This window comes from Micrococcoides hystricis, from assembly GCF_042434215.1.
In the GTDB taxonomy this organism is placed as follows: Bacteria; Actinomycetota; Actinomycetes; order Actinomycetales; family Micrococcaceae; genus Micrococcoides; species Micrococcoides hystricis.
Window position 1 is genome coordinate 1 of sequence record NZ_JBHLUB010000032.1, and the last position, 113,310, is coordinate 113,310.

Below are 113,310 nucleotides of genomic sequence, written 5' to 3' on the forward strand. Positions count from 1 at the left end.
ATGTGTTGTTTCAGCACTTCCATCTTCGAAAGACCTCGACACTTTTTATGCCTTCAACACACCCCGATCACAAAACCGATCTACACCCAAAATTCCGAAGAGCCGATTAATTCTGCCGAAGCTTTCGTTCCAGGTTGAACGCTGGAACCAACGATCTTCACGCTAGCCCCGGCCTCAAGGACGCCGGGTGGATGCGTGGTTTCTCGTTCCGCCGGTGGGGTTTGATAGAAAACTCTGTTGCGTTCGGCTTGCGCCCAGAGATCCGGGTAGTGCTGTCTGAGAAAGCCCATCCGGTCTGGATCTACGGTGCCACCAAGGTTCACGAGCTCAGAAAGTGTTGCCAGCACCATCACGGTGACCCCGGAAGTGGAGTTGCCCGGTGATACCCCGTTTGCCGGAGTGGCGGATAGCTCCAAGCCCGGCAGAGACGCTTGTGAATGAGGTTTCGGCTCCCGGGAGCCCGAGGACGCTGGCGCAGCACCGGAACCGTTGGCGGGGCTGCGGGTTTGGGCAAGGGCGTCCACGAGGAGGTCAGCTTCCAATTGAGTCCGAGTGCGGCCAGCTGCGGATCCGTCGGCTGCGGATCCGTCGGCTGCGAGCTGCTGTGCTGCGGCAGCGAGAGCCTGCTGGATCTTAGTGCCATCATCGGCGCTGATGCGAGCGAAAAGATGGGCCATACCGTCCGGGGCTGGTGTGATCCGGACATGCCGGGTCTGGTTGGCTGCCCGATGACGTTGCTGCGCCGACTCAGGGTGGTGCCGGTGCCGTAGCTGCTCGGCCTCGTGCTGAATATCAGGCAGATCTTTCTTACTGCCGGCAAGCTTGGTCAGGCCTTCGCCGAGGGCGTTCTTGGCCTCTTCCGTTGCCCGCGTGGCAGCTTCGAACTCGCCAGGCTGCCATTGGTCGCCGTCAGGTTTTTGGGTTTTCTTTGGCGGCCGAATGGTCCGGAGCTTTTGCGCCATGAGCGTTGCCTCGGCGACGGTGGTCTTGCCCTGCTCGAGTAAATCCAGGAGTTCGGGTGCGTGCTGATGCAGGTTTGCGCTGTGCAAGAGGAGTTCGCTGGCCTGCGATTTAGTCAGTGTGGAGCCCTGCAACAGGGATGTTTCAACTTTTCGACGGAAGACCGCGTTGTTCGCCTCCAAGTAGGCCACGGTCAACTGGTCGGACGTGAAATTCTCGGAATCTTCCTGTGCAATGGCCACCATTTTGCGGTGCACGCGACGGATCCGCTGGGCATACAGGAATCCCGCTAAGTGGTCCTCTGCTTCCAGCACCCAAGGAGAGTCGGCAGCGGAAATCTCGGCGGCATCGTTGATAGCTGCGAGCCATGTTTGCGGATCCATGCTGACCTCCTCCTCGCCTTGGTGAACCGTTATCAGGGGTGACGGTGTCCGGTTCTAGGCAGCAGCGTAGGCTGAACAGTTGCTCTGCCGCTGTGCTTGCCTCTATTGCTGATCAGCTGTTTTGCTCCAGTGGGAGCCTGTGGAGGGACGACCGGCCGAAGTGTCCCCGAGCCCGTTTTCCTTGTCCCTGACGGCGAACTGCGACAGCATAGAAGCAAGAGTTCTAGCGGTGCGAGCGCACGGTGCTGTGCGTTGGCGATGAAACGAGGTACCTCATGTCCAAAGCAGCCGAAGCCGTCGTGGTGCTAGGGGGAACGGGCGCCCTCGGCGGTGTGGTCGTTCCCGCGCTCGCAGAGGCCGGTTATCACGTGTTGGTGCACACTCGTCGCCCGGTGGCAGGAGAGCGCTACGAGTTCCCGAACATTTCCATTCATGAGGGAGATCTTGACGATGCCGCCTTCGTTCAGGGACTTGTAGATTCTGCCGAAGAACACGCCCAGCGACTTTCCGGTGCGGTTTTCATCAACGGTGCCTACAGCAAGGACGAGGGCATCGGCGAGGCGGGCTTCACCGACAAGTTTCAGTCCCTGTTTGAGGCCAACGTCTATCCGGTGACCCGCATGCTGGAAGTGTTGGGCCCGTACTGGCGGAAGAACCCGGGCGGACGAGTGGTGTTGACCAGTGCGGCAGCCGCAGACAAACCGTTCCGGAAAGGTGGTGCCTACTCCATGGCGAAACATGTGGTGGCCGATCTTGGCCGCCAGCTGGATCTGGAGTTTGAGCCCCAGGAGCTCCAAACGCTGGTGTTGGCGCCGCGCAGCATCGGTGAGCGGATTGGTGAGAATACGCCGGCGGAGCTGACCGAAGAGATTCTTGGCTTTTTAAAGTCCTAGTGTGACGCAGAGACTTCTTGCAAGATACACGCTGTTTACAGTTAGGAAGAGGGCTACTTCCGCCAGTGGTGCAGCAGGTAGCCGTAGCTGAGATGGGTTCGGTCCGGGTGGGCGGTGAGCCACTCATCGGCAACGTCGGCCGGGAACTCTAAGCGGAGCACGGCTTCCAAGTCGGCCCGGGAGTCGAATTGCCAGGAGCTCATGACCGGGTGGGTAGTTGCGCCTTGGCGTTGCCACCAGTCGATGGCGTAGGTGTCTTGCCCCTGCTGTTCGGCCCACGGGCTGTTGCGCAGCAGCTCCGCGAACTCGCCGTTTTGGGTGTCATTGTCGATGACGATGAGAGAGCCGCCGGTGCGCAACACCCGACGAACTTCGGCTAACCCCGCGGAGGGATCGAAGCCCGGGTGCGGGAAGAAGTAGGCGAAACGGGCATGGACGACGTCCACCGAGGCGTCCTTTAGCGGCAACTGTTCGGCAGAACCGGACAGCACGGTTGCCCCGCCCGGGCGGGAGCGGGCCAATCCGATGAGGCTGGCGTCCGGTTCCACGCCAATCACCTCGGCGGCGTCATGGTACTTGGGCAACCAGTAACCGGATCCGCACCCCAGGTCCAGCAGTGTTTTGCCCCGCCATCGGGCGAGACGTTGCAAGCGATTCCACATGATGCCATCCCGGTCGATGGCCTGGTTCTCGATCTCGTAGAGTTGCGGGTCCACGGCTTGGTTGCCGGAGGGGACGAAGTCTGCGAACTCCACGAATGCTCCTGCTCTCTTGGGTGGGATGACGTTAGCTGACTCTACGCCATCGGCGGGCTTAAAAGGTATAACCCCGGCGCGGCCAACCCGTCCAAGGGGATTGGACAGAGAAACATGGGTTGGGTGGCGCCGGGGCTATGAGGTGGTATTCAGTTATACATCAGTGGCAGCTCGAAGTAGGTGGCTTAGAGCTTGGCCCACTTTCGGTTCCACGAACCGGTCTCTGCGTACCAGTCGTAGAGGTTGTTGTGGTTGTCGGTGAACCGGTTCGGGTTCAGGTGATCGATGTTGTAGCTGGTGGATTCCTTCTCCACCAGGTCGGCCACGATCTCACCCATGACCGGGGAGACCATGAAGCCGTAGCCGGAGAACCCGGTGGCCAGAATGACGCGACCGGACGGGCCGTAATTACCGACGAGGGCCTCGTAGTCAACGGTCCAACCATCGACGAGTTTCACCGAGCGGATCGGGGCGTTCTGCAGGCCGACGAAGCGTTCGGAGGCCATCATGCGGATGCCGTCTAGGTCCTCGGGGAGAACTTTGAAATCGGTTTGGTCGATCTCGTCCACCAGACCCCAGTTGAAGTCGCCACCGATCTTGACGTACGGGCGGTCCAGCGATGGGGCCCCGTAGATCATCTCGCCGCGACGGTGCGGGATGGAGCCGTGGAAGGCCGGGAAGTCAGGGGAGGAGTAGGCTTCCATGTACTCCGGCTCTGGAGCGAACCAGCCCATCACGAGGCGACGGACGCGGATTGGCAGGTGCGGCAGCAGTTCGGCGATGTAGGCACCGGGAGTGACGACCAGTTTTTCGACGACGTATTCCTTGTCCCGGGTAAAGACACGGACCTTGTCCGGGTCAATGGCCCAGCCGTGAACCTTGGTGCCGGTGACGATTTGGGCGCCGTTCTTGATGGCCCCGTTGACCGCGGTGGTCACGGCCATCTCCGAGCGGACGGCACCGCCCTGTTCATCGAAGACACCTAGGCCGTCATCCTTGGTGTTGAACAGCGGGTACTTCTTGCGCATGGCCTCGGCGTCGAGGACGTTGCGGTCGTGACCGTCCCGAATGCGGGCGTTCTCGGCGACGACTTGGAACTCGTCATCGGTGGCGGAGCCAAAGCAGAGCACGCCGGACTCAATCAGGCAGTTGGATTTGGTTTCCTTCTGAAACTTCTTCCATGCAGGCATGATGTTTTCGAGGATTTCGTGATCGGCCGAGCCCTGCGGGGTGAACGGCAGCGGGTGCAGCAGACGGTGTTCGCCGGCGTGCCCGGAGCGCTCATTGGGGGTCCAGTGCTGTTCAAAGCCGATGACCTTGATGCCGCGCTTGGCCATTTGATACATGGCTTGGGCGCCGTTAGCGCCGAGGCCGATGACAGCTACCTGTGCGTCAAACATGAGTGTTGCCTTTCAGTAAAACGTGCCGGATGCTTAGTCAGCCAAGACGGAGAGCTTGGTGAACGGGAAGGTGAAGGTCCAGGTGGAGTTCAGCCCCTTGTCGAAGGACGCGACGTCGCCTTCCTTCAGGGAGATGGTTTCGCCACCTTCGATCTCGATCTGCACGGCCCCTTCAAGGACGTGGATGATTTCTTCACGCAGGAATGGGTAGGGGGCCACCTGTGGCATGTTGGATTCGTTGGCGCGCCAGAAGGAGACACGGTCTTCCTTGATCCACGCGAACTCACCGGCGGACAGGGACGGGTCGGCCGGGTGCGGGAAAGGCTGGAACTGGGCGGAATCGAGGTTACCGACGTAGTGCTTCATGGTGTTTCTCCTAAAACATGGGCTGTAGTGGTGTTCGGTGTCTTGATGTCTTCAAGTGTGGCTTAGCGCACAGCGCAGAAGCTTTAACGTGCGTGCATGAGGTTTGTCTACAAGTGGCGAAAATAAGGTGCCTGGTGTGACGAGGCGGGCATGACGAAGACCGCCGCCGCACCCCGGATACCGAGCGACCGGGATGCTGCGACGGTCAACGATGCTGCCCAGCACTGCAGGTGAGGGCAGGCTGAACTATTTATTTGGTGACGGTGAACTCGATGGTTTCCGTGAAGGTGCGGCCGTGGACGTCTGTTGCCGTGACCGTGGCCGTGTGCTGGCCAGCCTTCAGCTTGTGCGGCAGCGGAGAACGCCACAGGTGCATGGAGCGATCGGCGAGGGAACCACCGTGTTCGATTTGCTGGATGGCTGCCGCCGGATCGGAGTATTCGGCACCCACCTTGACGGTTTCACCCCGCATCGGCTGGGTGCGTTCGGCCTCAACAGCAGGTGCGCCGTCAATGGACACGCGCACGGAAGCGCCGCTGGAGCCCATCCAGAAGTTCGTGGTCAACCACGAGTCTTTGAGTTCGCTGCGGGTCACCGACATGGGTTCGCTATAGCTGTGCCCCTTGCCGCGAGCGTTCTTGAATTCCTCGAAGAAGTTCCGGTAGCGCGGAGTGTTCAGTCCGAGGGACATCTGTTGATCGGCGGATTCACCGCGTACCGTGAAGCGTTCGGTGAGGGAGTTCTTGTTGAATTCCAGTGTCAGGATGCCCGGGTATGCGCCGTCGCGTTGAACAGCAGAGGGCACCCCATTCGCGTTGAGCTTGCCCTTGTACCAGTCACCCGAGATGGCTCCTACCGTCAGGTGGGTGAACGGGAGCTTGTCCACGCCCATGACCGATGACCACTCGGTGAGGGAATCCCCAGCGCGCAAGTTCTCCAAGGAGTGCGTGTGCCCGCCAAGGCTGACGACTTTGCGTCCTAGTAGCAAGGAGTAGATCTTCTTGACTTGGTCGATCTGGTGCTTGGTAGAACCGGCGTCGGCGAAATCAAGTAGTGGGACGTGCCCGGCGAGGACGATGGTCTTTGATTTAGGTACGCGGGCTAGGTCTCGTGCCAGCCAGCGTAGCTGGTCTTCGTCGATGGAGGCGTTGTAACCGGAAGCGCCGGCCAGCGGATAGTCCACGGTCTCCAGCGCGATCACGTGGGCTTTGCCGGAATCGTAGGAGTAGTAGGTGGGGCCAAACTGATTCCGGTAGGTGTCGTAGGCGTGGTCCCGGCTCGGGGCATCAAAGTCCATGTCATGGTTGCCCGGCATCAGCCATGCGGGACCATTCAGGCGGGCGGTCATCGTGCGGATGTCCGGGTACAGGGAAAGGTCATCGCCGACGATGTCGCCCACGAAGATGACGCCGCAGCCGGCGTAGTCGTCACGGTTGGCCAGATCCTTGATGCCGCCGGCGTGTGCGTACTCAACTTCTTTCTTGTTGTAGGTCTGCACATCTCCGGCCACCACGCAGTTCTGCCGGTCCTGATTGGTGAGTCGGTCTTTGGCCAGTGGGAAGTTTACCTGTTTCGGGATTCCACCGGTCGGCTCGATTCCGCCGTATTTCAGCGTCGGGGAGCCCTCGGGTAGGTGGGTGTAGGAGAACTGGGGGATGTTATCCTCGTCGACCGGCACGCGGTAACCGGCTGGCTGAGTGACGAAGACGTTCATGTTGTCCCGGACGGGCAGCTTGTAGTTGCCTTTCTTGTCCGTGGTGGTGACGTCGAGTCCGTTAGAGACGGTGACGCCGGCTAGTCCCCGTTCCTTCTTGTCCTGGCGGGAGTTTTGGTTACGGTCCACGAAAACCGTGCCGCGGACAAACTTCCGGTTGTTCTTTTCCGGGCCCGGCACTACGTGGACGGAGCCACGATAGGCGTTCTCTTGCCAGTCTGCTCCGGTCCCGGGTGCGAACGGGGTGAGGGCAGTGGTGCTGCCAGTGACGGACGCGGAGCTCAGGGCTGAGGGTGTGGCGGGTGCGCTGGCCGTGCTGGCGGTTGGTGCAGCTGGTGCGGCCGTTGCAGCTAGGCCAAGTAATACTGCGGTTGCGAACGCAGACTTCAGGCTTTTCTGGGGGATCATGGTGTCTCTTTCTTAAAGGAGGGGGTGAAAGGGTGACCCTTCATACTTTCGGCGCTGAGTTTTAACGTGGTGGCGCACGGAGGAAAAACTTTGGCGGCGGGTATTTGAACGGCTCAGCCACTTGTTGTCCGACGTGCTCTAGTGGTGTGGCCGCGCGGCGAGAGCACTTCGGATTGAAGTCTTTGTAAGCATCAGAGCCCCGGAATGACGCGGAATATGGCTTCCGGCGAGGTGACGAAAACGACGGTTGCGTGAACCTGAGGTGACCGGGGACACTACCTTTCATTCAGCTTGAGAGGTATCATCGCTAGTGAGAGATGTATTGCTGGTGAAAAGAATTTATTCGTGAGGAGACCGAGGCGATGACAGTCAAAGCTGCGGTGGCGGTGGGCGAGCTCGACGAGGCCGCGACTGCCGTGTATGCCCACCTGTTTCAGGCGATGGCGGATCCATCGCGGCTGGCCGTGCTGCAGCATCTGGCCTATGGTCCGCATCGGGTGTGTGATTTGGTGGAGCATCTGGACATCAGCCAGTCGACGGTGAGCAAGCATCTGAAGTTTTTGCTCGAGTGTGAGCTGGTTCGGCTGCGTCCGCAGGGGCGGTCTTCCTGGTATTCGTTGGCACACCCGGTGTTGCTGGCGGATGTGATCAATGCCGCCGGAGCCTTGCTTCAGGCGACCGGCAAGGACGAGCAGCTGTGCGAGCACTTGCGTGCCCCGAACGCAGTGCAGAAGGAGTAGTTGTGGGCGCGCATCATCACCATCACGGTCCGTCCGTGGAAGAACTCAGTGGCCCGGGAGATCACCGACGCACGTTGTGGATCGTGTTCGGTTTGACCGTGGTCATCGTCCTCGCGCAAGCCATTGGTGCGGTGGTCACCGGTTCATTGGCGCTGTTGACGGATACGGCGCATGCGATCACGGATGCGACGGGGCTGTTGGTGGCGTTGATTGCCGCGACGTTGATGTTGCGGCCGGCGGATTCGAAGCGGACGTGGGGGTTCCGCCGCATCGAGGTGTTGGCGGCCTTGGGCCAGTCGGTCCTGCTGCTGGCGGTGGGTTTGTATGCCGCGTTCGAGGGCGTCCGCCGACTGTTTTCCCCACCGGAGGTGCCGGCCACAGAACTGCTGATCTTCGGTGTGGTTGGTCTGGCGGCGAACCTGATTGCGTTGGCGATTCTGGCGCGTAAGCGCAGCGTGAACTTCAATATGCGCGCAGCGTTTTTGGAGGTCTTGAATGATGCGTTGGGTTCGGTTGGGGTGATCGCGGCGGCCGTCGTCATCGGGACCACCGGTTTCCAGCGGGCGGACGCGATTGCCGGTCTGCTGATCGCCGGGTTGATGGTACCGCGTGCTTTCCGGCTGATGGTGGCCACGGGCAGGGTGCTCATGGAGTTCGTGCCGGAGGGCCTGGACTTGGATGAGGTGCGGGAGCACATCCTCTCGGTCGAGCATGTGCGTGAGGTGCACGATTTGCATGCCAGCACGGTGGCCACCGGGTTGCCGACGTTGACGGCGCACGTGGTGTTGGACGAGGAGTGCTTTACCGACGGGCACGCCCTCGAGGTCCTAGAAAAGGTGCGCGAGTGCGTGGCCGAGCACTTTGAGGTGTCCATCCAGCATTCCACCATTCAGGTGGAGCCGGCGTATCTGTGCGCGAACGAGCCGGATTCGATTCGGCATGCCTAGGGTCAGACGTTACTCGAAGTCGTTGACGCGTTCGGGTGCGTTGGCGATTTGTTCCTTGGCGGCGGGCTCAAAGAATTTGTAGGCCAGACCCGCGAGGGCGGCCCCGAGCAGGGGTGCGACGAAGAACATCCACACCTGTCCGATGGCCTCCGGTCCGGCGAACAACGCGGTGCCGAGGGAGCGGGCCGGGTTGACCGAGGTGTTGGAGATCGGGATCGAGATCAGGTGGATCAGGGTCAGGGAGAGGCCGATGGCTAGCGGCGCGAAGCCGATCGGTGCGCGGCGGTCCGTGGAACCGAGGATGACGATTAGGAAGATGAAGGTTAGCAGGGCCTCGGCGACGAACACCGAAAGCATGGAGTAGCCGGCGGGGGAACGGTCGCCGTAACCGTTGGAAGCGAAGCCGGACTCGACCGGGTCAAAACCGTCCTTGCCGGAGGCGACCAGCAGCAAGACGGCACCGGCGACGATACCGGCGATCAGCTGGGTGACCCAGTAGGCTGCGGCCTCTTTCCAGCTGATGCGTTTGGCGACGGCGACTCCGAGGGTGACCGCCGGATTGAAGTGTCCACCGGAAATGTGGCCGACGGCGTACGCCATCGTCACCACGGTCAGGCCGAACGCTAGCGCGACGCCCAGAAAACCGATGCCGAGTTGGGTGCCGTCGTCGTTCAACACGAGCGCGGCGTAGAGGGCGGAGCCAGCGCCACCGAAGACCAAGAAGAAGGTGCCGATGAACTCGGCGCCGAGGGCTTGGGTGAGGCGGGGTTTGAGGTCTGCGGTCTCAGCCATGACAAGTTCCTAGGGGTGCGTGCGAATAGGGAACGTGCCTTTAGTCTACGCCGCAAACTTTGGGAACATTCGATGGGTTTGCTCACACTGCCTGCTGGCCGGGGCAGGGACGCCGATGGCGGCCAGCCACGTGGTGTGGTCGGCCGCCATCGGGCGTTTGTTGAGTTCCGTGCGGGGCGGGTTAGTTGTTGTCCGCCTTGATCATCTCCGCGCACTTCTCACCCATCATCATCACGGTGATGTTGGGGTTGACGGTCACGATCTCCGGCATGGCTGAGGCGTCCGCGACGCGCAGCCGGTTCACGCCTTTGACGCGCAGCTGTGGATCCAGTGGGGTCAGCGGGTCCGAGGCCGGGCCCATCGCGACGGTGCCGACCGGGTGGTAGACCGTGTTGTGGGTCTTGGTGATGTAGGCCTCTAGCTGCTCATCGGTCTGGGCCTCGATGCCGGGGGCCAGTTCTTCCCCGGCCCATTCGGCCATGGCGGGTTGGGCCATGATGTCCCGGGCCTTGCGGATGCCGGCGATCATCACGCGCATGTCATGGCCCTCTGGGTCCGTGAAGTAGCGTGGATCAACCGCTGGTTTGTCCCGGTAGTCGCGGGAGCGCAGCCGGACGGTGCCCTTGGACTTGGCGTGCGTGACGTTCGGGGTCAGGCAGATCATGTCATCGGAGGTTGGGTAGCCGGCCCGGTAGGTGTGCATGTCGAAGGGTACCGAACCGTAGTGCATCATCAGGTCCGGCCGGTCCAGCCCCTCTTGGGTGGGGGTGAAGATACCGATCTCCCACCACTGGGTGGAGGTGCGCACCATAGGTTTCTTGGCCTGCCATTGGATGACGCCCTCGGGGTGGTCCTGCAGGTTTTCGCCCACGCCCGGGGAGTCAACCAGGACGTCCACGCCGTGTTCTTGCAGGTGTTCGGCCGGGCCGATGCCGGAGAGCATCAGCAGTTGCGGGGAGTTGATGGCCCCGGCGGAGACGATGACTTCCTTGGCGGCGGCGATGCGGTGCTGGCGGCCGAAGGCGTTGTTGACCACGTGTACGCCGGTGCAGTTGTTCTGCTCGTCAAATTCCAGCTTGGTGACCCAGGTGTCCGTGAGGATGGTCAGGTTTTCCCGGTCCATGATGGGGTGCAGGTAGGACACCGAGGAGGAGGACCGGGCGCCATCTTCCTTGCGGTTGATTTGGAAGAAGTTGGCGCCGTTGATGACGGTTTTGCCGCTGTTGAACTTCACCTTTGGGATGCCGGCCTGTTCACAGGCTTGGAGCAGGGCTACACCGGCAGGGTCGTCGGCGGGTACGTTCTGCAGGCGGACCGGCCCGTCGGTTCCGTGGTGTTCGCCGCCCTCGGCGTGGGCGTCCTCGTTGTTTTCCAGCTTCTTGAACAGCGGGAAGGTGTTCTCGGACTCCCAGCCCTCGGCACCGTATTTGCCGGCCCACTCGTCGAGGTCTTCCGCTGGGGCCCAGAAGGCGATGCAGGAGTTGTGGGAGGAGCAGCCGCCCAGGACCTTGGCCCGGGAGTGGCGCATGAACGAGTTGCTGTTTTCTTGCGGTTCGATGGGGTAGTCCCAGTCGTAACCGGATTCCAGTAGCTCCATCCAGCGGTCCAGCTGGAGCACGACGTCGGCGTCAACATCGGAGGCGCCGGCCTCCAGCAGCCCCACGGTGACGGAGGGGTCCTCGCTGAGCCGGGCGGCGACGACCGCGCCGGCAGAACCGCCACCGACGACGACGTAGTCAAAGGTATGAGTGGTTTCCATGCAGTTCTCCTTGTAAGTCGGGTGTTGGTCGGTGGTTTAGGCGTCTGTATTGGCGTGCTCGGCGTTGGAGTTCTCTGGACCGAACCAGCCGGTGACGGCCGGTGCGAGGTTCTGGTAGATGTGTTTGGCTTCCTGATATTCGGCCAGCCCGGTGGGGCCGAGTTCCCGGCCGATGCCGGATTGGCTGAAGCCGCCCCACTCGGCTTGCGGCAGGTAGGGGTGGAAGTCGTTGATCCAGATGGTGCCGTGGCGCAGTTTGCGCGCGATGCGCTGGGCTTTGCCGGTGTCCTTGCTCCAGACGGCGCCGGCCAGCCCGTAGATGGTGTCATTGGCGGTGGCGATCGCCTCTTCTTCGGTGCGGAAGGTCTCCACGGTGACGACCGGGCCGAAGGCTTCTTCGGTCACCACGGACATGCCGCGGGAAACCTGATCCAGAACAGTCGGCAGGTAGTAGTAGCCGGCCGAAAGCCCGGCGGCGACATCGTGGTCCGCGTCGGCGTCTTCGGCGAAGCGTCCACCGCAACGCACCCGGACGCCCTCGGCGATGCCGTCTTGGACGTACTGGTGGACTTTGTCCCGGTGCTCGGCGGAGATGAGCGGGCTGGATTCGGCGGCCGCGTCGTAGGGTCCGCCCAGCCGGATGGCTTCGGCTTTTTCAAGCAGCGCGGCGGTGAACTTCTCCGCGATGGACTCTTCCACGATGATCCGGGCACCGGCGGAGCAGACTTGGCCGGAGTGGACGAAGCCGCCGTTGACGGCATTATCTACGGCGGCGTCGAAGTCGGCGTCGGCGAAGATGATGTTCGGGTTCTTCCCGCCCAACTCTAGGGCGATCTTCTTGACGGTGTCCGCGGCGTTGGCGGCGATGATCCGCCCGGTGGTCAAACCGCCGGTGAAGGAGACCAAGTCAACGTCCGGGTGCTGGGAGAGCGGGTTACCGCAATTGGCTCCGGCGCCGGTGATCAGGTTGGCGACCCCGGCGGGCAGCCCAAGATCCTCCAGGAGCTGGATCAGCAGGATGGCGGTGTGCGGGGTCAGCTCAGCGGGCTTGAGGACGAAGGTGTTGCCGGCGGCTAGGGCCGGGGCGACTTTCCAGGCGGCCTGTAGCAGCGGGTAGTTCCACGGGGTGATGAGCCCGCAAACGCCAATGGGTTCGTGCACGATGACGGAAGCGACGTTCGGGTCCCCGGCGTCAACGACGCGGCCGGCGTCGGCATCGGCGAGCTTCCCGAAGTAGCGGAAGCAGGCGATGATGTCATCCATGTCCATGCGGGCTTCGACAATGCGCTTGCCGGTGTCCAACGCCTCGGCGCGGGCGAAGTCTTCCTTGCGCTCGGCGAGGGTGTCGGCGATCTTCAGGACAAAGTCGCCGCGTTCGGCGGCCGGGACCTCGGACCAGACACCGGAGTCGAAGGCGGCGCGGGCGGCCTGAATCGCCTCGATGGTGTCCGCCTCGGTGGCCTCCGAGACGATGCCGACCTCGGACTGGTCGGCCGGGCAGGTGATGGTGCGGGTGCCGCCGGCGGTAGCCGGGCGCCAAGCGCCGTTGATGTACAGCGTTGCTGACATGCTTAGGATGCTCCTTCAACGGGTGTTGTGGTGTGGTCGAATTGTGGTGGATTATGGCTGCTGCTGCGGGGTCGGATCATGGAAATCGTCCTTCCAATCGGTGACCCGGGTGGCCTCCTCCGCCACGGCGGCGTCGGTGCGGCCATCGGAGATGCGCAGGTATTCCAAGAGTGACTCAAAGTGGCCCAGCACATCGGCGATCAGCCGGTCAAAGCTGTAACCGTAGACGTTGTAGCCGTGCGAACCGGAGACGGTGAACACTTCCAGCCGGTAGTAGGTGCTCATGTCCATGTTCTTGCCAGTGGCAAACGTCGGGATCTCTTGGGCCACCGGGTACACCTGATAGACGAAGTCCTGCTGGTTGGCAAAGCGCACCCGCAGCAGCCAGGAGGCGATGCCGTCGATGGCGGTGTCCGTGCGCTCCACGGCGCAGTCCACCCCGGTGCCGGCCAGCTCCTTGCAGACGTCCTCCAGCGCGGGCTCGACGACGCCGTCCACGTACTTGGCGGTGTCCGCCTCATCCGGGAAGGTGGTGGCCTGTTGCAGGCGTTTGCGCCAGCTGATCTCCGTGTGGCCGAAGCGCAGCGGCATCGTCGCGGTGTAGCCCTCCTGGTGGACGGACTCGTCCTTCAGCGCGCGGAACAGCGAGACCATGACCAGATAGAGCAGGATGGACACCGGCAGGCCGATGATGACGGTGGCCTGTTGCAGCGTGGTGACCCCGCCGACCAGCAGCATGCCCAGGGTGAGCAGGCCGGTGGCCACGGCCCAGAAGACGCGCAGCCGCTTATCCGCGTCCTGCTTGGGGTCCTCAATCTTGGAGGACAGGTTGGCCAACACCAGCGCCCCGGAGTCCGCGCTGGTCACGTAGAACAGCAGGCCGGTCAGCAGGGCCAAGCCAACGACGAGCGGTGCGGCCGGGTACTGCTGCATCAGGGTGAAGAAGCCCTGCTCCGGCACGGTGATGACGGTCTGGCCGAATTCGGTGTCCCCGCCCAGCACCACGGCCAGCGCCGAGTTGCCCAGGATGGAGATGAAGATGGCGATGAACGCGAAGGGGATGACCATGACGCCGAAGATGAACTGGCGCAGGCTGCGGCCGCGGGAGATGCGGGCCAGGAACAGGCCGACGAACGGCGCCCACGCCACCCACCAGGCCCAGAAGAAGATGGTCCAGCCCTGCATCCACTCATCCGGGCGGTCCCAGGCGAAGGTCTCCATGATCATGTGCGGGAAGCGGGCGACGAAGTCACCGACGTTCATGACTAGGCCCTCGAACAGGGTGCGGGTCTCCCCGGTGATCAGGATCCACAGCAGCAGCGCGATGGCCAGCAGCACGTTCAGCTCCGAGAGCCGGCGGATGCCCTTCTCCACGCCGGTGACGGTGGAGATGGTGGCCATCAGCACCGAGAGCACGATGAGGGCGATCTGCATGGCCAGATTGTCCGGGGTGCCGAAGAGCACGTGCATGCCGTAGCTGAGCTGGACGACGCCGATGCCGAGGGTGACGGAGATGCCGAAGATGGTGCCCAGCACCGCCATGATGTCCACACCATGGCCGAGCGGGCCGTTGACCTTGTTGCCGAAAATGGGCACCAGCAGCGAGCGGATGTTCAGCGGCAGGTTGCGGCGGTAAGCGAAGTAGGCGAACGCGCCACCCATCAGGGCATACATGGCCCAGCCGACCGGGCCGTAGTGGAAGAAGGTCCACACGATGGCCTGCCGGGCGGCCTCCACCGTCGCGCCGTCGCCGGTGGGCGGGTTCATGTACTGGGAGACCGGCTCTGCGACCGCGAAGAACAGCAGATCAATGCCGATGCCGGCGGCGAACAGCATGGACGCCCAAGTGAAGAGGTTGAACTGGGGTTTGGCGTGGTCCGGGCCGAGTTTGCGTTCGCCCATCTTGGAGAAGGCGAGGTAGAGCACGAAGGTGATGACCACGGCCGCGGTGAGCACGAAGTACCAGCCGAAGGTTTCCGAGATCCAGACCAGCAGGGCCCCGATGATCTCGCCGGCGCGGTCGGGGGCCAAGATGGCCCACAGGGCGATGGCGATGATGATGGCCCCGGAGCCGATCAGCACTGGCCGGCGAATGACCGCCTTGGCCGGGATGGGCGAGGCGGGGTTGGTGGACGTTGGGTTGGGTCTGGATTGGGGTGATGAGCTGGTGTCAGGCTGTAACTTTGGTGGCCTTCCCGCGGTGGCGGCGCGCGCGAAACATCAGGGTTGGGCGCTGCGCAGTGGGCGCAAGTGTTAGGTGATCGATCGTCTCAAGGTCGGTAAAATGTCATCGGTTGAGCGGCGGTACAAAACATGCTGAGTTGATAATAGTGCAACTGAATTCGCCATTCAATACTAACGAGTAACTCCTGATTCGGCTACAGTGAAGAAAAACCACCGCTCACACCCGCGAAAAGAGGCACAGGCGCATGACCGAAGACGCTAGGAGTTCTGGCGGCGTCCAATCCGTGGATCGGGCCGCCGTCGTGCTGCAAATTCTGGCCCGTGACGGACAGGCCGGGGTCGGCGAAATCGCCGATGAGATTGGCATCCACAAATCTTCAGCCTCCCGGTTGCTGGCCGCGCTGCAGGCGCACGAGCTGGTGCAACAGGACTACGACCGCGGCAAGTACCGGCTGGGCTTTGGCATCCTGCGATTGGCCGCGTCGATTCCCGGTCAGCTGAACCTGGTGCAGGAGGGCGGTTCGGTGCTGCGGGCGCTGGCCGAGCAGGCCGGGGAGACCGTGAACTTGGCGGTGCAGCGTTCCGGCTACGCGGTGAACGTGGACCAGGCGATGGGCCCGTCGACGCTGGCCTCGCAGGATTGGGTGGGTTCCCTGACGCCGCTGCACGCCACCGCCAGCGGCAAGGTGTTGCTAGCCGGGCTGGGCTCCGATGAGCGGGGTAAGTTGCTGAAATCGACGAAGTTGGCACAGTTCACCTCCCATACGGTGACCAAGCGCTCCGAGCTGGAGCGGGAGCTGGCCGAGGTGGCCAGCAGCGGGTTTGCGTTTACGGACGAGGAATATGAGTACGGGCTGGTTGCGGTGGCGGTGCCGGTGCGCGATCACGCGGGCAAGGTCTTTGCCAGCGTGAGCATCTCCGGCCCGAAGTTCCGCTTTGCGCCCCGGGACCAGCCGCAGCTGTTGGAGCAGCTGCGTCAGGCCGGGGACGCGTTGAGCCGTCGGATGGGTTACTCCGGCGGCCCGGAGTCAGCCGTGACGGCGGACTGATCGGCGAGGTCCTGCGGGACGGCGCGCTCTGCCAACGGCGGGGTGTCCGCGGTGACGCCGAGTAATTGCACCCCGCTGGGTTGGGCGCCGCGGATGCGTTCTTCCGCCCAATCCTGGAAGGGCCGGATGTGGTGTTCGCTGGGCACCAGCACCCCGCCGCGGGTGTAGGTGCGGGAAGCCATGCCGGGCTGGCAGCGCTCGCAGGCGTCGAAGTCCTGCATGTTGACCCGGTGAAACAGTTCCACCGAGGCGGAGACGTCCTTGCCCGAGTCCACCACCGAGGGCAGGAAGAGCCAATCGCATTCGACGATGGTGTGATCGGCCGCCAGCGGGAACATCCGGTGAATGATCACGTGGTCCGGCACCAAGTTGATGAATACGTTGGGTTTGACCGTGATGGCGTAGTAGCGCCGGTCCTGTTCCTGACTGACATGGGGGATGACCTCGTGGCCGGCGGAGCCGTCGACGGTGAAGCCCTGGATGTCCTCGCCGAATTCGGCGCCGTGGCCGACGAAGTACTGGGCGGCCAGCCCGTCCGCGAACTCCTGCAGCACCTCGGTCAGCTCCGGGTGGATGGTGGCGCAGTGGTAGCACTCCATGAAGTTCTCAATGATGAGCTTCCAATTGGCCTTGACGTCGTAGCGGATGCGCTTGCCGACGGAGAGGTTGGCGATATCGTAACCATCGATCGCGGTCAGCTCGCCCAGACGCTCGCCGATGGCCCCGAGCACATCCTCCTCGAAGGAGGGCGGGTTTTCCGCCAGGCACACCCACACGTTGCCGAGGTATTCGCGGATGTGCACCGGCAACAGCCCGAACTCGGAGCGGTCGATGTCCGGCATCTTGGTCAGGTGCGGGGCGGCCACCAGCTTGCCCGTGAAGTCGTAGGTCCAGGCGTGGTAGGGGCACTGGAAGGCGCGCTTGGCCTGCCCGGATTCTTCCATGCACAGCTGCACGCCGCGGTGCCGGCAGACGTTGAAGAAGCCTTTGATCTCCCCGGTGCGGGTGCGGGTCAGCAGGATGGATTCCCGCCCGATCTGCACGGTCTTGAAGGAACCGGGTTTGGGGATGTCCGTGCCCCGGATGGCGCAGAACCACATGGTCTCCAGGATGTTCTGCTGTTCGGCGGTGAACAGGCCGGTGTCCGTGTACGCGGTGCCCGGCAGGGTGGGCAGCAGGGACGGGGTGGCCGGCATGGTCTGAGCCGGTGCGTGAGCCTGCGGTTGGGTTTGAGTCATGAGCGGACTCCTTCCGGGTGCGGAGCGGGGAAGCTGGTGGAGGATGATGTGGCGGTGGCGCTGGCGGTGGGGCGGGCGTCGTCGTCGGCGCGGATGGTGAGCATGTCCGGATCGATCAGCGGCTCGGCGACGATGCGGGCGGGCACGAGGGTGTCAAAGTAGCGGATCTGCACGGCGTCGCCGATGCCGAGTTCCGGTTCGAGCCAGGCGTAGGCCAGCGGCGCGTGCACGGTGTAGCCGTAGTCCGCGCTGGTGGTGTAGCCGACGCAGCGCCCGCCGACGAAGACGGGTTCGTGGCCCATCACCAGCTGGGCCGGGTCATCGATGAGCAGGCAGCGCAGCACCGGTTGGGCGGTAGCGGAGTCCTGCCGGCGGTGTTGCAGGGCGGTTTTGCCGATGAAGTCGGCCTTCTTGGCGGAGACGGCGAAGGCGAGCCCGGCTTGATCCGGGTCATGTTCGGTGTTCATGTCCGCGCCCCAGGAGCGGTAGCCCTTCTCCAAGCGCAACCCGTTGAAGGCGCCGCGGCCGGCGGCGATCAACCCCAGCGGTTGGCCGGCGTCCCAGAGCGTGTCCCATAGAGCTAGGCCGTGTTCGGCGTCGGCGTAGATCTCCCAGCCGAGTTCCCCCACGTAGGAGAGCCGCAGCAGCTTGACCGGGATGCCGGCGATGGTGGTGCTGGCCGCCCGGAAGTAGCCCAGGGCCGCGTTGGAGAGGTCCTGATCGGTGAGTGGGCGCAGCATTTCTCGGGCGTTGGGCCCCCACAGTCCGATGCAGCAGCGCTGGTCCGTGACATCGGTGACGGTGATCTCGGCGTCGGGGTTGGCAGCGTTGAAGGCCAATGCGCGCTCGGTCAGGTAGGCGGTGTCGATCCCGGTGTTGGCGCCGATCTGGAAGTGCTCTTCACCCCAGCGGGTGACGGTGATGTCCGAGCGGATGCGGCCGGCGTCGTTCAGCAGCAGGGTGTAGGTGACGGAGCTGAACTTGCGTTCGCCGGGTTTGTCGATGATCGAGGTGGTCAGCGACTCCAGCAGCGCCAGGCTGCCCGGTCCGGTGACTTCCAGGTGCTTCAGCGGGGTCATGTCATACATGGCCACGTTGGTGCGGGTAGCGTAGGCCTCCGCGGCGCTGATGGGGCTGGAATGCTGGGCCGCCCAGCTGTCCCGGGCCGGCGGCAGCCAGTCGGCGGGCAGCTGCTGCAGCAGGTGCTCGTTGGCCTGATACCAGTGCGGCCGCTCCCAGCCGTGGGCCTCCAAGAAGTAGGCTCCGAGCTGCTGCTGGCGGTCGAAGAAGGGTGAGGTGCGCAGGTTCCGCGGGGAGGTGCGCGGCTCCAAGGGGTGCTTGATGTCGTAGACCTCGATGAAGGATTGCGCGGCGGTTTCCGCCACGTAGTCCTCGGTGAGTTGGACCTGTTCGAAGCGGTTGATGTCCAGCTCCCGCAGATCCACGTGGCTGTACCCGTCGACGAGGAGTTCGGCCAGCGATTTGGCCACGCCGGCGGAGTGGGTGACCCAGACGGCCTCGGCGAGGTAGCAGCCCTTTAGCTGCGGGGCTTCACCGACCAGTGAGCCGCCGTCGGGGGTGAAGGAGAAGATACCGTTGAACCCGGTGGCTAGCTCCGCGGTACGCAGGGCGGGCAGCAGTTTTTGGCTCTGGGCCCATTGTGGGGCGAAGTCCGCCGGGGTGAAGGCGAGCATGGAGGGCATGTTCTCTGCGGTGACCTCGCCGTCGGGCAGTTCCGTCAGGGCGGTCGGCATGGGCCGGTGGGCGTAGGAGCCGATCCCGATGGCGTCCCCGTGCTGGCGGTAGTACAGATCCGCGTCTTGGTGGCGAATCAGCGGCAGGGTGGCGTTATTGCCGCTGCCGATGAGGTTGGCCGGCAGGGCGCTGGCGAGCTCGGTCAGCTGGGGGACAGCGGTGGTGGTGGCGTATTGGTGGGCCATCGGCACCAGCGGGATGGGCATGCCGATCATTTCTCCGAGTTCCGGGCCCCAGAAGCCGCCGCAGCAGACCACGATGTCCGCCGGGATGCGGTGCTCGCCGGCGCGGACCGCGCTGACCCGGCCGCCGCGCTCCTCGATGGCGGTGACGCGAGTGTGGGGTAGGAAGGTGGCGCCGGCATCGGTGGCGCGTTCGATGAGCAGCTCCACCGCGAGCAGGGCGGAGGCCAGGCCGTCGGAGGGCACGTGTAGGGCGCCGAGCAGCTCCGGGCCGTCCCCGTCGCCGGCCAGCAACGGGTTGAGGGTGCGGGCTTGGTCCGCGTCGATGACCTGGGCGTCGACCCCGGCCAGTGCGGCGAAGTTGGCCCGGCGGTGCAGCTCCGCCAGGCGTTCGGGTGTGGTGGCGATTTCCAGGCCGCCGACCGGGTTGAAGGCGCTGACGCCGTTGCGCGTCAGCGAGGCGAGCTTTTCTGCGGTGTAGCTGGCCAGCCGCGTCATGGTGCGGGACGGGTTGGCTTGGAAGACCAGCCCGGGTGCGTGCGAGGTGGAGCCGCCGGTCAGTGGGATGGGGCCTTGGTCGAGAACGGTGATGTTGGTCCAGCCGCGGGCGCAGAGCTCTTCGGCTAGGTTGGCGCCGACGATTCCGGCGCCAATGATGACCACGCGTGGTGTATGCATGGGGTTCCTTAGGCTTGGCCGGCGAGCGTGACGCCCGGTGGCAGGTTGGGTTCTTGGGCTGATTCGTGGACGTAGATGTCCCCGTCGATCACTTCCACGTGGTGGGTGCGCACCGGAAGTTTGGCCGGTGGGGAGTGGACGTCCCCGGTGCGCAGGTCGAAGACGGTGGCGTGCAGCGGACATTCGACGGTGCAGTCCTCCAGCCAGCCCTCGGACAGCGAGGCGTCCTGGTGGGTGCAGGTGTCATCGATGGAGTAGAGCTCGCCGTCGTCGGTGTGAAAGACGGCGATCGGTGGGCTGGTCGGGATTCGGACGGCCTCGCCGCGGGCGAGATCCTTCAGCGGGCAAACCTTGTGCATGGCACGCTCCTAACAGAATGAGGAGGAGATAAGAAGTTGTGATTAGTGCAACTCATTGCGCTATACCCAATTGTGTTCTGTGTCACAGTTTGCTGTCAATGATTTTCTTGGCGCGAGTTTTGCGGCTTGATTCTGCGGCTCTGGATGGGGCGAGCAGCGCCCAGATGAACGTTTGTGACGGGGCCGGTTCTCGGTGCGACGGTCCGAGGTCTTAGGGTGGGGGCAGAATCATGAGTTCCAACGCGAAGCTCTGGCTGGTTGGACGGCAACCCTCTGCACGTAGTGGGGTGCCCCAGATGAGGATTCGGTCTGCGGTTTGTTCGCCGTGGACAAGTACTGCCCCGTGGAAAGGGTGACACTTCCCCAACCCCTCATTTTTCAGCTCCTGTGAGCTTGCCATCCCTCATCGCCCTGCCCGAGTGCGCCTGCGCGCCGCCGGCCGGCAACACTAGAACACTTTTTGACGACTCCTCGAAGGACTTTTCCATGACCGCAACCTTGGACACTGCCACGTCGGCGACATCTGCGCAGCAATCCCAACGACCATCACTGAACGAGCTGCGTGAACGCTTCCGCCCGGTCTTTGACGCCATCGCCCACGGCGCATTGGAGCGCGAGCTGAACCGCGAACTGCCCTACGAACAGGTGCAACTGCTGGTGGACTCCGGCTTCACGGCCCTACAGGCCCCGGTGGCCTACGGCGGAGCGGACATCGCGGTGGCGGATCTGTACGAGTTGCTGATCGAGCTGGCGGTGGCCGATTCCAACCTGCCGCAGATCCTGCACGCGCACTTCGCGTTCACCGAGATCCACCGCTTCAGCCCGCAGCCCATCAGCGACTGGTGGCTGCGTCAGGTGGGTGCCGGGAAGGTGATCTCCAACGGCATGGTGGCCCTCGGCGGGCCCGGTGAAGTGGAGCAGACCGAGGACGGCGAGGTGTATTCGGGCACCAAGACCTACTCCACAGGGGCGCTGTTCGCGGACGAGATCTTCATCGTCGTCGGCACCAAGGAATCCGGCATGCCACTGATGTATGTGGTCCCCGCCGAGGGCGCCGGGGTGAACCGGGTGGATGACTGGGATGGGATTGGCCAACGACTGACCGCCAGCGGGACCACGGTGTACGAACGGGTGGCGCTGGATCCGGAGAAGGTGCTGGACATCGAGTCCCCTGCGGGCCTGCTGGTGGCACCGGCGGTGCTGTTCATTCACGCGGCCGCCCAGGCTGGGATTGCCGAGGCCGCGGTGCGGGATGCGGCGTGGTTCGTCCGGCAACGCAAGCGCACCTACGGGCACGCGGCGGCGGAGTATCCGAAGGACGATCCGCAGGTGCAGGAGGTGGTGGGGCGGGCTGCCTCCCACGCCTATGCGGCGAAGCAGTTGGTCCGGCAGGGCGCTGCCGATCTGCAAGGTTACCTGGCCCGGGCCGGCCGGCTCAGCGACACCACGAGCCCGGAGTATCAGCAGCTGTTCACCGAGGCGGTCACGGATGTGAACAGTGCCGCGGCGGCCGTGTCCGAGCACGCGCTGGCGGCCACCAACCTGCTGTTCGAGGTGGGTGGGGCCTCCGTGCTGCAGCGGGAACGGGGCTTTGACCGGCATTGGCGCAACGCCCGGGTGCTGGCCTCGCACAATCCGGCGCACTACAAGCTGCGGGTGGTGGGCGAGTACCTGATCAACGGGACGACGCCGTCGCCAGATTCCTTCGTCCGCCCGGTGAAGCCGGAGGAGACCAAGTGAGCCAGCTTGCCGAACACCTTGCGGAACAAAGAGTGGATGAACCGGTTTCCGCCGCGTGGGAGCGGCTGCAACCGGTGTTCGACGGGATTGCCGAGAAGGCGGCTCAGCGCGAGCGGGCGCGGGCGTTGGATCACGACGCGGTTGAGACGTTGGTGGCGGCCGGCTACACGAGCCTGCGGGTACCCACCGAGTACGGCGGCGCCGGGCTGAGCCTGAGTGAGTTCTATCCGTTCGTGGTGGAGCTGGGTGCCGCCGATTCCAATCTGGTGCAGGCGCTGCGGGCCCATCAGTTGCACGTGGAGATGGTGCTCGCCAACCCGGATCAGGAGTACCGAGACAGGTGGTTCCGCCGGATTGCGGCCGGGGAGGTGGTCGGGAACGCGGTGACCGAGGTCAACGGGGTGCTGGGCGAGCACACCACGACGGTGACGGTGCAGCCCGATGGCAGCTGGCTGCTCAATGGCCGGAAATACTACTCGACGGGCAGCCTGTACGCAGACTGGATTCTGGTGACCGCCGAGGTCGACGGCTCGGTACGCGGTCTGGCCGTACGGGCGGATGCGCCGGGTGTGCGGCAGGTGGATGACTGGGACGGTTTCGGCCAGCGGCTCTCCGCATCCGGCACCACGGTGTTCGAGAATGTTGTGGTGGACCCGGCGGAAGTCTCCCGGCCGGGCGAGGGCCTGAGCGATCATGATGCGCCGAATAGCTTGCAGGCGCTGGCGCAGACCGTGCACCTGGCGGCGTTGGCCGGGCTGGTCACCGGCGCCGAGCGGGAATTCGTGCGGTATGTGCGGCAGCGCCGTCGGACGTTCTCCCACGCAGCCGCGCAGGTACCGTCCCGGGATCCGCAGGTGCTGCAGGTGTTGGGTGAGGTCTCTGCGGCCGCCTACGGGGCCCGCGCCGTGTTCGAGTCGCTGATCCGGCAATTCGAACGGGTGCAGGCCCGCGAAATTACCGGGGAGGTTACGGCCGCGGAGTTGGCGGCGCTGGATGTGGCGACATATCAGGCGCAGCAGGTGATCTCTCAGCAGAGCCTGTGGGCGATCAACCACGCGTTCAGCGTTGGTGGGGCCACAGCTGTCACTGAGCCGCTGGGGCTGGACCGGTACTGGCGCAACGCCCGCGTGCTGGCTCAGCACAACCCGGTGATTTACCGGAACCGGATCATCGGGGACTTCTTGGTCAATGGGACCGCGCCCGGCCCGCAGTACGGGGTGGGCAACATTAGCTGATTCCGACGGCAGAAGTCAGGGCCGTAGAGATTCGGGGAAGCCAGTCCATTGCAGGTCGCGGCATAGATGGCTCATGTCGTTGAAGAGGGTGATTGTTGGAGGCAGCGCTGGTCGATTCTCGATCACGGTTAGAGCAGCGTTGGCGCTGTTGAGTCCGAGCCATCGTACTGCCGGGGCATCCAAGGCGTGTCGGACAAGCCAGGCGATGGGGTATGAGTGGGTAATCAGTACCTCGTGAACATCGTCAACCCCGTCAACGGGAATGGCGAATCTTGCAGTCAGGTTTTGAGCGATTTCATGCCCGACCTCAGCCTCTTGGGCATCGAAGCCATCAAAGAATGGTGCCCAAGACGGTGGTGTCTCTTCCGGCGTGGGTACGTAAGGGATGTGGTCGATCAACTCCGGTGCTTCCTTGACGGAGGTTGTGCCTGTGAGAAAAATGCTGAGCTGTCGGGCAGTGTCAGCAGCTCTGGGCAAAGGGGAGTGCCAGACGGTGTCGATCGGGAGATGGGCTAAACGCTGACCCAGTAGATGGGCCTGTTGTCGTCCAGTCGCGGTGAGGTTGCCGAATACGTCGGCATCGCCGTGGCGTGCGATGTAGAGATATCTGATTGCCATAAGTGAGCTCAGGAACATCGCCAAGCGGTTCCCGCTCTCCTTTCTGGTGGGTGAGGTTAGCGCTACAGGATGGTGACAGTTCCGGTTGTGCCGTTGAGGGCAACGAGTGCGCCATTTTCGATACAGGTGGTTGCTGCGGTGATGCCAAGCACGGCCGGAATGCCATACTCGCGGGCGACGATTGCGGCGTGGGACAGTGCGCCACCTGTCTCGGTAATGATTCCGGCCGCGATGCTAAACAGAGGCGTCCACGCCGGGTCTGTGTAGGGGCATACCATGATGTCGCCGGCCTGCACGTTCGAAAAGTCAGAGGGACCATGCACCACCCGGGCCGGTGCGGTGATAGTTCCGTGAGAACCAGGAACCCCGTTAAGCGTTCCGGTTGGCTGGGATGGATGAGGAGCTTTAGGTGGCGGTAGTGAAGCAGTGATTGGGCGGGATTGAAGGATCTGGACGGAGTTGTTTGTGAGGGCCCATTCGATATCTTGCGGACCGCCGAGTAGATCTGCGATTCTGCTTCCAAGCTGCGCTAGGGCTATGACCGTGGCGTCATTGAGTGAACGTATGCGGCGCAGGTCAGGGGTAACGTTAGTGGTCACTACTTTGCCATGCTCCTGGCTAAAGTCGACACGAGTTTGCTTGTTTCCGATCGAGGAGTTGACGCGTCTGTCCGGGGCAAGTTCATAGGTGTCGGGTGCGACTACTCCACCTACAACTGTCAGCCCCAGTCCCCAAGAAGCTTCGATCCTCGTCGATTGCCCCTCGTGTTGGGGAGTAAACATGACACCAGAGACATCCGCTTCAACGATCGGTTGCACGAGAACTGATGGGTTCTGCGATAGGGGGTGCGCGCGGCCGAGGTGAGACCAGTAATGGTGTACACGTGAGGTGCGAGCCGAAGCGCGGACCTCGGTGATCGCCTGCCAAACCTGCGCTGTACCGTGAACACCGATAACGCTGTGGTACTGTCCTGCAGCAGAAGCCTCCGTGCTGTCTTCGTCCATTGCCGACGAGCGCACGGCGACGACAGGGTTGCCCAGCTCCTCCAATGCTCGTGCAACGGCTTGCTGCAAGGAGCGCCCGGCAGTGGTGTCTGGTGAGAGCGTTCCGCCGGGGACCACAAACCCATCAGGTACTGGTAGACCTGCGCGGAGCAGGAGGCCAAGCGAGGCAGCCTTACCACCCGAATCGGTCCTCGTTGTTTCCGAAAGTTTCTTAAGCATGACACCACCACAGAAGATATCAACAAAATATTGACAACATAATGTTGATGGTAGCAGGATGGGTGCCATGGTACGCAAACATAATCTCGAATCCCTTGGCAGCGTCAGCAATGCTCAGGCCGAGCGCCTGAGTAACGTACAAGGCATACTTCTGGACATGGGCGCAGATCAGCTAGAGCCGCGGCCGTGGCAGCTCGAGGCGTCGGAGCCTTCCGCTGTTGAACTAACGCAGTACGCGCTGTGGCGATCAACCGAACTGACAGCTGAGGAGCTACTGGGAGCGCTCTCGTTATTGCCTGCAGCTCGCGCGGAGGTTGACAGTGTTGAAGTCGGCCTCATCTTCGTAGCCCGCAACGAGGGGTTGACTTGGGCTCAAATCGCTGAGGCCATGGGGTTCCGCTCCCCTCAAGCATGCCAACAGTACGTCAATCGCCTCAGTGCCCGGCAAGACAAACGAGCATGACTCGTCAATCTGCGACGGAATTAGTTGTATTGCATGCCGTACGCCTCCTCGGTTTCGCGGATATTGACTCAATCGCCGAGCGTGCGGGAGCGAGTTACGCAAAAACTCTAGGGATCCTAAGCAAAGCGGCAGAGGCAGGATGGGTGCAGTCAATTGCGTTCGCTGATCGCAAAGGGTGGTCACTCACCGACTCAGGAAAAGCAGAGAACGAGCGCGAGCTCAGAGAAGAACGCGAGACTGCGGATCCTGAAGACGTAGTTGCAAATGCCTACAGTCTTTTCCTTCCGCTTAACGCACGTTTTTTACGGGCTATTACTGACTGGCAAATCAAGCCGACTGTGTTGGACCGCTTTGCTCCCAATGATCACAGCGACCAAGTATGGGATGGACAGGTTCTCCAAGAGCTCTCAACGCTTGGCCGTGAAGTTGCTCCCTTGCTCGCGCGGGTTGTTTCTGTGCTTGCGAGATTCGAAGGTTACGTGGAGCGATACGAATCGGCGTTAAACCGGGGTAAAAACGGGGGCCATGATTGGATTGATAAAACACATATCGACTCTTGCCACCGTGTGTGGTTCCAACTCCATGAAGACTTGATTGCAACCTTGGGGATCGACCGAGGGCAAGAAGCATAGGAGTAGCTGGAGCAAAGGAACAACGGCACGGCCCCAGGGCCGCAGTACGGGGTGGGCAACATTTCTTGATCCGTACCCATTGAATGAGATGTCCCTTGACCCGCCCGGGGTGCTGGCGCATGGTCGAAGCAGGAGCGTGTGCTGAGGAGGGCGCGGTGGGCAGGGTGACATCGATGCTGTTGGCGCTGGCTGGCGGCGTGGCGATCTCCGTGCAGGCCCGGATTACCGGCTCGCTCAAAGTTCAGCTGCAGGACTCGGTCTTGGCCGCCGCCATCGTGTTCTGCTCCGGTCTGGTGCTGATGATTCTGGTGAATCTGACGAGCCGGCGCGGGCGAAGCACGGTGGCACGGATGTTCCGCGGGGCGACGACCAAGCAGTTTCCGTTCGTCTTCCTCTTCACGGGGTTGCTGGGCGCGTACGCCGTGTTTGGGCAGAGCGTGACGGTGGATCTGCTGGGGGTGGCGGTGTTCTCGGTGACGTTCGTGGCCGGGCAGATGGTGGCCTCCGTCGTGCTGGACACGGTGGGCTGGTCGCCGGCAGGTAAGAAACAACTGGCCCCGCTGCGCCTTGTGGGCGCCGTGTTGGCCTTGGCCGGGGTGGTGCTGGCGCTGGCGCCGCGGTTGGGCGCGGATTCTTCTGTCACGGCCATGAGCCTGCAGACCCTTGCGGTGCCGCTGCTGGTGGTGTTCTCTGGCGGGCTGTTGCAGCCGGCGCAGATGGTGATGAACGGAGTGGTGCAGAACCACGTCGGTCGCCCGGAGCCACTGGTGCTGACGAACTATCTCACGGGCACGATCGCGCTGACGCTGTTTTCGATTCCGGCGATCGCCGATGGCGCCTTGGGCAGACTCCCGACGGCCCCGGCAGACTGGTGGTTTTACACCGGTGGGCTGCTGGGCTCGATTGTGGTGATGGGCGGGGCCATCCTGACCCGCACGATCGGGGCGCTGCTGTTCACGCTGGGGATTGTCGCCGGACAGCTGGTCGGCGCGCTCTTCCTCGACCTCTTCTGGCCGGCACCGGGCTCGGTGGTAGTGTGGCAAACCGTCTTCGGCGTTGCGGTGACGATGCTGGCGCTGCTGCTGGCCTCGGCCTCGGGGCTGCGCGCAGCGGTCGACCGGGCTTCAGCAGACAGCGGAGCCGCAGCGGCTGGGCCAAAACGGGATGAAACGAACCAGAGTTAGAACCCACAACAGAGTTAAAACGAACCGGCAGGTGCTCCGCGTACTGCGGAACCCTGCCGGTTCTTATTAAGTTTCTCAGCCGTGGTGGCGTGAGTGTGGCTTAGCCGTCGACGACTTCACCGGAGTTAGCGGTGGCGTACTCTTCAGCGGAGAGCAGCGGGCCTTCGGATTCGACCTCAACGGTGAACAGCCAGGCAGCACCGTAGGGGTCGGAGTTCAGATCGGCAGGCTCGTCGATGACGCCCTGGTTGACCTCGACGATGGTGCCGGAGACCGGGGAAATGATGTCCGAAACCGACTTGGTGGATTCGACTTCACCGCAGGCCTCACCGGCGGTGACGGTGTCACCTTCAGCCGGCAGATCAATGTAAACGATGTCACCGAGGGCGTCCACGGCCACCTGGGTCAATCCGACCTTGGCCGGTGAATCATCGGTGATCCACTCGTGATCGGCGGAGTAACGGAGGTTCTTGAGGACCTTGCTCATCTAGTTTCCTTCTTTCTTGGTCCGCCGATAGAACGGCAGCTCGACCACACGGTATGGTTGCAATTTACCACGGATATCTACGTCCAAACAGGTGTCCGGCGCGGCGAATTCACGGTCCACATAGGCCATCGCAACCGGGTGCTTCAGCGTTGGTGACAGCGCCCCGGAGGTCACCTCACCGACGACCTTGCCTTCGTGCTGGATGGGGTAGCCGGCACGGGCGGCGCGTCGGCCCTCCGCTACCAGGCCCACCAGCGTGCGGGCCGGCGTGCCGGCAGCCTTTTCCTCGAAGACGTCCCGGCCGACGAAGTCGTCGTCCTTCTTCAGCGAGACCGCCGAGCCCAAGCCCGCGGTGTACGGATCCACGTCCAAGTTCAGCTCGTGGCCGTACAGGTGTAGCCCAGCCTCCAGCCGCAGCGAGTCACGCGCGGCCAGCCCGGCTGGCAGCAGCCCGTGCTTTTCGCCGGCGGTGACGATCATGTCCCAGACAGCCTCGGCGTTCTCGGCCGGGCAGTACAGTTCGAAGCCGTCCTCGCCGGTGTAGCCGGTGCGAGCCAGCAAGATGTCCTGGCTGGCGCCGTCGGCGCTGAGCGTGGCTGGGGCGCAGGTGTAGAACTTCAGTTCAGCTACCGCCACCCCGAGGTCGCTGAGCAGCTCTGCGGCCTTGGGGCCCTGGACGGCCATGATGGCGCGTTCTGGGCCGATGTTGGCGATGGTGAAGGTGCCGGCCTCGGTGTTCTTACTCCGGTAGGTCTCGGCGCGCTCGGACAGAGCCTGAAGCACGGCAGGGGTGTTCCCAGCATTCGGGATGACCAGCCAGTCGGTCTCGGCGAGCCGGTAGATGATCAGATCATCCAGGACGCCGCCGTCGGCGGTGGGCATCAGGGTGTATTTGGCCCGGCCGACGGACATGGGGGAGAAGTTGCCGGTGAACGCGTAGTTCAGGAACTTCTCCGCGCCCTCGCCGGAGACGGAGACCTGCCCCATGTGGGAGAGGTCGAACAACCCGACGGCCTCGCGGACCGCCTGGTGTTCGGCGAGCTCGGAACCGTATTTCAGCGGCATCTGCCAGCCACCGAAGTCGGTCATGGTGGCGCCGAGACGCTCGTGGACGGCGGCCAGGGGAGTGGTGTTGGCCATGAGTTAGTTCTCCTCGATATCGAAAGCGTCAAGTGGCGGGCAGGAGCAGACCAAGTTGCGGTCGCCACCGGCCTGGTCGATGCGGGTGACTGGCGGGAAGTACTTATCCACCAGGGTGCCGTTGGACATACCCGGCAGCGGGTAGGCGGCTTGACGGCGCGGGTACTTGCGGTCCCACTCGTCGTCCAGCAGCACGGAGGCGGTGTGTGGTGCGTTGCGCAGCACGGACTCTTCCACCGTGAGCTTGCCGTCGGCGATCTCATCGATCTCGGCGCGGATCTGGCGCATGGCGTCGATGAAGCGGTCCACCTCGTGTAGGTCTTCGGACTCGGTTGGCTCGACCATCAGGGTGCCGGCCACCGGGAAGGCCAGGGTTGGGGCGTGGAAACCGTAGTCGATCAGCCGCTTAGCCACATCCTCCGCGGTGACGCCGGTCTTCTGGGTGAGCTCGCGCAGATCCAGAATGCATTCGTGGGCCACCAACCCGTTCTCGCCGGAGTAGAGCGTCGGGAACGCATCTTCCAGCTTGTCAGAGATGTAGTTGGCCGACAGGATCGCCACCTCGGTGGCGTCCTGCAGCGCCTGGCCGCCCATCATGTAGATGTAGGCGTACGGGATCGGCAGCACGCCGGCCGAGCCAAAGCCACCGGAGGTCACCGGCCAGCCGGAGCGGCCGTTGTCCTGACCGGCTGGGGCTCCCGGCAGGTACTTCACCAGGTGCTCGCCGACGCAGACCGGGCCAACGCCCGGGCCGCCACCGCCGTGCGGGATGGTGAAGGTCTTGTGCAAGTTCAGGTGGGAGACGTCGCCGCCGAACTTGCCCATGCGGGCCAGCCCGACCAGCGCGTTCATGTTGGCGCCGTCGATGTAGACCTGGCCACCGGCGTCGTGGACGCGGTCGCAGACCGTCTTGACGGTTTCTTCGAACACACCGTGGGTGGACGGGTAGGTGATCATCGCGGCCGCGATGCGGTCCTTGTACTTCTCCAGCTTCTCATCCAGATCAGTGATGTCGATGGTGCCGTCCTTGGCGGTCTTGATCACTACCACGTCCAGGCCGGCCAGCACCGCGGAGGCGGCGTTGGTGCCGTGCGCGGAGGCCGGGATGAAGCACAGCGTGCGCTCGTGGTCGCCGCGGTCACGGTGGTAGTCGCGGATGGCCAGCAGGCCGGCGTACTCGCCTTGCGCACCGGAGTTCGGAGCGATCGAGGTGCCGGCGTAGCCGGTGATGTCCGTCAGCCAGTCTTCCAACTCCGCGATGAGCTCCCGCCAGCCTTCAGTCTGATCGGCCGGGGCGTACGGGTGGATGGAGGCGAAGCCCGGGTAACCGATCGCTTCCATGCCGGCGGTCGGGTTCAGCTTCATGGTGCACGAGCCCAGTGGGATCATGGTGCGGTCCAGCGCCAAATCGCGGTCGGCCAGCTTGCGCATGTAGCGCAGCATCTGGGTTTCGGACTTCACCGAGGTGAAGTTCGGGTGGGTGAGGAATTCCGAGGTGCGGTTCAGCTTCTGATCCCAACCGAAACCGGAAGCATCGGCATCGGTGGAGCCATCCGCCCCGAAGGCCTTCAGCACGGTGGCGATGTGCTCGTCCGTGGTGACCTCGTCGGTGGAGATCTGCACGGTGGAATCATCCACCTTGTGCAGGTTGATGCCGGCCTCGGCCGCGTCGGCGACCACCTTGGCGGCGTCCACACCGGTGGCCGCGACGGTGTCAAAGAAGCTGGTGTGCTTGACGTCAACCCCGGCGGCCTTCAGCCCAGCGGCGAGGTTCACGGCGTGTTGGTGCACCTGCTCGGCGATGCGGGTCAGGCCCTCGGCGCCGTGGTAGACGGCGTACATGGCGGCGGTGTTGGCCAGCAGTGCCTGCGCGGTACAGATATTACTGGTGGCCTTCTCGCGGCGGATGTGCTGTTCGCGGGTCTGCAGGGACAGCCGGTAGGCAGGCTGGCCGGTGGTGTCGGTGGAGACGCCGACCAAGCGGCCCGGCAGGTTGCGTTCCAGACCGTTCTTAATGGCCATGTAGGCGGCGTGTGGGCCACCGAAGAACAACGGAACGCCCAGCCGTTGGGTGTTACCCACGCAGATATCGGCGCCCTGGGCACCCGGTTCGACAATCTTGGTCAGCGCCAATAGGTCCGCAATGACGGTGACCATGGCACCGGCGTCCTTGGCGGCCTTGATGATGTCTGACTGGTCGGTGACAGCGCCATCGGCACCCGGCTGTTGCAGCACGATGCCGAAGAGTTCCTGATCCGGTAGGCCCTGGGAAAGATCGGTCACGATCATCTCGATACCCAGCGGCAGCACGCGGCCCTCGAGCACCTTCAGGGTCTGCGGGAAAATGTTGCTGTCCACGGCGACCGCGCCCTTGGCGTTCTTCTTGTTCGCGCGGCGCATCAGCAGCACGGCCTCGGCGGCAGCGGAGGATTCATCCAGCATGGAAGCGTTGGCAATCGGCAGGCCGGTCAGATCCGAGACCATGGTCTGGAAGTTCAGCAGGGATTCTAGACGGCCCTGAGAAATTTCTGGCTGGTACGGGGTGTAAGCGGTGTACCAAGCCGGGTTTTCCAACACGTTGCGGCGGATGACCGGTGGGGTGATCGTGTCGTAGAAGCCTTGACCGATCATCTGAACTTTCTGCACATTACGCTCAGAGAGTTCTTTAAGCCGAGCAAGGGCTTCAGTCTCGGTATGTGGCTCAAGGCCCCATGACTTGCCGAGGTCTCGTTCGCGGATTTGTTCAGGAACAGCAGCGTCGATCAGTTCTGCGAGGGAGGCGTAGCCAACAGTCTTGAGCATGTGCTCAATGTCAGACTGTGCTGGGCCGATGTGACGGTGCTGGAAGGAATCGGTGTCAGGTGTAATAGTCAACGAGGATCTCCAAAGTTGGGCACACGACTATCTAAGGAACGTGTGCGTATTGGTGGTCCTCCCCGGCTCTGTTATCTGTACCTGAGAGTTTCGCAGCGGATGCTGTTTGCACCTTCGGTAGGGGTGGACCCGTTTTCCAGAGTTGCTCGACGTGGGCGGTGCGGGGCCTGAGAGTTTCCTCGGGGAGAAGTTGCTCCTACGGCGCCCAATCAAGGGCTCTCCCGCCAACGTCATCATGCAATGTTTAGTTATTCGGCTGTTCCACGAATATAGCACTTTGTGATGTGACGTACAGCCCTTATTTAAGATTCATTTAAGAGAATTTTTAGCACCTGAAACTAGCCATCATTGACGGAGGAAACCATTGAGATAATCAACTACTGGTGGTACTGTCGAGTCATGCTTGATGTGACGAGAGCCACAGGGGCGCGTCACTGACGGATTCTTCCGCGGAAGAATCAAAGAGAAGGGGCACCATCATGAAGCACATTACTCGCAAACGGGCATTGGCCATCCCGGCGCTGGCAGCCTCCCTTGCACTCACTCTGAGTGCCTGCGGGGGTGGCGATGCGGACAATAAGGACAACAACGCCGGCGGCGACGGGCAGCTGCAGAAGATCACCGTCGGCGTTATGCCGATCGTGGACACCGCGCCAATCTACTTGGGTCAGCAGGAAGGGTTCTTCGAGGAAGAAGGCCTTGAACTGGATCTGCAATCCGGTCAGGGTGGTGCGGCCATCGTGCCGGGTGTTGTCTCCGGCAACTTCCAAATCGGTTTCTCCAACCTTGTCTCCATCATGGTGGCCAACGATAAGGGCATGAACCTGAAGTTCGTGGCCAACGGTGCCTCCACCACGGGCAACAAGGACGAGGATTTCTCTGCCGTTGTGGTGAAGGAAGACTCGGACATTCAGTCCGCCAAGGACCTGGAAGGCAAGCGTGTCTCCGTGAACACGCTGGCGAACATCGGTGACACCACCGTTTCCCAGCTGGTGGAGGAGGCCGGGGGCGACCCGAAGAAGGTCAACTTCACCGAGGTTGGTTTCCCTGACGCCCCAGCTGCGCTGGACAGCGGTCAAGTGGATGCCATCTGGGTGCTGGAGCCATTCCTAACCGCCGCAAAGAAAGACGGCGGCCGGATTCTTTCCTACAACTACGCAGACTTTGATGAGGGTCTGGATATCGCCGGCTACTTCACTTCTGCAGACATGATGGAGAAGGATCCGGAGATGGTGGAAAAGTTCACGCGCGCGATGAACAAGTCGCTGGACTTTGCTGAGGAAAACCCGGACAAGGTTCGCGAGATCGTCGGCACCTACACCAAGATCGACGAGGAGACTCGTGCCGAGATGGTGCTGCCGAAGTTCACCTCCGAGTTCAACAAGGAAGCCGATCAGAAGCTCGCCGATGCCGCGAAGAAGTACGGCACGCTGAACAAAGATCTTGACATCTCGACGGTGTTGCCATGAATTTTCGCCAAGTTGGTCTTGGTGTTTTAGGTGTTCTGGGGTTCTTGCTGACGTGGCAGTTGTTGCCTTTGGTCGGGGTTGTGCGTGAGCAGTATCTGCCGCCGGCGACGGCCGCGTTAGGTGCGTTGGGCACCGAGTTGGGCACCTCGTCGTTTTGGGCTGCGGTGGGCCACACGTTGCAGGCCTGGGCGATCGGTTTGTTGATCGCTACGGTGGCGGCGATTGTGTTGGGTTTTGTGATCGGTTCTTCCCAGGTGTTGCGCCGGTTGACGAACTCCACGATTGAGTTTTTGCGTCCGATCCCGTCGGTGGCGTTGATTCCGTTGGCCGTGTTGCTCTTTGGTAACCGGTTGGAGTCCTCGCTGATGCTGATCATTTATGCCTCGTTCTGGCAGGTGCTGATTCAGGTCCTGTACGGGGTTGCTGATGTGGATAACGTGGCGATGAATACCGCAAAGTCCTACGGGCTGAACTGGTGGCAACGGATCCGTCATGTGGTCTGGCCGACCACGCTGCCGTATCTGATGACCGGGTTGCGTCTTGGCGCGGCGGTGGCGCTGATTCTAGCGATCACGGCCGAGTTGGTGATCGGTACCCCTGGTTTGGGTAAGGAGATCGCGTTGGCACAGTCTGGTTCGGCGATCCCGTCGATGTACGGGTTGATCCTAGCGACCGGTATTTTGGGTGTGCTGATCAACTTGGTGATGCGTTTTGTTGAGAAGCGCGTATTGTCCTGGCACTCCTCGGTACGGACGGAGAAAGCGGCATGAAGTTTCTAAAGACTCTGTTGTATCTGGTAGCCCTGCCGGTCTTGTTGATCGTGATCTGGGCTGTTGTGGCCGGAGGCGGTCAGAACTTCTTCATCCCGACCCCGGGACAGCTGGTGAGCACGTTCGTGGAGACCTGGTTGGGAGAGCGGTTACTGACTGATGTGTTGCCATCCGTTGGCAGGTTCTTCCTTGGCGTGGCCTTGGCGATCATCATCGGTATTGGTGCCGGCTTGCTGATCGGCACGCACCGCTGGCTACGGGACTTGTTGGAACCCACGCTGGAGTTCTTCCGGGCGATCCCGCCACCGGTGTTGGTGCCTGTGTTGATGCTGCTGGTCGGTGTGGATAACGCCATGAAGGTCACGGTGATTATCTTTGGTGCGATCTGGCCGGTGCTGCTGAACACCATTGAGGGTGTGCGCGCGATCGACCCTGTCGCCGCCGAGACCGCCCGCTCGTACGGGATCTCCGGGTTGAACCGGGTCCGTTATCTGGTGTTGCCATCGGCAGGTCCGCAGATGATGGCCGGTATCCGTCAGTGTCTGTCCATTGGACTGATCCTGATGGTGATTTCCGAGATGTTCGCATCCTCTTCCGGGCTTGGCTTCACAATTGTGCAGTTCCAGCGTTCCTTCGCGGTTCCGGAAATGTGGTCCGGCATCGTGGTGTTGGGGCTGATTGGTGTTGCCGTGTCCTTTATCTTCCAAGCGATCGAAAAGGTTGTGCTGCGCTGGTACAACGGGCTGCGAGAGGTTGAAAATGCTGCCTAATAATCAAGACAAGTCCCCGGTATTCGTGCCGGCGGAGCACCCTCCGATGAGTGGTGAGCCGATGCTCTCTGTGAAGGGACTGCAGAAAATTTACCAGGCGGACTCCGGGCCGCTGGAAGCGATCCGGAACCTGACCTTTGATCTGCCGGCGGGGCAATTGACCTGTCTGGTGGGGCCATCCGGTTGCGGTAAGACCACTTTGCTGAAGATGATCTCCGGTCTGCTGAACCCGACTCAGGGAGAGGTGCTCTTGGCCGGGGAAAAGGTCACCGGGCCGCCGAAGAACATGGCCGTGGTGTTTCAGGAGTATGGCCGCTCCCTGTTCCCGTGGATGCGGGTGGCCGACAACGTCGAGCTGCCGCTGAAGGCAGCCGGGGTGGCCAAGGCCGAGCGTGACCGGTTGGTCTCCGAGGCGCTGGAAGCGGTCGGCCTCGGGCACACCGGCAAACAGTACCCGTGGCAGCTCTCCGGTGGTATGCAGCAGCGCGTGGCGATCGCCCGCGCGGTGGCCTACCAGCCCAAGGTGCTGCTGATGGATGAGCCGTTCGCTGCGGTGGACGCTCAGACCCGCGCTGACCTTGAAGACTTGGTCCGCCGCGTCTGGAAACAACTAGGTGTGACGATCCTGTTCGTCACCCACGACATCGACGAGTCCGTGTACTTGGGCGAACGAGTGCTGATCATGTCTTCCTCACCAACGATCATCCAGGAAGACTTGTACATCGACCTACCGGCCGAACGGAACCAACTCGAGACCCGTGCCCTGCCAAGGTTTACTGAACTGCGGCACCACGTCTACGAACAAATCCAAAAGGCCAAAACCCACACCGCGGACGTCGCCGACGCAGAAGCGAAAGCCGCCGCAAACTAAACACACAACCACAGAGGGGATGGCGCCCGGGACGATCACCGAGCGCCATCCCCTTTGTCGTTCAATATCCCTTTTCGCTCTCCGGGCAGCTACCCGACCCCAACGCGTTGAACCAATGTTGCTGAACTATGCTGGAGACAGATCTGTCTTGTCGACCTTTCGGTCCAGACCCAAGGAGTAAACCGTGGCTATTTTTGCCGTGCAATATACCTACCTCGATGACGCCGAGTTGGTGCAGAAGCACCGTCCGGAACACCGCGCGTTTCTGACGAAGAAGCACGAGGAGGGTCGGGTGCTCCTTTCCGGTCCGAAGGTGGCCGAGCCAGCTGGCGCGCTGATCATCGTGCGTGGCGACTCCGTCGAGGAGGTTGGAAAGCTCATGGACGCGGATCCCTTCAACGATTACGGGATCATCACGGAGCGCTCCATCACAGAGTGGAACGTCGTCATCGGCGAACTCTAAGTATCGCTATGACCACACCACAGCTCGTCCCTATCCAGCTTAACGCCGCCAATCCGGACAAACCCTTGCTCGTTGTCGGACCGGGTATTGGTACCGGTGTCCAAGAACTCTGGGATCCGACCGTGGCGCACTTGGATGCAGATTTTGAGGTCATCGGCTACGATTTACCGGGCCATGTGATCGCACCCACCAGTACCGCACCGTACTCGGTGAAAGAACTCGCCGACGCGGTCGCAAAGATCGCAAAGCAGAGCGCGGCAGGCCGGGAGGTGTACTTTGCCGGAGTCTCCATCTCCGGCGGAGTTGCGCTGGAGCTTGCATTGCACCACCCGGAGACTTTCACTGCCGTTGCTGTCGTTTGTTCGGCGGCCAAGATCGGTGAACCTGAGGCATGGGAGGAGCGCGCAGAGATCGCCGCACAGAACGGCACCGAAGTGATGATTCCGTTTTGCCGTGATGGGTGGTTCGCGCCAGGCTTTCACGAAGCCCAACCGGCGAAGGCCGACACCTTGCTGGGGATCCTCCGGGACGCTGATCTAGACTCCTACGTCACCGTCTGCAGGGCCTTGGGAACTTACGATATGCGGGCAGATCTGCCAAAGATCACGCTGCCGGTGCTAGCCATCAACGGCGCACATGATGAGGTCTGCCCACCCAGCGGTGGTGAGGTGATCGCCGCGGGTGTGCCGCAAGGCAAAGCGTTGGTGTTTGAAAACACCGCGCACCTGGCCCCGGTCGAAGAACCAATGCGCACCGCCGATGAATTGCGCACATTCTTCCTTACCGCGAGCTAAGCCGAGATCATGAGTCACGCCGCAGGAACACCTGTCCAACTGGCAGAGGATATCTACGGTCTTGAAATGGGCATGCCCGGGGTGCCCCGCACCAGCTGGTGCTACGTTCTGTTGAACAAGGACCATACGGTCACGCTGATCGACCCAGGTTGGGATATTCCGGAGAACCTCGAGACGATCCTCGGTTTCTTCGAGGCGCGGGGCATTCCCTTGAGTGACTTGGCGGCGATCTTTACCACCCACGTGCACCCGGATCACTTCGGTTGGGCTGCAGAGTTATCCCGACGCTCGGGCGCAGAGATCTATGCACCGGAGCTGGAGGCCAGCCACTTTTTCGACAAAACGCAATCTGTGGAATTCCTCGCTAACCGCTGGCAAGAGCGTGCGGTGCAGTGGGGAATCCCAGGCGAGCAGTTGCATCGGCTCCAAGGAGGCGCCTCGGAACACATCCCTGCCGAGCGTGCGCTCATCCACCACTATTTGCCGGAGGGTGCTCCGCTCCCGGGAGCAGATCCGAGCTGGCGGTTGGTCTGGACGCCCGGTCATACCGCGGGCATGTGCTGCGTGGTCAACAGCGAACGAAAGATCATCTTCAGCACCGACCACATCATGTCCGGTGAATCACCCGGCCTCGGCCTTGGCGGGGTGTTTGTGGTCAATCCCTTCCGGTTGTACCTCGACTCCGTTAAGACTATGTCGCCTTACGAAGGCTATTTGGCCCTGCCGGGGCACCGACAGCCCTTTACCGATTTGGTGGCTCAAGGCGAACTCAGCGCCCGCCATCACCAACGGCGCGCTGATGAGATCGCAGATGCACTCCGCAACGGCGGCGAGAACCTCACGCTGTGGGAACTGGCCCAGAGGGTGCGCTGGTCCGGTGGATTCGACTCGCTGGAGGGCTTCCGGCTGCGCTCGGCGCTGCACCACGTGGAGATCTTCGCGGACTACCTGCTGGGCTAGTGCGAGGACCTTGGCACGGCTTGATTTAGCGTACGGATAGCTGCGAAAGTGCGTACCGATTCCCGCTTCGAGCCACCGAAATCTGCCCGGTAAAGCTCTTGGCCGCTTCATCGTGCCACCACTGTGCTGGAGCGACGCCGGCCAAATGCGAAAGTACGAGGTGCTGCACGCCTGCGGCGGCGGCAACGTCTCCAGCATCCTCTGGGGATGTGTGCGAACAGGCCTGATGATTCAAGAAAGCGCCGGAAAAGTTCCGTTCACGATAGAAGTCGAGGTTGACGGCCTCATGCACAAGGACATCGGCTCCTCGCGCTAACTCGACCAGTGCCTGTGACTTTGCGGTGTCACCGGAAAAGACAATGGAACCGGCAGCAGTATCAAAGCGGAAGGCAAACGCTGGGAAGACCGGTGGGTGCTCCACTAAGGTAGCCGTGACGTGAACATTGTCGTCCTGGTAAATCTCAAAGATCGGTTCGTTCGGGACCTCAATTTCCCGAGCCTGCACGAGAGCGTGCAGATCAGGACGTGCCTCGTCTTGAATGCGGATATCAATATCGTAGGCAAAACCACTGAGCGTATTTGCCACAAGGTCATGTGTGCCGGCAAGTTGCTCCCCACCATCACGGTGCGGATCCTTAGCTGGACCGATGATGGGGAATGACTCGGTGAAGCCCTCTACTGGCTTGCCCCAGTTCCAAAGTAGAAAACCAGGTAGCTCCACCACATGGTCGGAGTGCAGGTGAGTGATGAACCCGCCTTTGAAGTTTCGACCTTTGAGACCGGCTTCTGCGGCTGCGCGAGTGCATCCCAAGCCGAAATCGATCAAATAGAAATCGTCGTTGACGACAACAGCCGAGCTGATACCGGGTTCGGTGCCACGGATCGCAGGTCCAGCTGCGGTCCCAAGAGTAATGAGTTCAACGTTCATCGCAGTGCCTTTTAGTTGTGTTCGCGCCAGTTAACTGTGGTCGGTTCCAGATATGCGTCCAAACCCCACCGTCCACGTTCGCGCCCGAGGCCAGATTGTTTCCAGCCACCGAACGGGGCATCGAGTTCAACAACAGTATGCTGGTTGATCCAGACCGTTCCTACCTGAAGCTGCTGAGCTAGTGAGCGAGCTTGGTCGATATCCGGTGTCCAGATTGAAGCGCCGAGACCGAACGGAGAATCATTGGCTAGGTCAAGAGCCTCAGCTATGTTCCGGTACCGTACAACCGGCAGTGCGGTCCCGAATTGTTCCTCCCGGACGATGTCCATCTGTTGCTCGGCGTTAGTGACCACTGTCGGGAGGTGGAAGTATCCGGGTAGCTCACAGTGCTGTTGACCGGTGAGAACAGTTGCTCCTTGCCGGGCAGCTGCTGAGACTAAACCCTGCACATAATCCCGCTGGTTGGCATTGTGCATTGGACCTAGGGTCGTTGCTGCTTCCATGCCGTGGCCAAGAACTAAGCCATTGACTTCTGCCATGACGGCCTCGACGAAGGTGTCATGGAGTGCATCGGGAACATAGACACGCTTGACGGCCATGCACACTTGACCGGCGTTGCGGAAAGCACTGGCCACGATGCGTCGGGCGGTCTCTTCTGGGTCCGCATCGGGTAGGACCAAAGCGGCATCGTTGCCGCCTAATTCCATCGTGACCCGCGTGACGTTTTCTGCAGCGCGCTGCATCAACGACACCCCCACCTGGGTCGAGCCGGTAAAGGATAGTTTATTGACCAACGGTGTGGATGCGAGCGCTACATTTACCTCTCGGTTGGAGCCGGTGAGTACCTGTAAAACGTGCTCAGGTAACACTTTGTTCATCACCTCGACCAGAGCGATTGTCGATGCCGGGGTGGTGGCCGAGGGCTTGGTGAGTACCGTGCAACCGGCCATTAAAGCCGGGGCGAGCTTGACGCAGAGCAGGGAGATCGGAAAGTTCCACGGGGTGATGGTAGCGACGACGCCAACCGGGCGGTTGAGAACCTCGACGCTACGTCCGTCTCGATCCGGTAGCCCGATGCGCTCGTCCCACTCGAGGCCTGCGTAGTAGCGGAAGAGGCTAGCGCCGACAGAAAATTCTTGACGAGCCTCACGCAGTGGCTTGCCTTGTTCTCGGGAAAGCAGCTCGCCGAGAGGATCTAGTTGGTCTTCAATAGCACTGGAGATTGCCAGCAAGGCCTGTCGCCGGGCCGTCCTGTTCTGTTGCCAGCTGGGCAGCGCCGCTTGGGCTCGAAGAGCTGCGGCATGGGTATCTTCAGCTGTATTTTCTGGAACCTGTGCGACCAGCTCCAGTGTCGCCGGGTCGTAGACATCGTATTTGTCTGTCATTGCTTTCGCGCCCTTCATATCTGGTCAACAGGGTGTGAGGTGGAGTACTTTCATCTTGGAAGACCTGTACCCAAAAGAGCGCAAACCTTTCCAATGAGCGGAAGTAATTCTGTGGCAGTGCCAAGGTTCCCGAAAGCATAGAGGTAGGTATGCACTCTCATACAGAAAAGGGCACTTTCATGGAAACGACTTACCCAGAGCAGGCACGAATGGACAAAACTTACGTTGTCACCGGCGCAGCCTCCGGCATCGGTGCGCAGACCGCAGTGCAGCTGAGTGAGGCCGGCGCACGGGTGATTTGCGTTGACCGTAACGTTCCGGCCGATGCGTCATCTGACTTTGTACAACTTGATCTTTCGAAGTCGGACTCCATTAGCGCCGGGCTCGCGCAGATCATCGAGTTGGCGGGTGGACCAATCCATGGTCTCGCCAACATCGCTGGAGTGCCGGGGACGGCACCTGCGGAGCTGGTGATGACCGTGAACGTTTATGGTTTGCGGGCATTCACTGACGGGTTGATGGGGCGTCTTGTCCCCGGTGCGGCAATCGTAAATCTTGCATCCTCAGTGGCTGAGGGGTGGATCGAACGGGCGCCAATGATTCGCCGTGCCTTAGAGGTGAGTGATGTTCAGCAGTTGAGCACTGATCCGGAACTTGTTCGCCTCGTAGACGAAGAGTCGTACCTCTTCTCTAAACAATGCGTACGGATGCTCACGGAGTGGCAAGCGGTCGCGGGTATTGAACGCAAGATTCGCGCTAATAGCGTCAGTCCAGGGCCGGTATCGACGCCGATCTTGGATGATTTTAAAGCCGATCACGGCCGTGACAAGGTCGAAGGTGCTTCTAAACTATTGGGGAAGTTCGGTGAGGTCGATGAGATTGCCGACGTGATCGTTTTTCTTCTCAGTGACAAGGCTCGTTGGATCAACGGTACAGACATCCGCGTAGACGGGGGACTGGTGGCCGCTCGGAGGAGTGGAAACTAGACATCATGGCTAACCGTGCCCCGTTGCGCCAAGGCAACGCGAAGTCGTCCCGGAGTCAAAAGCCAGCTGCGGGCACGACCGCCGCGGCATCGGTGACTTCTCGGGCATTGCGGATCTTGGAAACCTTTGATCCGGCGCATCGCGAGCAGTCTCTGAGCAACATCGCCCGAAGGTCCGGGCTGCCCTTGGCCACCACACACCGGCTGGTTGGCGAGCTAGTGGCGTGGGGTGGGCTGGAGAAAAAGGCTAGCCGATACCAAATTGGGCAGAAGCTCTGGCGTATCGGGCTGCTGGCCTCAGCGCAGCAGGATGTTGCGGAGGTGGCCGCTCCTTATATGCAGGACGTGTTGTTCGTGACTCACAACGTCGTCAACCTGTTCATCTTTGATGAAGGGGAGGTACTGCTGGTCGAGCGGATCTCTGGCACGAACACCGGTGAGCCGTTTCGGCGGGTCGGCGCCCGGATGGACCTCCATTCGAGTGCGGCGGGGAAATTGATGCTGGCTTTTGGCGCCCCGCAGCTATTAGCCGGTTTGCCGGAAGTGCTGCCCAAACATACGCCCCATACGATCGGGAGCAAGGCTGAGCTGATCGAACATATTGCCCGTATTCGGTCGCAAGGGTTTGCCACCACTCAGCAGGAAAGCGGGCTGAATAACTACGCGATCGCGGTGCCCGTTTTCTCTCAAGCTTCCGGGCACATCATTGCTGCGTTGGGTATCGTCACTCAAGAAGCAATGGCGCCCATTGGGAACGTGGTGCCGGTACTGAAAATCGCGGCGCGAGGTATATCCCGCTCTCTCGAATCGGGGGACTAAGAAAGCTAAAGAAAAAGAACCCTCTGAAGCGGAAGCAGATCCGCCTCAGAGGGTTCTACGTTTGTCAGCCGAAGCTAACCGCCCAGTTCGGTTGCCTTGGCACTGGCCCGTTCCGCGGCATCAACGAACACGCCCTTACACATGGTGGACGGTTCGGATTCCGCGCGGGTCGCGTAGACCTCTGCCAAAGTGCGGTGCACCTCCGGATCCTCTGGGGTCGCCGCGGCGGCATATGTCGCCAATTCGGTGGCCACATCCAGCTGGCCATCTGCCACAGCTTTTTCTGCGGCGGCTTTCAGTGTCAGACCATTGGAAACCATCTCGGCGAGGGCACGGGCGACGTCGGTTCGGCTGGCGGGCTTGAGCGTGACCGGTTCACCGTCCCACCACCCGGCATAGGAGCGCCATACCGTCCGGATCATAAACTCGGGGTCATCGTAGCGCGGACGCAGCCACGGCTTGGCCATCAGTTCGGTGGGGAGCCGGAGCTGTTCGACGATGCGGGGCAAAGAGTGCCCCTGGTTCATGGCGTCGACGACCTGATCCACGATCGTTTCCAGCGCCTCGGCAGTGTCGCCAAGTACTGTGGTGATGCGTTGGTGGCCGGTGATCGGTAGACCATGCATCGGCACGTACAGCTCGGGTTCAACAGCAATGATGTCGCGCAGGGCTTGAGCCCACTCGGCGGGGTAACGTTGGATCTTTTGTGGGTTGCCAGCGTTGGGGAAGTTCCAGCTGATCAAGTCCGCCCCGATCACTGTTTTCAGCTCTGGAATATGAATCCAGCTGTGATCATCGGTCTCCGCTAGGACGTGCCGCACCGAAAAAGTGAGTCCGCCAATGTTCTCGGTGAAGACATCGGTGAAGGTGGTATCCGGCTCGACCACATCCTCGGGGACGAAGGTGTTTACTCCCCGCGCACGAGCCTCAGCGTTAGGTCCGATCGTGAAATTCGGGTTGGCCAAGTGGTTATTCTGGCGCGAATTAATGTCCAAATTGAATTGGTTAGTACGCCGATAACGAGCCCAACGCCGGGCAATGTTCTGGTGGCCAACGAACCGTGGGGCAGGCTCGCCTCGGTCGATAGCGTGCTGGCGGACAGTGCCGCTACCGGACACGTGATCGAGGTGACCGTGGGTGTAGAACACGGTGTGAATTGGGTCCTGGGACCAAGAGCGCAGCTCGCTGAGCACTTTTTCGGTTGCCACACCGGTGGAGGTATCAAAGAGTACGATGCCGGCATTAGTCTTGACCGCGACCACGCGGGCAAACGAGGTGATGACGGCAACCTGCTCGTTTAATTCATGCAACTCGTTGGTTAGTGGATTGATCGGATCGACTTGCGGGTCATGTTCGCCGGAGTCAATGATCTTGCTCGAGCGCTGTAACAATACGTTTTCACTCATGCGGATACCTTCTTCGTGCTTTTGGCTTGGAGTTTAGCGCGGGTGTGCTCTGGGTTGATGAGGAAAGCTGCAATGATTGCCGCCACGACGATGAAGATTCCAACGAGCTGGAAGCCATTCATATATCCGGCGGCCGGGGAAGCAGCGGAATCAATCATCACGCCGAGGCCAATTGGGGCGAAGACCCCGGCCAGGGAGTACAGCGCAACCACGGAACCGAGGAACAAGGCCCGGTGTTTGCGAGGAGCGACGTCGGTGCCAGCCTGCATCGCAACTACGAATGGCACGATTGGCATCGAGAACGCCAGGGTCAACAAGCTCAGCTGCAGTACGCCAGGGGGCAGCATTGGAAGGACGGCCATGGCGACGCCACCGACGGCCAGCAGGCTGCCAGCAAGTACGCCACGGGCGACGCGTGCGGAGTGGCCGCGCCGCAACAGGCGGCCGGAGAGCCAGCCGGAGAAGATCGCCATCAGTGTGCTGCCAAGGAATGGCAGGGTGACAAGTAGACCGACCGTTTCCTGTGGGTAGCCCATCGCCACGTTCATAAACAGTGGCAACCAAGTTGTCTTCAACGAAGTCAGGATGTACCCGGCGAAGCACAGCAGCGCCAGCCCCCAGAAGGTCCGGGTGCTCACCAGCTGCCAGAAGCTAACCTGCAACTCGTTATCATCGGCCCGTTCCAGAGCCGCCATGTTTTCCTTGATCTTGGGTGAAATCTTGATCGGGGTGCGTTCGGTGACGATGAGCCACAGCACCAACCAGATCACGGAGATGATAACCAAGACTTGGAACATCCGGTGCCAATCGAAGGTGAGGATGATCCACGTGAAGACGGGTGCTGCAATTAGCGGTCCGACTGAAGATCCCGCGGTAACGATGCCGCTGGCCAGCGCACGCTTCTCTGGCGGGAAGAGTAGGGAGACGATGAAGTTCAGCACCGCAGTGGTGGGCCCCTCGGCAAAGCCAAGCACCGCGCGGCTAGCGACCAAGACACCGAAGGAAGTTGGGACGGTCAGTGGGATCATCGTCGCAATCCACATGACCATCATGAACGCGACCAGCCACTTGTAATTCAACCAGCGGCACAGCAGGCCGCCCAGAATCGACCCCACAGCAAACAGCCAGAAGAACGCGGAACCGACGGTGCCGAACTGAGCGTTGGTCAGCCCAAGATCAGCAATGATCTGCTTGCCCGCATAGCCGACAGTAGCTTTGTCGGCGAAGTTGAGGGCGAAGAAGAAGGCCATGAGCCCTACGATGAACCATGAGCGATTGCGAGTGAACCACGATTCGGGACGTTGCAGTCCGTGCTCGTCCAACTCTCCGCGCAGCGTGGCTGAGGGAAGTGCAGCGGCGGCTATGCCGTCGCTCGTCTTCCTAAGAGTGGAAGTTTTCATGTCTTATCCGTTTCCTCAAGTGGTCAGTTGTCTCGGCTACAGCATGCGCCCTGTATGGGGTAGCTCACACGCGACCTTTCCGATCAATGGAAGAAAAATATGTTGGAGAAAGGTATCCGGTGTTGCAGGACGCCAACATTTGCCTCTGTGCCAGATTTTTAACCAAGTGGCGCTAGCAGTCTGTTGAAACGGCTAGAACTTGCTAGGTTTGAATTCCAGAGCAGGGCCGATGGGACAGGAAAACAAGGCGATGAAGCACATGAAGCTGAAAACTCAGAACGGAACCGTGATCCCCCAACTGGCATTCGGCACCTGGCCGCTTCAAGGGGAAGAAGCCAAAGAGGCCGTCCAACGGGTCCTCGAATTGGGCTACCGGCACATCGATACGGCTGAGGCATACGAAAATGAAGAAGCCGTCGGCGAAGGCATCCGCTCCAGCGGAGTTCCTCGCGAAGAGATCTTCCTGACCACTAAGTTCCAGAAGAAGTGGCACGGCCGCGAGAACGTGAGAGAGGCGCTCGATGGGACTCTGCGCCGCCTCGGGGTAGACGAGATCGACCTCTACCTCGTTCACTGGCCGAACCCGGACCAAGACCGCTACGTGGAGGCATGTCAGGGCCTTGAGGACCTTCGTCAAGAAGGCAAGTTAAGGAACTGGGGCGTTTCCAACTTCAAACCCCACCACCTGAAAAAGGTTATGGAGGAGGGATTACGTCCGCAGGTTAACCAGATCTCGGTGAACCCGTACGGGCCGCAATGGAACATCCAGTTCTGCAACAACGACAACGGGGTCGCCACGGCGGCCTACTCGCCACTCGGCAGAGGCAGCAAGCTACTGGACGAGCCGACTCTGTGGCACATTGGCGACCAACACTGCAAGACCCCGGCCCAAGTGGTGCTGCGTTGGCATCTGCAGCAGGACCGAATCGTGATTCCACGCTCCGCCAACCCGCAGCGCCAAGCCGAGAATCTGGCCATCTTCGACTTTGAGCTCAGCACTCAAGAACTCATGGACATCGATCACCTCGACCGAGGTGAGGGTCCTCGACTCGATGCCGATGAATTCGGGCACTGAGTAAATACAGACCTGGCCTCTTTGCCGTATTTTGCCGAGCTTATTTGCTTGACCAGCATGGGCCATCGATGTGAAAGATATTGATAGCTGATCGCAGCCGACAAGGCTGAGGCTCAAGAACTCACTGAGGTGTATCATGAAGACATCTATCGCCACCGTCTGTCTCTCCGGCACGCTTGAGGAGAAACTACATGCATGCTCCGCGGCCGGGTTCGATGGGGTGGAAATTTTCGAGCAAGATCTCATCGTGTCCCCGATGTCGCCGGAAGAGATCAAGGCGCTAGCGCAGCGGCTGAACCTTACCCTCGACCTTTACCAGCCCTTCAGAGATTTCGAAGGTGTTGATGAGGCGGCGCTGACGGCCAACCTGCACCGAGCCGAATCGAAGTTCAGGCTCATGAATAGGCTCGGCATCGACACGATCCTGGTTTGTTCAAACGTGGCTACCGCGACCATCAACGATGATGAGGTTTTCGTCCGTCAGTTGCGCGCACTGGGTGAATTGGCATCCAAATACAAGGTGAGGATCGCCTACGAAGCTCTAGCGTGGGGCCGCTATGTCAACACCTACCAGCACTCGTGGGAGATTGTGAAGCAAGTCGACCTGCCCAACGTTGGATTGTGTTTAGACTCCTTTCATATCCTTTCTCGTGGTGACGACCCTGCAGATATCGCAGATATTCCGGGGGAGAAGATCTTTTTCGTCCAACTGGCGGATGCGCCGGTGCTGTCTATGGATATTTTGTCTTGGTCCCGGCACTATCGGGTGTTCCCAGGAGAAGGCGGCTTCCAGCTTCAGAACTTCATGCGCTTCTTAGCCCTATCCGGCTACGACGGAATCGTGTCTCTGGAGATCTTCAATGATGTCTTTCGCCAATCCAACGTGCGTCGCACAGCAGTGGATGGCTTGCGCTCATTGATATGGCTGCAGGATGGAGCCCGTCAGCTCTTGGCGGAGAAGGGCGAAACGGCGCTGCTCCAAATGGAGACATTGCCGTCGGCGCAGAGGGTTCATGGATTCGATTTCGCCGAGGTCGTGACCGATTCGCCCGAGGCCGTGGCAGAAACCCTCGCGCAGCTCGGCTTCCAATTCTTCGGCCAACACCGACGTAAACCCGTTCAGCTTTGGAAAGCAGGCAACGCACGAATCATCATCAACGCCAAGCCTCGTCTGGAACACAGCACCGAAGTAGCTGCTTTTGGCATCCACGTTGAGCAACCGTCCACGGCGCTCGCCCGCGCTGAAGCCCTGCTTGCGCCGAGGGTCGCTCGTCGTCAGTTGCCGGACGAAGAACAGCTTGCAGGCATTGTTGCTCCAGACAAGTCCGAGGTATTCCTTGGCTCTGCTGAACACTCGGAGAATTGGGAGAAAGAATTTGGCCAAGGCACAAAGGCGAACTCACTAATCGAGGATATTGATCACCTGAACCTAGCGCAGCCGTGGCAGGCTTTTGACGAATCGGTCTTGTTCTACACCAGTGCGTTGAACCTTCAACCGTTGCCCGCGACGGAGGTGCCAAGCCCGATGGGCTTGGTCCGTTCTCAGGTGCTGGTCTCATCCAATCAGAACGTGCGGGTTGCGTTGAATATCGTTCCGCATGGCACCGCAGAGGAGAGAGCCTCCCACACCCAGTATCCAGAACATATCGCAATCCGTACTCACGACGTGGTCACGCTGGCAAAGCAGGCCCGCGCTGCAGGCATGCAGTTCTTGAAAGTACCTGCCAATTACTACGAAGATTTGGCCAGCCGGTTCGACCTGTCTGACGAAGTGTTGGCCGAGCTCGAAGAGCTTAACTTGCTCTACGACCGTGACGATGACGGCGAGTTTTTGCATTTCTACACCGCGACCATTGGTGACATGTTCTTCGAAGTAGTGGAACGCCGGGGCGGCTACGCAGGATATGGTGCACCAAATGCTCCGGTACGGCTGGCCGCGCAGTTCGAACGTAACCGTTTCAACAATTGGAGCTAGCTCGAGGCGCTACTAGTGCGTGCGTGACTGCTTGAAGCCCGCACTGTTAGCCCGGATGGGATCCTGAGCTGGTGGATCTCTTGGCTACCACGAATCTGTGCCAACAGTAACCGGACAGCTTCTCGACCGGCATACTCAATCTCTGCTCGCAGGCAGGTCAACGGCGGTGAGCTAAAGCTGGAGCCAAAGGTGTCGTCGTAGCTGACGATCGAAACATCTTCGGGCACCCTGATGCCTTTTGATGACATTGCCTGCAACATGCCGATGGCAAGCTGATCATTGAATGCGATGATCGCTGTCGGATCATGGGACATGGCAATATCGACGGCGGCGGCGCCTTGGCTGAGCAGAGGACGGAAAGGACCAATCTGAATCGGTTCGATCCCGTGCTCGCGGGTCACCTCTTGGACGGAGGCCCAGCGCTGCTGGTTGGTCCAGCTCACGCGTGGACCGGAGACATAGACGATTCGTCGGTGACCAAGGGAAACCAGATGTTGAATGAGTAGCCTGTTTGCTTCCGGGGTTTCAGCACAGACGGAGGAGATTCCGGGGACCTCACGATTGAAAAGGACTAGCGGTTTACGCCGGGAAATCTCTGCCAAGTCACTGTCCGTCAACCAACGTGCGGAAGCGATCAGACCGTCCACCGAAGGTAAGATCCGGTGGATGTGGTCTAACTCCACAGCCGCTGATTCTTCAGCATCTCCGAGCAGCACCATGTAATCGGCTTCGCGAGCGGCTTGGACGGCGCCCTTCATCAGGTCAGTAAAGAACGGGTTGCCGATATCTTGAACCATCAAATCAATGGTGCGGTGTAGCGACGATCCGCCTACCTCTGGCGCCGGACGTCGCCGATAGCCAAGTTCGTCGGCAACTTGATGAATGCGCAGCATTGTTTGAAAGTTCACTCGATCGGGCGTCGTGAAAGCTCGTGAAACCGTGGAGACCGCTACTCCGGCAACATTGGCAATGTCTTGGAGGGTTACTGTCTTTTGCTGGGTGAGCTTAGCATTGCCAAATTTTGCCACCGACATGCTCCGCCTTTCCTTGATGGCTCTGACGCCTGTTGTGATGGCGCTCAGACAAGAACGAGTGTAGTGTGATCCAAATCTCTAAACTATGGCAAATTTTGGCAAAACTCTATGCGCATTTTGCCAATTGTGAGAGTTTTATAGCACTACTTCAACCAGAAGTCTTGGGAAGAGGGGCGCCGTGCAGTGGGCGCGGAACCTCCCACGAGAGGGACGAGACGAATTATGTTTTCAATGAAGAAAAAAGCTCTATTTGCGGGGATTGCCGTGATCTCCAGCGCCGCGTTGCTGACCGGTTGCGCGGATACAGGCGGTAACACCTCCGGCGATGGTGAATACCCAGAAAAGGACATCCGCCTCATCGTGCCTTGGCAAGCCGGTGGCTCCGGCGATCTTTCAGCCCGCACGGTAGCGCCGCTGCTTGAAAAGGAGCTCGGTGTCAACGTGGTGGTCGAAAATATGCCTGGGGCCAACGGCTCCATTGCTTACAACTGGCTCACTGACCAGAAACCAGACGGTTATAACTTGTCAGTCTTGGGTATGGAAGTCGCAACGTTGCAGTACATGGACTATGACGTTGATCCAGCGAACTACACTTTCTTGGGTGAGCTACTTGAAGGACCGGGCGCTATTGCAGTCAAGTCTGATAGTCCATTCGAATCGCTGCAAGATCTGATTGATGCAGCCAAGGAAAAGCCTGGCAGTATTACCTATTCCAGCCCAGGCGTGGGTTCGGTGTGGGATAACCCCGCTCAGGGTTTCCAAGACATCGCGGGCATCAAACTCAAGAATGTACCTTTTGACGGCTCCGCGCCATCCATTCAGGCCGCTGCCGCCGGCGATGTGGACTTCTCCATTGATGCCGCCGGATCACAAAAGGCAAATGTAGATGGCGGTAAGATGCGCTATCTGGCAGTGCTTTCAGAGGAGCGCCTCGAAACTCTTCCTGATGTGCCGACCATGAAGGAGCTGGGCGTGGACCTGCAGAATGCCTCCTTCACCGGGATCATGGGTCCTAAGGACATGGATGAGGCCGTGGTGCAGAAGCTTTCGGACGCGATCGACAAGGCTGTTCAGGATCCGGAGTACAAGGACGTTATCGAGGGATCGAACCTAGTGCCCGTGAGCCGAAAGTCTGCTGAATTCACTGACTTCATCAACGAACAGGCTAAAGTCCACGGCGAGTGGATCGACCTAGCAAAGAAAAAGTAAGACCATTCCTCGGTCGCAACAAAACTGAGAGCTGAAATGTCTGAAGAAGAAACACATTCTATGACAGCTCCCTCTCAAGGGGGTGGAAACACCGGAGACGGCAGGGCCGCGGAGCAAACTGCGCCCATGGCGGGTGGCCTGGCCGGCTACCGAATGCGCGAATTGGCGCCAGTGCTGGTCTCTGTTGTCCTCGGTGTTTTCATCCTTATTCAAGCCCAGAACATCCAATCTGGCAGTGGGGAGATTGGCGCGCGATTTTGGCCCATGATGCTAGGGATGGGCATGATCGGGCTGGGTGCAATCCTCGTTGTGACCAACGTTGTGCGTGCCGTGCGCCCATCGGACATTCCGGACCGGATTAGTGCGTGGGGCGTCACTCGAATCGTTGGTGCGGGGGCCGTGCTCATTGGCTATCTATTGCTCTGGCGTGTCCTACAGTTCTGGCTGATCACCATTGTTGCGGTCTTTCTCTTATCGCTTCTTTTTGACCGACGAGGTTGGAAAGCTCTCGTAGCATTTCCCATCATCATCGGGTTCATCCTCCACCTGCTGTTCATCGTTTTGTTGAAAGTCCCGCTATGAGTGAATTCTTGTTTACTGACTTCCAGAGCGTCCTAGTCACCGGGAACGTTGTAGCGGATGGTGCGCTTGCAGTTCTGAATTTTGAGACACTGGTCTACATTTTTCTTGGCATGCTAATCGGCATGCTGGTAGGTGCATTCCCTGGTGTTACAGCAACAATGGCTGTTGCGCTGGCTTCAGGCTTCACATTGACGTTGGAGCCGGTCCAAGGACTCGCGGTGCTACTAACCATTTATGTAGCAGCTCAGTTTGGTGACCGCGTTCCGGCAATTCTGCTCAATACGCCAGGTACCCCGGCCTCAATCTCGACTACCTTCGACGGCTACCCCATGGCTAGGAAGGGAGAGGCCGGTTTGGCGATGACGACGTCCGCCTTCGCCTCTGCCTTCGGCATGATCTTCGGCATCATCTTGTTGTCCGTTGCAGGTATCCCGTTGTCTCAGTTCGCGATGCAATTCGGGCCACCTGAACTGTTCGCCCTAGTGGTCTTCGGCCTGACCATGATGATCGGCGTCTCTTCTGGACGCATTATTAAGGGTCTCATCGCCGGTCTGTTCGGGCTGGCCCTAGCCACAGTCGGACGTGATCCCATCACTGGCGGACAACGCTTCGTTTTTGACGTTCCTGAACTCAACGGCGGAATCCCATTCATTCCGGTCATCATCGGTCTGTTCGGTGTGGCCGAAGTGCTTAACCAGATGGTCACCCACCGGAAGGCGGATGTCGAGGAGAAACCTATCAGCCAGATGGGTAAGTGGCTGCCAAGTCGAGCGCTGATGCGCCGAATCTTCAAACCGATGGCCCTCGGTGCGGGATCAGGTTCGGTCGTCGGTATGGTACCCGCCGTAGGCGGTGACATCGCCGGCATCATCGCGTGGGACTCGGCCCGCCGGATCTCCAAGAAACCAGAAGAGTTCGGTAAGGGATCTGTGGAAGGCCTAACGGCCGGTGATACGGCTTCAACCGCGACATTGGGCGGGTCGGTAACTACGACCATGTCTTTAGGTGTGCCGGGTGACTCCGTGATGGCTGTGATCATTGGATCCATGATGATCTGGGGTATCCAGCCAGGGCCCGCGTTGTTCTCCAGCAAGCCAGATCTGGTGTTTACCCTCGCCACCATCATGCTGGTTGCCACCGTCTTCTCGCTAGCCATTTCGCTCGTGCGTATGAAGGGCATGGTTAAGCTCTTGGAGCTACCAAAACCATACTTGTGGACGATCATCTTGGTGTTCTGCATGGTCGGCACCTACTCCATCAATAACTCTGTGTTTGATGTGATCATGATGATGATCTTTGGGCTCGTCGGTCTGTTTATGGTTCGTTTCGGCTTTCCGGCCGGACCGGCAGTGCTCGGTCTCATCCTGGGACCGCTGGCGGAGGCGAACTTGCGTCGCACCTTGATCGGTGGAGGACTAGAAAGCTTGTGGACCTCTCCGATTTCTCTCGTGCTCCTAGTCATTTCTGCGCTGGCGCTACTCAGCCCTGCTATCCGGGGGCTCGTCAGCAAGCGGAAAAAAGCCGGTGAAAAGATCGGTTACGTTCCGAAGCCGTAGCCATGGCCAACTCAACCTCTGGCGAAAGCGTCCTACAGCGGATCTCTAAGATCCTCGACACCTTTGACCACTCTAGCCCCGTGCAATCGGCGCTGGAGATCTCCAAACGTACGGGGATCAGCCGTTCGACGACTTACCGGATGCTGCACGAGCTCTGTCACGAAGGTTTTTTGCGACGCATCGAGGACGGAAGGTATTCCGTTGGCCTGAAACTCTGGGAATACGGTGTGCGCGCAAATGGATTCGAACACTTCGGCCGATTAGCGAGGCCGTTTTTACAAGGAATCCACGAAACGCTCGGCTTCAACGTTTCCTTAGCGACGCTGGACCAGGACGAAGGCGCCGTCGTGTATCTCGAGCGTGTTGGAGCTCGAGAGAATACACAAGACTTGACCGAGGTTGCAGGTCGACTCCCTGCTGTCTTAACGGCTACCGGGATGGTGCTGATGGCTTTCTCTGAGCCGCGTATTTGGGAGCGAGGGCTACGTGAGATCACAGTGGAACAGTTGGCCAAGATTGGCATGGACCGCCCCCAACTGCGAGCGCTACTCGCCAAGATCAAATCCGAAGGGTATTGCCATCTCAGCGGAGTCTTGGTCCCCGATTCAACGGGAACCTCGGTCCCCGTATTTGGCAAGAAGCGAGAGTTGCTGGGTGCCATGACGTTCGTGGCACCACGGCAAGAAGTGGACTTGCGCACCCAGTTGCCAGTGTTGGTTTCTGGCGCACGAAGTCTTGGCCTGGCCGCGGCTGTCCCGTCTCCGTCGGCTAATCCCACTGAATGGGAAACTTATTCATTCAGTGCCCTAGGTGTTTAACCATTGAAGTATTCAGAGTAAAAGCTACATAAGGAGCAGGCCCAATGCCGGTATTCGCTGTTCAGTACACCTATGGAAATGACATCGAGAAGATCGAAAAGTTCCGTCCAGAGCATGTCGATTTTCTCTCCGAGTTGCATGCCACTGGCACCCTATTGGTCTCGGGACCGTGGTCGGTGCCGAACACCGGAGCACTGTTGCTCATCAAGGCAGAGGATGTGGACGCTGCTAAGGGCATCATGGATCAAGACCCCTTCGCCCGGGAAAATATTGTGGCCGAGCGCAGCATCAACCAGTGGAACGTCTTTTTCGGTTTTCTTCCGGGAGCGGACGTAGAGTAATGCTGGCAGCAGTAACAACCCAAAAATGCACCACCGAACTGGTGACACGAGAACGACCGGCCGTACCGGATGGTCACGTCCTTGTTCGCGTGGAATATGTTTCCCTCTGCGGAACAGATCTGCATATCTGGGAAGATGATTATGCTTCCGAGCTGCCACTGATCCAAGGGCACGAGATTGCCGGCACAATTGTTGAACGTGGTACTGATGTAGCCTTCGAATGGACGATGGGGCAGCGTGTCGTCGTCTCACCGATGGTCTTCTGCGGAACATGTCCTGCCTGTCGGGTAGGGCGAGTCAATGCCTGTCAGGACATGAGCGTCCTAGGCTGCTATCAAGATGGAGCCTTGGCTGAGTACATCTCCGTGCCGGCCAGCAAACTGTACGCCATCCCCGATAACCTACCCACCGAACTCGCTGCACTGAGTGAGCCGGTGTCGATCTCGATGCAAGCTGTCAATCGAGCACGGGTTGAGAGTGGAGAGTGGGTGCTCCTCTTCGGCGCCGGTCCGATCGGCTTGTTAGCCGTGTTGTATCTGAAAGAACTTGGCGCCAACGTCGTGGTTGTTGATTTAGATCCCGATCGACTCGCGCTCGCAACAGAGTTCGGCGCAGATCTCACATTTCAATCCTCCGGTGAGTTTCCAACTGCTGAACAACGAGAACTCCTGCTAGCCCATGTCGGCCAAGCCGGGCCGACAGTCGTGATCGAGGCCACGGGAGTCCCCGCCTGCGTCGAGACGGCCATTGACCTCGTTGCTTGTGCGGGCCGAGTTGTGCTGGTCGGCATCTCTGACCGCCCAGTGCAGATTTCACAGAGAACCTTGCCGGTCAAGGAACTTGACCTGCTTGGCTCGCGCAATTCATTGCTACTGCAAGGAGATGCTCTCGGACTGATCGATCGGAATCAGAGTAAAGTGTCTAAACTCATCACTCACCGCTTCACGTTGGCTGAGCTGCAGAAGGCTTTCCAGACCATGGCAGACCCAGATGTGTTCGTCGGCAAGATTGTTATTGCGCTCGAGACTCAGGAACAGGGGTAGACATGTTCCTGACTACGGGGAATCCCCAAGAGCAATACGATTTTGTGGTGGTCGGCTCAGGTGCTGCTGGACTGGTCGCCGCAGTACGAGTGGCCCAGGCCGGATACTCCGTTGCCGTGCTGGAAAAGGCAGCCAAACTTGGGGGTACCTCCGCCGCAGGTGGTGGGGTTGTCTGGGCCCCCACAAATCACCTGATGAAGGCGCACGGCTACGAAGACACCAGAGATAACGCTGTCAGTTACATCTCCGCTACGACAAATGGTCAAGTCTCGCACGAGGATGCCGGAGCATTTGTCGATGTGGTAGCGCAGCTAGTACGTTTCCTCGATGAAGACACCCATGTCGATTATCTGCCACTGGGGCGGCCCGATTACCACATGCATATGACGGGAGCAGCTCGCGGCCGGGGATTAGATCCGCAGCCCTTTGACACTGGTCGGCTCAAAGGTTTGACGAACGTCCTGCGCCAGCCAACCTATTTTCCGCTGATCACCATGAGCGAGCGAGACGCGCTACATGGGGCCGCACCAGATCCTGAACTCCTTGACGCACGTGCTGAGGAGGGGATCCGAACCATGGGAGGTTCCCTGATTGGCGCTTTAGTTCTTACCGCGCACGAAACCGGAGTCGAGTTCTTTACAGAAACGCCAGTTTTGGGCATCGAATCCGTAGGCCCAAGTATGTGGCAAGTGCAGACCGATCGGATCTCCCTGCAGAGTCGCCAGGTGCTGCTTTCGACCGGTGGTTTCGAATGGGATGAGCAGCTTCGTCAGAGTCTGCTGAAGTACCCGATTCAGCCTATTAGTGCTCCATCAAATGAAGGTGACGGGCTTCGTATTGGCCTCAAGCTGGGAGCGGGCCTAGCGTGGACGTCTGCCGTGTGGGGAGTTCCGGTGATTTCTCTATCGGAGCACACCTACGATGGGCGACAAGTAGGAAGAATGGGGAACGTGGAGCTAACTTTGCCGGGATCCGTGATGGTCAACCGGAGGGGTAAGCGCTTCGTGAACGAAGCGATGAACTACCACGATCTCAACAAGGTTTTTGCCTCGATCGACCCACATGACCAGCAGCTGCAGAACCTCCCTGCCTGGCTCATCTTTGATGACGAGTACTTGTCTCGTTATTCGGTTTGCGGGAAACCCGCAGGGCAAGCGCCTCAGGGAACAATTAAGGCGAACTCGCTTGCCGAATTAGCAGAGCTCATCGATGTTCCGAAGGCTGCCTTCTTGGAAACCATCGAGCGGTTTAACCGTTTCGCACGCGAAGGCGTAGACGTTGACTTCGGTCGCGGTGACAGGCCCCAAGACCGGCACTTAGGCGATCCCCAGCAGCAACCTAACCCCTGTCTTGGCGAACTGAAGAGGGGACCCTTCTATGCCTTGCGCATCCATGCTGGGGTGTTGGGAACCGCGGGCGGACTCAAAGTCGATCGAAACGGACGGCTGCTGCAACATGACGGTCAGCCAATCGCAGGGGTCTACGCCGCGGGGAATTGCAGTGAAACTGTTTTCAAAGACGCATATCCCGGTGGCGGTGCCACGCTGGCTTCTGCAATGACTCGAGCCTATTCCGTGGCTGGGCAGGTGCTCGCCGACCTATCGCACACGACAGTATCGGTGGAACTATGACTCCTGCAGAGGGAACCCCACAACCATGTTTCGCCGGTACACGCACGACAAGGAATTGGATACGACCATGACGAACAGCCACAAAGATGAGTGGGACGAGGAAGTCGATCTTCTGGTGGTCGGCACTGGGGCGGCCGGACTTGCCGCGACCCTTACCGGTGCTGCCGCCGGTGCACGCGTGTTAACCCTCGAGAAGACCGAATACTTTGGTGGTACCACCGCCTTTTCTGCTGGAACTAGTTGGATACCGAACAATCCCTATCAGCGGGCGTCCGGGATCACAGATGACGAAGAACGTGCAGCCCGGTACTTGGATAGAGTCGTCGGGGATAAAGCGCCGCGAGAGCTACGGATGGCATATCTGCGGAACGGCCCGAAGATGTTGGCTGAGTTTGATTCCTTAGGCGTCAAGTTTCTCGCCTCACCTGCCGTAGTGGATTATCATTCCGAGCTGCCGGAGACAGGGCAAACAGGCCGTGCCCTTGAGCCAGCTGCTTTCGATGGCAGGTTGTTGTCCGACTCGGACTTGCGCAGGGTCCGACCACCGGTGCCCGAGTTCTCTTTGATGAATGGCACCTTGATGGTACGGCGCCCGGAAGTGGCTCAGCTTTTACAGCTGTTCTCCGGCAGTGCTAAGGAGCGCGCCCGTGCTGCCGGGCTGGCCTTCAAGCTGGGCAGCAAGTGGGCCAAAGACCGGCTCCACCACCCACGGGGCACTCGGTTGGTAATGGGCAACGGTCTGGTGGCCAACCTCTTCTACCAAGCTAAACGCCGTGGAGCTCGATTTTGGTTTAGCGCTCGCATCCAAGAGCTCGTCACTGAGGGGAAAGGCCAAATCATAGGGGCCGTTGTGGCGTACGGTGGCCACGAGCTCCGCGTGAAAGTCAGAGCTGGCGTCATCATGGCAGCAGGTGGGTTCGCCCAGAACCCTGACCTGCGGAGCAAATATATGCCTTCACCGGCACCGCAATACTCTCGTGCCTCGGAAGGCTCAACCGGGGACTCCCTCAAATTGGCCTCATCGGTTGGAGCTGCTCTTGGCCGGGACAATGGAGAGAACGGATTCTGGTTCCCGAGCTCGATTGGGCGCCGCAAGGATGGATCCACTGCCGTCTTTCCCCATATCTGGGATCGGGCGAAGCCAGGGGTCATTGCGGTGAATGCCAAGGGCCAACGATTCGTGGACGAATCAGTCTCCTACCACCGGTTCGTCCGCGCCATGTACAAAGGGCAACGTGATGGTTCGATCCCGGCATGGCTGATCGTTGACTCACGGACCTTGGCTAAATATGGCCTAGGCATGGTCACGATGCCACACCTGCCACGCCGATTGCTGAAGCGCTACATTGATGACGGTTACTTGCACGAGGGAGCGACTATCGCCGAGTTGGCTGGCAAGATCGGTGTCGACCCAGCCGGACTCCAAGAAACGGTGGAACGTTGTAACCGTTTCGCGGCATCGGGCGTTGACGAAGACTTCCACAAGGGGGAATTGCTCTTCGGCAGAGTAGCCGGAGACCCGGATCATGATCCCAACCCCAATTTGGGTTACATCGAGAAGCCACCCTTCTATGCCATCGCGGTGTATCCAACTCCGCTGGGGACCTCCCTAGGTATTACGACCAACGAGAATGGCTCCGCACTCAATGAAGATGGTGACGTCATCCAGGGACTCTATGCGGCAGGAAATGATGCTGCTTCCGTTATGGCGTCAGAGTATCCGGGGGCCGGTGGGCAAGTGGGTGCCGGCCTGACCTTTGGCTGGACCAGCGCCCATCACGCGCTCGATAGGCTCCGGAGAGGCTGATGGAACTGCGCTGGTTGGAAGCGTTCGTCGTCGTTGCAGAAGAGCTTCACTTCGGCAACGCAGCCGCACGGCTCCGCGTCGCGCAATCGCCCCTGAGCCAGACCATTCGAAAACTTGAGCGAACCCTAGGGGCAGAGCTTTTCCACCGCAGTACCCGCAGCGTAGAGCTCACAGCTGCAGGCCACGCGCTGCTGCCGCACGCTAGGGAGGTGCTCGAGCAGGCCGACATTGCGCGAAGAGCGGTCCGAGCCTCTGAAGGCGACATCTACGGTAGCCTCTCGATCGGTTTCTCGGGAGTCTTGAACCACTCGTCCCTGCCGCCTCTAACGCGGGCCGTGAAACAGCGCTATCCGGCACTGAAGCTCCACTTAGTGGGCCGGATTATGACTCAGGAAGCCCTACACCAGTTGGACTCAGGGCAGCTGGACATCGCGTTCGTCGGTCTGCCGGTTGATGAAAGACGCGTGCACGCACGCCAGCTCATGCTCGAACCTATGGGTATGGTCGTACCGCTCGACCACCCGTTGGCGCAGGCGGAGCACGTTAGGTTGGAAGACTTTGCCCAAGACCAATTCATCACGCCACCACTGGGATCCGGATCAAATCTTAACGAAGTCACCATGCAGGCTTGCTCCGCAGCTGGCTTCTATCCCAAAGTGGCGCAGGAAATCACTGATCCTTACATGATCCTCATGCTGGTTGCGGCTGGGGTGGGCGTTGCGCATATGGCCGAAGGCCTGGCGGCCATGGTGCCACCTGGGGCTGTATTTAAACACTTGGATGGCGAACCCGTAAATATGAAACACGGCTTGGCTTGGTCCAAGAAGCCAGGCTCGGCTGCCCGGGATGCGGTCCTCCGCCTAGCCGATGAGCTGTGGCCTTTGAGTCGTGCAAACGAAGTTGGTTGATTATGTGATTTTTCATCAGAGTCAATGCTCTATTTAGTTGTGGACGCACTGAGTAATGCGAGTCACACTTAATGGTGTTCCCGCCCTTTCGGCTCCAGGATTGTGCTGATTTTGCGGGTTGACCTCATGAAAAGAAGCAGGAGACAACAATGGTTTCAACGACGACTGAGCCAACGTCGCTCGGGGCATCAGAAAAGACAAGCCCGCAGGCGAGAAAAGCCGCGCTATCCGGATTCCTCGGTAGCACCTTGGAATACTACGATTTCTTCATCTACGGTTCAGCGGCGGCACTGATCTTCGGCAAAGTATTCTTCGCCGATGACGGGCCGAGCTCAGTGTTGTTGTCCATCGGTACGCTCGGCGTTGCATACGTTGCCCGCCCGCTGGGCGCGGTGCTGTGGGGTCACCTTGGTGACAAGCTGGGCCGTCGCTTCACTCTGATGGCCTGCCTCCTTTTGATGGGAATCGCCACCTTCCTGATCGGTTGCCTGCCAACCTATGACACCATCGGGTTAGCTGCCCCGTTACTGCTGGTCTTTCTGCGTCTGCTTCAGGGGTTGTCTGCAGGAGGCGAATCTCCTGGTGCGGCCTCCCTCTCGATCGAGCATGCCCCGCCGCGGCGCCGCGCCTTCTTTGCTAGTTTCACGATCAGCGGCGTTATGTTCGGCATCGTGCTCTCCAGCCTGGTCTTCATTCCGATTGCCACGCTACCGGAGGAACAACTCATGAGCTGGGGCTGGCGGATTCCGTTCTGGATCAGCATTGTCTTGACGTTCTTTGCTTTCTGGATTCGTCGCCACTTGGAAGAGCCGGAGGTCTTCGCAGATGTGAAGGAATCCGAAGAAGTGGTGAAGGTTCCGATGGTCGAGCTTTTCCGCTCTCATTGGGCTGCGGTCTTACGCGTGATGCTGAGCTCCACTTTCGCCATGATCAACACAATGGTGAACGTCTTCGCACTCGCCTACGCCGTTGAACATAGTGGCATTGAGCGGGCCACCATGTTGACCGCGATCGCCGTTTCCAACTTTGCGGCAGTTCTGTCACAGCCGCTATACGGTTTGCTCTCGGACAAGATCGGCCGCAAACCAGTCTTTATCACGGGGGCACTCGGCGCCGGTGCGATGGTTTTTGTTTTCTTCAACGCTATTGGCACCGGGAACATCTTCCTGATTTATCTCTCGAGCATCGTGTTGCTTGGTGGATTCTATGCCGCCCCGAATGCCACCTACATGGCCGCATTCCCGGAGCAGTTCCCGGCCAAGGTTCGTTACAGCGGTATGGCGATCGGTCTGATGTTAGGCCTGCTGGTATCGGGCTTCACGCCCGCGATCGGTACCGCTATGACCGCTGGCGATGCCTCGAACTGGATGCCGGTTGCCCGGATGTGCGCCGGCTTCGCGATCCTCTCTGCCGTCGCGTTCGCGACCGGTCCGGAGACATACAAGACCCCCACCCTCCTGTTGGGCGAGAAAAGAACTAAGTAACAAAGGTAGGCGCACAATGCATCAGCATCGCATCCGGATAGGGCTCATCGGCAACGATCTGAGCACCAGCCTGTCTCCCCAGATCCATGAACGTGAGGCCGTTCATCAGGGATTGGACGGTTATCGATACGAGCTGCTCGACCTCGAGGACCAACCGGAGGTCGCCAAGGACCTAGGGGCCTTTATAGCTGCCAAGCTGGCCGCGGGCTACACGGGGTTCAACGTGACGCATCCGTATAAGCAGGTAGTCATGCAGCACCTCGATGCCTTATCTCCTGCTGTGGAAGCCCTGGGTGCGGTCAACACTATCGTTCTGCGTGAGGATGGGACACTGCTGGGCGAGAACACCGACTACACCGGATTTCTGACTGCGCTGCAACGCAACATGTCAGACTGTCCTCGCGAGCGCGTTGTGCTGATTGGTGCCGGCGGCGCCGGTTCCGCGGTGGCTCGGGCACTGGCCGACTTTGGCGTCGGCAGGTTGGACATCGTGGACCCCGATCAGGACAGGCGTGAGCAGCTCCGCGAAAAGATCGCACAAACCCAGACTGAGGCTGCCGCGTGGGAGCCAACGGCACTTCCGGACCTGCTCGCCGCCGCGGATGGCGTCGTGAACGCCACCCCCATTGGGATGGAAAATATTCCGGGGACTCCGCTGGATCTTAACCTGCTGGAGCAGCGCCACTGGGTCGGCGATGTCATCTACCGGCCGATTGAGACGGAACTGCTGAAACATGCAGCAAGTCTTGGCTGTAGGCGGCTCGATGGTACCCAAATGCTCATCGAGCAGGCCGGTGACGGTTTCCGGTTACTGACCGGTGTTGAGCCCGATGTGCAGCGGATGCGTGCCGAACTGCAGCAGTCATTGCAGCATTCCCGCAGCGGTGAAGGGAGCTGACCATGACTCTGCGGGTAGGGATTATCGGTTGCGGGAAGATCGCGCCCAACCATGTTCGGGCCTTTCAATCCATGGATGGAGTGGCTCTCGTGGGCTGCGTCGATGCAGATCAAGCGCGGGCCGAAAAGTTCGCGAGAGATAACGGGTTACCGCGAGCTTTCGAAAGCTTTGCAGACTTGGTCATGTCCGGCGTGGATGCGATCTCTGTCTGCACACCTCACCCAGTGCACGAACAGAACGTTCTTCAGGCGGCCGCCGCGGGTGTCCACGTGCTGTGCGAGAAGCCGATTGCAGTTGATACTCCTACGGCCGACCGGATGATTGCTGCCGCTAACGAGGCCGGTATCGTGCTGTCCGTCGTCTTTCAGCGGCGGCTTTGGCCGGCAGCGCAACGAATCAAACAGGCCATCGAAGACGGCACTGTCGGGACGCCACGACTGGCCGAAGTTTCGGTGATCTTGCGCCGCGAGAGTGACTACTATGCTCAGGATCCGTGGCGGGGTAAGTGGGATACCGATGGCGGCGGAGTACTCATGACCCAGGCCGTCCACCAAATTGACATGTTGCAGTGGTTCCTCGGTACTCCCGTCAGCGTGACAGGGCACATCCGTACCCACTTCCACAAAAATCACATGGAAACAGAGGATACCGCCAGCGCCGTCGTGGAGTTCGAATCCGGTGCCACCGCCTCGATCACTGCAACGACCGGCGCGGTCCACAACCTCGGCAATCGAATTCAGTTGGTGGGGGAGACCGGAGCGGTTGTCAGTCTCACAGAATTCCCGGAGGGCGCCGAGGGTTTCAATGACCTGTGGCTGGTCCCGGAGCAGCGAGAAGTTGTACCTCCCTTTCGCGCAGATGTAGAGCCGCTCCAAGAGCTGGCGGACATCAATGCGCGCTTGAGCCATTTCCATACGCTGCAGATCCAAGATTTTGCGGAGTCAATCCTGCAGGGCCGTCCACCGGCGGTTACCGGCGAAGAGGCACGAGTGTCCCTGCGCGTGATTGAAGCGATTTATGAATCCTCACGGACCCGAGAAACAGTGTTCCTAGACGAGAAGAAGCGGAGTAACTAAGTGTCAGAAGAGTATGACGTTGTTGTCATTGGTTCGGGCGCGGGAGGTCTGGCCGCCGCGGTTTCAGCGGCTCAAGGTGGTGCACGCGTTCTCGTAGCTGAAAAGGCCGATACCTGTGGGGGTGCCACGGCATGGTCTGGCGGCTGGATGTGGACGCCAAGGCACCGCTTCGCTCGCGAAGCCGGAGTTAACGAGTCGATCGAGGAACCCTTGACTTATCTGCGGAACCGACTAGGCGAGCACTTCGATGAAAAGCGAGTCCGAACCTATCTTGAAACAGCACCCGAGATGGTCGACTTTTTCCAGGAGAAAACGGCTCTAGAGTTTGTTCCCGGGGCCGGTGTCGCGGACATCCACGAACATACTCCCGGCTCCGCCACGGGACACCGTCAAGTAGCACCGAAACCGGTCCGCCTCACCGCACTTGGCAAGGACGTCGCACGCCTTCTGCGCCGACAGATGTACGAAACGTCTTTCTTAGGTATGGGCATCATGGCCGGCGAAGACCTGCAGGCCTTTCTCCATTCCACCCGTTCGGTGAAAGCCTTTGGGCACTGCGCAGCGAGGGTAAGTCGCCACTTTGGCGATCTCGCCATCTATCAGCGGGGCCAGTCGCTCGTTAACGGCACCGCTCTTGTGGGCCGCCTTCTGCGCTCGGCGCTGGACGCTGGTGTCAGCATCCGCGTCAACACCCGAGCCAACGAACTCATTACCGATGCGACCGGGCGGATCATCGGCGTTGACCTCGAAGGACCCGAAGGCGCATACCGCGTCAAAGCCGAGCAGGCCGTAGTGCTGGCCACAGGAGGTTTCAGCCACAACGCACAAATGCGCAAGCAGCATTTTTACGGCTACCCTAACGCCGAGGAACATTGGTCCCTGCCGCCTGCTGGTTCCGGCACGGGGGATGGCATCAAGTTGGCAGAATCAGTCGGCGGTCACCTGAAACAGGGAATGGCATCGGCCGCAGCCTTCTGCCCGGTGTCACTCGTGCCGTTGCCGAAAGGTAGAACAGGCGTCTTCCCGCATATCCTCGACCGAGCCAAACCCGGTACCATCGGCGTGCTGTCCAACGGCAAGCGCTTCGTAAACGAGGCCAACGGTTACCACGACTTCTGCCTCGGTCTCCTGGAGAACCTACCGGCCGGAGACGAACCCCACGCCTGGCTGATCGCTGACGCCAATTACATGCGCTACTACCCGCTCGGGTTCGCGAAGCCTGCGCCCGTACCGACCTTCCCCTATGTGCAATCCGGGTACCTGAAGAAGGCCGACAGCCTTGCAAGTCTCGCGCGAAAATGCGGCATCAATGCCGTGGAACTCGAGAAAACCGTTGCGGAATTCAACCGATACGCACGCAACGGTGAAGATCCTGAGTTTCACCGCGGACGGACCGTCTTCAACCGGAACTCCGGAGATCCCGACAACCCATGGCCAAATCCATCGTTGGCCCCGTTGGAGAAGGGACCATACTATGCCGTCAAAGTTCTGCCGGGGAGCTTTGGCACCTTCGCCGGCCTAGAAACGGACGAACGTTCGCGGGTTCTTCAGGAAAATGGTGAACCAGTACCAGGTCTGTATGCCGTAGGTTGTGACCAAGCCAATGTACTTGGCGGGCACTACCCCTCCGGCGGTATCAACATTGGACCTGCCATGACCTTCGGTTACCTAGCCGGACAAGACATCATTACGCGTACGAAGTAGAGCAAGGGAGCACCCACGATGACTGCCTCACCAATCGGTCTTGCGGCACTAACCGTGTTAGACAAAGATCCCATCGAACAAGTCGAGCTTGCCGAAAAACACGGGTTCGACACCATTGGCGTCCGTCTCATCCCGGCCACGCCAACTACCGCTGCCTACCGCCTGCACGAAGAGCCGGCACAATTGACGCGGGTGCTGAAACGCCTCGCCGATTCTCCGGTGACGGTCTTCGACGTGGAGATCATCAGACTGAACGCGGACTACGCAAAGCAAGACTTCCGGCCGTTCTTGGAGACCTCCCAAGCCCTCGGGGCCAAGGCCGTCCTCGTGTCCGGCGATGATGAGGACCCTTCGAGGTTAGTGGATTCATACGCCGACTTTGCGCAGCAGTGTGCAGCTCATGGGCTTGCTGCAAGCCTCGAGCCGATGTCTTGGACTGCGGTGCCGAACGTGCAACGAGCCATACAGATCGTCAGTCAAGCTGACGGTCCGGGCCGATCAATCCTGATCGACACCTTGCACACGGGCCGCTCCACGACCACCTTGGAGGACATTCGCTGTATCCCGGCGGAGTGGATTCACTATGCGCAAGTCTGCGATGCCCCAGTACCTACGCCAGAGTCGATGGATGAGATCATTCGGCAGGCTAGGGAGGAGCGCTTACCGGCCGGGGAGGGCGGTCTCGATCTCGTCGGGATGATCGCTGCACTGCCCGCAGGCACGCCGCTGAGCGTCGAACTACCCAACGAACGCCGACGCCAACAGCTCGGCGACGAGCAATGGCTACCGCAGCTCTTGGCCGCGACGAAAGCGGTAGAGCAAGCGGCGAACACGCGCCGGGTCGCCTAGGTTAGTTACATGGCCAATTCACCCTCCGGGGATTCGATGTTGGAGCGGATCATCCGGATCCTCTCCGCCTTTGACGCGGACCGACCGCTCCTGTCTGTCTCCGCCATCGCCTACCGGGCCGAGGTGCCCTTACCCACCTGCTATCGCCTGGTGAATCAGATGGTGGCCGAGGACCTGCTGCGCAAGGACAGTGGCGGAAACATCAGCCTGGGCATGCGCCTGTGGGAACTCGCCTCGCGCTCCTCTCCTGCCCGAGACCTGCGGGTGGCGGCCATGCCCTTTCTCGATGATGTGCAATCGATTTTCCGCCAGCACACCCAGCTTGCCGTCCTCGATGGTGACGAGGTGTTGGTGCTCGAGCGGCTCTCGTCCCGAAACTCCGTTGTCAACCAGGCCACGATCGCTGGTCGGATGCCGGTCCACCAAGTCTCCCTCGGGTTGTCCATGCTGGCCTTCCAGCAACCTGCGCAGATCGCCGCCTACGTGGCTCGTCATCCAGAAGTTGAAAAGATCAATTACCCAGGCACGGGAGATCTGCGGTCCACACTGGCTGCAGTCCGCCAGCGCGGCTATGCCCAGCTAGACGGAATGATGGATCATGACACCGCCGGGGCAGCGGTGCCGGTCTTTGCCTCCATCACCGGCCGGGACCGGACCAAGGTCATCGCCTCTATCGGTGTTGTGGTGCCGATCGAGTTCGAACAGCGTAGCGCCCTGGTTCCCGTTCTCCTCGCCGCCAGTCGCGGACTCACCCGCGCATTATCGGCACCTGAGCCGGATGCCCGCCCATCGGAATCCGGATGACCCGAGAAAGCTGATTTATCATTCAATGATAATGGCCTATTGGCTCCGCTGTCTGCTGGATCACACTGGAATCCAGAGCCATTCCTCACTAACAACGTTTGAGACTTTTCAGGAGCAACCTTCGTGGCACCAACCATTGAGAAAACCCAGGTCGGCATCGTCGGCGGCGGTCCCGCCGGGCTGATGCTCTCCCACTTGCTGTCCCAGCAGGGCATCGAGAACATCGTCATCGAAAAGCGCGATCATGACACCATCGCCAACACCCACCGGGCCGGCATTCTTGAAACCGGTGCCGTGAAGATGCTGACCGAGACCGGCGTGGACTCCCGCGTGAAGACCCGCGGCTACGAGCATGAGGGCATCGACCTTCGTTTTGACGGCGTTTCCCACCGCATCAACTTCAAGGAACTGGTGGACGCCACCGTCTGGCTGTACCCGCAGAACGACGTGTTCGTGGACCTGGCTGCAGCCCGCAAGCGCGACGGCGGCGACGTCCGCTTCTCCTGCGAGGTCACCGAGGTGGCCGACCTGCTCACCGACACCCCGAAGATCCGCTACACGGATAACGCCGGTAATCAGCATGAGATCCAGTGCGACATCCTGGTCGGCACCGACGGTTCGCAGGGCATCTGCAAGTGGTCCATCCCGCAGGAGAAGCGCACCGACAACTTCATCGAGTACCCGTTCGCCTGGTTCGGCATCCTGACCGAGGCCCCGCCGAGCGCACCAGAGTTGATCTACGCCAACTCCCCGCACGGCTTCGCACTGATCTCCCAGCGCAATGAGGAAGTCCAGCGCATGTACTTTCAGTGCGATCCGAACGAGAATGTGGACGACTGGGATGAGGAGCGCATTTGGGCGGAGCTGCAGCGCCGCGTGGACGGCCCGGACGGCTTCCAGCTCAAGCGCGGCCCGATCTTTGAAAAGACTGTGCTGAAGTTCCGCTCGTACGTGTGTGAGCCGATGCGCTACGGCAACATGTTCCTGGCCGGCGATGCCGGGCACACCGTCCCGCCGACCGGCGCCAAGGGCCTGAACCTAGCCTTCGCGGACGTGAAGGTGCTGTTCGATGCCCTGAAGTCCTTCTTCCTAGACGGCAACGATGAGGGGCTGGAGGGCTACTCGGAGAAGGCCCTGAAGCGGGTCTGGAAGGCACAGAACTTCTCCTACTGGATGACCCAGATGCTGCATACCCGCCACGACGCCAACCCGTTCGAAGCCAAGCGCGCCGTCGGCGAGCTGCACACCGTGGTCAGCTCCAAGTACGGGCAGGCCTACTTGGCCGAGTCCTACACCGGCTGGCCGCACGAAGACTAACCCGCCCCCATTTCTGACCATTGAGGAAGGAGCAACATCATGGCAGAAGACAACTTGCCGGTGCTGGACCCACTGGCCTCCAGCGACTCGCAGGAGCAGATCAGCCAAGAGATGGCGGACATCCACGCCGCCTACGAGAAGGCTAAGCAGGCCGATCCGGCTAAGGAGGAGACCCAGCCGCGGGTGAATTTCCCACCGTACCGATCCTCGCTGCTACGCCACCCGACCAAGAACATGCACCACGCGGACCCGGAGACCATCGAGCTGTGGTCGCCGGCCTTCGGACACCGGGATGTGCACGTGCTGGAATCTGACCTGACCATTCAGGGCAACGGCGAACCCATCGGTGAACGCATCAAGATCCGCGGCAAGGTGCTCGACGGCGACGGCCGCCCGGTGCGCGGCCAGCTGATCGAGATCTGGCAGGCCAACGCGGCCGGCCGCTACGTGCACAAGCGGGACCAGCACCCGGCCCCGATTGATCCGAACTTCACCGGCGTCGGCCGCGCTATCACCGGCGATGACGGCTCCTATGAGTTCACCACCATCAAGCCGGCACCGTACCCGTGGAAGAACCACCACAACGCCTGGCGCCCGGCACACGTGCACTTCTCCCTGTTCGGTACCGACTTCACCCAGCGGATGATCACCCAGATGTACTTCCCGGGCGATCCACTGTTCTCGCTGGACCCGATCTACCAGGCGATCACCGACCAAAAGGCGCGCGACCGGCTGGTCGCCAACTACGACCACTCGGTGACCAGCCACGAGTGGAACACCGGCTACCAGTGGGACATCATCCTGACCGGCTCCAACCGGACTTGGATGGAGGACGGAGAAGACCATGACTAACGAAAAGCTTGTGCCCACCCCCGGGCAGACCATCGGCCCGTTCTTCGGCTACGCCCACCCGCACGAGCAGGTCCACCTGCCCTGGTGGGACGGGCAGAACCTGATCCCACCGGGACACCCGAAGGCCGTCCGGCTCACCGGCACCGTCTACGACGGGGCGGGGGAACCGATCCCGGATGCCATGTTGGAGATCTGGCAGGCGGATGAGAACGGTCAGATCGTGCAGAAGGACGGTTCGCTCGTCCGCGACGGCTGGACTTTCACCGGCTGGGGCCGCGGCATCGTGGACAATGTGGGTACCTACAACTTCTCCACCGTGAACCCCGGACCCACCGAAGAGGGCAAGGCGCCGTTCATCGCGATGGTCGTCTTTGCCCGCGGCCTGCTGAACAAGCTGCACACCCGCGTGTACCTGCCGGAGGATGAAGAAGCGCTCGCGAACGATCCCGTGCTGAAGTCATTGGACGAGGATCGCCGCAAGACCCTGATCGCCACCCGCGGCGAGGACGGGTCCCTGCACTTCGATATCCACCTGCAGGGCGAGAAGGAAACCGTGTTCTTCCAGTTCCCGGGCATTGAGTACCCGGAGAACGGTGCCTAAGGAAAACACCGTTTCCGCAACCACCTAGTTTGTCCGCCCACGCTTGCTCCCGTGGGCGGGCATACTAGTGTTAACGACCACACCAGCGACAGGAGAGATGCGAGTGCAGAACGTCGACTACGGAGTTCTCAGCCCGGCCTGGGCGGGCAGCCAGACGGCCGCGCTCTGCTCCGATGCGGCGTTCTGCCAAGCCATGCTTGAGGTCGAACGGGCCTGGTGTCACGTGCTGGCCGAGGAGGGGCTCATCCCCACCGACCACCTCGCCGCGATTGCGGCAGCCGCCAAGGTGGAGCTCTATGATCTGGGCAAGATCGCCGCTGACGCCGTGGGCGGCGGCAACCCGCTGATCCCGCTGCTGAAGGCCTATCGGGACAAGGTCGCCGAGGCCAACCCTGCTGCCGCTGCCTCCATTCATATTGGAGCCACCAGCCAGGACATCATCGACACCGCCCTGATGCTGGTCATCTCTCGCGCCGGCAGCGCGGTGCTCACCACCGTCAAGGCGGCCGCGGTCGCGCTGATCACGCTGGCCCACGAGCACCGGGATACTCCTATGGTCGCCCGATCGCTGACCCAGCATTCGCTACCGGCCACCTTCGGCTGGCGCGTCAGCCACTGGCTGCAAGCACTCGCCCAGGCGGGCCAGCACCTCGAAGAGACTCTGAAGCAAACTGCCCTGCAATGGGGTGGGGCCGCAGGCACGAGGGCTTCGCTGCAGGACTTCCTCGTGCGCTCCGGCAGCACCTCATCCACCGACGAGTTGGCCGCCAAACTGGCCGATCGCCTCGGGCTGCAGAACCCGCTGCCGTGGCAGGCCAACCGGATCCCGATTCTGAACCAAGCCAACGTGTTTGCGCAGCTGGCTGCCGCCTGCGGCAAGATCGCCAACGACGTGCTGATTAGCGTGCGCAGCGAAAACGGCGAACTTGGTGAGCCACTGGCCGAGGGCCGCGGGGTCTCCTCGGCCATGCCGCACAAACAAAACCCGGTGCTGTCAGTGCTGATCAAGAACGGCGCGCTGGCTGCTCCGCAGCTATTGGCTCAGGTCTACACCGGGGCGGTCGCCAACGTGGAGGAGCGCGCCGATGGTGGCTGGCACACCGAGTGGGAGGCGCTGCGCGGGCTCATCCGCACTACGGGCGCGGCCGTGGAGAAGACCCATGAGCTGGTTTCCGGACTGCGCGTCTTCCCCGAGTGGATGGCCGATAACCTGGCCCGTCACGGCGAGCTGCTGGCCACCGAACGGATGGTGGCGCACCTGGCTCCACGGCTGGAGGAATCCGGCCACGTGGGGATCGGCCAAGGCAAGAAGCAGCTGCAGGAGCTGATCTCAAGGTCGCTGACCGACTCAACGCCGCTGAAACCGTTGCTGCTGGCTGAGCTGCCGGCGGGGCTGATCACCGAAGAAGAATTAACCAACTTGCTCGATCCCTCGGCCTACGCCGGGGACGCGACCAAGATTGTTGACGACCTAACCTCGACCTACACCGACTGGAGTCATACATGAGTGCACCAAAGATCGTTGCCGTCCAACTGACCAAAGCCGACGAGAACAAGCCGCTGCTGCTGGTCGGTCCCGGGCTTGGCACCGGGGTCGAAGCCCTCTGGCAGCTCTGCGCTAACGAGCTCGCCGATGATTTCGAGGTAGTTGGCTACGATCTGCCCGGTCACGGACACTCCCCGGCCTCCACCGAGGAGTTCAGCCTTGAGGAGCTCGCCGACTCAGCTGCCGCCATCATCTCCGAACAGGCCGCCTCCGGCCGCACCGTATTTTTTGCCGGGGTCTCCGTCTCGGGCGCGGTCGCCCTCGAACTTGCCCTCAAATACGGCGAGAAGTTTACGGCCGTAGCCGCGGTCTGCTCGGCCGCCAAGCTCGGCACCCCTGAGGCTTGGCAGGAACGCGCCGAACTCGTCGCCAAGGCCGGCACCCCGACCATGGTGACCGGCTCCGCCCAACGTTGGTTCGCGCCGGGTTTCATTGAGAAACATCCGGAGCGTACCACTGGGCTGCTACACACCCTGCAGAACGCTGACCGCTTCGCCTACGCCCACATCTGCCACGGTTTAGCCGGCTATGACGTGCGGGACCGTCTTGGTGAGATTGACATCCCGGTGTTGGCCATCGGCGGAGCCGTGGATCCGGTCTGCCCGCCGCAAGACATCCAGTTCATCTCTAGCAACGTGCCAAACGGTGCCGCCATCATCCTCGATGACGTGGCACACCAAGCACCGCTGGAAAAACCAAAGAAGACTGCCGCTGCGCTTCGCGAAGTGTTCCTCGGCAAACGCGGCGGGGCAGCACAGACGGAGGCGTCCCAGGATGGTGCGGCCCAGAATGGTGCCGCCACCTTGCAGGAGGTCTTTGACAGCGGCATGAAGGTTCGCCGCGAGGTTCTTTCCGACGCGCACGTGGACCGCGCCAATGCCAACAAGGACGAGTTCACCGAGGAATTCCAAGACCTAATCAGCAAATACGCGTGGGGTAGCATTTGGACCCGCCCGGGGCTGGATAAGCGCATGCGTTCGGCCGTCACCTTGACCGCCATGGTCGCAGGCGGCTATTGGGAAGAGCTGGCCATGCACGTCAAGGCCGCTCGACGCAACGGGCTCAGCGTGGATGAGATCAAGGAAATCCTGCTGCAGACCGCCATCTACTGCTCGGTGCCTGCCGCCAATGTGGCGTTCAAGGTGGCCAAAGACGCGCTCGCCGAATACGCCGCCGAGGAAGAATGATTTAGGCGACCGGAACTAGATTATCCGGCGATGAAACTCCCCAGCTCCTTAGCAATAAGGGCTGGGGAGCTTTGATTTAAGGTGTGGCCGCCGTCAGGGATGATGCGGAGCCTTGCATCGGGGATTTCGGTAGCGAGACGGCGCGCTGCCGGAAGATTCGGTCGGTCCCGGGAGCCGCAGAGTACAAGCGTCGGGATGCGAACGTCTGAAAGAGAGGTGCTGAAGTCGACAGTCTTGGCTGCCTTCAAGGCGGCAAGAATCTGTGTCTTGTTCGGGCCGTCCTTTCCGAAAACCTTGGCAGGCAACATCCGCACCAGAGTGCTTTGCAGGGTCATCAGCCACCTTGGTGGTTTCACCTGACCGGCGACCAGCGTCAAGGTACGGAGTCGTTGTGGCGAATCTATGGCGGTTTGCAAGGCAACCATTGCCCCGAGCGACAAGCCGCACAGGTGAGTTTGCGCTACGCCGAGGGAATCCAATTCCTTCCGCACATGGGCAGCAGCCCGGTGCAGTTCGAACGGAGCGGATTCGAGGTCCTGTTCGAGGCTGAGACCGGGGACATTCAGCGCGATTCCCTGCATCCCTGCTGGTAGGTTTTCGATCACGGCATCCCAAGACGCTGGGCTGTCGCCCAAACCATGCAGGAAAAGAACCAACTCTGGATCACTCATGTCCTCCATTTTCGCAGTGAGTTCTGGCGCCGGCACCATGGGTTTTTCGACGGCGAGCCGATAAAGTACACCAATGACCACAGACTGGAAACCTGACTCCGCGGTGACCTGCGAGACCTTCGTGCTGAAGACTGATGGGGTGGGCGATCTTGACGACTTCAGCGCAAACTACAGCAAATACTTGATCTCCACGATCGATGAGCCCAAAGAGGCCGCACAGGCGTGGCGGAAACAGGCTCAGAAGCACCCAGTCGAGGGGCGAGTCTCACTGCGCTTGGGTGAGCAGGAGTTGGCACCAGCTACTCTGTGGTGTGACTTAGAAGGTTTCTGGTTGGCGATCATTGAAACAGCCGATGCCCACTTGAAAGGCGGTGCCGGTGAAGCGGAACTCTCCGACCAGCCGGTGGTCGTGTCACTGCGTTCAAAAGGCACCCTCGCCGAATTTCGAATCCTTGACAGCGCCGCCGTTGTCGAACCGGAACCCTTCCTGCAGTCGCTCTTGGCTGGTGCAGATAACTTCTATGCATGGGTTGAAGAACACATTGGTGGAATTGCACCCGAGGTACGGAAGAACATCGCTGAGCTCTCCCAACAACGCCACTAGTCGCCTCACGTAAGTCAGCTCAGGAATACCCCAAAGTAGGCGACGGTTGATCTGAGTATGAGCAAGAAGATCGGGTTCCTGTCCTTCGGACACTGGACGCCGCACCACAGTTCCCAGACCCGCAGCGCAGCGGACACCCTGCTGCAGAGCATCGACTTGGCGGTGGCCGCCGAAGAGCTCGGCGCAGATGGCGCTTACTTCCGGGTCCATCACTTCGCCCGCCAACTGGGTGCGCCCTTCCCGTTGCTTGCGGCAGTGGGAGCTAAGACGAACCGGATCGAAATCGGCACTGGAGTCATCGACATGCGGTAGCGCATATCGGAGTTATAGCACTCGATGATCCCTCCTACTTCCTCGTCCTGGCGGCGCGGAGCCCGTTGAGGATCACTATCACCTCGGCGATCTCATGCACGAGCACCACCGCTGCGAGGCCGAGTACGCCGAACAGGGCGAGCGGCAGCAGGGCGGTGATGATCAGCAGGGACAGGATGATGTTCTGGTTGATGATGTGCCTGCCGCGGCGGGCGTGGTCGAACGCCCGCGGGAGGAGCCGCAGGTCGTGGCCGGTGAAGGCGACGTCAGCGGACTCGATCGCGGCATCGGAGCCGGTCGCGCCCATCGCGATGCCGATGTCCGCGGCCGCCAGGGCGGGGGCGTCGTTGATGCCGTCGCCGATCATCGCGACCGAGCCGTGCCTGCCCAGCTCGCTGATCGCGGCGGCCTTGTCCTCGGGACGCAGCTCGGCGCGCACGTCCCCGATCCCGGCCTGCGCGGCCAGCGCGCGGGCGGTGCGGGCGTTGTCGCCGGTGAGCATGGTCATCCCGACGCCCTGGGCCGCGAGGGTGCGCACGACCTCTGGGACCTCGGGGCGCAGCTCGTCGCGGACCCCGATCGCGGCGACCGGGACCCCGTCGAGGTGCACAATGACGACGGTCATGCCCTGCTCCTCCAGGCCCGCGACCTGGTCCTTGAGCGTCCCCGAGTCCAGCCAGCGAGGGCTGCCGACGGTGACCCGGGCCCCGTCGAGGGTGCCTTCGATGCCGTGCCCGGCCTGCTCGGTGACGTCCGGGGCGGCGGGGGCTCCGGGTGCGGCGGCGGTGATCGCGGCGGCCAGCGGGTGGGTGCTGTGCTGCTCCAGGGATGCCGCCCAGGCCAGGGCCTGCGCCTCGGTCACGCCGTCGGCGGTGAGGACGGCGGTGACGGCGGGCTCGTTGCGGGTGAGGGTGCCGGTCTTGTCGACGGCGACGTGGCGGATCACGCCGAAGCGCTCGAACACGGCACCGGACTTGATGATCACGCCGAACCGGCTCGCCGAGCCGATCGCGGCGACGACGGTGAGCGGGACGGAGATCGCCAGCGCGCACGGCGACGCGGCGACGAGCACCACGAGGGCGCGGGTGATCCACAGCTCCGGGTCGCCGAGCAGCGAGCCGATGATCGCGATGAGAGCGGCGAGGATCAGCACGCCGGGCACGAGGGGTCGGGCGATCCGGTCGGCCAGCCGAGCGCGGTCTCCCTTCTCGGCCTGCGCCTGCTCGACCAGCTCCACGATCGTGGTCAGCGAGTTGTCCGTACCCGCCGCGGTCGCCTCGACCTCCAGGGCACCGGCGGTGTTGATCGCCCCGGCCGACACCGCGTCGCCGGGCTCGACCTCGACCGGGATCGACTCGCCGGTGATCGCGGAGGTATCCAGGCTCGACCGACCTGTGCGGACGATGCCGTCGGTCGCGATCCGCTCACCGGGGCGCACCAGCATGAGCTGCCCGACCTGGAGGTCCTTCGCGGCGACCTCCACGGGCGCGCCGTCCCGCCGGATGGTCGCGGTCTCCGGGACGAGCTTGAGGAGAGCCCGCAGCCCGCCGCGGGCGCGGTCCATGGCCTTGTCCTCCAGCGCTTCGGCGATGGAGTACAGGAACGCCAAGGCGGCGGCCTCCTCGACGTAGCCGAGGATCACCGCGCCGACCGCGCTGATCGTCATCAGCAGGCCGATGCCCAGCTTGCCCTTGATCAGCTTGCGGATCGCGCCCGGGGTGAACGTCGACGCGCCCAGCAGCAGGCCGATCCAGAACGCCACCAGCGCCGGGACCTCCGCCCCTGTCCATTCCAGGACCAGGCCCGTGCCGAAGGCGACGCCGGAGAGCACCGGGACCATGATCCCGCGGTCACGCCACCACGGACGCTCCTGCTCCTCATCGGCTTCCTCGCCGACCCGGGTCTCCGGCTCGTCGCAGCCGCACGCCGCGCTCACGCGCCCGCTCCCGTCCCGCAGCAGCCCGGCACAGTGCACGCGGCGTCCAAGCACGGCGCGTGCTCGTCCACGGCCAGCGTCACGTCCACCAGCGCCGTGAGCGCCGCCGCGAGGTGCGGGTCGGCGATCTCGTAGCGCGTCTGCCGACCCTCGGGCTCGGCGACCACGATCCCGCAGTCGCGAAGACAGGTCAGGTGGTTCGACACGTTCGAACGCGTCAGCTCCAGCTCGCGCGAGAGCACGGCCGGGTAGCTCGGCCCGTCCAGCAGGGTCATCAGGATCCGGGAGCGCGTCGGGTCCGCCATGGCCCGGCCCAGCCGGTTCATGACGTCGAGGCGAGAAGCAATAGTCAGCATGCACTGAACTATACAGTAGTGGCTGACCTATTGTCACTCTGGGGAGTTCTGCCGCACGCGCTCCGCGCGCTTGCCCTCGGGAGCTGGGGTCACCTCCGCCAGCGGGGCCATGACGGCATCCCGCGGCCCTTCCACGTCTCCGCGAGGCCGACGACCCAGCGGGCGGAGGCGAAGAGGGCGTAGCCGGCCCCGGCGAGGCCAGCGCCGACTACGAGCCACCGCCCGATGCCGAGCCACACGCTCCCGTCCACGTCCAGCGCCCACTGAGCACCCGTGATGAGGCCCGCTGCGGCCATCCAGACGCCCGCGACCAGCATCGCGAGCGGCACGAGCGCGAGGAGCATCGCGGCGGCGGCGCTCCAGAGCTGGCGCGCCTCAACCTTCGCTGTCGCGGCGATGATCCGCTCGGCCCGCTCGTTCGCGGCGTCGAGGTTCGCCGTCATCGTGGTCGAGGCATCCCCGGCGACCTGCTCGACGGCCTTCTGCACGCGCTCCTCGGTGCGCTTCTCGATCCGCTGCACCGCACCGCCGACCTGGCTCACGAGCTTCTGGTTCGCCGCGGCCTGCACCTTGAGCCCGTCAATCGCCGAGGCCGTAGCCGCGCGATTCTTCTGCGCCTCCGCGACCAAGCTCTGCGACGCGGCGCTCAAACGCTTCCCGTCGAGACTCTGCGCGAACTCGCCGAGCGTGCTCTCGATCTCGCTCAGCCTGCTCTCGACGCTCGCGATCTGCGGCGACGTGCTGGCGGACGGCTGCGAGATCGACGCCCGGTCGATCCGCTTCGTCAGCTCCTCGTCCATGATCTTCTGATGCCCGGTGAGGTCCCTCACGGCCTTCGTCAGCGTCGTGAGCTGCTGCTCGACGGCGGCGTGCTTCGAGACCAACGTCTCCAGCATCTCCGTAGTCCGCTGCTGCTCGATCTTCTCCGTCGCCCTCGCCGTGGCCATCGCGGTGATGCTGTCCATGTCCCTGCTCCTCCTGCGCGCGGATGCGCTGCTCGATCTCGTTCGTGTACTCGTCCAGCACCTGGCCGAACGCCTCTGGGTGCTGCTGCTCGAAGAACTGGCCGAAGTCCGACTGTTCGACCTGCTCGCGGACCGTGGCGAGGTGCTGCGCGGCCTCAGCGGCCCGTTCGCGGGCCTGGTCAACCTTCTTGGCGAACTCCTCGCTGCTCAGGTGCTCCTTCGAGCGCTTGGTGACCTTGAACTCGACGTCGTACCCGGCATCGGCCAGCGCCTGGCGGTGCGCCTTGTGCTGGCGCTGGAGATCGCCGGGACCCTTGAAAGAGTCCTTCTGGCTCAGCCTCCCGTCCTCCGTCACCGGGGTGAACAGGAGCTGGAGTTGAGGATTCGTCTCATCCATATGCACGGAGTAGCCCGGAAGGTTCTGCTGCCCGAACTCCTGGGCGGCCCAGTCGAGCTGCGTGCCGATGTACTGCTCTGCTTCGGCGTTCAGACCGTCCTCGCGCCAGTCCGGGTTGTGCTCGGCGAACCACTTCGGATCGAGCTGCAAGACGAGGGGGCGCATCGCCACCGCGTCGGCCTTGATCTTCTTCTCGACCGTCGCCAGGCGCGCGTCCAGATAGTCCGTCAGCTCTGCCGACGGCGGCCGGTCGTTGCCCTTCTCGTCCTGCGTCACGACCGGGGCACGCCAACCTCCGTTGCCGTCGTTGACCATCGTGATGTTCATCGACGTGCGCGCCGGATCGATGTTCGGGTTCCGCTGAGCGAAGGAGAACCCCGCGGCCTGATCCGCATCGCGGGCGATGTGGCGAACGAAGTTCGTCGCGTGAGCGCCTGACGCCTTGACCTTGTGGCTCGCGTCAAAAGTTGCCGTGTAGCTCATCGCGCACCTCCCGATGATCCGACGCCCGCCGCTGCGCGACGTGCCCCGGAGCCTCCGGCGGCACTCCCGTGGGGCCTTCCGTTCCGGAGGTCATCGCCCCTCCACATCTGGGACCCTGCGCCCTGATGTGGAGCCTCTGCGACAACCTCCGGAACGGAAGGTGTAGCCCCATACACCTTTCCGCTGCGCTCCAAGGTTCCCGGGGCCCTCCGGGGGCCGCTGCGCGGGCATGCAGCCCGATCCTCCAGCGCTCCACCGGAGCCCTGACGAATCGGCTGCGGCTGGCCGTCGAAGGTACTCATCGTGCACCTCCCACGACCAGCAGGCCGCCGTTCGCGCGGAGCCGCGCGACCTTCCGCTCAAGCTCGGCCTGACGGTGGGCCTCCGCCGCCGCTTCGCGCTCGGCCTCGCGCTGGCGCATCTCCGCCATCGCCGCCTCGGCATCCGTGCGGATCGGGCAGGACTCGGTGTGGTCCAGGGCGTAGCCCTGCCACTCGTCGCAGATGCAGCGATCGCGGGGGCTCGGCTCACTCGGTGCAACTGCGACCTCGACGGAACTCTGCGGGATTGGCTGCCCGACCCCGGCGAACTCCGCGAACAGATCGTCCGCGTCAATCGCGTCCAGCTCAGGGCATGCGATCCGGTCGTGCTGCTCCACGATCGGCGCGACCGTGCGCGCCTCGATCGCACCGCGAACGCGCTCCCGCTCGGCGGTGTCCTTGATCGCCTTGCACTTGCGTGCCAGCAGCTCCAGGTCCTGGCGCATGTGCTCGTACCGCTCGTAGCTCTGGTACTCGCGGGTGCCGTTGAGCACGCCGGAGTTCACGAAGATCGAGAACTCACGCTCGGCCACCGGGATGATCACCGGGAAGCGGCGGAACCCCTGCCCGAGGTTCTCCGCATGGTGCTTGACCCGAACTCCGCCCTGCATCGACTCGTACTCGCCCGCCAAGCCCCGGAGGAACTCCTCGTAACCCTCAGGCCCCGTCACAATGTTCACCCGGTTGAGCAGCTGCGTCTTGGACCCCTTGATGTTCACGACCGGCTTCTCGTCCGGCTCGCGCCACGGGCCGAGAATGCGGAAGAGCATTCCCCGGCTCTTCGCCGTGCGGATCATGTCGCCGACGCGCATGTCCTCCCAGATCACGACCGGCTCGCCGTCGTATCCCTCCCACGAGACGTTCTCGCCGCCGACCTTGAAGTACGGTTTGTCCGCGTCCGGGGCCAGGGCGCGAGCGAGCGCCTTCGCGAGCAGGTCCTTGCCCGTGCCGCCCTCGCCGAACACGTAGAAGTTCATGACCGACTCCGGCGCGTCCTGGTGCGAGAGGAAGTCGCCGCGCAGCTTCTGAAAATGCGCCAGGTTGCCCTTCGCAAAGTAGATCGCAGGCTCCTGATCACGGACCTGCTTCAGCGTCAGCGAACCCTTGCCCACGGCCTGGAAGAGCTTGCTCAGCTTCGCGCTGCCGCCGCCCTCCGCGGCGGTGCGGCGCATCGCCATGTGCGCGTCCAGCTCCCGGCCGAAATCGAAGTTCGCGACGATCCGCCCGCGCCCGTACTGGTACTTGCCGGGCTTGCCCTCCTGCGTCTTGTCCACGAGGTAGTGCCGATCCGACTGGTGGATGCCGGGGGTTGCGTCCCTCCCGCGCGATTCGTGCGGCAGGTACTCGGCGAGGTCGAAAAACGCCTTCTCCGCAGCGCCTCGGCCCTTGTGCTCGGTGCCGTCCTGCTCCGCGGTCTCCTTCGGCGGCTTCACCCGCGCCGAAGGGATCGAGAAGGCATCGGAGACCGTGCGGATCGTGGGGCGCGGACCGTCCGCATCGGCGACCCACAGCACCATGTGCGCGTGCAGGCCCTTGATTCCGCAGCACACCGTCTCGCCGGTGCCCTCGTCCACCTCGACCAGGCGGTCGTACGGGTGCCACACGTAGGCCCAGCGGTGGAGGCGATCGCCCAGCGCCGCGAGGCCCTCGTCGATCTGCTCCTGCGTGAGCATGACCTCGCCGGTCTCCGGGTGCTCCCGGTACTGCATCACCGAGAACACGCGCGACTGCATCCGTGCGCGCTTCACCTGCTCCGAGCTCTCCGCAGCCTTCGCCCGGGCGAAAAAATCCTTCGCCTCGGCGACCTGCGCGGGCGTGGATTCGACCACGAACGCCTCAACCTCATCACCGGGATCGGCCCCCGGCACGTCCATCTCGGCGAAGTCCACGGGTGTAGCCGAAGTAGGCGCCTGTGCAGCCGTTTCTGAAACGGATGCGCGGCCACCCAAGGAAGGCCGCGCATGAATTGCGGCGGTAGATCCCAGGTCAGAGCTGAGATCGGCGGTCGTGTCGGAGCCAGCGGAATCGCTCTGTGCAGCCGTATAGCCGTTTTCTTCGAGAAGGTCCTCGACGGCGAGAACCGTGTTCGCGACATTCGGATCGACGACGGGCAGCCCGCCTTCGGCGGGTGCCAGGCCAGGCCCTCCGGGCGGGGTCAGGTCGGCGGACACGAGGGCGCTTGTGCGTTCGGCGGCGTTCATCGGGCACCGCCCTTGCGGTAGCGCTTGATGACGGCCTGGTGCGTGACGCCGAGGGCGTCGCCGATCTTGGCCCAGGTCACACCGTCGGCGCGGGCATCGGCGACGGCGATCTCGACGGCCTCCTCCAGCACGGAGCGGAGCACACCGAGGTCGTAGAGGTGCGCCTCGCTGTCGGCGAGGGCGGGATCGCCCAGACGCCAGCGGAAGCCGTTCACGTAGTCGAAAGCGGTGGAGTTGGCGCTCATCAGCGATCACCGCCCATCACAGCGGCGACCGCGGCGCGCTGGCGCGGGGTCAGCGGCGTGCGGGCCAGGCGCTCACCAGCTCGGCGACCGGCGGCGAGGGCGGCAGCGATGACGGGATCGAGCCCATCAGCCTGCGGAACGGGGTTCAGGTCCTGGTCGAGCCCAGGACGGTCCAGCGCAGATGCGCGGGGAGCGTCGATAACGACAGACATCGGAAGTCCTCAAACATGAGTGTGCTTCCGGTTCCCCGCCACGTTCGTTGGGCTGTTTGACCGGCTACTCATCCGGGAGCAGAACCCCGCGCTTCTAAGTCGCGGCCCCGGTGGGATCTTCTTGTCTGCAACTATTCTCCCACGACTCGACTCACCGGTCCACTGACGAGTCGACTCGCGTGTCAGTCGCGACGAGGCTCTATTCGAATGAGGTCGGGGTCGAACTTCACGTGACCCGGCGCGATGGGCTCGATTGTCACCGTCACCAGCTCGTCCACGAGCATCCGGCGACGGTCCACGTCCAACTCCTTCCACTTCGACTCGACCACCTCGCGGCGCTCCGCGGTGCCGACCAGCTCGTCCACGTCCGCGAGCAGCTTCGCCGCCACCGACACCGATCGGTCGAGCAGCTCCGCGTCGATCTCGTCGATGCGAGCCTTCACGTCGTTGATCGCCGCGGTGATCTCCAGCACGGGCTGGTGGATGTCGCGCAGCAGCGGGCTCAGCTCCTTGACGCGCTCGACCAGGGCGTTCCGCTCGCTCAGCAGCTCTTCGCGGTCCGGCCCAGCATCTTCCTGCGGCATCACGAGGTCGTGCACGTCCACCGAGGACAGTCGGGTGAGCACCGCCTCTGTGACCATCGCATCGACGGGCTCGCGCTGGCGGGTGAGGTGGAACTGCTCACCGCAGCGGTACGTCGGCTGCTTGCGGCTGTTCGTCCCCGAGACGAGCGTCGCGCCGCACTTCCCGCACAGCCCGATCGTGGACAGGAGGTACTTCGGTTGGTTGCCCTGCCTCGCCGACCTCCGCACGTTGTCCTCCAGCTTCGCCACCGCAGCCCGCCATGTCTGTTCGCTGACGATGGGCGGGAACCCCGCGCCCCGCACCGGGTACAGCTCGCCCGAGGCGTAGTGCTTGATGTAGCCAGCGTAGAGCGGGTTCGCCAGCAGGTACCGCACGGCATCGACGGAGAACTCCGCCCCGCGCGCGGTCAGATGACCGGCGTTGTTCAGGTCCTCGCGGATGCGCCGGATCGACAGCGACGGCTCGCCGAGGAACGCGTCGAAGGCCCACCGAATCGCGTCGGCCTCCTCCTCGATCAGCTCGCCCTCCCTTGTCCAGCCGAACGCCTTCCAGGTGGACGCCGGTATGCCCTCGGCGCGGCGGCGCTCGTTCGACCTGATCTGACGCTCGGCCTTGCGACGCGCCTCGAACCGCGCGAGAGCGGCGAGCATCGTCGCCCGGAACTCTCCGTCCGCCGTCGAGAGGTCGATCTCGCCGTCCACGGTGACGACCCGCAGACCGAGGTCGATCAGCGTGTTCAAGTCCTTCGTGCTGCGCAGCAACCGGTCCATGTCCACCGCGACGACCATCGAGAACCGACCCGCCCGGGCGTCATCCAGCATCTCGGCCCACCGGGTGCCAGCGCGGCGCTTCTTCGTCGCCGAGACCGCGTTGTCGTCGTAGACCTCGACGACCTCCCAGTCCTTCGCCTCGGCCAGCGCCCTGATCTTCCGCAACTGGGTCTCGACCGTCCACCGGTCGCCCTTGCGATCCATCGAAGCGCGGACGTACGCGGCGACCTCGTTCGTCTTCCTCAGCGATACCAGTTCAACCATGCAACCAAGCTTACGTGAACGGGTGTTGTAACCCTGACATGTGCTACGAGAATCCGCTGGCGTTTGCTGAGAATGCTGCCGCCGCAGACTTGATTGCTGGCGGACGTCTCCAACTAGGTATCAGCCGCGGCTCACCGGAGCAGGTCATCGACGGGTGGCGCTACTTTGGCTTCCAGCCGGCTGAGGAGGAGAACGATCAAGATATGGCGCGGCGTCACGCGCTGATCGCGTTGCGGATGTTGACTGGTGAACAGTTCGCCGAACCGAATCCGCGTCCCATGTTCCCGAACCCGCCAGGGTTGTTGCGCATCGAACCGTACTCGGACGGCTTGCGCGAACGCATCTGGTGGGGTGCTGGCTCTGACGCTACAGCCGTCTGGGCGGCTAAACACGGGATGAACCTGATGTCCTCCACCCTGAAAGATGACGAGACAGGGGAGCCGTTCCACATTCAGCAGGCCAAGCAGATCCGGGCCTATCGTGAAGAGTTCGCCAAGCACGACCACGGGTTCGAACCGCGGGTCTCCGTATCCCGGTCGATCTTTGCCATCACCAATGATCAAGACCGCCGCTACTTCCTTGGTTCCGGCGATCGAGAGGACCAGTTTGGCGTCATCGATTCCACACGGTCAGTGTTTGGGCGGTCGTACGCGGATGAGCCCGATGCGCTGGTGGAGCAACTTCGTCAAGATGAAGCGATCGCCGAGGCTGACACTCTGCTGTTGACGGTTCCGAATCAGCTCGGTGTGGACTACAACGCCCACGTGATCGAGTCGATCCTGACGCACGTAGCTCCCGCTCTTGGGTGGCGGTAATTAGAGCCACGAACGGTACGAACAACGAAGAACCCGCTCACCTTTTGGGTTGAGCGGGTCCGAATGTTGAAGCCATCTTACCGGGTTATGGCGCGTCTGGTCGAGCTTTCTCCAGTACCTCGCGCAGTTCTCTACTGAGTGAGTTTTTCTCACAAACCACGTGCTCCAGAGCGAGTTCCGAGTGTCTCCTTTTCTTCGTAGGTAAGAAACTGTCCTGTCGCGACAAGTGGCCTGCGATCTAGTCAAGAATCTTCCTGCCCGCTACACTAGAAGTGTCACTAAGAGAACAAGCGTTCGTACAGCGAACATGTGAGCTAGAAGGTTGGGAGACTAGCTGGTGCAAGAGGCATATATTTACGACTCCGTCCGGACGCCATTCGGCAAACTTGGTGGGGCGCTCGCGGGCGTTCGTCCAGACGACATGGCCGCCCACGTCTTGAAGACACTGGTCGAGCGCTACCCAAACCTAGATATCGAGAAGATTGACGAAGTGAGCTTCGGCAATGCCAACGGTGCCGGTGAAGAAAACCGTAATGTTGGCCGCATGGCCCTGCTGTTGGCGGGTTTGCCGGTCTCCATCCCCGCAAACACCATTAACCGACTCTGCGGCTCGTCCTTGGATGCCGCAATTTCCGCTTCCCGGCAGATCAACACCAACGAGGCCGACTTGATGCTCATCGGCGGTACCGAGTCCATGTCCCGGGCACCCTGGGTGACGCTGAAGACCGAGCGCCCCTACCCGGTGGGAGACATGGTCATGGCCTCCACCACCCTTGGCTGGCGACTGGTCAACAAAAACATGCCGAAAGAGTGGACCGTCTCCCTGGGTGAGGCCACCGAACAGCTGGTTGATAAGCACAAGGTCTCCCGCGAACGCCAAGACGAATTCGCCGCCCGCTCCCACCAGCTCGCCGCCAAGGCCTGGGCCGACGGCCACTACGACGACCTCGTCGCTCCACTGGCGGACACCGATTTACAGCAGGACCAGACGATCCGCGCTGACTCGACCGCCGAGACCCTTGCCGGTCTGCGCACCGTGTTCCGCAAAGAGAACGGCACCGTCACCGCGGGCAACGCTTCGCCGATGAATGATGGTGCCTCCGCGGCCATCCTCGGCTCCGCCAAGGCCGCAGACCTGCTCGGCGCCCAACCATTGGCCCGCATCGCCGGACGCGGTGCAGCCGCCAACGAACCCCAATTCTTCGGCGAGGCGCCAGTCGAGTCCGCCAACATCGCCCTGAAGCGCGCCGGCATCAGCTGGGAAGACGTCGGCGCAGTCGAACTCAACGAGGCCTTTGCCGCACAGTCGCTGGTCTGCCTCGACGCGTGGGGTGTGGACCACTCCATCGTTAACGCCTGGGGCGGCGCCATCGCGCTGGGTCACCCGCTGGGCGCCTCCGGCACCCGCGTCCTGGGCACCCTTGCCGCGCGGCTGAAGGCCGAAAACCAGCGCTGGGGTGTCGCCAGCCTGTGCATCGGCGTAGGCCAGGGCCTAGCCGTGGTGCTGGAAAACGAAGACGCCCGCTAACAAGCTTTGCTCAACAGATCGAAGGAAAACACCCACCATGTCAAAATTTGTTCAGACCGCCGCAGAAGCGGTCGCCAACATCAAGAACGGCTCCTGCGTGCTCATCGGCGGCTTCGGCAACGCCGGCCAGCCCATGGAACTGATCGATGCACTGATGGACTCCGGCGCCACTGACCTGACCGTGGTCAACAACAACGCCGGTCAGGCCGACGCCGGCCTAGCGCTGCTGATTAAGGAACGCCGGGTCAAGAAGATCATCTGCTCGTTCCCGCGCCAGTCCGACTCCTGGCACTTTGACGAGGCCTACCGCGCCGGCGAGATCGAACTTGAGCTAGTCCCACAGGGCAACCTCGCCGAGCGACTGCGTGCCGCCGGTGCGGGCATCGGCGCCTTCTTCACCCCGACCGGCTATGGCACCACTCTGGCCGAGGGCAAGGAGACCCGGGAGATCAACGGCCGCAACTACGTGCTGGAATACCCCATCTACGGTGACGTCGCCCTGATCAAGGCACTCACCGCAGACGAGAAGGGCAATCTGGTCTACCGCAAGACCGCACGCAACTTCGGTCCCATCATGGCCGCCGCCGCGACCCAGACCATCGTCCAGGTGGACAACGTGGTGCCAACCGGCTCGCTTGATCCGGAGAACATCGTCACCCCGAGCATCTACACCGATGTGATCGTGCAGATCGCCACCGAGTCCGGGGCCAAGGCCCGCGCCGAAGAAGCCGCCAAGAACTAGGCCAGAAGCTGTAGGGAGAAACCACACCATGAAACGCGCAGAAACCGTAGACCGCAACACTCTGGCCCAGATCGTCGCCGCTGACATTGAGCCTGGCTCCTTCGTCAACCTCGGCATTGGCCAGCCAACCCTGGTCTCCAACTACCTCACCGAGGAGCAGGACATCACCCTGCACACCGAGAACGGCATGCTGGGCATGGGCCCGGTCGCCGAAGGCGAGGACATTGACGAGGACCTCATCAACGCCGGCAAGATCCCGGTCACCGAGACTCCGGGCGCCAGCTACTTCCACCACGCCGACTCCTTCGCCATGATGCGCGGCGGCCACCTAGACGTCTGTGTGTTGGGGGCCTTCCAAGTCTCCGCCAATGGCGATCTGGCCAACTGGCACACCGGCGCCCCGGACGCCATCCCGGCCGTCGGCGGTGCCATGGACTTGGCCATCGGGGCCAAGGACGTGTACGTCATGATGAATCTGTTCACCAAGGACGGCCAGCCCAAACTGGTCAAGGAATGCACCTACCCGCTCACCGGCATCGGCTGTGTTTCCCGGGTCTACACCGACCACGGCGTGTTCGAGCTGGCCGACGGTAAAGTCACGGTGCGTGATATCTTCGGCATCAGCTTTGAAGACCTCGCCGCAAAGATGGATGTTGAACTCGTTGACGGAACCGACGCCTAAACCAGCCCCAAAGACCCCGGGCGAAGAGAGCTCGCTCTTCGTGCAGTCCTTCGCCCGCGGGCTGGAGGTCATCGAGGCCTTCCAACCCGGTAGCGGCGCCATGACCCTCACCGAGGTCTCCGCCGCAACAGGGTATTCCCGGGCCACAGTGCGCCGGTTCCTGCACACGCTAGTGCACCTAGGCTACATGCGCACGGACGGGAAAACCTTCAGCCTGACCCCGCGGGTCATGCAACTGGGCTACGCCTACCTAGCATCCCAGTCGCTGCCGGATGTGTTGGAGCCGATCCTGTCCGATCTGTCCACCGAGCTAGGAGAGTCCACCTCCGCCTCCGTATTGGATGGCACCGACGTGGTCTACATCGCCCGGCAGCAAACCCGCCGCATCATGCACGTGGCCATCACGGTGGGCACCCGCTTCCCGGCCTACGCCACCTCCATGGGACGGGTGCTGTTGGCAGGGCTGACGGAGCAAGAACTCCAGGCCTACTTTGCCCAAGTCGAGTTTGTTCCGCTGACGCCGCGGACCACGATCGATGAGGAATCCTTGCGCGCAGAACTTGTCCAGATCCGTCAGCAGGGCTGGTGCCTAGTCGATCAGGAGCTGGAGATCGGGCTGCGCTCATTGGCGGTACCCGTGCGCAACCGCGCCGGTGAGGTCATCGCGGCGATCAACACCTCCATGTCCACCCACCTTGATCCGGAAGGCAAAGACCTTTCCGAACGGATTGAAGAAGTCTTGCCCAAGCTGCAGGCAGCCGGGAAGCAGGCCGGTATGGCCTCCTAGAAATCTTGTCAGGTGGGCTAGAAAGTACTGCCTGTAAGTTTTCTAGCTAGTTTGCCGTAAGTGATTCCCAGCTGTTTCTCCGCCATCGATAGCTATTGACGCTCCCGTGATGAATCTTGACTCGTCGGAGATCAGGAACAAAACTAGGGAGCTCACGTCCCGGACATCACCGGGGTGACCTAGCGGTATCTGGCCAAAGCCTCTCTCCAAGTGCGCGTTGAGTGGAGTTTCAATGCTCCCCGGATGAATCGAGTTAACCCTTATGCCATCTGCGGCAAAATCCATGGCAGAAGTCTTGGTCAAACCAAGTACGCCCCACTTGGCGGCAGAGTAGGCGGCTCTGTCTTTGAATCCGGTAAGGCCTGCGATGGATGAGACATTGACGATCGATGAATGTCCTTGTTTTCGTAGGTACGGGATGCTGGCTTTCATGCCCAGATAGGTTCCGGTTAGGTCGATTTCGATGGTTCTGTTCCAATCTTCCAATGTCGCTTTTTCTGCATTTCCCGGAGTGAAAATGCCAGCGTTGTTGATGAGTCCATCGAGTTTGCCAAAGGCATCGATAGTTGTCTCAACGGTTTCCGTCCAGGACTTGAAGCTAGTGACATCGAGTTCACAATAGACTGCGATTTCATCACCGCTCGCGTGGTTGATCTCAGAAACAAGGTCGCGAGCAGGCTGTTTCTGAATGTCAGCGACCACAACACGGGCGCCTTCACTCGCAAGGGTCTTAGCATGTGATGCCCCCATGCCCTGAGCGGCTCCTGAAATCAGCACTACTTTGCCGGAAACTCGATTGATTGGAAGATTGCGCGTATTCATGTTGGCAACAGTAGAAACCGTTTCGACTGAGCATAAGATGGCGTTCCGTTCATCGGTATGATCTAAGTCATAATGGAACGTTATTTAGTGGGAGCAACTGTATGGCGAATTCACCATCGGGCGAATCAGTGATTCACCGTGTTGTCCGAATCCTTGCAGCATTCAAGGACGAAAATCCCTCTCTTAGTCTGAGGCAACTTGCCAGGCTAGCGGACCTACCAGTTTCGACTGTTCACCGATTGGTAGGTGAGTTAGAAATAGAAGGATTGCTAGTACGAGACGACCAGAAAATGCTCAGACATGGTCATCGACTGTGGGAAATTGCTTCGCGAGGATCCAGAGCTTCGTCCTTACGCGAAGCGGCGTTGCCGCACATGGAAGACCTTGTGAACCAAACCGGAAGTCACGTTTCGTTAGGTGTAATTGAGGGCACTGATGTGTTGTACTTGGAGCGCTTGGCTGTTGATGATTCCACTGTAAACATTACGAAGATTGCGGGCAGGCTCCCGGTGCATGGCTGCTCAGCAGGACTAATCTATATGGCCTTTGCGCCAGATTCAGAGAGAGAGCTTTTCCTAAGTCGCAGGCTTGAAAAGCTTACTCCCGATACGGTGGTTGAACCGGCGGAGCTCCGCGCACTGCTGGCCAAGGCTAGGGAGCGCGGTTTCATATCCATGGGTGGGATCATTGTTCCCGAATCAAGTGGTATCTCAGTTCCAATTTTCGGAGCTGAAGGTCAAGTGCTTGCGATGTTGACATTGATTCTCGGACGAGGTGATGAAAATCTTCCCTCGAACTTGCCCCAATTGACTTTCGCATCCAGGGCAATTTCTCGACGCCTAGGGTATGAGCCAGACGCAAGAGGTATTAGGCGGAGGAGTGCGCCGCTTGTATAGGCGTAGAGGTGCCGGGATAAGCGCAATTATGTTCCGATGAACAGAACATCCTATTCGACTAGATAGTGATTCCTGTCACGATCGTTTGCAATCAACCAGTTGCAAATGATGTGAAGGAACCACGGCAGTGCAAAAACTAACCGAAAATTACTGGCGACTTGAAGAGGGTCCCGAAACTGAGCATACGTACGACGTTGTGGTCGTAGGCTCGGGAGCTGCAGCACTTACGGCTGCTGCAACCGCGGCCGACGGGGGGCTGTCGGTACTCGTTCTCGAAAAGAGCGCGTTCCTTGGCGGTACTTCCGCAGTATCTGGCGGCATGTTGTGGATCGTGGATAATCACCACGCTCGCACAGCGGGGCTAACGGACTCTAAAGAGTCCGGGTTGGAATATGTCGAAGCAATTGCCAATGGTCGAGGCCGGGCTGAGCTATTCGAGGCAGCGCTCAATGGTGGAGATGAAATGCTTCGATTTGTTGAAGAAGAACTGGGTGTTGAGTTCATTCTTCTTGACAATTTTCCTGACTATCGACAGGATCTCGCGGGCGCTGCAAAAGGTGGCCGCACCATTGAGCCGGCTCTATTCAATTTCAAAGCAGCCTTGGGCTCTTTAGCGGAGCACGTCCGCACGGACGGTCGCCACCCCTACACCATGCAGGAATACGAGTCGTGGGGAGCCTTTACAAAGTTTCCTTGGGATGAGCTGGAGGAGCGTCAACAAGCCGGAATCGCGGCAAAAGGCCATGCCCTCGTGTCGATGTTGCTGAAGGCATGTCTGGATCGCAATGTGGATTTCGCGATTGATGCGCGGGTGCAGAGCCTTCAAACAAGTGAAATTCGAGTATCCGGTGTGATGTTGGAAGACGGAACTTCTATTCAAGCTCGTGCTGGAGTTGTGTTGGCTGCTGGCGGATTTGAATGGGACAAAAAGTTAGCAGACTCGTTGCTTGCCACTCGCCTATTCACTATGTGTTCTCCCCCTTCAAACTCTGGTGATGCTTTGAAAATGGCACAACGGATAGGCGCGATGACTCGCGCGACTCGAGAAGCTTGGTGGGCTCCGATGTCATTGACGGGCGGTGTTCGCGATGGTCACGAAATTGGCTCTTTACTTCGCTTCGAAAGACAAGGTCCTGGTTCGATTATGGTGAACCGACATGGTCAACGATTCGCCAATGAAGCGCAGAACTACAATGATCTAGCCCGTTGCCTTCATTCGTGGGATTCGCCAAACAACCAACCATTGAATACCCCAGCACATGTTGTGTTCGACGAGTCATATCTGGAACGATACGGAATTCTTGAGCATCGCGCAGGACAGCCCACTCCGGATTGGCTCATTGAGGCCTCAACCCTGGAAGAACTCGCAGAAAAAATTAACGTCCCTCAGAAGAATCTTCTCGCTACTGTTGAACGCTTTAACGAGCACGCCGTTAGAGGAATTGATCCCGATTATGCGCGAGGGGAGTCTGAGTACGACCGTTATTGGGGTGATGCCGACAGCGAATGGCCGAACCCGTCGCTCGGTCCCCTTCAATATGGTCCGTACTACGCGCTAGAAGTGGTCAACGGCGCATTCGGTAGTTGTGGCGGTATTGCAACGGACGAGAAAGCGCGCGTCTTAAATGTGGATTTCGAGGTCATTCCGGGCCTCTATGCGGCAGGGAACTCAGCTGAGAATCCATTCGCATCCGGTTACCCTGGCGCGGGAGCGACGCTAGGGCCAATCATGACCATGTCATACCTCGCTGGGATGGACATTCGAGCGAATCACAACCTTCAAACGATGCAGAGCGACCTAGGTGTCCTTTCCGAGGTGGCGAGATCATGATTCGACACATCGTCCTTTTCAAATTCAAAGAGTCGTTCACGGAACAGATCCGAGCAAGGTGGATTCAAGGGCTCAATGGCATGAGAGGCAATATCCCAGGAATGCTCTCTTTAATCCACGGACCAGATGTCATGCAAACTGATTTGTCGTGGGAGTACGCGATCATTGCTGACTTTGCTTCACGTCAAGATCTTGCCGTTTACAACAGCCATCCCCTTCACGAAGCGATCAAGCCGCTTTCCCTTCCCAACGTTAAAGAGCTTGCATACGTTGACTTAGTTATGGGTGCAGGCGAATCAGAGAATTCTATCTAAGGATTGCAATGTCCAAAACAATCGATACTAGTAACGCCATCGCGACTACACCCGACATGAACGGAGCAAAACGGACGCCACGGAAAGCTGCGCTCGCGTCGTTTCTTGGCTCGACTCTAGAGTATTATGACTTTTTCATCTACGGCACGGCAGCAGCGTTAATCTTTCCGAAACTATTCTTTCCAGAGGGAGACCCAGCTGTTGCGACTGCTGGAGCTTTTGCGACTTTTGGTGTTGCCTATGTTGCGCGCCCGCTCGGCGGACTCGTGATGGGACACTTCGGTGACCGGATCGGAAGAAAGAACGTTCTTCTATTTACCTTGCTCCTGATGGGACTTGTTTCGCTGGGGATTGGGTTACTGCCTACCTATGAACAAATAGGTTTCTGGGCAACTGCTCTACTAGTTGTCGCCCGTCTTCTGCAGGGGTTCTCAGCTGGTGCTGAGTCGGCTGGTGCTTCTTCACTAACCATCGAGCACTCGCCTGAAGGCCGACGTGGATTCTTTACCTCTTTTGTGATGACCGGATACGCGTCGGGAATGGTGCTATCGACACTAGTATTCATACCTGTTTCTGCTTTGCCGGAAGAACAAATGATGAGCTGGGGCTGGCGTATTCCGTTCCTACTATCAGTGTTCGTCCTTGCCCTAGCATTTTGGGTTCGGACGAAGCTCGACGAAACTCCAGTATTCGAGGAGGAAGTTGCGGAAGCTGGAGAAGTGAAAGCGCTCCCAGCAGGTGATGTTCTCCGGTACCAATGGGCCGATGTGCTGCGTGTTCTGCTTATGTCTATCTTCTCCGTCATGCAGACCTTGTTTACGGTATTTGGACTTTCTTATGCTGTCGATTTCGGCGGCTTTGAACGTACACAAATTTTGACAGTCAACGCCACTGCAATCGGTTTATCGATGCTCGTTATGCCTTTTGCAGGCCACCTGTCGGACCGAGTGGGGCGTAAACCGCTGATGCTTACGGCCATGATCGGGTCGACCGTGATGCTATATCTGTATTTTCTAGCACTCGGTACCGGAAATATCTGGCTTGTCTTTGGCGCAAGTTTCATGTTCATGACGGTTCTGTACTCTGGCTTCAATGGCGTATGGACCTCATTCTTCGGTGAACTATTCGCCGCCCCAGTCCGCTATACGGGGATGGCCATGGGGAACCAACTTGGTCTAGTCGTAGCTGGTTTTGGTCCGCTAATTGGAGGGCTGATACTGGGTGACGGGGTAAACGGTTGGATCCCGGTAGCAGTGTTTGGAACCGTTTGTGCACTGATTGCAGCGGCGGCAGCACTAAGCGCTCGCGAAACCGCGCATACCAAGATCGAAGATCTCGGTGAACCGTTTCTAAAAGCTACTGGGAAACTTTAGGAGTTGGCACGTGAGAAACGTAAAAACGGGCAAAGAATATCTTTCCGCCGGAACAACGAAATGTGATGTTCTGGTCGTTGGCTCCGGGGTCTCCGGACTCGCTACTGCGATTCGTGCAGCTCACGAGGGACTCAGTGTCATCGTCGCGGAGCAATCCACGCACTTTGGTGGCACAACTGCTCTATCCGCGGGATGGGCTTGGGTCCCAGGAAACCTGAAAGGCGCTACCGCCAGCGAGGACACCCGCGAAGAAATTGAGACTTACCTGAAGGCGCTATCACCAGAAAACTATGATGCTGAGCGTGTCAAGGCATTCTTGGATACGGTCCCCGAGGCCATTGATTTCTTTGAGCAGGAAACGGCAGTCGAATTCACTTATCCGGAAAAGGCCCCCGATTATCAGATGGATTTACCGGGCGCAAAAATTGGCGGACGAGCAATTCTCCCGTCAGATGCAAACGCGGAAATATTGGGGGATCGACGTCTAGAGCTACAACCGTATCTGAGCTCTTACACAGTGTTTGGATACATGCCGCAGGTCGGGCCGGACCTTACCCAGTTCTTGCACGCTAATCAGTCATTGAAGTCTTTCGGCTATGTCACCAGGAAGCTCTTGAAAACTTGGGCCGACATCGCACTGCACAAGCAGCCGAGAATACGCACGAATGGATCAGCGCTCATCGTGAGAATGATCCGATCTGCGCTTGACCTCGGCGTTCGCGTGTGGACTGGAACCCCAGTCAAAGAATTGATCCGCGATTCTAAAGGTTCCGTTGTCGGAGCGCGAATCGGCGGAAAGCACGGCGGAAAGGTTATGACCCGGTACGGGGTGGTCCTTGCCGGAGGAGGATTCTCCGGAAATGAACAGCTACGCCGTAAGTACTTTGAGCATGACGCTGACGGGGGACAACATTTCACGCCTACGCAAGGTCATGACGGATCGTCGGCGGAGATGGCGCTTGAAGTTGGAGGGGTAATTTCCGAAGCTGTATCTTCGGTGGGATCGTGGGCACCTGTAACAGTTTTTAGACACCTCCGTTCCGGGAAGCCACGATTGTTTCCGCACCTGCGTCAGATTGGTCTGCCTGGCATGATTACTGTCGACAGAAAGGGAAAACGTTTCGGAAATGAGGCTTTGAGCTATCACGACTTCGGTGGAGCCATGCTTGACCACATGCGTCAGGAGAAAGAGGTTGTGGCATGGATCATCGGAGACAAGAGACTCATGGACAAGTATGGAATTGGCTATGCAAAGCCATGGCCTGTACCTAGGGGTTTTTTCCGCACTGTTGGATACCTCAAGTCAGGAAACTCGCTCGCCGAGCTGGCCGGCCGACTCGGTATTGATTCCGTGGAACTAGAGTCGACCGTGAAGCGATTTAATGACGGCGCACGACAAGGCGTCGATCACGAGTTTGGACGTGGTTCCACTGCCTATAACCACTTTCGTGGGGACATGTTACATAAGCCGAATCCGAACCTGGCTCCATTGGAGAAGGGGCCCTTTTACGCGGCCGAAGTCAGGATGGGAGACTTAGGAACCTTTGCGGGAATAGATACGGATTCCCAATGTCGCGTCCTAAACGAAAAGAAGGAGCCTATCCGAGGACTATTTGCGGTAGGAGCTGCGGCAGTCTCGGTATTTGGCGGCGGGTATCCAGGATACGGTTCGCACATCGGACCAGGATTAGTGTTTGGCTATCGCCTGGGGCGAGACATTTTGAAACTGTCGGAACAACTCTCAACCTCAACTATTGGCGACAAGCACATTCATGAACTGTGAATCGTCACCCAAATGGTCGGGTGGCATTTCAATTATGAAGTCGCCCGACCTTTGACTGCGAGTGGCACAACACGCTGTTGTCGCGTTTTTCGGAAGTCGGATCCCAACACACCGATCTGATTAGCAAGGGTGACTCTAGGCCCCGAGGTCGTTCAACAGGGACGATGCGGCGTGCCAACCTGCCATGCCGTGGGCGCCACCGCCGGGTGGCGTTGCTGCCGAGGCCATGTAAAGTTGCCGCTTCTTGAGCCGATAGGGGTGGAAAGAAGGCAGTGGCCGCACGAATTGCTGGAGGCCACTGAGCGAACCACCTCCGATATCCCCGTCCACGAGGTTCGGGTTCCACGCCTCCAAGACTCGCGGCGGTGACTCGTGTACCGCGAGGACGCGTTGACTAAAACCCGGGGCGAAGCGTTCGAACTGATTGATGATGCTCTTCAACACGCTGCCGTTGTAGCCGCGGGGAACATGCGCGTAGCTGCTGAGCACGTGCTGATCTTCGCGCGGACTGCGGGTGGGATCGGCGGCCTGCTGCTGCGAGACCATCACAAAGGGGCGATTTGCGACCCGACCGTTCACGACAGCAGATTCGGCCGCCAGCAACTCATCTGCGGTCCCGACCAGATGAATCGTGCCGGCCGAGGCGATCCGCTCATCCAGCCACGGCACAAGCCCCTGTAAGAGAAAGTCGGCCTTGGACACCGACGGACCGTATCGCCAGTGAGCGAGAAGCCGCCGCTGCAGCGATGACAGCTCGACCCCTCGAAGAGCCAAGATCTGGTGCGGGGTCAGATTCAGCACCGTGGCATCGGCAGGCGGAAGTTCTCTCAGATCAACGATAGGCCGATTCGTCAGGATTGTTCCGCCATGATCGGACAACACCGAGGCGAGCGCGTCGACCAACGTCTGCGTGCCGCCCGCAACAACCGGCCACCCGGTGGTCATGCCCAAGCCGCCGAAGAGGATACCAACGGCGCTGGTGAATGGGTGCTGTGGTGGCACGATCGGGTGTGCAGCTGACCCCGTAAACAATGCTCTGGCTTCGGCCGAGCTAAAGATCCGGTTCGCGGTGGTTCTTGCGGGGAGGAGTGCCCGCAGACCGAATCGGGCCATGAAACCCAAGTCTTCTGGCCAACGCGTTAGTGGGCCAAACAGGTTCTGCGCCGCTCGCGCTGGATTCAAGGCAACCGACTCGTGAAGTGAACGCCACGCTCGGTGATCTGCGGCGGGTAAGAGATCAAGAGTGCGCTGCACGTCCTGCTCCAACAAAGCCGTTTTGTCGCTAGCGATCGGGTGCGCGAGCGGATATTTCGGGTGGATCCAGCGCACGCCGTGTTCTTCAACGTTCAAGTGCTTGAAGGCCGGGCTGATGACTCCGGTGGGGTGAGCGGCAGCCCCAAGATCGACTACCGAGCCGTTGCCGAACACATCTGCGGAACGCGCCGCGCCTCCAAGCCGCTGGTCTGCCTCAAAGACCGTCACCTCTGCGCCGGCAGCAGCGAGCCGACAGGCTGCGCTCAGGCCGTTGAGACCACCGCCAATGACATTGACCCGCATTCAGCTAGTTTGTCAGCGACCACTCGACGTGATCATCGGCCGCGCGGTAGATGTTGACCGGCTCCGGCGGATTCAACCGCATCAGATAACCCTCGGTACGGGCCAGGTGTTCGGCGCGCTCGCGTTCGGTGGCGTCACTGATGTTGAGGTTGAGCCTGTTGGTATCGCGTGTTGCGGTGTTGAAGAACCGCCTATAGAGCTTCTTCGGTAGTACTCCCGCCCGAACGCGCTCAGCTTTGTAGCCTTGGCGGTTGTGGCGCTCATCGTCGTATTCGATGTGCAGGGTGATGAAGCGTCGGTCTTTGGATGGGTCCGTCTCAGCGAGGTTATCCGGGGTGGCATCGATGAAGCCGGCAACCAGTTTGCCGGGGAGTGCTTGGCGGCCGTCGGCGCGAACCTGACGCAGGCCGCGCTTGTTTCGCTGAACAAGCACCATGAAGGTGGCCGCGATGACGACCGGCAGGGCGATGATGAAGATCGCCGGCCACGCGTTGATGAGGGTTTCAAGAGGGGTAGGCGAGCCCATGATGGACTCCTTAGGATCGAGGTGGTTTCTCTAGTGTCTCCACTTTCACGCTAGCACTCCCGACTGGGCATTACCCTAGCGCGCTAGGGACCACTCGATTTCCCCATTGCGGCCGCGATGCACCGTGACTGGCTCCGGCGGGTTCAGCCGCATCAGGTAGCCTTCGGTCCGGGCCAGTTCCTCCGCGCGCTCACGTTCGATAGGATCCGCGATGTTCAAGTTGACGTTCCCCACAAAGCGCAGGGTGGTTCTGAAGAAACGCTTCCGAAGTTTTTCTCGCACCGCGCCGACTCTGGTGCGCTGATCCTCGTACGTTTGCAGGTTGTTTTCGTTGTCGCGGTACTCGATGTACATCGTGATGAATCTACGATCCATGGATTCACCCGGCGGTGGACGGTTGGTGGCCCGCGCATCGATGAACCCGGCCACCACGTGGCCTTGGAATTCTTCCCATCCGCCCACGCCGACTTTGCGGTAGCCACGCTTGCTGCGTTGAATTGCGATCATCGCAATAATGCCGACGAGCAAGATCAGCCCGATGAAGAGCAGAAATGGCCAAGCGTTGAACAGCATCTCTACCGGTGAGGGTGGTCCCATTGCGGTGAACCTTTCCGGATTAGTGGTCAGGAATGCGTACACAATTTCACGCTAACACCTCGGGTCAGCAATATTGCGGACAAAAAAGAATGCTCCCGCCACGAAGGACGGGAGCATTCCACACAGAAACTATTCTGCGCGAGCCAAGCTTAGTTCAGAGCAGCCAGCGCGGAATCGTAGTCTGGTTCGGTCTTGATTTCCGGAACCAGCTGGTTGTAAACAACCTTGCCGTTTTCATCCAGCACGACCACGGAGCGAGCCAGCAGACCGGCCAGTGGGCCATCCTGCTGGGTTACACCGAAATCTTCGCCGAAGGAAGAACGGAATGCCGAAGCCGCAACGGTGTTCTGGATACCCTCGGCACCGCAGAAACGATCCAGCGCAAACGGAAGATCCTTGGACACGTTCACCACAACGGTGTTGTCCAGGCTCGCAGCAGCTTCGTTGAACTTGCGGACGCTTGCAGCGCAGACGCCGGTATCAACGGAAGGGAAGATGTTCAGCACGACCCGCTTGCCGGCGAAGTCAGCGGACTTCACGGCGCCCAGATCGGTACCGACAAGATCAAAAGTAGGGGCGGTTTCACCGACGGCTGGCAATTCGCCAGCGGTGGTGACTTCATTTCCATCAAGAGCAGTTTTAGCCATAATCCAAGTCTCACATGGAAACAAAGTGTTTGCCATCTCCACCTAGCGGAAATGTTCACAAATGGTGGCCATTACTCGGCCAGAGAAACTTTGCTTCAACGCCGCAGGATCCGGAGAAATCCGGCGGCAGCGAGGGTCACGATACCAACGACAAAAATCCAGAATCCCGCTGTCATCCCAGCGACAATCGCCGGTGGCGTAGGCCCAGGATCGATGCCCAGATCCTCGGTCAGTCGGTAGTCCACGCCCGCAGCAACAACGAAAGCGATGCAGATAAGCAGGCCAAGAATAGTGGCCGCAGCGCCGATGATCAGCAGCGCCTTCGTTGGCGTCCGCCCGAAGTTCACCTGTCTGGCCTGTGGGGTTACATGCTGCAAAACGCATTCTCCTTCATCGCTGTCTCCTCAGTATCTGCTGGAGAAAGTGAATCCGGAAATGTGTTGAGCAAGTCCCATCATCGTGAAGATCGGGCTGCGCGGTCGTGGATTAACCAGCCCGGCCCTGTGGCTGGCAGCGGCAGTTTAGAAGGCGATTTTCTGCAGGATGGCGCGCAGCTGAGCGCGTTCACGGCGAGACAGGGTGCCCAGGTAATCGTCTTCGGCAGCCATCGTCAGAGCATACGCGCGGTCGTAAAGCGTGTGACCGTCATTCGTTGCGGTGATGATCTTGGACCGGCGGTCGGAGGGGTCGACTTCGCGCTTGACGAGGCCGCGCTTCTCGAGCTCATCGACTAGCGCGACGATCTGGCTGGGATCGAGGTGCAGGAATTCGCCGAGTTCGCGCTGGGTGGGATTCATGCCCGAGCAGGCGAGGGAGAGGACGGAAAACGAACGAACCTTCAGGCCTTCCTCGGCAAGCAACTCGTTAGCGCGGGTGTTGCCTTGAGCGCGAGCACGGGCGAGCAAGAACTGGACTTCCTGTGCAAGGGATGTTTCTTGCAGCCGGTTGGCAGTTAGCGGCCTGATGGTCATGGTGTTCTCTTTTCGTACCAAGTGTGTTGATTGATATTTTCAACTATTTGGGCGAAGAAGTCAACTGTCTAAGGTCGCTTCTTTCTTGAAATCAAACTATTGACAATTTCAACTAAATGGCTGCATGATGGAGACAGTTTCATAAACCAGTCATTCCTAGTGGAGGAAGTTCACCATCATGTCACTTTCAGGAAAAGTTGCCGTTGTTACCGGTTCTGGTCAGGGTTTGGGCCTTGCGTACGCCCAAGAGCTGGTCAAGCAGGGCGCCGCGGTCATCATCAATGATGTGAACCAAGAGGTCGCCGACGCCGCTGTTGCCAGCATCACAAACGCCGGTGGCAAGGCCGCAGCAGTCGTTGCCCCGGTCGGCTCCACCGAGACCGCGCAGCAGCTCGTCAAGGCCGCCGTGGACAACTTCGGCCGCCTAGACATTCTCGTCACCAACGCCGGCATCCTGCGCGACCGCTCCCTGCTGAAGATGAGCGATGAAGACTTCGATGCGGTGATCAACGTCCATCTGAGCGGCACCTTCACCTGCGTTCGTGAGGCGTTCGCCTACTTCAAGGAGAACGAGATCCCCGGCCGCATCATCACCATTGGTTCCCCAACCGGCCAGCGCGGCAACTTCGGCCAAACCAACTACGCCGCCGCCAAGGCCGGCATCGTGGGTATGGTCCGCACCTGGGCCATCGAAATGAAACGCGCAGGCGTCACCGTCAACACCGTCATCCCGGTGGCTGCCACCGCCATGACCGAGACCGTTCCGCTGTTCCAGAAGGCCGTCGAGGCCGCCCGCAAGGGCGAGGCCATGCCGGAATTCTTCCGCAAGGAGATGGGCTTCGGCACCGCCGAGGACGTCGCCGGCCTGGTGGCCTTCCTTGCCTCCGATGAGGCCGCTAACATCACCGGTCAGGTCATCGGCGCCGGCGGCGACCGCCTGCAGCTGTGGAGCCACCCCGAGGCCGTCGAGAACCTCTACCAAGACGGCGGCTTCAGCTACGAGGCGCTGCAGCAGCGCTTCAACGCCGAACTCGGTGACAAGCTGCAGTCCGTCGGCGAAGAGTTCCCGGAACTGCCGGAAGAACTCCGCCCAGAAATGCCAAAGCGCTAAGGACACTCGATTCTGATGCGTTATGAAACCGCTGTCGATTTCGAGGCCATCCAGGCCATCGATATGCACGTGCACTTGGAGGTCGATTCTTGCGGCCACAAGTCCATGCCGCAAGAATTCTTCGACGCCTCCGCCGCCTACTTCAAGGCCTCCGAGCGCACCCCGAGCGTGGACACCATCGCGCAGTTGTACCGCGAGAACAACATGGCCGCGGTGCTGTTCACCATCGACGCCCGCACCCAGCTGAACCACATGCCCAACTCCATCGACGATTTGGTGGCCGGTGCCGCCAAACACAACGATGTGTTGATCCCCTTCGGTTCCGTGGATCCGCGCACCGGTGCCGAGGCCATCACCGAGGCCAAACGTCAGGCCCAAGAACTCGGGGTGTGGGGCTTCAAGTTCCACCCCTCCGTACAGGGCTTCGACCCCTCCGATGAGCAGTACTACCCGCTCTGGGCGGCGTTGGAAGAACTCGGTCTGCCGTGCGTCTTCCACACCGGCCAGAACGGCATGGGCGCAGGGCTACCCGGCGGCGCCGGTATCAAGCTGCGCTACTCCAACCCGCTGCTGCTCGATGACATCGCCGCGGACTTCCCGCATCTGACCATCATCATGGCCCACCCGTCGGTGCCGTGGCAGGAGGAAGCCAACTCGATCGCCACCCACAAGGCCAATGTGTACATTGACCTCTCCGGCTGGTCGCCACGGTACTTCCCGGAGTCGCTGGTGCGGCTGTCCAACAACGTCTTGTCCAACAAAGTTCTGTTCGGCACCGACTTCCCGCTTATCACCCCGCAGAAGTGGCTGAAGGCGTTCGCCGAGTTGCCGATCAAGGAAGACGTCGTGCCCAAGGTCATGAAGACCAACGCGCTGAAAGTTCTCGGGGTCCAGGCATGAGTCAGCAAGAACGCGAGGCGCTGGCCGCAGAACTTTACCCGGAGGACCTCTACGGGCTGGCCAGCCTGCTCAGCGTGGCCGAACTGACCACGCTGAAGCAGCTGCGCGAGGTCCTGAACGAAAAGGTCGCCCCGCACGTGGCCGAACACTGGGAGGCCGGGACCTTCCCCACCCGGATCATCCAGCCGCTGGTCGAGCTGGACCTGATGGATCCGCCCGCGCTGCGCGAGGCCGGTGAGGAACCAACCCAGCTCTACGCCGGATTCCGCAACTACGAGCTGTCCCGCACCGACCCGTCGGTCGCCACGTTCTACAACGCCCAGTCCGGGCTGTTCCGCACCACCGTCAACCTCGGTGGTAGCGCCGAACAGGTGGCCGAGCTGGAACCGAAGATCCGTAACTGGGAGTACTTCGGGGTCTTCGCGCTCACCGAACCGGACCACGGCTCAGACATCGCCGGTGGCCTGGAAACCACCGCCAGCTTCGATGAGACCAGCGGCGAGTGGGTCATCAACGGGTCCAAACGCTGGATCGGTGGGGCCGCGCTGGCGGACGCGCTCGCCGTGTTCGCCCGAGACACCGCGGACAAGCAGGTTAAATGCTTCCTCGTCCCGCGTGAGGCCGAGGGTGTCACGCTGACCAAGATCGAGGGCAAGACCGCCCTGCGCATCATGCAGAACGCGGACATCGACCTTAAAGATGTCCGGGTGCCGGATTCGGCCCGCCTGCAGAATATCAACTCGTTCAAGGATGTGGCGGGCTGCCTGCGCAACATGCGCTCGGACGTCGCTTGGATCGCCACCGGCGCCATGGCCGGGGCCTTCGACGCCGCCCGCAACTACGTCACCACGCGCGAACAGTTCGGCAAGAAGCTCGCCCAGTTCCAGCTCATCCAAGAAAAGCTGGCGCTGATGGCAGCCAACCTCACCGCCGCGCTGACCATGGTCACCCGACTCACCCAGCAACAGCAAGAAGGCAAGTACCGGGACGAGAACTCGGCCATGGCCAAAATGTATATCGCCCTACGGCTGCGCGAGAACGTGGCGCTCGCCCGCGAAATCTGCGGCGGCAACGGCATCACCTTGGACGCCAAGGTGGCCCGCTTCCACGCCGACGCGGAAGCCATCTACTCCTACGAAGGTACTCACGAGATCAACTCGCTGATCCTCGCCCGCGCCCTCACCGGCTACAGCGCCTTCGTCTAAACCACCGTCAAACTTCACGCTTCAACGACCCTGACCGAAAGGACCCTGCACACGATGACCACCGAGATCACTGCCAAGAACACCGTCAGCTTTGACGAGGTCAAAGACATGATCGGTAAAGACTTGGGCTACACCGAGTACCGGACCGTCACCCAAGAGATGATCAACACGTTCGCTGACGCCACCGACGACCACCAGTGGATCCACACCGACCCGGAAGCGGCCAAGGATGGCCCATTCGGTGACACCATCGCCCACGGTTTCCTCACGCTGGCCATGATCATCCCGTTCTGGACCGAACTGTTGGGCGTCACCGGGGTGAAAACCAAGGTCAACTACGGCCTCGACAAGGTCCGTTTCACCAACCCCGTCAAAGTCGGTTCCAAGATCCGCATGAAAGCCACCTGCGCCGATGTGCAGGAAGTCAAAGGCGGCGGTCTGCACCTGGTGGCAGACTGCGTCATCGAAATCGAAGGTGTCGAACGCCCCGCTGTCGTCGCTACCTTCCTGGCCCGTTTCTACCGTTAGGAAAGACCATGAAAAAAGGCCTGCTAAAATCCATGGCCGTCGGCGCGATCGCGCTGCTCGGCCTGACCGCTTGTGGTTCCGGCGGCGGCAACGATGCCGCTGAAAGTGAGACCACCAAGATCACTGTTGGCGTACTCTCGATCGCCCCATCGGTTGCCATGGAATATGGCATCCAAGAAGGCATCTTCGAAAAGCACGGCCTCGAGGTTGAATTGCAAACCGGTCAGGGCGGTGCAGCGATGCTGCCGGCCGTCTCCACCGGCCAGATGCAGTTCGCCGTGGGTAACCCACTTTCCGTGCTGACCGCAGCCGACAAAGGCATGGACATGCGTATTGTCACCGGTTACTCCAACTCTAAGGCTGACGGCGATGACATCAACGGTGTCGTCGTGCGCAAGGACTCCAACATCAAAGAATGGGCCGACCTCGAAGGCAATACCACTGCCGTCAACGCCTTGAAGACCCAGGGTGACCTGACGATTTTGGCCTCCACCGAAAAAGCCGGTGGGGACCCGAGCAAGCTGAACTTCTCTGAGATGCCATTTCCGGACATGCCAGCCCAGCTTGAACGCGGCAACATGGACGCCATGTGGGCTCCAGAACCGGTGCTGTCCATGGCGTTGGCCGATGAAGACAACGAACTGCTCGGCTACCCGAACCAGGAAGCCATCCCGGGCATGCCCACCATGGTCTCCTTCACCTCCGGCAACTACGCCGAGGAGAATCCTGAAGTGATCGAGAAGTTCCAAGCCGCCATGAAGGAAACCCTTTCCGCTGCACAGGAAAACGATCAAGATGCCCGTGCCCTGCTGCCGGACTTCGTGAACATGGACAAGGATCTAGCCGAAAACATGAACATGGAGGACTGGGACGGAGAAATCCCGACCGACCAGCTGCAGGAACTGGCTGACTTTGCCGTGAAGTTCGAGTTCCTCGGCAAGGACCCAGACATGGACAAGGTCCTGCTGAAGTAACCCCCTAACGTGCCAGTGCTGGTCCCGGTCATAAGTGCCAACCGGGACCAGCCCCGGCCCCATTTCTTGATCTCTTGAGGAAGGAACGAAAGTCAATGCGCCACCGTGGCTTGGGGAATTGGATTCACCGTCGCCGGGAGAAAAGCCGGGGCAAAACTGCCATCATCTCCCCGTTTGGTGAGCTCAGCTATGACGAGCTTGCCGACCGCATTGATCAGCTGGCCGCCGCGCTCGCGGACGCCGGTGTCAGCCGTGGCGACCGCGTCGCCTACTTGGGGGAGAACCACCCCGCCTTCCTCGAAACGCTGTTCGCGACCACCAGCCTGGGTGCGATCTTCGTACCGCTGAACACCCGCCTGGTACCGGCGGAGATCGCATTCGCGCTCAAAGACTCCGGCGCCAGCGTCCTCATCTTCTCCCGCGTTCTTGAAGGACTGGCGGTGCTGGCTCACCGCCAACTGAGCACCGAAACCGAAGACGTAACAGAGCCTTCCTTGGGCCTGCTGATCGCCGTCAACGATGGTGAACCCGTTGACTATGCCCGGCCGGACGATAGTCCCGAAATCCTCCAGTACGAAGACTTCCTTGCCTCGAGCGCCGGGGCGGAGCACCGCGACGTGCCCGTCGCGCTGGAAGACCCTGCGGTGATCCTCTACACCTCCGGCACCACCGGCAACCCCAAGGGTGCCGTGCTCAGCCATCAAAACTTCACCTGGAACAGCTTCAATGTCCTAGTCGACTACGACGTCAGCTCCACGGACGTCGCGATGATGATCGCGCCCATGTTCCACGTCGCCTCTTTAGGCATGGGTGTGCTGCCGATGCTGCTCAAGGGCGCCACCGTGGTCTTGGAACCCAAGTTTGATCCCGGACGAACCCTAGAACTGATCGAAAAACATCAGGCCACCAGCATCTCCGGGGTGCCTACCACCTACCAGATGCTCTGCGAGCACCCGGACTGGGACCGCCGAGACATCTCCTCGCTGGGCAAACTCACTTGCGGTGGCTCGGCCGTGCCACACCGCGTGATGGACGCGTACGAGGAGCGGGGGCTGTCCTTCTCCGGTGGCTACGGCATGACGGAAACCTCGCCCGGGGCCACCTCCATGCAGCCGGCGATGTCCCGGATCAAGGCCGGCTCCGCCGGACTGCCACACTTCTTTACCGACATCCGCATCGTCGACCCACTCGGAGAGCCCTGCAGCGTGGGTGAGGTCGGGGAGATCCAGATCCAGGGCCCCAACGTGATCGCCGAGTACTGGAACCGTCCGGACGCGACCGCGGCCTCCTACGATGAGGGTGGTTGGTTCAAGTCCGGGGACATGGGGTACCGGGACGAACAGGGTTACCTGTTCATTTCCGACCGGCTCAAAGACATGATCATTTCCGGTGGCGAGAACATCTACCCGGCGCAGGTCGAACAAGAAATCGCCCAGCTGCCCCAAGTTGGCTCCGTCGCCGTGATCGGTGTCCCGGATGAGAAGTGGGGCGAGGTGCCCAAGGCCATCATCGTGCTGCGAGACGGATTCCAGCTGAGCGTGGCCGAGGTGCGCGAATACTTGGCCGACCGAGTAGCCAAGTACAAGATCCCGCCCACCGTCGAGTTCGTGGCCGATATGCCGCGCACGGCCTCCGGTAAGATCCGTAAAACAGATCTGCGTAAGAAGTACGCAAACTAGGCTCGATTCGCGCTAGTTGTGCGGGTCCTGCCTAGGACCATACGGGTCCTCAACGCCGAGGGCCTGGCGGACATTTGCCCCATCCAAGGTGATGGTTGGGGTCTTGCCACCGGCGGCCGCCGCTGCAGTCATCTCCAGCTGGGCCACCAACTGGGCAGCTTGGCACCACCCCGGATTTACGATGGTCCCAGAGAGCTCAACCCGCACCGCATCAGACTCGGTGGTCACATTCTTGACTGTGACATCGTTGAGGTTCTTCAGCGGATCCAACAGCTGCGGTTCGCCGTGATAGTACTGCTCGTTGCCCAGCAAAAACTCCAAGGCGGTTTGGACCGGCTCCTCGGTCTTCACAGGCACCGTATTGACCAAGACCATTGCTTCCCCGCAGGTCAACGTGGTCCGCGAATCGTCCGGATATTCGGCGGTGTAGGCCGCTGAACCAACCAGGTACAGCGGCAGTTTCGTTAGCCCATCGTCTTCAACAGCGACCGATGAGGTTGGCGTCGAGCCAGTGTCCTCACCATTTTCAGCAGTTTTGTTGTTCCCATTGGAATCCCCGTGAGGGGAGCAACTAGTCAGCAGCAGGGCAGTGATCGCCGCGCCGGCCAACAAGGTGCTGGCCCGGGATTTCAGACGAAAAGAGGGGTTCTGGGCCACGGGGTTTCGGGCTGCTTTCTGGGTTGACGTTCGATTCTTTCCCCGATTCTATCGGTGCGCAATGCTCGGCGGAGTCGAATCCGCTATTTCTACCCGTTTGTTGCAGAACAAAGGCGCTGGCTTTTCCTGCACGCGGGAATTCTTTCTGAAGGTCTCTGCTTCAAACGCATCGGTTTTAACGTAGAAAGCCGGGGCCTCCTAATAGGGGGGATAGGAGGCCCCGGCGGCCACAAGATCGGGGCGACTAGGGGGTACCGCTCTCAGATGATCTTGTGGAGTCTGTATCTACATCCATCAATGTAGTGCATCACGCCCAGCCGACGAAACTGTCGCGCAAGGGTTTTCGCTCCTCGCTAAGGCTGTCGGGGCGGATCTCATCAAGCTATGAAGCTCTTGTTGAACATCGGGATTCAGTCTACGCCCCATAGTGAACCAAAAGAGCCAACACGACAAAATGTGATCTAAGTCAATCGATATTGTCCTCAGTATAAATCTCCAAAAGCGTCGATGCAGTGCGCCGGCAGGTGACTTATGACGAATTATGACGCTCGCGGATTCGAAGGGATTATCGAGAAAGCAAGAAATGTTCAGCATTACTTTCACGATGTGAAATCTGCGCCCCGAAAGCATAGGCTAGAGGCATGCCAATCCGTAATCGTCGCGCTGCCGCCCTACCGGCCACACTTTCGCGTTCCTGGCTGCTGGTGAATGCGTCCAAACCAGAAGACTTTGCACCTGGCCTCGGTTCCGAAGCTGATTCCGTCATCTTTGATCTCGAGGCCTCCGTTCCCGATGCCCAGAAGGCCCAAGCCCGCGAAGACGTTTGTAATGCCTTGGATTCGGGTATGACGGCGTGGGTACGTATTAATGGTATTGAAACTGACGAGTGGGCTGAGGATCTCTCTGCACTCTCGGAAACTAAGGGTCTGCGTGGAGTCATGTTGGCCATGACGGAAAAGCCAGAACAAGTCACCCACACTGCTATGCGCCTACGCGCAGGCACGCCTGTGATCGCGCTACTGGAGTCGGCGCTGGGCATCGAAAACGCCACACAAGTAGCGCTGGCTCCGGGTACCTTCCGCCTTGCTTTTGGCACCAACGACTTCCGTAAAGACACCGGTGTCTCGGATGATCCGATCGCGTTGGCGTACGCGCGCTCCAAACTTGTTGTCGCTTCCCGCGTCGGCAAATTGCCTGGTGCAATCGATGGCCCAGCCGGGGCAGCTGACGATGTTGACACCGTCCTAGAATCTTGCCGGATCACCGCCATGATGGGCATGACCGGCAAGCTCTGCCTGAACCGGAACCAGACAGACACTGTCAACGCTGGTCTTTCGCCCTCCACTGATGAGCTGGACTGGGCGAAGGAATTGCTCGATGCGCACGCGGCCGGAGCCTCCGTCGGTGATGGCTCCTACCTGCCTCGTCTGGCGCGTGCCCAGAAGATTCAGCAGCTTGCCGATTCGTACGGGCTGTGGAATGCCTAAGGGCAATGCTCTTAGAATCTAAGAGCTAGTTGTATTTCATGAAAGGAACTTTGGTGAGCTCAGACTCTCTCCGCGCAAAAACTGGAGTAGCGGATCAGTTCAATGGCGGCGTCATCATGGACGTTGTGACGGCAGAACAAGCCAAAATTGCTGAAGATGCCGGCGCAGTCGCCGTCATGGCGCTCGAGCGCGTACCAGCTGACATTCGCGCACAGGGCGGCGTTGCCCGTATGAGCGATCCAGACCTGATTGAAGGCATCATCGATGCCGTCTCCATCCCGGTCATGGCCAAAGTTCGCATCGGGCACTTCGTTGAGGCCCAGATCCTGCAGCAGCTCAAGGTCGACTTCATCGACGAGTCCGAGGTGCTCTCCCCGGCCGACTACGTACACCACGTCAACAAGTGGAACTTCGATGTTCCTTTTGTCTGCGGTGCGACCAACCTCGGTGAAGCCCTGCGCCGCATCGCCGAAGGCGCAGCCATGATTCGCTCCAAGGGCGAGGCTGGCACGGGCGATGTTTCCGAGGCCACCAAACACATTCGCACCATTTCCGAGGAGATCAACCGTATCGCCTCCTTGGGCGAAGACGATCTCTATGTGGCTGCCAAAGAACTGCAATCCCCGATCGAGCTGGTTCAGTACGTTGCCAAGAACAAGTCCCTGCCGGTGCCGTTGCTGACCGCCGGTGGCGTGGCCACCCCTGCCGACGCCGCCATGATGATGCAGCTTGGCGCGGACGGCGTTTTCGTTGGCTCGGGTATCTTCAAGTCTGGTGAACCAGCCAAGCGTGCTGCGGCCATCGTGAAGGCTGTCAACAACTACCAGGATCCTGCCGTGCTGGCCGAGGTCTCCCGGGGCCTCGGCGAGGCCATGGTCGGCATCAACGTATCCGACCTGCCAGCACCACACCGCCTGGCTGAACGCGGCTGGTAACGCCTGACCGCCTAACTCTCAGTCGTAAATGTGGCCCTCGGTTCGACAGCGAACCGGGGGCCACATGCGTTGAGGGCAGTGCTGCTGGTGTATTGAACATTTGCCAACCGGTTATGCTCAGAGAGTCGAAAAGTAATCGAGTCCGGACTTGAGCCGCGGCTGACCAGATCGAAGGAGCCATGGACGCACAGCTCATCGCAACCATCATTGCCGGCATCGTGCTCCTAGTGAGCGTCGCCGGCACGATCGTGCCCATCCTGCCCGGCTCCCTGCTCACCGTGGTCACCCTGTTGGTCTGGGCGATCGTCATGGCCTCTCCCGCCACGTGGGTGGCCGCAATAGTGGGGATGGTGTTCGCGATCCTCGGGTGGGCCTCCGCTGCGATTCTGACCGGAAGGACCATGCGGGCCCGCAACATACCTCGCGGCCCCGTGTTGGTCGGTATCGTGTGCGCCATCATCGGGATGTTCCTGCTGCCAGTGGTCGGCATCTTCCTGGGCTTCGCCATTGGTCTGCTCGGCGCAGAATATGCCCGCCTGAAGGATTTCCGGCAGGCAGCCTCCTCATCTTGGGCGGCACTGAAGTCGATGGGATTGGGCATGGTTTTCGAGTTCGCCGGTGTTGCGACCGCCACCAGCATCTTCCTGTTAGGCAGCGTGATCTACTTTGTCGGCTAACCCACCGATTCCCGTAGAGACCGAGCCGGACAACACCAAGCGGGCAGGCCTCGTCCTGATCTCCCTAGCGGCATTCGTCGTGCTGGTGTTCGCAGCACGCTCGATCGCGGAGATCATCGCCCCTATTTTCTTGGGCCTGAATCTGATGATCGTGGCCCACCCGATTCACCGGGCTCTCGTCAAAGCCAAAATCCCGTCCCCGGCAGCGGCCGTGGTAACACTGCTAACGGTATTAGTGGTCGTCTTTGCCTTCCTGCTCAGCACCATCTGGTCCCTGAGTGAGCTGGTGCGCATCATCCCGGATTACGCGCCGCAGTTCGACGCGCTGCTACGTGATGGCTTGGGTTGGCTGGACTCTGTTGTCGGGATCAGCGCAGACGCGATCGCCTCAGAAGTGAGCAAGGGGCTCACCGCTGCCAACGTGTTGAACCTGCTCACGCCGCTGTTCAACAACTTAGCGGCCATCATGTCCTTGCTGGCCACGCTCCTCATGGCGGTGTTCTTCCTCGCGATGGACTCCACCGACTTCACCCGACGCCTGTCACTGGCCTCCCGCGTGGAACCACGCTTCACTGAAGCCATGCACACCTTCGCGCACGGTGTGCGCCGGTACTGGGTTGTGGCCACCGTGTTCGGACTCATCGTGGCCGTGTTGGACGTCGTTGCCCTCACGATCCTCGGGGTGCCGCTAGCGCTGGTTTGGGGCGTGCTGTCATTCTTGACTAACTACATCCCGAACATCGGCTTCGTTCTCGGTTTGATTCCACCGGCGCTGGTGGCGCTGCTGGAGATCGGCCCGACCGCAGCCCTGTGGGTGGTGATCGCCTACGTGGTGCTGAATTTCGTCATCCAGGCGATCATTCAGCCAAAAGTCGCCGGCGAGTCCGTGGGCGTGACTCCATTCATTTCATTCTTCTCACTGCTGTTCTGGTACTTCGTCCTAGGCGCGCTGGGCGCACTGCTCGCGCTACCGGCCACACTGCTGGTCAGAGCACTCCTGGTGGACGGAAACCCGAAGGCGCAGTGGATTAACCTGTTGATTTCCTCAGACCGCAGGGTGCAGAAAGCCTCGTTGCGTGACGCGGTGCTGCGCAGAAGGGCCGCACGCCAAGAGGCTGCCGCGAAGGCGGCGGCAGACTAGGTCTGCGGGATCAGCAGCACGACATCGGACCAGCTGAGCCCTCTGTGTGCCACGGCCCGCGAGTCCCACTGTTGCACCAGCTTGCCCGGGTACAGGTCCTGGAAGACCTGCAGGGCCGCCGCATCCGAGTCTTCGGCGTAGCTGGGCACGAAGACATGATCGTTGACCACGAGCACGTCGAGGTAGCTGTGGCCGGACACAGATGGGTTGATGGTGGCAATGTTGTAATGCTCACCGGCCGCGTTGGTCCCGCCCTCGATCAAGGCGGCAATTTCTAATGCTTGCTCGAAGCTGTCCTCAAACTCCTGCGGGATCTGCACCACGGCTGTCCGGTCGTCGGTGAAGAACGCCGAAGTGCGGGCCCGGCCCGGGATCCAGACGAATCGTTCGGCGCCCAGCAGCCGGTCCAATTCCCGCTCAATGGCGCCCTTGCTCCATCCGGGGTTGCGTTGCGGGTACAGCAGGGTCTGTTCGGAGAGCACGAGCGTGCCGTTGCCATCGTGCACCATGTCCGAGGCGGAAAAGCTCAGCAGGGAGAAGTCCGAGTCAACGCCGCGGTCACCGGCCAGCCAAGAGCCAAAGCGGTTATCCCAGCGCTGCGGCAGGTCCTGATCTCCCCACGCGTTGAACGTAAAGTCACAAATGCGAAGCTGATCATCGGCAAGAACGGGCACCGCCGTGGCGCCGACCAAGCCCAGATTAAGTTTCTGATCCAGCACGGGCACATTCGGGTCGAGGAAGAACCCAAGATCCGAACGCAGCTGCTGTGGAGCCACCACGTGGACGGGGCACGCCTCGCGCAGCATGTGGGCAGCGGTAGCTGCACTCCGACGCATCGCCGAGAGCTGCAGGAGGGACTGGCCGGTCAGCGCATTCGCGGGCGGGAAAGCCACCAAGGCGTCGATCATGTGCGCATTGAGGGCGGGTAACCGCCGAGGGGAAGGACGCATCATTCTCACTTCGGGCTCGGGTATACCCCTTATTCTAACGACTCGGCACAATCCGCGTTAGTCAGTTCACAAGAGCCCTCAATTTCCGTACAATAGAAACAGGATTCCATAGTTTGGAAACTGTGTTTTTAGTCGAAAGGATGGCTCGCCCATGTCCGAACTTACTGTAGGCGCCGCTGCGCCAGATTTCACCCTCAACGACGCCGAAGGTAACGAGGTCTCGCTGGCAGACTACGCCGGTAAGAACGTCGTGCTCTACTTCTACCCCAAGGCTGCCACGCCGGGCTGCACCACCGAGGCCTGCGACTTCCGCGATAACCTCAACGCACTCAAGGGTGCCGGCTACCAGGTCATTGGCATCAGCCCTGACTCCCCAGAGGACATCAAGGCTTTCGCTGAAGCTGAAGGCCTGAACTTCCCGCTGCTGTCTGATCCAGGCGCTGAAACCGCCAAGGCTTACGGCTCCTTCGGTGAGAAGACCATCAACGGTAAGACCTTCGACGGCACCCTGCGCTCCACCTTTGTCATTGACGGCAACGCACGCGTGACCAAGGCCGAGTACAACGTCGACGCCGACGGCCACGTGGCCCGCCTGCGCGACTCCCTCGGCGTCTAAGCACTCACTGCTTCAGCAACACAAAACTGCGGGGCCGGCCATTTGGTCGGCTCCACACTTGTTTCCCCCTAATTTTCTGGCACGAGAGAGTCGGTCTCCGGGCCACCCATTGGGGTGGGCAGGGTTTCCTCGTTGCGGTGCAAGAAAACCGCCGAAACTGACCCGAGTAGCCGGGTTCGCACCTATTGCTCATCAAGTCACGGCAGCACGAGTTCCTCCGATGTGATGGTTCGATCATGCTGCGGGGAGAAGACAACCACATCTCCGTCTTATCCCACCGCGATGCGGCCCTTACGCTGCAACCCAGCCACGTCGGCCGGGTTCGCTGCTAGCCACTTCATCAGATCTCCAACATGAAACCCCGCCGCCACGCTTCAGTTCACACCAGCGAGAACCACAACTGTAGAGAACCGGTCTAGTCCGTTGGACCTAGTGTGATGCCGTTCAGAACGCCATCTGCTAGAGCCTCCCAAAACGGTGAGCGAGACCCATCTTGGACACCGTTGCTTTGTGACCCCAGCGGGGCGTGGGGGGCAAGGGAATCAACGCTCACCGATGCGGTCAGGGCAACCCCGTGGTTCTTAGCTTGATGCCACAGCGCCAGATCTTCCGTGGAGCGGATGCAGCTGAGGTGAACCGGCGCCTGATGCTGCTGTGTTAGCTGCAATACCTTCAGCAGATTGACGTGATGATCTGGGCTAGGGCAGAGGAGGACAGGCTGGCTAGTCCGTTCTTGGCCGAGGCGCGGTAGTAGTTCTTCCAGCAGGTGAGTCGAGATTTCCAACGCACTGAAGACGGGGAAGCGGTGGTCGGTCGGGACCAAGACGGGCAGGTCCAGCTGCTGGTCCATTTGGATCCGGAGACCGTTGGCGAACTGCTCAAAGCCCACCGCTTCGGTCAGCTGGAAAACTACGTCTTACAGTCTTGCTAACCGAAAAGTGGGTTAAAAGAAAAGGTGGCATCCAACGAGGTTTTGGGAGAACGGCCGACCAAACCGTGATCCCTCGTTGAATGCCACCTTGATTACGGTTGTCTCACCGGACTACCGTAGGTGTGGCGTTAGGTTAGAAGGTGCCGTTCTGGCCTAACGCCTCTCTCACATCGCTACGCTCGCGACCAATGACAAACCGTGTTTCCACGGCAAAGCGTAGCGAGAGCTTTTTTAGTTGTTCCCCTTCGTCAGGATGGCGCCCTTCGGAGTCTGGAAGTCGACTTCCGCGCCCCGGACGTAGGTGGTGTGTACCACGCCGGACAGTTCCTGATCCTGGTACGGGGTGACCGGGTTCTTGTGGTGCAGCTTCTCGGCATCCACCACGAAGGTTTCCTCCGGGGCGAAGACCACCAAGTCGGCGTCGTAGCCGACCGCCAGTTTGCCCTTGCGCTGCAGCCCGACGATCTCGGCCGGATTGGTACCCATCCAGCGGACCACATCGGCGATGGAGAAGCCGCGCTTCTTCGCCTCGGTCCAGATCAGTGACAGACCCAGCTGCAGGGAGGCAATGCCGCCCCAAGCCGCGCCGAAGTCGCCGCCTTCCAGGTCCTTCAGGTCCAGCGTGGAAGGGGAGTGGTCGGAGACGATGGCGTCAATGGTGCCATCTTTCAGACCATCCCAGAGCTGTTCCTGGACGGCGCCTTCGCGAATTGGAGGAGCACATTTGTACGCGGTAGCGCCATCCGGGATATCTTCTGCCTTCAACACCAAGTAGTGCGGGCACGTCTCAACGGTCAGCGGCAGGCCTTCAGCCTTGGCCGCAGCCAGCTTGGCCACGGCGTCGCCGGCAGCCAAGTGCAGCAGGTGAGTCTTCACACCGGTGGAACGTGCGCCATCCAACACGGTGTCAATGGCGGCCAGTTCAGCTTCCTGCGGGCGGGATGCCAAGTAGGCGGCGTAGGAGCGGCCATCTGGCTCCGGAGCCGCGTCAATCGTGTCCGGGTCCTCGGCGTGCAGGATGATCATGCCGTCCAGCTCTGGGATGTCGGCCATGGCCTGCTTGAGCTGCTCGGTGTTCAGGTGCTGGAACTCTTCCACACCGGAGTTGACCATGAAGGACTTGAAACCGAACACACCAGCTTGGTGCAGCGGTGCCAGCTGATCGGCATTATCCGGCACAGCGCCACCCCAGAAACCAACATCGACGAAGGACTTCTCCTGCGCGATACCGGTCTTCAGCTCGAGGGCGTCCATGTCCACGGTGGAGGGCACGGAGTTCAACGGCATATCGATCAGGGTGGTGAAACCGCCCGCGGCAGCAGCCTTGGTTGCGGTGTCGAAGCCCTCCCACGGGGTGCGGCCAGGTTCGTTGATGTGTACGTGGGTGTCCACCAGACCCGGGATCAGCACCTCGTCATCGCCCAAGCGGCGGACGGTAGCGGCGTCAGTACCCAAGGTGGGGTCACCGTCAACCAGCGCCTCGATGGCAGCAATGCGGCCATCCTTGACCGCAACCTGGGCCGGGCCCAGACCGTTTTCGGTCAGCACGTTCTGGCCGTAGACCAGCAAATCGTAAGTGGTAGTCATGTTCGTCCTCGTTAATCCTTGGAATGGTCGGAAAGGATTTCTGCGGCTACGCCCTTGAGCAGCGCAGCAGCGTTTGCCATCGATTTTTTCGGATCCGGCTCGCGGTCTGCAAGCGCGTAGATCTTCGAAAAACCGGCGTCGGCGATCTGCTCTTCAGTGAGCAGGCAGCGCCCGGCGACGGCGACGACGGGAATGTTGCGCTCGTGGGCCAAATCGGCCACCCCAACGGGGGCCTTGCCCAGCAGCGACTGATGATCCAGCGAGCCTTCGCCCACGATCACCAAGTTTGCGTCCTTGATCTTCTCTTTCAGCCCGACGAAGTCGATGACCACGTCGATGCCGCGGCGCCGCTCGGCACCGAAGATGGCCATGGCCATGTAGCCGGCACCACCGGCTGCGCCGGCCCCGGGTGCCTCGGCAGCGCCACGGATGTCCTTATCCGGGCGGGCGGCCGCAAGCTGCTCAACCAGGTTCGCCAGCGCGGCGTCCAAGGTGGCTACATCTTCTTCGGAGGCGCCCTTCTGCGGGCCGAAGATCGCTGGTGCGCCGCGTTCACCCAGCAGTGGGTTGTCCACGTCGGCGGCCAGCACAAAGTTCACGTGCTCCACACGGGAGTCAAAGTCAGTAAAGTCCACTGAGGCCAGCTCGGCCAGCGCGGCTCCACCGTAGGGCAGTTCGTTGCCGGCGGCGTCCAAG

At 60.8% G+C, this 113,310-nt stretch carries 103 protein-coding genes, 3 pseudogenes and 2 riboswitches (1 of these 108 only partly in view); of the genes and pseudogenes, 64 read left to right on the forward strand and 42 right to left on the reverse strand.

Going from position 1 to position 113,310, the window contains the following annotated elements; all coding sequences use genetic code 11:
* Positions 1-80: 80 nt before the first annotated feature.
* Positions 81-1,343: a DUF222 domain-containing protein gene (locus tag ACFFFR_RS10310; RefSeq protein ID WP_377460185.1), complete on the reverse strand. Its 1,263-nt coding sequence runs from the start codon at positions 1,341-1,343 to the stop codon at positions 81-83.
* 275 nt (positions 1,344-1,618) lie between these two features.
* Between ACFFFR_RS10310 and ACFFFR_RS10315 the strand changes: the two genes are divergently transcribed.
* Positions 1,619-2,236, forward strand: a complete 618-nt coding sequence (locus tag ACFFFR_RS10315) for an SDR family NAD(P)-dependent oxidoreductase (protein ID WP_377460187.1) — start codon at positions 1,619-1,621, stop codon at positions 2,234-2,236.
* 53 nt (positions 2,237-2,289) lie between these two features.
* Here ACFFFR_RS10315 and ACFFFR_RS10320 read toward each other — a convergent pair whose 3' ends face one another.
* The 4 genes from ACFFFR_RS10320 to ACFFFR_RS10335 form a co-directional block, all read right to left on the reverse strand.
* Positions 2,290-2,991: a class I SAM-dependent methyltransferase gene (locus tag ACFFFR_RS10320; RefSeq protein ID WP_377460188.1), complete on the reverse strand. Its 702-nt coding sequence runs from the start codon at positions 2,989-2,991 to the stop codon at positions 2,290-2,292.
* Between the two features lie 185 nt (positions 2,992-3,176).
* Positions 3,177-4,391 carry an FAD-dependent oxidoreductase gene (locus tag ACFFFR_RS10325; protein WP_377460190.1) on the reverse strand — a complete coding sequence of 405 codons (1,215 nt, stop codon included), beginning with the start codon at positions 4,389-4,391 and terminating at the stop codon, positions 3,177-3,179.
* A 33-nt stretch (positions 4,392-4,424) separates the two neighbouring features.
* Positions 4,425-4,757 carry a cupin domain-containing protein gene (locus ACFFFR_RS10330; RefSeq protein WP_377460192.1) on the reverse strand — a complete coding sequence of 111 codons (333 nt, stop codon included), beginning with the start codon at positions 4,755-4,757 and terminating at the stop codon, positions 4,425-4,427.
* Between the two features lie 250 nt (positions 4,758-5,007).
* Positions 5,008-6,879 (reverse strand): calcineurin-like phosphoesterase C-terminal domain-containing protein, encoded by a 1,872-nt coding sequence (locus tag ACFFFR_RS10335; protein WP_377460194.1) that lies wholly within the window; start codon positions 6,877-6,879, stop codon positions 5,008-5,010.
* A gap of 362 nt (positions 6,880-7,241) precedes the next feature.
* Here ACFFFR_RS10335 and ACFFFR_RS10340 point away from each other — a divergent pair, with 362 nt between their 5' ends.
* Together ACFFFR_RS10340 and ACFFFR_RS10345 are read left to right on the forward strand one after the other, a co-directional pair.
* Complete coding sequence (locus ACFFFR_RS10340; protein ID WP_377460195.1) at positions 7,242-7,619, forward strand: ArsR/SmtB family transcription factor; 378 nt, start codon at positions 7,242-7,244, stop codon at positions 7,617-7,619.
* 2 nt (positions 7,620-7,621) lie between these two features.
* Positions 7,622-8,566: a cation diffusion facilitator family transporter gene (locus ACFFFR_RS10345; RefSeq protein ID WP_377460196.1), complete on the forward strand. Its 945-nt coding sequence runs from the start codon at positions 7,622-7,624 to the stop codon at positions 8,564-8,566.
* Positions 8,567-8,575: 9 nt separating this feature from the next.
* Here the strand turns inward: ACFFFR_RS10345 and aqpZ are convergent, their stop codons facing one another.
* The 4 genes from aqpZ to betT form a co-directional block, all read right to left on the reverse strand.
* Entirely contained in the window at positions 8,576-9,358 is a 783-nt protein-coding gene (gene aqpZ / locus ACFFFR_RS10350; RefSeq protein ID WP_377460198.1) for an aquaporin Z, read from the reverse strand.
* 181 nt (positions 9,359-9,539) lie between these two features.
* Positions 9,540-11,117 carry a GMC family oxidoreductase gene (locus ACFFFR_RS10355; RefSeq protein ID WP_377460200.1) on the reverse strand — a complete coding sequence of 526 codons (1,578 nt, stop codon included), beginning with the start codon at positions 11,115-11,117 and terminating at the stop codon, positions 9,540-9,542.
* Between the two features lie 36 nt (positions 11,118-11,153).
* A complete protein-coding gene (locus tag ACFFFR_RS10360) occupies positions 11,154-12,686 on the reverse strand; it encodes an aldehyde dehydrogenase family protein (protein WP_377460202.1) in 1,533 nt (510 codons plus the stop codon).
* A 51-nt stretch (positions 12,687-12,737) separates the two neighbouring features.
* Complete coding sequence (gene betT, locus ACFFFR_RS10365; protein WP_377460738.1) at positions 12,738-14,798, reverse strand: choline BCCT transporter BetT; 2,061 nt, start codon at positions 14,796-14,798, stop codon at positions 12,738-12,740.
* 317 nt (positions 14,799-15,115) lie between these two features.
* On the opposite strand from betT, the gene ACFFFR_RS10370 reads away from it, so the two are divergent.
* A complete protein-coding gene (locus ACFFFR_RS10370) occupies positions 15,116-15,919 on the forward strand; it encodes an IclR family transcriptional regulator (RefSeq protein WP_377460203.1) in 804 nt (267 codons plus the stop codon).
* Here the strand turns inward: ACFFFR_RS10370 and ACFFFR_RS10375 are convergent.
* From ACFFFR_RS10375 to ACFFFR_RS10385, 3 genes are read right to left on the reverse strand one after another with little or no spacing between them, the layout of a single operon-like run.
* Positions 15,880-17,157 (reverse strand): aromatic ring-hydroxylating oxygenase subunit alpha, encoded by a 1,278-nt coding sequence (locus ACFFFR_RS10375; protein ID WP_377460205.1) that lies wholly within the window; start codon positions 17,155-17,157, stop codon positions 15,880-15,882. The genes ACFFFR_RS10370 and ACFFFR_RS10375 overlap by 40 nt on opposite strands.
* Positions 17,154-19,772, reverse strand: coding sequence for a GcvT family protein (locus ACFFFR_RS10380; RefSeq protein ID WP_377460206.1), 2,619 nt, complete (start codon positions 19,770-19,772; stop codon positions 17,154-17,156). Before ACFFFR_RS10380 ends, ACFFFR_RS10375 begins: the two co-directional genes overlap by 4 nt.
* A gap of 8 nt (positions 19,773-19,780) precedes the next feature.
* Positions 19,781-20,131: a bifunctional 3-phenylpropionate/cinnamic acid dioxygenase ferredoxin subunit gene (locus ACFFFR_RS10385; RefSeq protein WP_377460208.1), complete on the reverse strand. Its 351-nt coding sequence runs from the start codon at positions 20,129-20,131 to the stop codon at positions 19,781-19,783.
* A 226-nt stretch (positions 20,132-20,357) separates the two neighbouring features.
* Positions 20,358-20,473, forward strand: a riboswitch (SAM riboswitch).
* 144 nt (positions 20,474-20,617) lie between these two features.
* Between ACFFFR_RS10385 and ACFFFR_RS10390 the strand changes: the two genes are divergently transcribed.
* A complete protein-coding gene (locus tag ACFFFR_RS10390; protein WP_377460210.1) occupies positions 20,618-21,871 on the forward strand; it encodes an acyl-CoA dehydrogenase family protein in 1,254 nt (417 codons plus the stop codon).
* A complete protein-coding gene (locus ACFFFR_RS10395; protein WP_377460212.1) occupies positions 21,868-23,106 on the forward strand; it encodes an acyl-CoA dehydrogenase family protein in 1,239 nt (412 codons plus the stop codon). The genes ACFFFR_RS10390 and ACFFFR_RS10395 overlap by 4 nt, the downstream gene beginning before the upstream one ends.
* A gap of 15 nt (positions 23,107-23,121) precedes the next feature.
* Here the strand turns inward: ACFFFR_RS10395 and ACFFFR_RS10400 are convergent, their stop codons facing one another.
* The gene (locus ACFFFR_RS10400; protein ID WP_377460213.1) at positions 23,122-23,724 is read right to left on the reverse strand and encodes a histidine phosphatase family protein; all 603 of its coding nucleotides are present in this window, start codon (positions 23,722-23,724) and stop codon (positions 23,122-23,124) included.
* A 62-nt stretch (positions 23,725-23,786) separates the two neighbouring features.
* The gene (locus ACFFFR_RS10405) at positions 23,787-24,947 is read right to left on the reverse strand and encodes a PEP/pyruvate-binding domain-containing protein (RefSeq protein WP_377460215.1); all 1,161 of its coding nucleotides are present in this window, start codon (positions 24,945-24,947) and stop codon (positions 23,787-23,789) included.
* A 67-nt stretch (positions 24,948-25,014) separates the two neighbouring features.
* Between ACFFFR_RS10405 and ACFFFR_RS10410 the strand changes: the two genes are divergently transcribed.
* From ACFFFR_RS10410 to ACFFFR_RS10420, 3 genes are all read left to right on the forward strand, one after another.
* Positions 25,015-25,410, forward strand: a complete 396-nt coding sequence (locus ACFFFR_RS10410; RefSeq protein WP_377460217.1) for a DNA-binding protein — start codon at positions 25,015-25,017, stop codon at positions 25,408-25,410.
* Positions 25,407-26,042, forward strand: a complete 636-nt coding sequence (locus ACFFFR_RS10415; protein ID WP_377460218.1) for a transcriptional regulator — start codon at positions 25,407-25,409, stop codon at positions 26,040-26,042. Before ACFFFR_RS10410 ends, ACFFFR_RS10415 begins: the two co-directional genes overlap by 4 nt.
* Before the next feature lie 83 nt (positions 26,043-26,125).
* Positions 26,126-27,226 (forward strand): DMT family transporter, encoded by a 1,101-nt coding sequence (locus tag ACFFFR_RS10420; protein WP_377460220.1) that lies wholly within the window; start codon positions 26,126-26,128, stop codon positions 27,224-27,226.
* A gap of 100 nt (positions 27,227-27,326) precedes the next feature.
* Here the strand turns inward: ACFFFR_RS10420 and gcvH are convergent, their stop codons facing one another.
* Genes gcvH through gcvP form a run of 3 tightly spaced genes read right to left on the reverse strand, consistent with a single transcriptional unit; the run spans position 27,327 to position 31,727 of the window.
* Positions 27,327-27,713 (reverse strand): glycine cleavage system protein GcvH, encoded by a 387-nt coding sequence (gcvH, locus tag ACFFFR_RS10425; protein ID WP_377460222.1) that lies wholly within the window; start codon positions 27,711-27,713, stop codon positions 27,327-27,329.
* Positions 27,714-28,853, reverse strand: a complete 1,140-nt coding sequence (gcvT, locus tag ACFFFR_RS10430) for a glycine cleavage system aminomethyltransferase GcvT (RefSeq protein WP_377460224.1) — start codon at positions 28,851-28,853, stop codon at positions 27,714-27,716.
* A gap of 3 nt (positions 28,854-28,856) precedes the next feature.
* Positions 28,857-31,727 (reverse strand): aminomethyl-transferring glycine dehydrogenase, encoded by a 2,871-nt coding sequence (gene gcvP, locus ACFFFR_RS10435; RefSeq protein WP_377460226.1) that lies wholly within the window; start codon positions 31,725-31,727, stop codon positions 28,857-28,859.
* A gap of 146 nt (positions 31,728-31,873) precedes the next feature.
* A riboswitch (glycine riboswitch) is annotated at positions 31,874-31,961 on the reverse strand.
* Positions 31,962-32,206: 245 nt separating this feature from the next.
* Between gcvP and ACFFFR_RS10440 the strand changes: the two genes are divergently transcribed.
* From ACFFFR_RS10440 to ACFFFR_RS10470, 7 genes are all read left to right on the forward strand, one after another.
* Entirely contained in the window at positions 32,207-33,196 is a 990-nt protein-coding gene (locus tag ACFFFR_RS10440; RefSeq protein ID WP_377460228.1) for an ABC transporter substrate-binding protein, read from the forward strand.
* Complete coding sequence (locus ACFFFR_RS10445) at positions 33,193-33,966, forward strand: ABC transporter permease (RefSeq protein ID WP_377460230.1); 774 nt, start codon at positions 33,193-33,195, stop codon at positions 33,964-33,966. The genes ACFFFR_RS10440 and ACFFFR_RS10445 overlap by 4 nt, the downstream gene beginning before the upstream one ends.
* Complete coding sequence (locus tag ACFFFR_RS10450) at positions 33,963-34,736, forward strand: ABC transporter permease (protein WP_377460232.1); 774 nt, start codon at positions 33,963-33,965, stop codon at positions 34,734-34,736. The genes ACFFFR_RS10445 and ACFFFR_RS10450 overlap by 4 nt, the downstream gene beginning before the upstream one ends.
* Positions 34,737-34,782: 46 nt before the next feature.
* Positions 34,783-35,607, forward strand: coding sequence for an ABC transporter ATP-binding protein (locus ACFFFR_RS10455; protein WP_377460234.1), 825 nt, complete (start codon positions 34,783-34,785; stop codon positions 35,605-35,607).
* Positions 35,608-35,791: 184 nt separating this feature from the next.
* Complete coding sequence (locus ACFFFR_RS10460; protein ID WP_377460236.1) at positions 35,792-36,070, forward strand: YciI family protein; 279 nt, start codon at positions 35,792-35,794, stop codon at positions 36,068-36,070.
* A gap of 8 nt (positions 36,071-36,078) precedes the next feature.
* Positions 36,079-36,864: an alpha/beta fold hydrolase gene (locus tag ACFFFR_RS10465; RefSeq protein WP_377460238.1), complete on the forward strand. Its 786-nt coding sequence runs from the start codon at positions 36,079-36,081 to the stop codon at positions 36,862-36,864.
* A 9-nt stretch (positions 36,865-36,873) separates the two neighbouring features.
* Positions 36,874-37,824 (forward strand): MBL fold metallo-hydrolase, encoded by a 951-nt coding sequence (locus ACFFFR_RS10470; protein WP_377460239.1) that lies wholly within the window; start codon positions 36,874-36,876, stop codon positions 37,822-37,824.
* A 25-nt stretch (positions 37,825-37,849) separates the two neighbouring features.
* Here the strand turns inward: ACFFFR_RS10470 and ACFFFR_RS10475 are convergent, their stop codons facing one another.
* Together ACFFFR_RS10475 and ACFFFR_RS10480 are read right to left on the reverse strand one after the other, a co-directional pair.
* A complete protein-coding gene (locus ACFFFR_RS10475; RefSeq protein ID WP_377460241.1) occupies positions 37,850-38,752 on the reverse strand; it encodes an MBL fold metallo-hydrolase in 903 nt (300 codons plus the stop codon).
* An 11-nt stretch (positions 38,753-38,763) separates the two neighbouring features.
* Positions 38,764-40,137 carry an aldehyde dehydrogenase family protein gene (locus ACFFFR_RS10480; RefSeq protein ID WP_377460243.1) on the reverse strand — a complete coding sequence of 458 codons (1,374 nt, stop codon included), beginning with the start codon at positions 40,135-40,137 and terminating at the stop codon, positions 38,764-38,766.
* A 209-nt stretch (positions 40,138-40,346) separates the two neighbouring features.
* Between ACFFFR_RS10480 and ACFFFR_RS10485 the strand changes: the two genes are divergently transcribed.
* Both ACFFFR_RS10485 and ACFFFR_RS10490 read left to right on the forward strand, forming a co-directional pair.
* On the forward strand, positions 40,347-41,123 hold the full coding sequence (locus tag ACFFFR_RS10485) for a coniferyl-alcohol dehydrogenase (RefSeq protein ID WP_377460245.1): 777 nt from the start codon (positions 40,347-40,349) through the stop codon (positions 41,121-41,123).
* Between the two features lie 5 nt (positions 41,124-41,128).
* Positions 41,129-41,941 carry an IclR family transcriptional regulator gene (locus ACFFFR_RS10490; protein WP_377460247.1) on the forward strand — a complete coding sequence of 271 codons (813 nt, stop codon included), beginning with the start codon at positions 41,129-41,131 and terminating at the stop codon, positions 41,939-41,941.
* 74 nt (positions 41,942-42,015) lie between these two features.
* On the opposite strand, the gene ACFFFR_RS10495 is transcribed toward ACFFFR_RS10490, so the two are convergent.
* Complete coding sequence (locus ACFFFR_RS10495; protein ID WP_377460249.1) at positions 42,016-43,347, reverse strand: alkyl sulfatase dimerization domain-containing protein; 1,332 nt, start codon at positions 43,345-43,347, stop codon at positions 42,016-42,018.
* Positions 43,344-44,747, reverse strand: coding sequence for an MFS transporter (locus ACFFFR_RS10500; RefSeq protein ID WP_377460250.1), 1,404 nt, complete (start codon positions 44,745-44,747; stop codon positions 43,344-43,346). Before ACFFFR_RS10500 ends, ACFFFR_RS10495 begins: the two co-directional genes overlap by 4 nt.
* 259 nt (positions 44,748-45,006) lie before the next feature.
* Between ACFFFR_RS10500 and ACFFFR_RS10505 the strand changes: the two genes are divergently transcribed.
* The gene (locus ACFFFR_RS10505) at positions 45,007-45,822 is read left to right on the forward strand and encodes an aldo/keto reductase (RefSeq protein ID WP_377460252.1); all 816 of its coding nucleotides are present in this window, start codon (positions 45,007-45,009) and stop codon (positions 45,820-45,822) included.
* Positions 45,823-45,958: 136 nt separating this feature from the next.
* A complete protein-coding gene (locus tag ACFFFR_RS10510; RefSeq protein ID WP_377460254.1) occupies positions 45,959-47,797 on the forward strand; it encodes a sugar phosphate isomerase/epimerase and 4-hydroxyphenylpyruvate domain-containing protein in 1,839 nt (612 codons plus the stop codon).
* On the opposite strand, the gene ACFFFR_RS10515 is transcribed toward ACFFFR_RS10510, so the two are convergent.
* Complete coding sequence (locus ACFFFR_RS10515; RefSeq protein ID WP_377460256.1) at positions 47,794-48,831, reverse strand: LacI family DNA-binding transcriptional regulator; 1,038 nt, start codon at positions 48,829-48,831, stop codon at positions 47,794-47,796. The two genes, ACFFFR_RS10510 and ACFFFR_RS10515, sit on opposite strands and share 4 nt — an antisense overlap.
* 231 nt (positions 48,832-49,062) lie before the next feature.
* Here ACFFFR_RS10515 and ACFFFR_RS10520 point away from each other — a divergent pair, with 231 nt between their 5' ends.
* From ACFFFR_RS10520 to pcaDC, 20 genes are all read left to right on the forward strand, one after another.
* Positions 49,063-50,040: a tripartite tricarboxylate transporter substrate binding protein gene (locus ACFFFR_RS10520; protein WP_377460257.1), complete on the forward strand. Its 978-nt coding sequence runs from the start codon at positions 49,063-49,065 to the stop codon at positions 50,038-50,040.
* A gap of 60 nt (positions 50,041-50,100) precedes the next feature.
* Positions 50,101-50,622, forward strand: coding sequence for a tripartite tricarboxylate transporter TctB family protein (locus ACFFFR_RS10525; RefSeq protein ID WP_377460259.1), 522 nt, complete (start codon positions 50,101-50,103; stop codon positions 50,620-50,622).
* Positions 50,619-52,178 (forward strand): tripartite tricarboxylate transporter permease, encoded by a 1,560-nt coding sequence (locus ACFFFR_RS10530; RefSeq protein ID WP_377460261.1) that lies wholly within the window; start codon positions 50,619-50,621, stop codon positions 52,176-52,178. The genes ACFFFR_RS10525 and ACFFFR_RS10530 overlap by 4 nt, the downstream gene beginning before the upstream one ends.
* Before the next feature lie 2 nt (positions 52,179-52,180).
* A complete protein-coding gene (locus ACFFFR_RS10535) occupies positions 52,181-52,996 on the forward strand; it encodes an IclR family transcriptional regulator (protein ID WP_377460262.1) in 816 nt (271 codons plus the stop codon).
* A 44-nt stretch (positions 52,997-53,040) separates the two neighbouring features.
* Complete coding sequence (locus tag ACFFFR_RS10540) at positions 53,041-53,337, forward strand: YciI family protein (RefSeq protein ID WP_377460264.1); 297 nt, start codon at positions 53,041-53,043, stop codon at positions 53,335-53,337.
* Complete coding sequence (locus tag ACFFFR_RS10545; protein ID WP_377460266.1) at positions 53,337-54,380, forward strand: alcohol dehydrogenase catalytic domain-containing protein; 1,044 nt, start codon at positions 53,337-53,339, stop codon at positions 54,378-54,380. The genes ACFFFR_RS10540 and ACFFFR_RS10545 overlap by 1 nt, the downstream gene beginning before the upstream one ends.
* 2 nt (positions 54,381-54,382) lie before the next feature.
* The gene (locus ACFFFR_RS10550) at positions 54,383-56,011 is read left to right on the forward strand and encodes an FAD-dependent oxidoreductase (RefSeq protein WP_377460268.1); all 1,629 of its coding nucleotides are present in this window, start codon (positions 54,383-54,385) and stop codon (positions 56,009-56,011) included.
* Between the two features lie 67 nt (positions 56,012-56,078).
* Entirely contained in the window at positions 56,079-57,818 is a 1,740-nt protein-coding gene (locus ACFFFR_RS10555) for an FAD-dependent oxidoreductase (RefSeq protein WP_377460270.1), read from the forward strand.
* Positions 57,818-58,726 (forward strand): LysR family transcriptional regulator, encoded by a 909-nt coding sequence (locus tag ACFFFR_RS10560; RefSeq protein WP_377460271.1) that lies wholly within the window; start codon positions 57,818-57,820, stop codon positions 58,724-58,726. Before ACFFFR_RS10555 ends, ACFFFR_RS10560 begins: the two co-directional genes overlap by 1 nt.
* Before the next feature lie 149 nt (positions 58,727-58,875).
* Complete coding sequence (locus ACFFFR_RS10565) at positions 58,876-60,210, forward strand: MFS transporter (RefSeq protein WP_377460273.1); 1,335 nt, start codon at positions 58,876-58,878, stop codon at positions 60,208-60,210.
* 16 nt (positions 60,211-60,226) lie between these two features.
* Complete coding sequence (locus ACFFFR_RS10570) at positions 60,227-61,108, forward strand: shikimate dehydrogenase (protein WP_377460275.1); 882 nt, start codon at positions 60,227-60,229, stop codon at positions 61,106-61,108.
* 2 nt (positions 61,109-61,110) lie between these two features.
* Positions 61,111-62,184: a Gfo/Idh/MocA family protein gene (locus ACFFFR_RS10575; RefSeq protein WP_377460277.1), complete on the forward strand. Its 1,074-nt coding sequence runs from the start codon at positions 61,111-61,113 to the stop codon at positions 62,182-62,184.
* Entirely contained in the window at positions 62,185-63,888 is a 1,704-nt protein-coding gene (locus ACFFFR_RS10580) for an FAD-dependent oxidoreductase (protein ID WP_377460279.1), read from the forward strand.
* Positions 63,889-63,906: 18 nt separating this feature from the next.
* Positions 63,907-64,737, forward strand: coding sequence for a sugar phosphate isomerase/epimerase family protein (locus ACFFFR_RS10585; RefSeq protein WP_377460281.1), 831 nt, complete (start codon positions 63,907-63,909; stop codon positions 64,735-64,737).
* A gap of 9 nt (positions 64,738-64,746) precedes the next feature.
* Positions 64,747-65,541, forward strand: a complete 795-nt coding sequence (locus ACFFFR_RS10590) for an IclR family transcriptional regulator (protein ID WP_377460283.1) — start codon at positions 64,747-64,749, stop codon at positions 65,539-65,541.
* Between the two features lie 123 nt (positions 65,542-65,664).
* Positions 65,665-66,858 (forward strand): 4-hydroxybenzoate 3-monooxygenase, encoded by a 1,194-nt coding sequence (locus ACFFFR_RS10595; RefSeq protein ID WP_377460285.1) that lies wholly within the window; start codon positions 65,665-65,667, stop codon positions 66,856-66,858.
* A 39-nt stretch (positions 66,859-66,897) separates the two neighbouring features.
* Positions 66,898-67,710 (forward strand): protocatechuate 3,4-dioxygenase subunit beta, encoded by an 813-nt coding sequence (gene pcaH / locus ACFFFR_RS10600; RefSeq protein WP_377460286.1) that lies wholly within the window; start codon positions 66,898-66,900, stop codon positions 67,708-67,710.
* The gene (gene pcaG, locus ACFFFR_RS10605; RefSeq protein WP_377460288.1) at positions 67,703-68,311 is read left to right on the forward strand and encodes a protocatechuate 3,4-dioxygenase subunit alpha; all 609 of its coding nucleotides are present in this window, start codon (positions 67,703-67,705) and stop codon (positions 68,309-68,311) included. The genes pcaH and pcaG overlap by 8 nt, the downstream gene beginning before the upstream one ends.
* 97 nt (positions 68,312-68,408) lie before the next feature.
* Positions 68,409-69,818, forward strand: a complete 1,410-nt coding sequence (locus ACFFFR_RS10610) for a lyase family protein (RefSeq protein ID WP_377460289.1) — start codon at positions 68,409-68,411, stop codon at positions 69,816-69,818.
* Positions 69,815-71,044 (forward strand): bifunctional 3-oxoadipate enol-lactonase/4-carboxymuconolactone decarboxylase PcaDC, encoded by a 1,230-nt coding sequence (gene pcaDC / locus ACFFFR_RS11915; RefSeq protein WP_446686103.1) that lies wholly within the window; start codon positions 69,815-69,817, stop codon positions 71,042-71,044. Before ACFFFR_RS10610 ends, pcaDC begins: the two co-directional genes overlap by 4 nt.
* A gap of 20 nt (positions 71,045-71,064) precedes the next feature.
* On the opposite strand, the gene ACFFFR_RS10625 is transcribed toward pcaDC, so the two are convergent.
* The gene (locus tag ACFFFR_RS10625; protein ID WP_377460291.1) at positions 71,065-71,715 is read right to left on the reverse strand and encodes an alpha/beta fold hydrolase; all 651 of its coding nucleotides are present in this window, start codon (positions 71,713-71,715) and stop codon (positions 71,065-71,067) included.
* Positions 71,716-71,788: 73 nt separating this feature from the next.
* On the opposite strand from ACFFFR_RS10625, the gene ACFFFR_RS10630 reads away from it, so the two are divergent.
* Positions 71,789-72,319 (forward strand): hypothetical protein, encoded by a 531-nt coding sequence (locus ACFFFR_RS10630; protein ID WP_377460292.1) that lies wholly within the window; start codon positions 71,789-71,791, stop codon positions 72,317-72,319.
* Between the two features lie 57 nt (positions 72,320-72,376).
* Positions 72,377-72,628, forward strand: a pseudogene (locus ACFFFR_RS10635) (LLM class flavin-dependent oxidoreductase); the annotation flags it as partial.
* 37 nt (positions 72,629-72,665) lie between these two features.
* On the opposite strand, the gene ACFFFR_RS10640 reads toward ACFFFR_RS10635, so the two are convergent.
* The 8 genes and pseudogenes from ACFFFR_RS10640 to ACFFFR_RS10675 form a co-directional block, all read right to left on the reverse strand.
* The gene (locus ACFFFR_RS10640; protein WP_377460294.1) at positions 72,666-74,567 is read right to left on the reverse strand and encodes a heavy metal translocating P-type ATPase; all 1,902 of its coding nucleotides are present in this window, start codon (positions 74,565-74,567) and stop codon (positions 72,666-72,668) included.
* Positions 74,564-74,923 carry a Cd(II)/Pb(II)-sensing metalloregulatory transcriptional regulator CmtR gene (gene cmtR, locus ACFFFR_RS10645; protein WP_040158801.1) on the reverse strand — a complete coding sequence of 120 codons (360 nt, stop codon included), beginning with the start codon at positions 74,921-74,923 and terminating at the stop codon, positions 74,564-74,566. The genes ACFFFR_RS10640 and cmtR overlap by 4 nt, the downstream gene beginning before the upstream one ends.
* Positions 74,924-75,012: 89 nt before the next feature.
* Positions 75,013-75,888: a hypothetical protein gene (locus tag ACFFFR_RS10650; RefSeq protein ID WP_052462246.1), complete on the reverse strand. Its 876-nt coding sequence runs from the start codon at positions 75,886-75,888 to the stop codon at positions 75,013-75,015.
* A 250-nt stretch (positions 75,889-76,138) separates the two neighbouring features.
* Positions 76,139-76,768 (reverse strand): annotated as a pseudogene (locus tag ACFFFR_RS10655) (plasmid recombination protein); the annotation flags it as partial.
* Positions 76,769-77,066: 298 nt separating this feature from the next.
* Positions 77,067-79,289 carry an RNA helicase gene (locus ACFFFR_RS10660; protein ID WP_377460297.1) on the reverse strand — a complete coding sequence of 741 codons (2,223 nt, stop codon included), beginning with the start codon at positions 79,287-79,289 and terminating at the stop codon, positions 77,067-77,069.
* The gene (locus ACFFFR_RS10665) at positions 79,286-79,534 is read right to left on the reverse strand and encodes a helix-turn-helix domain-containing protein (protein ID WP_040158807.1); all 249 of its coding nucleotides are present in this window, start codon (positions 79,532-79,534) and stop codon (positions 79,286-79,288) included. The genes ACFFFR_RS10660 and ACFFFR_RS10665 overlap by 4 nt, the downstream gene beginning before the upstream one ends.
* Positions 79,534-79,746 (reverse strand): hypothetical protein, encoded by a 213-nt coding sequence (locus ACFFFR_RS10670; RefSeq protein ID WP_040158809.1) that lies wholly within the window; start codon positions 79,744-79,746, stop codon positions 79,534-79,536. The genes ACFFFR_RS10665 and ACFFFR_RS10670 overlap by 1 nt, the downstream gene beginning before the upstream one ends.
* A 182-nt stretch (positions 79,747-79,928) precedes the next feature.
* Positions 79,929-81,365, reverse strand: a complete 1,437-nt coding sequence (locus tag ACFFFR_RS10675; protein WP_377460299.1) for a recombinase family protein — start codon at positions 81,363-81,365, stop codon at positions 79,929-79,931.
* Between the two features lie 35 nt (positions 81,366-81,400).
* On the opposite strand from ACFFFR_RS10675, the pseudogene ACFFFR_RS10680 reads away from it, so the two are divergent.
* The 5 genes and pseudogenes from ACFFFR_RS10680 to ACFFFR_RS10700 form a co-directional block, all read left to right on the forward strand.
* Positions 81,401-82,180: pseudogene (locus tag ACFFFR_RS10680) on the forward strand (LLM class flavin-dependent oxidoreductase); the annotation flags it as partial.
* Positions 82,181-82,517: 337 nt separating this feature from the next.
* Positions 82,518-83,708, forward strand: a complete 1,191-nt coding sequence (locus tag ACFFFR_RS10685) for a thiolase family protein (protein WP_377460301.1) — start codon at positions 82,518-82,520, stop codon at positions 83,706-83,708.
* Positions 83,709-83,745: 37 nt separating this feature from the next.
* The gene (locus tag ACFFFR_RS10690; protein ID WP_377460303.1) at positions 83,746-84,450 is read left to right on the forward strand and encodes a 3-oxoacid CoA-transferase subunit A; all 705 of its coding nucleotides are present in this window, start codon (positions 83,746-83,748) and stop codon (positions 84,448-84,450) included.
* Positions 84,451-84,478: 28 nt separating this feature from the next.
* Positions 84,479-85,132, forward strand: coding sequence for a 3-oxoacid CoA-transferase subunit B (locus ACFFFR_RS10695; RefSeq protein WP_377460305.1), 654 nt, complete (start codon positions 84,479-84,481; stop codon positions 85,130-85,132).
* Positions 85,101-85,919 (forward strand): IclR family transcriptional regulator domain-containing protein, encoded by an 819-nt coding sequence (locus tag ACFFFR_RS10700; RefSeq protein WP_377460307.1) that lies wholly within the window; start codon positions 85,101-85,103, stop codon positions 85,917-85,919. The genes ACFFFR_RS10695 and ACFFFR_RS10700 overlap by 32 nt, the downstream gene beginning before the upstream one ends.
* Positions 85,920-85,961: 42 nt before the next feature.
* On the opposite strand, the gene chcB1 is transcribed toward ACFFFR_RS10700, so the two are convergent.
* Complete coding sequence (chcB1, locus tag ACFFFR_RS10705) at positions 85,962-86,741, reverse strand: trans-4-hydroxycyclohexanecarboxylate dehydrogenase (protein WP_377460309.1); 780 nt, start codon at positions 86,739-86,741, stop codon at positions 85,962-85,964.
* A gap of 101 nt (positions 86,742-86,842) precedes the next feature.
* On the opposite strand from chcB1, the gene ACFFFR_RS10710 reads away from it, so the two are divergent.
* The 5 genes from ACFFFR_RS10710 to chcC2 all read left to right on the forward strand — a co-directional run bounded on the left by ACFFFR_RS10710 (position 86,843) and on the right by chcC2 (position 92,938).
* Complete coding sequence (locus ACFFFR_RS10710) at positions 86,843-87,637, forward strand: IclR family transcriptional regulator (protein WP_377460311.1); 795 nt, start codon at positions 86,843-86,845, stop codon at positions 87,635-87,637.
* A gap of 127 nt (positions 87,638-87,764) precedes the next feature.
* Entirely contained in the window at positions 87,765-89,468 is a 1,704-nt protein-coding gene (gene chcC1, locus ACFFFR_RS10715) for a 4-oxocyclohexanecarboxylate 2-dehydrogenase (protein ID WP_377460313.1), read from the forward strand.
* Positions 89,465-89,782: a Dabb family protein gene (locus ACFFFR_RS10720; RefSeq protein ID WP_377460315.1), complete on the forward strand. Its 318-nt coding sequence runs from the start codon at positions 89,465-89,467 to the stop codon at positions 89,780-89,782. Before chcC1 ends, ACFFFR_RS10720 begins: the two co-directional genes overlap by 4 nt.
* Positions 89,783-89,790: 8 nt before the next feature.
* On the forward strand, positions 89,791-91,155 hold the full coding sequence (locus ACFFFR_RS10725; RefSeq protein ID WP_377460317.1) for an MFS transporter: 1,365 nt from the start codon (positions 89,791-89,793) through the stop codon (positions 91,153-91,155).
* A gap of 10 nt (positions 91,156-91,165) precedes the next feature.
* The gene (gene chcC2, locus ACFFFR_RS10730; protein WP_377460326.1) at positions 91,166-92,938 is read left to right on the forward strand and encodes a 4-oxocyclohex-2-ene-1-carboxylate 5-dehydrogenase; all 1,773 of its coding nucleotides are present in this window, start codon (positions 91,166-91,168) and stop codon (positions 92,936-92,938) included.
* A 135-nt stretch (positions 92,939-93,073) separates the two neighbouring features.
* Here the strand turns inward: chcC2 and ACFFFR_RS10735 are convergent, their stop codons facing one another.
* The 6 genes from ACFFFR_RS10735 to ACFFFR_RS10760 form a co-directional block, all read right to left on the reverse strand.
* Positions 93,074-94,495 carry a phytoene desaturase family protein gene (locus ACFFFR_RS10735; RefSeq protein WP_377460328.1) on the reverse strand — a complete coding sequence of 474 codons (1,422 nt, stop codon included), beginning with the start codon at positions 94,493-94,495 and terminating at the stop codon, positions 93,074-93,076.
* 4 nt (positions 94,496-94,499) lie between these two features.
* The gene (locus ACFFFR_RS10740) at positions 94,500-95,021 is read right to left on the reverse strand and encodes a hypothetical protein (RefSeq protein ID WP_377460330.1); all 522 of its coding nucleotides are present in this window, start codon (positions 95,019-95,021) and stop codon (positions 94,500-94,502) included.
* Positions 95,022-95,096: 75 nt separating this feature from the next.
* Positions 95,097-95,618 carry a hypothetical protein gene (locus ACFFFR_RS10745; protein ID WP_377460331.1) on the reverse strand — a complete coding sequence of 174 codons (522 nt, stop codon included), beginning with the start codon at positions 95,616-95,618 and terminating at the stop codon, positions 95,097-95,099.
* Positions 95,619-95,767: 149 nt separating this feature from the next.
* A complete protein-coding gene (tpx, locus tag ACFFFR_RS10750; protein ID WP_377460333.1) occupies positions 95,768-96,265 on the reverse strand; it encodes a thiol peroxidase in 498 nt (165 codons plus the stop codon).
* A gap of 95 nt (positions 96,266-96,360) precedes the next feature.
* On the reverse strand, positions 96,361-96,642 hold the full coding sequence (locus ACFFFR_RS10755) for a hypothetical protein (RefSeq protein ID WP_377460334.1): 282 nt from the start codon (positions 96,640-96,642) through the stop codon (positions 96,361-96,363).
* Between the two features lie 144 nt (positions 96,643-96,786).
* Positions 96,787-97,236, reverse strand: coding sequence for a MarR family winged helix-turn-helix transcriptional regulator (locus ACFFFR_RS10760; RefSeq protein ID WP_377460336.1), 450 nt, complete (start codon positions 97,234-97,236; stop codon positions 96,787-96,789).
* 178 nt (positions 97,237-97,414) lie between these two features.
* Here ACFFFR_RS10760 and ACFFFR_RS10765 point away from each other — a divergent pair, with 178 nt between their 5' ends.
* The 6 genes from ACFFFR_RS10765 (at position 97,415) to ACFFFR_RS10790 (ending at position 103,633) form a co-directional block, all read left to right on the forward strand.
* Positions 97,415-98,347 (forward strand): SDR family NAD(P)-dependent oxidoreductase, encoded by a 933-nt coding sequence (locus tag ACFFFR_RS10765; protein WP_377460338.1) that lies wholly within the window; start codon positions 97,415-97,417, stop codon positions 98,345-98,347.
* Between the two features lie 15 nt (positions 98,348-98,362).
* Positions 98,363-99,247 (forward strand): amidohydrolase family protein, encoded by an 885-nt coding sequence (locus tag ACFFFR_RS10770; RefSeq protein ID WP_377460340.1) that lies wholly within the window; start codon positions 98,363-98,365, stop codon positions 99,245-99,247.
* Entirely contained in the window at positions 99,244-100,452 is a 1,209-nt protein-coding gene (locus ACFFFR_RS10775; protein ID WP_377460342.1) for an acyl-CoA dehydrogenase family protein, read from the forward strand. The genes ACFFFR_RS10770 and ACFFFR_RS10775 overlap by 4 nt, the downstream gene beginning before the upstream one ends.
* A 54-nt stretch (positions 100,453-100,506) precedes the next feature.
* Positions 100,507-100,980: a MaoC family dehydratase gene (locus ACFFFR_RS10780; RefSeq protein WP_377460343.1), complete on the forward strand. Its 474-nt coding sequence runs from the start codon at positions 100,507-100,509 to the stop codon at positions 100,978-100,980.
* A gap of 8 nt (positions 100,981-100,988) precedes the next feature.
* Positions 100,989-101,954, forward strand: coding sequence for an ABC transporter substrate-binding protein (locus ACFFFR_RS10785; protein WP_377460345.1), 966 nt, complete (start codon positions 100,989-100,991; stop codon positions 101,952-101,954).
* 95 nt (positions 101,955-102,049) lie between these two features.
* On the forward strand, positions 102,050-103,633 hold the full coding sequence (locus ACFFFR_RS10790) for an acyl-CoA synthetase (RefSeq protein ID WP_377460347.1): 1,584 nt from the start codon (positions 102,050-102,052) through the stop codon (positions 103,631-103,633).
* 12 nt (positions 103,634-103,645) lie between these two features.
* On the opposite strand, the gene ACFFFR_RS10795 is transcribed toward ACFFFR_RS10790, so the two are convergent.
* Positions 103,646-104,290, reverse strand: a complete 645-nt coding sequence (locus tag ACFFFR_RS10795) for a hypothetical protein (RefSeq protein ID WP_377460349.1) — start codon at positions 104,288-104,290, stop codon at positions 103,646-103,648.
* Positions 104,291-104,931: 641 nt separating this feature from the next.
* On the opposite strand from ACFFFR_RS10795, the gene ACFFFR_RS10800 reads away from it, so the two are divergent.
* The 4 genes from ACFFFR_RS10800 (at position 104,932) to ACFFFR_RS10815 (ending at position 108,530) form a co-directional block, all read left to right on the forward strand.
* Positions 104,932-105,777 carry an HpcH/HpaI aldolase/citrate lyase family protein gene (locus ACFFFR_RS10800; RefSeq protein ID WP_377460351.1) on the forward strand — a complete coding sequence of 282 codons (846 nt, stop codon included), beginning with the start codon at positions 104,932-104,934 and terminating at the stop codon, positions 105,775-105,777.
* Positions 105,778-105,830: 53 nt separating this feature from the next.
* Positions 105,831-106,712 carry a pyridoxal 5'-phosphate synthase lyase subunit PdxS gene (gene pdxS / locus ACFFFR_RS10805; protein WP_377460352.1) on the forward strand — a complete coding sequence of 294 codons (882 nt, stop codon included), beginning with the start codon at positions 105,831-105,833 and terminating at the stop codon, positions 106,710-106,712.
* 179 nt (positions 106,713-106,891) lie between these two features.
* Positions 106,892-107,389, forward strand: coding sequence for a DUF456 domain-containing protein (locus tag ACFFFR_RS10810; RefSeq protein WP_377460354.1), 498 nt, complete (start codon positions 106,892-106,894; stop codon positions 107,387-107,389).
* On the forward strand, positions 107,379-108,530 hold the full coding sequence (locus ACFFFR_RS10815) for an AI-2E family transporter (protein WP_377460356.1): 1,152 nt from the start codon (positions 107,379-107,381) through the stop codon (positions 108,528-108,530). The genes ACFFFR_RS10810 and ACFFFR_RS10815 overlap by 11 nt, the downstream gene beginning before the upstream one ends.
* On the opposite strand, the gene ACFFFR_RS10820 is transcribed toward ACFFFR_RS10815, so the two are convergent.
* Positions 108,527-109,480 (reverse strand): agmatine deiminase family protein, encoded by a 954-nt coding sequence (locus ACFFFR_RS10820; RefSeq protein ID WP_377460358.1) that lies wholly within the window; start codon positions 109,478-109,480, stop codon positions 108,527-108,529. The genes ACFFFR_RS10815 and ACFFFR_RS10820 overlap by 4 nt on opposite strands.
* Positions 109,481-109,631: 151 nt before the next feature.
* On the opposite strand from ACFFFR_RS10820, the gene bcp reads away from it, so the two are divergent.
* Complete coding sequence (gene bcp / locus ACFFFR_RS10825; protein ID WP_377460359.1) at positions 109,632-110,096, forward strand: thioredoxin-dependent thiol peroxidase; 465 nt, start codon at positions 109,632-109,634, stop codon at positions 110,094-110,096.
* Positions 110,097-110,862: 766 nt separating this feature from the next.
* Complete coding sequence (locus ACFFFR_RS10830; protein WP_377460361.1) at positions 110,863-111,027, forward strand: hypothetical protein; 165 nt, start codon at positions 110,863-110,865, stop codon at positions 111,025-111,027.
* A gap of 231 nt (positions 111,028-111,258) precedes the next feature.
* On the opposite strand, the gene allB is transcribed toward ACFFFR_RS10830, so the two are convergent.
* Both allB and ACFFFR_RS10840 read right to left on the reverse strand, forming a co-directional pair.
* Complete coding sequence (gene allB, locus ACFFFR_RS10835) at positions 111,259-112,614, reverse strand: allantoinase AllB (protein ID WP_377460363.1); 1,356 nt, start codon at positions 112,612-112,614, stop codon at positions 111,259-111,261.
* An 11-nt stretch (positions 112,615-112,625) separates the two neighbouring features.
* Positions 112,626-113,310, reverse strand: partial view of a glycerate kinase gene (locus ACFFFR_RS10840; RefSeq protein ID WP_377460365.1) — the 3' portion only. It continues 476 nt past the right edge of the window; 685 of the gene's 1,161 nt are visible here — the last part of the coding sequence; the start codon falls outside the window, past its right edge — the gene reads right to left on this strand; it ends in the stop codon at positions 112,626-112,628.

What these genes read in the sequence shown, in the direction of transcription:
- ACFFFR_RS10780 (WP_377460343.1), top strand. Translation starts at nt 100,507, where the DNA reads ATGACCACCGAGATCACTGCCAAGAACACCGTCAGCTTTGACGAGGTC.
- ACFFFR_RS10415 (WP_377460218.1), top strand. Translation starts at nt 25,407, where the DNA reads ATGACTCGTCAATCTGCGACGGAATTAGTTGTATTGCATGCCGTACGC.
- ACFFFR_RS10525 (WP_377460259.1), top strand. Translation starts at nt 50,101, where the DNA reads ATGACAGCTCCCTCTCAAGGGGGTGGAAACACCGGAGACGGCAGGGCC.
- pcaDC (WP_446686103.1), top strand. Translation starts at nt 69,815, where the DNA reads ATGAGTGCACCAAAGATCGTTGCCGTCCAACTGACCAAAGCCGACGAG.
- ACFFFR_RS10585 (WP_377460281.1), top strand. Translation starts at nt 63,907, where the DNA reads ATGACTGCCTCACCAATCGGTCTTGCGGCACTAACCGTGTTAGACAAA.
- ACFFFR_RS10550 (WP_377460268.1), top strand. Translation starts at nt 54,383, where the DNA reads ATGTTCCTGACTACGGGGAATCCCCAAGAGCAATACGATTTTGTGGTG.
- ACFFFR_RS10520 (WP_377460257.1), top strand. Translation starts at nt 49,063, where the DNA reads ATGAAGAAAAAAGCTCTATTTGCGGGGATTGCCGTGATCTCCAGCGCC.
- ACFFFR_RS10690 (WP_377460303.1), top strand. Translation starts at nt 83,746, where the DNA reads ATGTCAAAATTTGTTCAGACCGCCGCAGAAGCGGTCGCCAACATCAAG.
- ACFFFR_RS10455 (WP_377460234.1), top strand. Translation starts at nt 34,783, where the DNA reads ATGAGTGGTGAGCCGATGCTCTCTGTGAAGGGACTGCAGAAAATTTAC.
- pcaG (WP_377460288.1), top strand. Translation starts at nt 67,703, where the DNA reads ATGACTAACGAAAAGCTTGTGCCCACCCCCGGGCAGACCATCGGCCCG.
- ACFFFR_RS10485 (WP_377460245.1), top strand. Translation starts at nt 40,347, where the DNA reads ATGGACAAAACTTACGTTGTCACCGGCGCAGCCTCCGGCATCGGTGCG.
- ACFFFR_RS10770 (WP_377460340.1), top strand. Translation starts at nt 98,363, where the DNA reads ATGCGTTATGAAACCGCTGTCGATTTCGAGGCCATCCAGGCCATCGAT.
- ACFFFR_RS10810 (WP_377460354.1), top strand. Translation starts at nt 106,892, where the DNA reads ATGGACGCACAGCTCATCGCAACCATCATTGCCGGCATCGTGCTCCTA.
- ACFFFR_RS10820 (WP_377460358.1), bottom strand. Translation starts at nt 109,480, where the DNA reads ATGCGTCCTTCCCCTCGGCGGTTACCCGCCCTCAATGCGCACATGATC.
- ACFFFR_RS10375 (WP_377460205.1), bottom strand. Translation starts at nt 17,157, where the DNA reads ATGACTCAAACCCAACCGCAGGCTCACGCACCGGCTCAGACCATGCCG.
- ACFFFR_RS10710 (WP_377460311.1), top strand. Translation starts at nt 86,843, where the DNA reads ATGGCGAATTCACCATCGGGCGAATCAGTGATTCACCGTGTTGTCCGA.
- ACFFFR_RS10625 (WP_377460291.1), bottom strand. Translation starts at nt 71,715, where the DNA reads ATGAGTGATCCAGAGTTGGTTCTTTTCCTGCATGGTTTGGGCGACAGC.
- ACFFFR_RS10445 (WP_377460230.1), top strand. Translation starts at nt 33,193, where the DNA reads ATGAATTTTCGCCAAGTTGGTCTTGGTGTTTTAGGTGTTCTGGGGTTC.
- ACFFFR_RS10540 (WP_377460264.1), top strand. Translation starts at nt 53,041, where the DNA reads ATGCCGGTATTCGCTGTTCAGTACACCTATGGAAATGACATCGAGAAG.
- ACFFFR_RS10315 (WP_377460187.1), top strand. Translation starts at nt 1,619, where the DNA reads ATGTCCAAAGCAGCCGAAGCCGTCGTGGTGCTAGGGGGAACGGGCGCC.
- ACFFFR_RS10405 (WP_377460215.1), bottom strand. Translation starts at nt 24,947, where the DNA reads ATGCTTAAGAAACTTTCGGAAACAACGAGGACCGATTCGGGTGGTAAG.
- ACFFFR_RS10785 (WP_377460345.1), top strand. Translation starts at nt 100,989, where the DNA reads ATGAAAAAAGGCCTGCTAAAATCCATGGCCGTCGGCGCGATCGCGCTG.
- ACFFFR_RS10745 (WP_377460331.1), bottom strand. Translation starts at nt 95,618, where the DNA reads ATGGGACCACCCTCACCGGTAGAGATGCTGTTCAACGCTTGGCCATTT.
- pcaH (WP_377460286.1), top strand. Translation starts at nt 66,898, where the DNA reads ATGGCAGAAGACAACTTGCCGGTGCTGGACCCACTGGCCTCCAGCGAC.
- ACFFFR_RS10500 (WP_377460250.1), bottom strand. Translation starts at nt 44,747, where the DNA reads ATGAAAACTTCCACTCTTAGGAAGACGAGCGACGGCATAGCCGCCGCT.
- ACFFFR_RS10440 (WP_377460228.1), top strand. Translation starts at nt 32,207, where the DNA reads ATGAAGCACATTACTCGCAAACGGGCATTGGCCATCCCGGCGCTGGCA.
- ACFFFR_RS10420 (WP_377460220.1), top strand. Translation starts at nt 26,126, where the DNA reads ATGAGATGTCCCTTGACCCGCCCGGGGTGCTGGCGCATGGTCGAAGCA.
- aqpZ (WP_377460198.1), bottom strand. Translation starts at nt 9,358, where the DNA reads ATGGCTGAGACCGCAGACCTCAAACCCCGCCTCACCCAAGCCCTCGGC.
- ACFFFR_RS10385 (WP_377460208.1), bottom strand. Translation starts at nt 20,131, where the DNA reads ATGCACAAGGTTTGCCCGCTGAAGGATCTCGCCCGCGGCGAGGCCGTC.
- ACFFFR_RS10775 (WP_377460342.1), top strand. Translation starts at nt 99,244, where the DNA reads ATGAGTCAGCAAGAACGCGAGGCGCTGGCCGCAGAACTTTACCCGGAG.
- ACFFFR_RS10470 (WP_377460239.1), top strand. Translation starts at nt 36,874, where the DNA reads ATGAGTCACGCCGCAGGAACACCTGTCCAACTGGCAGAGGATATCTAC.
- ACFFFR_RS10725 (WP_377460317.1), top strand. Translation starts at nt 89,791, where the DNA reads ATGTCCAAAACAATCGATACTAGTAACGCCATCGCGACTACACCCGAC.
- ACFFFR_RS10450 (WP_377460232.1), top strand. Translation starts at nt 33,963, where the DNA reads ATGAAGTTTCTAAAGACTCTGTTGTATCTGGTAGCCCTGCCGGTCTTG.
- ACFFFR_RS10530 (WP_377460261.1), top strand. Translation starts at nt 50,619, where the DNA reads ATGAGTGAATTCTTGTTTACTGACTTCCAGAGCGTCCTAGTCACCGGG.
- ACFFFR_RS10340 (WP_377460195.1), top strand. Translation starts at nt 7,242, where the DNA reads ATGACAGTCAAAGCTGCGGTGGCGGTGGGCGAGCTCGACGAGGCCGCG.
- ACFFFR_RS10565 (WP_377460273.1), top strand. Translation starts at nt 58,876, where the DNA reads ATGGTTTCAACGACGACTGAGCCAACGTCGCTCGGGGCATCAGAAAAG.
- ACFFFR_RS10630 (WP_377460292.1), top strand. Translation starts at nt 71,789, where the DNA reads ATGACCACAGACTGGAAACCTGACTCCGCGGTGACCTGCGAGACCTTC.
- ACFFFR_RS10355 (WP_377460200.1), bottom strand. Translation starts at nt 11,117, where the DNA reads ATGGAAACCACTCATACCTTTGACTACGTCGTCGTCGGTGGCGGTTCT.
- ACFFFR_RS10465 (WP_377460238.1), top strand. Translation starts at nt 36,079, where the DNA reads ATGACCACACCACAGCTCGTCCCTATCCAGCTTAACGCCGCCAATCCG.
- ACFFFR_RS10570 (WP_377460275.1), top strand. Translation starts at nt 60,227, where the DNA reads ATGCATCAGCATCGCATCCGGATAGGGCTCATCGGCAACGATCTGAGC.
- ACFFFR_RS10330 (WP_377460192.1), bottom strand. Translation starts at nt 4,757, where the DNA reads ATGAAGCACTACGTCGGTAACCTCGATTCCGCCCAGTTCCAGCCTTTC.
- allB (WP_377460363.1), bottom strand. Translation starts at nt 112,614, where the DNA reads ATGACTACCACTTACGATTTGCTGGTCTACGGCCAGAACGTGCTGACC.
- chcB1 (WP_377460309.1), bottom strand. Translation starts at nt 86,741, where the DNA reads ATGAATACGCGCAATCTTCCAATCAATCGAGTTTCCGGCAAAGTAGTG.
- ACFFFR_RS10700 (WP_377460307.1), top strand. Translation starts at nt 85,101, where the DNA reads ATGTTGAACTCGTTGACGGAACCGACGCCTAAACCAGCCCCAAAGACC.
- ACFFFR_RS10410 (WP_377460217.1), top strand. Translation starts at nt 25,015, where the DNA reads ATGGTACGCAAACATAATCTCGAATCCCTTGGCAGCGTCAGCAATGCT.
- ACFFFR_RS10790 (WP_377460347.1), top strand. Translation starts at nt 102,050, where the DNA reads ATGCGCCACCGTGGCTTGGGGAATTGGATTCACCGTCGCCGGGAGAAA.
- bcp (WP_377460359.1), top strand. Translation starts at nt 109,632, where the DNA reads ATGTCCGAACTTACTGTAGGCGCCGCTGCGCCAGATTTCACCCTCAAC.
- ACFFFR_RS10555 (WP_377460270.1), top strand. Translation starts at nt 56,079, where the DNA reads ATGACGAACAGCCACAAAGATGAGTGGGACGAGGAAGTCGATCTTCTG.
- ACFFFR_RS10310 (WP_377460185.1), bottom strand. Translation starts at nt 1,343, where the DNA reads ATGGATCCGCAAACATGGCTCGCAGCTATCAACGATGCCGCCGAGATT.
- ACFFFR_RS10475 (WP_377460241.1), bottom strand. Translation starts at nt 38,752, where the DNA reads ATGAACGTTGAACTCATTACTCTTGGGACCGCAGCTGGACCTGCGATC.
- ACFFFR_RS10505 (WP_377460252.1), top strand. Translation starts at nt 45,007, where the DNA reads ATGAAGCTGAAAACTCAGAACGGAACCGTGATCCCCCAACTGGCATTC.
- ACFFFR_RS10515 (WP_377460256.1), bottom strand. Translation starts at nt 48,831, where the DNA reads ATGTCGGTGGCAAAATTTGGCAATGCTAAGCTCACCCAGCAAAAGACA.
- ACFFFR_RS10495 (WP_377460249.1), bottom strand. Translation starts at nt 43,347, where the DNA reads ATGAGTGAAAACGTATTGTTACAGCGCTCGAGCAAGATCATTGACTCC.
- ACFFFR_RS10480 (WP_377460243.1), bottom strand. Translation starts at nt 40,137, where the DNA reads ATGACAGACAAATACGATGTCTACGACCCGGCGACACTGGAGCTGGTC.
- ACFFFR_RS10695 (WP_377460305.1), top strand. Translation starts at nt 84,479, where the DNA reads ATGAAACGCGCAGAAACCGTAGACCGCAACACTCTGGCCCAGATCGTC.
- ACFFFR_RS10610 (WP_377460289.1), top strand. Translation starts at nt 68,409, where the DNA reads ATGCGAGTGCAGAACGTCGACTACGGAGTTCTCAGCCCGGCCTGGGCG.
- ACFFFR_RS10575 (WP_377460277.1), top strand. Translation starts at nt 61,111, where the DNA reads ATGACTCTGCGGGTAGGGATTATCGGTTGCGGGAAGATCGCGCCCAAC.
- ACFFFR_RS10735 (WP_377460328.1), bottom strand. Translation starts at nt 94,495, where the DNA reads ATGCGGGTCAATGTCATTGGCGGTGGTCTCAACGGCCTGAGCGCAGCC.
- ACFFFR_RS10335 (WP_377460194.1), bottom strand. Translation starts at nt 6,879, where the DNA reads ATGATCCCCCAGAAAAGCCTGAAGTCTGCGTTCGCAACCGCAGTATTA.
- cmtR (WP_040158801.1), bottom strand. Translation starts at nt 74,923, where the DNA reads ATGCTGACTATTGCTTCTCGCCTCGACGTCATGAACCGGCTGGGCCGG.
- ACFFFR_RS10535 (WP_377460262.1), top strand. Translation starts at nt 52,181, where the DNA reads ATGGCCAACTCAACCTCTGGCGAAAGCGTCCTACAGCGGATCTCTAAG.
- ACFFFR_RS10670 (WP_040158809.1), bottom strand. Translation starts at nt 79,746, where the DNA reads ATGTCTGTCGTTATCGACGCTCCCCGCGCATCTGCGCTGGACCGTCCT.
- ACFFFR_RS10325 (WP_377460190.1), bottom strand. Translation starts at nt 4,391, where the DNA reads ATGTTTGACGCACAGGTAGCTGTCATCGGCCTCGGCGCTAACGGCGCC.
- ACFFFR_RS10720 (WP_377460315.1), top strand. Translation starts at nt 89,465, where the DNA reads ATGATTCGACACATCGTCCTTTTCAAATTCAAAGAGTCGTTCACGGAA.
- ACFFFR_RS10360 (WP_377460202.1), bottom strand. Translation starts at nt 12,686, where the DNA reads ATGTCAGCAACGCTGTACATCAACGGCGCTTGGCGCCCGGCTACCGCC.
- ACFFFR_RS10560 (WP_377460271.1), top strand. Translation starts at nt 57,818, where the DNA reads ATGGAACTGCGCTGGTTGGAAGCGTTCGTCGTCGTTGCAGAAGAGCTT.
- ACFFFR_RS10400 (WP_377460213.1), bottom strand. Translation starts at nt 23,724, where the DNA reads ATGGCAATCAGATATCTCTACATCGCACGCCACGGCGATGCCGACGTA.
- ACFFFR_RS10800 (WP_377460351.1), top strand. Translation starts at nt 104,932, where the DNA reads ATGCCAATCCGTAATCGTCGCGCTGCCGCCCTACCGGCCACACTTTCG.
- ACFFFR_RS10390 (WP_377460210.1), top strand. Translation starts at nt 20,618, where the DNA reads ATGACCGCAACCTTGGACACTGCCACGTCGGCGACATCTGCGCAGCAA.
- ACFFFR_RS10545 (WP_377460266.1), top strand. Translation starts at nt 53,337, where the DNA reads ATGCTGGCAGCAGTAACAACCCAAAAATGCACCACCGAACTGGTGACA.
- ACFFFR_RS10650 (WP_052462246.1), bottom strand. Translation starts at nt 75,888, where the DNA reads ATGGACAGCATCACCGCGATGGCCACGGCGAGGGCGACGGAGAAGATC.
- ACFFFR_RS10380 (WP_377460206.1), bottom strand. Translation starts at nt 19,772, where the DNA reads ATGCATACACCACGCGTGGTCATCATTGGCGCCGGAATCGTCGGCGCC.
- ACFFFR_RS10675 (WP_377460299.1), bottom strand. Translation starts at nt 81,365, where the DNA reads ATGGTTGAACTGGTATCGCTGAGGAAGACGAACGAGGTCGCCGCGTAC.
- gcvH (WP_377460222.1), bottom strand. Translation starts at nt 27,713, where the DNA reads ATGAGCAAGGTCCTCAAGAACCTCCGTTACTCCGCCGATCACGAGTGG.
- ACFFFR_RS10765 (WP_377460338.1), top strand. Translation starts at nt 97,415, where the DNA reads ATGTCACTTTCAGGAAAAGTTGCCGTTGTTACCGGTTCTGGTCAGGGT.
- ACFFFR_RS10510 (WP_377460254.1), top strand. Translation starts at nt 45,959, where the DNA reads ATGAAGACATCTATCGCCACCGTCTGTCTCTCCGGCACGCTTGAGGAG.
- tpx (WP_377460333.1), bottom strand. Translation starts at nt 96,265, where the DNA reads ATGGCTAAAACTGCTCTTGATGGAAATGAAGTCACCACCGCTGGCGAA.
- ACFFFR_RS10760 (WP_377460336.1), bottom strand. Translation starts at nt 97,236, where the DNA reads ATGACCATCAGGCCGCTAACTGCCAACCGGCTGCAAGAAACATCCCTT.
- ACFFFR_RS10660 (WP_377460297.1), bottom strand. Translation starts at nt 79,289, where the DNA reads ATGAACGCCGCCGAACGCACAAGCGCCCTCGTGTCCGCCGACCTGACC.
- ACFFFR_RS10590 (WP_377460283.1), top strand. Translation starts at nt 64,747, where the DNA reads ATGGCCAATTCACCCTCCGGGGATTCGATGTTGGAGCGGATCATCCGG.
- gcvT (WP_377460224.1), bottom strand. Translation starts at nt 28,853, where the DNA reads ATGGCCAACACCACTCCCCTGGCCGCCGTCCACGAGCGTCTCGGCGCC.
- ACFFFR_RS10665 (WP_040158807.1), bottom strand. Translation starts at nt 79,534, where the DNA reads ATGAGCGCCAACTCCACCGCTTTCGACTACGTGAACGGCTTCCGCTGG.
- ACFFFR_RS10490 (WP_377460247.1), top strand. Translation starts at nt 41,129, where the DNA reads ATGGCTAACCGTGCCCCGTTGCGCCAAGGCAACGCGAAGTCGTCCCGG.
- ACFFFR_RS10370 (WP_377460203.1), top strand. Translation starts at nt 15,116, where the DNA reads ATGACCGAAGACGCTAGGAGTTCTGGCGGCGTCCAATCCGTGGATCGG.
- ACFFFR_RS10740 (WP_377460330.1), bottom strand. Translation starts at nt 95,021, where the DNA reads ATGGGCTCGCCTACCCCTCTTGAAACCCTCATCAACGCGTGGCCGGCG.